The sequence below is a fragment of the Humibacter soli genome (genome assembly GCF_054779035.1).
In genome coordinates this window covers 54,385-166,965 of sequence record NZ_BAAGYX010000003.1, presented here as the reverse complement: position 1 = coordinate 166,965, position 112,581 = coordinate 54,385, and the positions used below count along the sequence as shown (strand labels likewise).

Genomic DNA, 112,581 nt, shown 5'->3' with positions numbered 1-112,581 from the left:
AACTCGACGCTCTTGCCGCCGAAGAAGTTGATGATGTCGTTGACCGGCCCCTGGTTCTGGCCGACCGAGACGAGGTTGCGGAACAGCAGCGCCACAGCGACGGTCGGCAGCACCATCGGGAAGAACACCGCGGTGCGCACGAAGGCCGAGCCGTTCTTCAGCACGAAGACGTACAGAAGCGCGAGCAGGTAGCCGAGGATGATCTGCCCGCCGGTCGCGAGGATGGCGAAGATGATGCTCACCCAGAGCGACTGGATGGCGATCGGGTCGGTGAAGAACTTGCCGAAGTTCGCGAAGCCCACGAACGAGAAGCCGCTCAGCGAGTTGCCCTCGAAGAACGAGAGCCCGAGCGACCACATCACCGGAACGATCTTCAGAAGCACATAGATGATGAGCGTCGGCGCAAGAAGAATGACGATGGTCTTGCGATCGCCGAACACACGTTGCATGAAAGTCCTCCTGACGCCAACCGGCTCGGACCTTGGCCGTGCGGCAAGATCCGAGCTGGTAGACGCCTTGCCTTGCGGCTTCTACTTGTTGGCGTCGAGGCTGGCCTGAAGCTGCGACATGTACGTCTGCGGCGTCATTTGGCCGGTGGTCAGCAGCGAGACGTTCGACTGCGCGAGGGCCGTCGACTTCGCGTCCATCAGGGCCTCGAACCAGAGCACGGTCTCCTTGATGTCGGCGACCTTGGTCTGCACCATCTTCGTCGGGGCAGGGATGTCGGCGACATCCTTGTTCAGCTTGAAGCCCGACACGACCCCGCCGTTCTTCATGGCCTCAGAACCGTAGTTCTGCGCGATGCACTTGAGCCACGCGTCGACCTTCGGGCCCGCCTGCTTGGAATTCATCGACATCGCAGCGCCCGCGTTCGCCGGCCACTGGTCGATGCTGCCCGCACCACCGGTGACACCGGGGAACGGCATGAGGCCGACGTTGTCGGCGCCGATGACATCCTGCGACTTGTCGTTGATGTTCGAGAGCAGCCAGGAGCCGTTGTACATCATGGCCGCCTTGCCGGTGAGGAAGTCGTTGGTCGCCGTCGCGGCGTCGGTGGAGACGAAGCCCTGCCCGAGGTAGCCGTCCTGCGCCATCTTCTGGATCTCAGTCGCGGCCTTCACATACTTGGCGTCGGTCAGCTTGGCCTTGCCGTCCTTGATGTCCTTCATCGCGTCGGGACCGACGCTGCGGAAGATGTAGTCGCCGATGAGGCGCGTGATCGGCCAGGCGTCCTTGCCGTCGGTGGCGAACGGGGTGTAGCCGGCTGCCTTGATCTTGGCGGCGTCGGCCATCAGCTCGTCGAAGGTGGTCGGCTGCGACAGCCCAAGCTTGGAGAAGAGGTCCTTGTTGTACCAGATGCCCTCGATGTTGTACTGGTACGGCAGCGAGACCATCTGGCCGTACACCGAGGACACCGTCGAGGCGGCGGAGGGAAGGATGTCATCCCACACGCCCAGTTTCTTGAGCTCGTTCTCGTAGTTCAGCACGAGCTTGTTCTTGCCGAGGTCTCCGGTCGGCGTGACCATCGACGTTCCGGCGATGAAGTGCGTCGGAAGCGCGTTCTGGCTGGCCAGCAGCGTGACCTTCTGAACGACGTCGGCCTGCGCGACCGTCTCGCTCTTCAGAGGGAGTGCCTTGTTCTCCGCTGAGCACGCGCCGGTGGAAAGTGCCTTGATGTCGGCGGCGAGCGCGGGGTTCTCGTTGGCAGTGAGGACCGTGAAGTTCTGCGGGTCCTTGCCGGCGGAGTTGCCGCCGGCTGACGCTCCGCCGCTGGAACAGGCAGCGAGAGAGATGGCCGTCACGGCGGCGAGGGACACCGTCACCAGGGTGCGGCGGCTTCGGCGGGTGATCATTGCGTCCTCCTTGACGAACGTGGATTGCGGGGGCATGCGGAAGGTACGGAGTGAGACTAGGCGTCGATTTGAGGTGTGTCAACAGTCAGGGTTGAAATTCTATGCATTCTTAGCCCGTTGACACGTTCCATACTGCAAGTTCATGCAGGCTTGCGAATTCTTGCACCACCTTTTAGCCTGACTGCACCGGCCACACCCGAGAGGAACACATGTCGACGACGACCCCGCTCCCCACCGAGCCTCTTCGCGCACTTCGTGCAGCGCAGGTGCGGTGGGGAAGAGGCTTCTGGCACGACGTGCAAGAGCGCACGTTCGAGACCACGGTTCCGCAGATGTGGGCATCGCTCAGCGACCCAGCGGTGAGCCCAGGGCTGCAGAACTTCCGCATCGCGGCCGGGATCGAAGACGGAGAGCACCAGGGCCCGCCCTTCATGGACGGCGACCTCTACAAGTGGCTCGAAGCCGCGATCGCCCAGCTCGAAGTGGCGCCGGAGCAGTGGCTGGCTGACGCAGTCGAGGAGGTCGCCGAGCTCATCGCGTCTGTGCAGCGCGACGACGGCTACCTGCACACGCCGACGATCATCGCGGCCGGCAACAACGGCGACGCCGTCGAGCTGGCCGACCGGTTCGCCTTCGAGACCTACAACCTCGGCCACCTCATCACGGCGGGGGTCCGTCACTACGAGGTGACGGGAAGCACCACTCTTCTGAATGTGGCGCGCAAGGCCGCGGACTTCCTGGAGGACCTGGCGACGAACAAGCCGGTCGAGCTGGCCAGGAGCGCGATCTGCCCTTCCCACTACATGGCGGTCGTCGAGCTCTACCGAGTGACGCAGGATGACCAGTACCTCCGTCTCGCCGAGGCATTCGTGCGCGTGCGAGACGACTTCGACGGTGGCGACGACAACCAGGACCGTCTTCCCGTACGCGATCAGAAGGTCGTCGCCGGTCACGCCGTGCGCGCCAACTACCTGTACGCCGGGTTGGCAGACCTCGTCGCGGAGAAGGAGGACGACGAACTCTTCGACGTTCTCGAGGGCCTCTGGCAGGACGTCGTCGACACGAAGCTCTACGTCACGGGGGGATGCGGCGCGCTCTACGACGGCGCCTCTCCCGATGGCGATCCTTGGCAGTCGGAGATCAGCAGGGTGCATCAGGCGTACGGCCGCGCCTATCAGCTGCCGAACACGACGGCGCACAGCGAGTCGTGCGCGAACATCGGGATGATCCTCTGGAGCGAGCGGATGCTTGCCCTCACCGGAGACGCCAGGTACGCCGACGTCATCGAGACGATCGCGTACAACGCGCTGCTCGCCGGCATCAGCCTCGACGGCACCGCCTACTTCTACACGAACCCGCTCAGGCAGGTGCGGGATCTCCCCTACCCGCTGAGACGTCCGGGAGACACGGCGCTCGATCCCGTTCCCGTTCCGCCGCCCTCCGACGAGCGCCTGAGGCAGACCTACCTGAGCTGCTTCTGCTGCCCGCCGAACACCGCGCGCACCCTCGCTCGGTTCCACGAGCGTGCGGCATCCGTCTCGGCAGGCGAGGTCTACGTGCACCTGTACGGCGGCAGCGACATCCGCGTCGCCGACGGGTCACGGGTGCTCGCCCTCCGCGAGGACACCGAGTACCCGTGGGAGGAACGGGTGCGCTTCACCGTCGAGGACGCGACAGACGGCGGCCTGCCCGTTCACCTCCGCATTCCCGGCTGGGCCCGCGGTGCCACCCTCACCGTCAACGGCGAGCGGGTGGACGCGTCGGGTCCCGGAACGTACACACGACTCGAGCGTGACTGGCAGGCGGGCGACACGATCGAGCTGAACCTTCCCCTGAGGACCCGGGTGCTCCGCGCGAACCGTCTCGCCGAGGAGGTGACGAACCAGGTCGCCGTGCAGCGAGGGCCGGTCGTCTACTGCCTGGAGAGCACCGACCTCCCGGCAGGCATGCCGCTCGAGCGCATCGCCTTCCGCCGCGGGACCGAGCTGACCGCGGTCGCGGGCGAGATCGCCGGCCATCCCCTGCAGGTCATCCCTGTCTCGCTGGCCGTGCTGCCGGAAGGCGGCACAGGGTCGCTGTACGAAGACCTCTCCGACGACGACCTCGAGACCGTCGAGACCCGGCTCATCCCGTACTTCGCGTGGGGCAACCGCGGGGCGTCGGAGATGTCCGTGTGGATTCCGGTCGTGTGGTGAGCCAGATGCAGAACCAGTACGTCACCGCGACCTACATCATCGAGACGTCGCTGCCCCTGCGCAAGGCGGCTGAGATCCTGGCCGGCGAACAGTCCACAGGCACCTTCGTGCGCGTCGAGCGCGAGTCGGATGACGTGCGTGCCCGATTCGCGGCGCAGGTCGTCGACCTCGAGGAGCTGCCGCTCACCGGGGCCTCTCCGCTGCCCGGCACCGTCGGAGACCCGTCCGCGCGGCGCAGGGCTCGACTTCGGCTGAGGTTTCCGCTCGATAACTTCGGGCCGTCGATCCCCAATCTGCTCGCTGCGGTCGCCGGAAACCTCTTCGAGGTGAAGGAGCTTGCTGCGGTGAAGCTCGTCGACCTCGACCTCCCTTCCGAGTTCACCGAGAGGTACTCCGGTCCGCAGTTCGGGGTCGAGGGCACCAGGCGCCTCGTCGGCCGGCCCTCCGGCGTGCTGCTCGGCACGATCATCAAGCCGAGCATCGGCCTCGCGCCGCACGAGATCGCCGAGGTCGTCGACGAGCTGGCCGCCGCAGGCATCGACTTCATCAAGGACGACGAGCTGCAGGGCAACGGGCGAGGGGCACCCCTCGCCGAGCGTGTGAAAGCCGTGATGCCCGTGCTGGAGCGCCACGCCGACCGCACGGGCGTGAAGCCGATGTACGCCTTCAACATCACCGACGACATCGGACGGCTCGAGGCCAACCACGACCTGGTCGTGAACGCGGGCGGCACGTGCGTGATGGCATGCGTGAACCTGATCGGCCTTGCGGGACTCGAGTACCTGCGCGGCTTCTCCAGCGTGCCCATCCACGGCCACCGTGCCATGTTCGGTGCGCTCAGCCGATCGGAGCAACTCGGGATAGGGTTCCGTGCGTGGCAGAAGCTCGTGCGCCTCTGCGGCGCAGACCATCTGCACACGAACGGGATCAGCAACAAGTTCTACGAGACGGATGCCGAAGTGCTCGACTCCATCGCGGCGGTGCGTGAACCGCTGCTCGGCCTGACGTCCACCGTGCCGGTGCTCTCCTCCGGGCAGTGGGCGGGACTCGCGCACGCCACCCTGGACGCCGTCGGGACGACCGACCTGCTTGTTCTGGCCGGCGGGGGCATCCACGGGCATCCGGACGGCGCTGCCGCGGGAGTCGCCAGCATGCGGGAGGCATGGGCATCCGCGGCGCGCGGCGAGGACGCGATGACCGCGCTCGAGAACTCCGAGTCGCTGCGACGCGCGACGGAGCTGTTCGGGCCGGTACGCGTCGACTCGGTACGTGTCTGAGCCGAGCGTGCCCGAGCCGAGCGTGTCCGAGCCGAGGGTGTCCGAGCCGAGGGTGGCTACCCCACGCGTCGCGTTCTACGGCGACGACTTCACCGGGAGCGTCGACGCGCTCCTGCAGTTCTCACGACGTGGATGGACCGCACGGCTGTTCGTCGGCCTCCCATCGCCCGAGAGACTGCGGGAGGCTGCGGAGCACAGCGACGCGGTCGGCATTGCCGGTATCGCCAGGTCGCTGCCGACTGACGAGCTCGACGCCGAACTGCTTCCGGTCTTCGATGCGCTGTCGTCGCTGAGCCCGGCCATCCTGCAGTACAAGGCGTGCTCGACGGCCGACTCCTCCGCGTACATCGGCAGCCTCGGTCGCGTGATCGAGCTCGGCCGCAGCGTCGTGCCCACCGAGACGGTGCCCGTGCTGTTCGCTCAACCCGACTTCGGCCGCTACACGGTCTTCGGACACCACTTCGCCGCCGAGAACGGCGTCGTCCATCGACTGGATCGCCAGCCGACGATGTCGACGCACCCGTCGACGCCGATGGACGAGTCCGACCTGGCACTGCACCTCGCGAAGCAGACCTCTCTGCCCATCGAGCATCTCCCGTTCACGAGCTACGGGTCGGCGGAGACGATCGCCGGGCTCCTGCGAGACTCGCCTGCCGCCGCCGTCGTGCTCGACGCGCTGAACGACGAGCAGCTGGAGACCCTCGGCACAGCCATCCTCTCCCTGCCCGCTCCGCTGTTCGCACTCGGCTCAGGCGGCCTCAGCCATGCGCTGGCGGCCGCGGCGCCCGGAGACGCCGCCGCCCTGTCGTCGAGCACCGGAAGCGGCGGTCCGATCCTCGCCGTCTCCGGCAGCCGCTCGGCGCAGACCGGGCGCCAGATCGCGGCGGCCGCCGCTGCAGGATGGCTGGTTCTTCCACTTCCCGTGCCGAGTGGTTCGAACACCGACGTCATCCCCGCCGTTCTGGCGGCCCTCGGGTCGGGCCGCAGCGTCGTGCTCGCCTCGGACGGGCTTGAGCAGACGTCGACCGGTGAGCCCATCACGTTACAGGCGATCGCCGACGGCGCCGCCGAGCTCGTCGCCGCGGCGGCGGACACGGGCGCCTCCGGGCGCGTCGTGGTGTGCGGGGGAGACACCTCAAGCCGCGTCATCCGGCTCCTCGGCGTCGACTCGCTCTCCATCGCCGCCAACCCGTGGGCGAACGTCGTCGTGCTGCGCGCGCACGCCGACGACCCGGCGATCGACGGCCTGGAGCTGGTGCTCAAGGGCGGGCAGGTCGGGGACGACGACTTCCTGGTGCGGCTGCTCGCGATGGGCGAGTGAGTCCTACGCCAGCTGCAGCCTGACGCTCCAGCGCGTGCGCTCCCGAGGGATCCGGTAGCGCTCGGGCAGCGCCGGTCCCACCGACGCAGAGCCGATCCCCTGGTGTGCGTGGTCGACGTTGAGCCAGACCGTGCCGGAATCGACGAGCTCGTACGGCTTGCTCGCGTTCTGCAGATCGACGGAGGTCCAGCGTCGTGCGGTGAAGTCGAAGGTCGGCATCCCGTCGACCCGAAATGCCCGCAGGCCGGCGCCACGCAGCACGAGGTGCCGCGTCTGCACGTGATTGCCGTTCTCCTGCGGAACCGGGTAGTCCACCTGCAGCCCGTCGATGCTCGTCGCGAAGGCGCCGATGCGCGACCCCTCGAACGAGTCGACATAGGTCTCCCCCGGTCCCCGCCCGTACCACTCGACGGTCTGATATCCGCCGGGGAGCGCGAACCGCAGTCCGAGGCGGGGGACCCAGATGTCGCGGTGACGGAACGGGGTGTCGCTCCACGGTCCGACGAAGGACGCGTCGACGGAGAGGACCAGACCCCGGTCATCCGCACGCCACAGCATCGTCCAGTCGACGCCATGCGGATGCGATGCCGGAGCGGTGCGCCCCGCGACACGGATCCAGCCCTCGCCCTGCTCGATGACGTCGGTGCGGTGCAGAAGGCGGTCGAGTCCCGTGGCATGCCAGACCGATGCGATGTCGTTGAGTTCGCCCTGGCCGTGGTCGTTCTCGGTCGGGGCCCGGTGGAGGTCGAGCCAGGGGCCGTCCAGCTCGAGGTCGCCCCACCGTTTCAGCCGCCCGGTTCGCCCGTCGAAGACGGCACGGCCCAGACGCGGGTCGTGGGCGATGGATGTCGCTGGTTCCAGTAACTGGGGCTCCGGGACGCCGCTCGGGTTCGCCCGCGACTCGACGGGGGCGACGACCCGCTGTCCCCACGCGAGGACGTGTCCGGCCTCGGCCCACGGGGTGTCGCGAGCGAGCACAGCCTTGACGGTCACCACCGTCTCGTGGCCCACCCGCGGCCTGACGGTCGGCAAATCGATGCAGGCGGACTCGGATGCCGGAATCGCCGACACCTCGAGCTGCCCGCCCTCGATGAGGAAGCCGTCCTCCTCGATTCGCCATCTGAAGCGCAGGTCGGAGGTGTCTGCCGTGTGGCGCAGATTGACGATCCGCACGGTCTCGTCCACCTCGAGCCGGATCGGCGCGTAGGCCTTGGAGAGCTCGGTGAGACCCGACGTCGGCGTGCGGTCGCTGAACACCAGCCCGTCCAGGCTGAAGCGGCCGCCGTTCGGCTCGTAGTCGACATCCTCTCCGTGCATGACGAAGGGGGTGCCGTCATCCGTCACGGCAGTGAAGCCGTGGTCGATCCACTCCCACACGAACCCACCGCAGATACGGTCGTGCTCCGCCATGATGTGCCAGTAGTCGCTGAGCGAGCCCGGTCCGTTGCCCATCGCGTGCGCGTACTCGACGAGCAGGAACGGCAGGCCGCGACGCCGGTCATCCTGCTCGGCGGTGATGCCGTCAGGTGCCTTCTCCTCGTGCCGGCCGATGCGCTCGAGCTCGTCGAGCGGCGGGTACATCACGGCGTAGAAGTCGGAGTCCTGGTAGCTGGGGTCGCGCTCATAGTGCACGGGCCTCGAGGGGTCGCGCTGCCGCAGCCACGCCGCGAGCTCGCCGAACATCGAGCCCGATCCGCTCTCGTTGGCGAGGGACCAGACCACCACGCTCGCGTGGTTCTTGTCCCGCTCGACCATGCGCTGCAGCCGATCGAGCAGCGCCGAGCGCCATTGCGGATCGGCGGGCGGGTTCGCCTCCGGCGACGTGAAGACGAACCCGTGCGTCTCGATGTCGCACTCCTCGACGACCCACAGGCCGTATTCGTCGCAGAGTCGCAGGAACTCGGGGTGCGGCGGGTAATGGCTGGTGCGCACGGCGTCGACGTTCGCCCGCTTCATCATGACGATGTCGCGGATCATGGTGTCGCGATCCAGCGTTCTGCCGGTGTCGGGATGGTGCTCGTGTCGGTTCACGCCGCGGAATTTCACCGGCCTGCCGTTGACGCGGAAGACCCCGTCGACGATCTCGACGCGACGGAACCCCACGGCGAGCTCGACGGCCTCCCCGGCCGACCGCAGCACGCCGCGATACAGGCGCGGCACCTCGGCGCTCCACGGTTCGACCGCGACCGTTGCGCTCTCCCCGGTGGCCATGCGGATGTCGAGCTCGGGGATCTCCACGACGGCGGGCGTCGACGCCTCGACGCGCAGGGTGCCGAGTCCCGTCTCGGGGTCGTAGTCGGCGTGCACGAAGTGGTCGTCGATCCCGCCGGCCGGACGCTCGAGCAGCTCGACGTCGCGGAAGATGCCGGGGAGCCACCACATGTCCTGGTCTTCGAGGTAAGTGCCCGCCGACCAGCGGTGCACGCGGACGGCGAGCACGTTGCGGCCGGGCCGCACGACCGCGTCGAACTCGAATGGAAGCCTGCTGCCCGTCGACCAGCCGAGTTCTTCGCCGTTGAGCCACACCTTGGCGCATGAGTCGACGCCCTGGAACCGCAGCACTGCGCTGCCCCAGCCCGCGGGGGCGTCGAATTCGAGCCGATAGTCCCCGGTCGGGTTCTCCGTGCTGACGAACGGCGGGTTCAACGGGATCGGATACGAGGTGTTCGTGTAGAGCGGCCCCTCAGAGGTTCCGCGCATCGATCGCGCCGGTCCACCGGCGAGCGGCGTGAAGGGTTCGAGCACCCAGTGTGACGGAACGGGCATCCGGTCCCAGCCGGAGTCGTCGAACCCGTCGGCGAGAAACGCATCGCCGGTTCCCTCCGCCGTCGGCGACAGCCGGAAGCGCCACTCCCCGTTCAGGCTGAGGACACGTGCGTCGCTGAGTGAGTCGGCACGTGGGTCGCGCCGCCCTTCTCCCGGCTCGGTGCTCTCCCAGTACGACGACACGCTCACTCCCCTTCCCATGGCGCCGGCGCGTGACCGATCGCCTCCAGCTCTGCCCACAACGTTTCCGGAACCTCGACCCGACTCAGCGCTTCCAACTCGGCGAGCCGCCGCGGCGAAGAGACTCCGACGACAGTGGAGTCGACCAGCGGCGAGCGCAGCGAGAAGTGCAGGGCAGCGGCCTGAAGCGATACTCCGTGCTCGAAGCAGAGCACCTCGACTCGCTCGACCCACGCGATCAGGTCGTCGGATGCCGGCCGATAGGCATACGTGGCGCCGGGTCGTGCGCCGGTCGCCAGCAGCCCGCCGCCGAACGGTGCGGCGTTGAACACGCCCATGCCGCGTCGCCTGGCCTCCAGCAGCAGCGACTCGGCGCTCCTGTCCACGAGGGTGTAGCGATTGTGCGTGAGGAGCACGTCGAAAACGCCCGTATCGACGTACGAACGCATCAGCGGGATCGGCCCGGCAGCGATCCCGATGGCGGATACCGCTCCGGACTCGCGCAGCTCGAGCATCCCCTCGATCGCGCCGCCCTGCCCGGTCGCCTCACCGAGCGAGATCGTGTACGGATCGTGAAGATGCAGGATGTCGACCCGATCGAGACCGAGTCGCGTCATGCTCTCCTCGTACGACCGCAGAACCCGGTCCCTGTCGAGCGCTCCCGTAGTGGGATCACGGTCGACCTTGGTCACGATGTCGGCTGTCGGCTGGTCTCCGAGCTCGGCGCGAGCCATGCCCAGCAGTTCCTCCGATCGGCCGCCGGAGTACGCGTTGGAGGTGTCGACCGTGTGGAACGGTCCCCGCAGAATCGCCGTCGCGGCGGCAAGCTCCTCGTCGGGGTTGCGCTCTGTGCGCCCGCCGAGGGCTGAGGTGCCGACGGCGATCGCGTCGAGCGTGAGGTCTTCGGGGATGGACGTCGTCGTTCTCTTCCTCGTGTGGTGTATATCCATTCTAGAATGAATTCTTCCTCATCAGGGGTCAGGGTGCATCCTGAGACGGTGGCCCAAACTGCAACGCTCGCGTCCCCGGACCCCCGCCTGATCTCCGCGCTCGATGAAGCGTGCGCCCGTGTGGCCGCTCGCCCATCAGACCGGCTCGCCGGCGCTCACGACGCCTCGCACTACCAACTGACACCGCTCGCAGTCGCAACAGCGAGCGACGCCTCGGAGGTCGCTCGAGTGCTCGCCGCCGCACGCACGCAGGGCGTGCCGGTCACCTTCCGCTCCGGCGGCACCAGCCTCTCCGGCCAGGCGGGAACGAATGGGGTGCTGCTCGACACCCGCACCGGCTTCCGCACGATCACGGTGCTGGATGACGGCGCCCGCGTCCGCGTCGAACCGGGCGCAACGGTGCGGGCCGTGAACGCCCGGCTGGCGAGATTCGGCCGCAAGCTCGGCCCGGACCCGGCGAGCGAGATCGCGTGCACGATCGGCGGGGTCGTCGCGAACAACTCGAGCGGAATGTCGTGCGGAACGCACGCGAACACTTACCAGACCCTGGAGTCAGCCGTTCTCGTGCTTCCGAGCGGCACCGTGATCGACACCGGATCGCCGGATGCCGCACGCACGCTGCTCGAGCGGGAGCCCGACATCCATGCCGGCCTCCGGGCGCTCCGCGACAGGGTGCGCTCCAACCCCGACTCCGTCGCGAGCCTGCGCAGGCTCCACTCGATCAAGAACACGATGGGCTACGGCCTCAACTCGTTCCTCGACCACGACGACCCGTTGAGGATCCTCGAGCACCTCGTGATCGGCTCCGAGGGCACCCTGGCGTTCGTAGCGGAGGCGACGTTCCGCACGGTGCCCGCCCATCCGCACCTCGCCACCGGTCTCCTCATCTTCGAGAACCTCTCAGACGCGACGGCGGCTCTCCCCGCACTGGTCGAAGCGGGCTTCGCGACCATCGAGCTGATGGACGCCGCCTCGCTGCGCGTGGCGCAGCAGGACCCGGAGGCCACGCCGGAGCTCCTCGCGCTCGACGTCGTCGACCACGCCGCCCTGCTCGTCGAGCATCAGACCGACAGCGCGGAGACCCTCCGGTCGCTGACGGATGACGCCGCCGCGCTCTTCGCCACGCTGCCGCTGGTGAACCATGCGGCGCTCACCACGGACGCCGTCACGCGAGGCGGACTGTGGCACATCCGCAAGGGGCTCTTCACCGCGGTCGCCGGCGCCCGCCCCTCGGGGACGACCGCGCTGCTCGAGGACATCGCCGTGCCGGTCGACCGGCTGAACGACACCTGCGCCCGGCTGATCGAGCTGTTCGACAAGCACGGCTACGAGGGAAGCGTCATCTTCGGGCATGCCAAAGACGGCAACATCCACTTCCTCGTCAACGAGCGGTTCGACGTGCCGGAGAACCTCACCCGCTACGAGGCGTTCACCGAAGACATGGTCGACCTGATCCTGTCGCAGGGCGGCACCCTCAAGGCCGAGCACGGCACGGGGCGCATCATGGCGCCATATGTTCCTCGGCAGTACGGTGACGAGCTCTACCAGGTGATGTGGGCCGTGAAGCGCCTCCTCGACCCCGGCATGTTCCTCAACCCCGGCGTGCTTCTGACGGATGACCCGCACGCCCACACCAAGAACCTCAAGACCTCCCCGACTGTCGAGAAGGAGGTCGACAGATGCGTCGAGTGCGGATACTGCGAACCGGTCTGCCCGAGCCGTGACCTCACGCTCACGCCGCGAGAGCGCATCGTGCTCCGACGCGAGCTCGAGCGTGCCAGGCAGGCGGGCGACACCGAACTCGTTCATATGCTGGAGAAGGAATACGACTACGACGGAGTGCAGACCTGCGCGGTCGACGGCATGTGCCAGACCGCGTGCCCTGTGCTGATCAACACCGGCGACCTCGTGCGACGGCTCCGCGCCGAGCACCAGAACGGGCTGAGCCAGGCGGGGTGGAAGGCCGCGGCCGGGGCGTGGAAGGCCGCGAGTTCAACGGGCGGGGTCGCGCTGACCGCTGCGCACGCCATGCCTGCAGCTGCGACACTCGCGACGAAGGCGGCGCGCGGCATCCTGGGCGCCGACACCGTGCCGCTCTACTCGTCCGACCTGCCGGCGGGTGGCGAGCGCCGAGCCGTGATCCGATCGCAATCCCCGGTCGCCGTCTACTTCTCGAGCTGCACGACGACGATGTTCGGCGGGGTCGACGGCAGTGTGTCCGAGTCGTTCTTGCGGCTCTGCGAGCGTGCCGGCATCCAGGTGTCCACGCCGGATGACCTGCCGTCGCTCTGCTGCGGCACGCCCTGGAAGTCGAAGGGCCTCACCTCCGGCTACGAGGCCATGAAGCAGAAGGTGGTCGCCTCGCTGCTTCGCGCGACCGACGGCGGGCGCCTGCCCGTGGTGTGCGACGCGTCATCGTGCACCGAGGGGCTGCGCATCCTGGTCGAGGCGGCCGGCGACAGCGGACTGCGCATCGTCGACGCCGTGGAGTTCGTGGACCAGCACGTGCTGCCCGGGCTTCCGCAGGCCGAACGGGTGTCATCCGTGACCATTCATCCGACGTGCTCCTCGACGCATCTCGGCATCAACCCCGCGCTGCAGCGTGTCGCCGAAGCCGCTGCCGAGACGGTCGTCGTGCCGGAGGACTGGGGGTGCTGCGCCTTCGCGGGAGATCGCGGCATGCTGCATCCCGAGCTGACCGCGTCGGCGACGGCCCCGGAGGCGCTGGGTGTGGCTGCGGCGGCATCCGCCGCTCACGCATCGCTCAATCGCACGTGCGAGCTCGGGATGACCAGAGCGACGGGCAAGGAGTACCGGCACATCCTGCAGGTGCTCGACGACGCGCTACAAGGCTCCGCCGGTTGAGGAGCACGCCGCGGGCGCGCGTCCCTTCCGCCGGTTGAGGAGCACGGCGCAGGCGCGCGTCCCTTCCGTGGGTTGAGGAGCACGCCGCAGGCGCGCGTCTCGAAACCCGCACCCCCCGGATGATGGGTTTCGAGACGCGCCCGCTCTGCGGGCGCTCCTCAACCCACGGGGCGACGCGCTCGCTCCGCGAGTGCTCCTCAACCCACGGGAGCCGTCAGCTCCGTGCCGTCCGCACGCTCCAGCGGCCCTCGATGCGGGAGATCGCGAGCGGGTAGTCGAGCGCCTCGCTCACGCGCGGCCCCGTGAGCACCTCGTCCGCTGGGCCCTGCGCGAGAACCTGGCCGTCGCGCAGCAGCATGGCGTGCGTCGTCGACGCCGGCAACTCCTCCAAGTGGTGGGTGACGAGCACGCTCGCGAGGTCGGGATGCCGCTTCCGCAGCTCGTCCACCCGGTCGAGCAGGTGCTCGCGCGCTGCGATGTCGAGCCCCGTGGTCGGCTCGTCGAGCAGCAGCAGGTGCGGGTCGGAGGTCAGCGCGCGGGCGATCAGTGCGCGGCCGCGCTCCCCCTGCGAGAGGTTCGGCCAGCGGGCGTCTCTGCGTGCCGTCATCCCCATCAGCTCGACCAGCGCATCCACCCGGTCGAGCTCCTCGGCGGTCGGCTCCCACCGCATCATGAGCTCCTGCGTTCCGGTAATCCCTGTCGACACGACCTCGCGCACCGTGAGCGGCGAGCGCACATCGTGCCGCGGGTTCACGTGCCCGATGATCGACCGCAGTTCGCGCAGATCGACCCGACCGAGGCGGCGGCCGAGCACGTCGACGCTGCCGCCGGTGGGGTGCTGAACCGCCCCGAGCAGGCTCAGCAGCGTGGACTTGCCCGCGCCGTTCGCACCGATCAGCGCCCAATGCTGGCCCCGGTCGACCTCGAGCGAGATTCCGGAGAGGATGGCCCTCCCCTGTCGCACGAAGTCGACGTCGGTCACCGTAAGAATTCGTTCGGACACAACACTATTCTGGCGGACGCTGCGACCGCCGCCGGTTTCGAGACGCGCGCCTTACGGCGAGTTCCTCAACCCACGGGGGACGCGCGCCTTACGGCGAGCACCTCAACCCACGAAAGGCGAACGCGCCCTATCTCCGCGCAGCGTGCTCCCCTGCGTGACGAGGCAACAGCATGGCCTCGACGAGCGGGAACACCAGCAGCAGCGCGACCACCGCGAGCGCCCAGCGGTACCCGAGCCAGGCATCCGTCGGTGCCACAGCGCCGGCCGCGGCCGTTGTGAGGCGCACGATGAGGGCCGCCACCGCGATGCCGATGCCGACAGCCACCTGCTGCATCGTGGAGGCGAGCGTGTTCGCCGGCGCCATCAGCTCGCTCGGCACGTCGGCGAACTGCAGCGAGTTGTATCCGCTGAACCCGATCGAGCGGAAGACGCCGGTGAGGAACAGCAGGAACGCGATCAACCACAACGGTGTCATCGGGTCGATGAAGACGCAGGCGACGTACACGATGGCACCGAGCAGGTTCGCCCCGACGATCACGTGCTTGAACCCGAAGCGGCGGATGAGCGGGCTGGTCACCGGCTTGATCGCGATGTTGCCGACGAAGACGGCGCCGACCAGCAGACCCGCCTGGGCTGCGCTCCATCCGAAGCCCACCTGGAACAGCAGGGTGAACAGGAACGGCGCAGCGCTGATGATGAGCCGGTACACGCCGCCGCCTACATTCCCCACCCGGAATGTATCGATGCGCAGGGCCGAGAAGTCGAGGAGCGGATGCCTGGCGCGACGCATCCAGAGCACCCCGCTCACCCCCGCGACGACCGCGACGACCAGGTAGCCCACCGCCCATGCCCAGTCTGTGGAGCCGGAGCCCACCTCCTCCATGCCGAGCACGAGGCAGGCGAGGGCCACGCCCGTGAGTCCGAAGCCGGTCCAGTCGAGCCTTCGCACGGCATCCCTCGGCGCCTGCGGAACGATCTTCAGCGCGGCGATGAACGCGGCGATGCCGAACGGGATGTTGATGAGGAAGATCCACGGCCACCCGACGGTGTCGGTGAGCACGCCACCGAGGGCTGGAGCCACAACAGGGGCGACCAGGGCGGGCCAGGTGAGGTAAGCCATCGCATCCAGCAGGTCGCGGCGGTCGAGGCCCCGCAGCACGGCGAGTCGGCCGACGGGAACCATCATCGCGCCGCCGACGCCCTGCAGCACGCGTGCCGCGGTGAGCTCGGGCAGCGTGCCCGAGATCGCACAGAGAGCGGATGCGATCGTGAAAATGGCCAGCGCTGTGGCGAACACCCTGCGATCGCCGAAGCGGTCCGCAAGCCATCCGCTCACCGGAACGCACACCGCCACCGTGAGCAGATATGCCGTCATCGCGATGTTGAGGTCGACGGCGCGCACCCCGAAGTCGTGCGCCATCGCGGGCGCCGCGGTCTGGATGATCGTGCCGTCGAGGTTCTCCATCGACAGCCCGACCGCGGCGAGCAGGGCCAGCGGCCGGTTCAGGGTCGCTGAGCGGGGCATCCGTTCAGTCTGCCGGATGCGCGCCGCTAGGTTGTTCACCCGAAGCGGTTCCGCCGTGCATGTAGTACTCGACGAGGGGCATGAAGATGCCGTCGACCGTGGTGTCGATGAACTCCCGCGAGACCGACGTGTGGGTCATGAGGAGCTCGTGTCGCATGAGGTCGAACGGCAGATTCTGCACGCGCTCCGGAACGACCGCGAGGTCGATCTCGCCCCTCTGCTGCGCTCTGGTGAGGATCACGCTGCTCCACACGGTGGTGCCGCCGATCAGGCGAGTGCGCACGTCGGCGAGGGACATGCCCGTCTCGGCGAAGAGTCCGGCGAGCTGGGCGCTCAGCATCACCGCCATCTCGGTGCGACGGTCGCTGGCGAGACGCAGCAGCTCGCGCAGGTCGCCTCTCAGAGAGCCGGTGTCGGGAACCTCGATCGGCTCGCCGTCATAGTGATGCCTGATCGCGGCCAGCGCGAGAGCCTCGCGATCCGGCCACCTGCGGTAGATGACCGGCCGGCTGGTGCGCGCACGCTCCGCGACGGCATCGATGGTCATCCCGCTGTATCCCTTCGCGGACAGCTCGTCCCACGCCGCGTCCAGCAGAGCCGACTCGAGCTCTGACCCGCGTCGACGAGTGGCTGGAGCATCCGAATCAAGATCCACTTGTGTATCTTATCGCGTCGACGTATTCTGCCTTTAGATACATCCATGTATCTAATCAAGGAGCGTCATGAGCAAGACCACCACGACGGCCGAACCCGGCCACGACAAGAACGTCACGCGCACCGCGAGCGTGCTCATCGTGGGCATCCTCGCGGTCGTCTTCGACACCACGATCATGAGCGTCGCGCTGCACACCCTCTCGGTGCAGCTCAAGGCGCCCGTCTCCCAGATCCAATGGGTCACCACCGGCTACGTGCTCGCCCTCGCCGCGACCGTTCCGCTGAGCGGATGGCTGCAGAATCGCATCGGCGGCAAGCGCGCCTGGATGCTCGCGCTCGCACTGTTCCTGCTCGGTTCGGTGCTGTGCAGCGCCTCCTGGAACATCGAGAGCCTTATCGCGTTCCGGGTCGTGCAAGGCGTCGGCGGCGGGCTGATGCTCCCGCTCATGCAGACGCTGATCATGCAGGCCGCTGGCGGTAAGAATCTCGGTCGCATCGCCGCGACGGTGGGGCTGCCCGCCATGCTCGGCCCCATTCTCGGGCCGGCGGTCGGCGGCATCATCCTCAACTGGCTCGACTGGCGCTGGATCTTCTGGGTCAACGTGCCCTTCTGCGTGGTCGGCCTCATCCTGGCGTGGCGCATGCTGCCGCACGACGTGCTCTCGAAAGCGCACGCACGGCTGGATGTCGTCGGCATGGTGCTGCTGTTGCCCGCACTCGTCGCCCTCCTGCTCGGCCTCTCCAACTCGGCAGGTACCGAGGGGTTCGCCGCGACGGACGCCTGGCTTCCGCTCACGATCGGCGCAATGCTGCTGGTCGCTTTCGTCATCCACGCCTTGAGGGCGAGGGACCGCGCGCTGGTGGATGTCCGCCTGCTGCGTCATCGCTCTGTGTGGTCGGCGTCGAGCCTGCTCTTCCTCTCCGGTCTCGCCGCGTACGGCATCATGCTGCTGCTCCCGCTTTACCTGCAGGACCTGCGCGGGGCCGACGTGCTCGCCGCGGGACTCTTCCTCGTTCCGCAGGGCATCGGCACCCTGGCGAGCCGGACGCTCGCCGGTGGCCTCACCGACCGCATCGGTCCACGCTGGGTCGGCGTCGCAGGATTCGCGATCGTCGGGCTTGCCACGATCCCCTTCGCGTTCAGCACGGCGACGACCAACGAGTGGCTGCTGATGGCTGTCTTGTTCGTGCGCGGCTTCGGGCTCGGCGCCGTCGTGCTGCCGCTCATGGTCGCGTCGTACCAAGGGCTCGATCGTGCCGACATCCAGCACTCGAGCATCATCACGCGCACGGCTCAGCAGCTCGGCGGATCGTTCGGCACCGCCATCCTCGCGGTCGTGCTGCAGTCCGCCCTCACGGCCAACGCCTCAGAAGGCACCGCGGGAGTCGCCGACGCCTTCGACCAGGCGTTCTGGTGGTCGATCGGCTTCAGCGGCCTCGCGATGCTGCTGGCGCTGGCGCTGCCGAGCCGCCAGAAGACGGTCGAAGACGTCGCGCCGAGCCAGTCGGGCACGCCGCCGCTGATCGAGACGCCTCGCGCTGTCGAGACCCCTCCCGCGGGTTGAGGAGCCCCGCGAAGCGGCGCGACCCTCCCGCGGGTTGAGGAGCACCGCGAAGCGGCGCGTCTCGAAACCCCGTCACACCGTCAGCTCGCGAGCTGCTCCACCTCGGCGAGCAGGATGGCGGTGCACAGGCCTTCGAGTGCGTCGACGAGCTCAGCGAGCGGCGGCATGGTCGGTGCGATACGGATGTTCGCGTCGCGCGGGTCTTTGCCGTGCGGATACGTCGCTCCCGCCGGCGTGACCTTGATGCCCGCCTGGGCGGCGAGCGCGACGGCTCGTGCCGCGCATCCGTCGTGCACGTCGAGGCTCACGAAGTATCCGCCGGTCGGGTTGGTCCACGATCCTGCCGCGTAGGGAGCCAGGCGACGCTCGAAGATCGTCTGCACCGCGTCGAACTTCGGAAGCAGGATCTCGCGGTGCTTCACCATGTGGTCGGCGAGGCCCTCGGCATCCCTCAGCAGTCGCACGTGGCGCAGCTGGTTGATCTTGTCCGGCCCGATCGACTGCACAGCCGCGTGGCTGAGGTACCACGAGACGTTCGCGGGCGACGACCCGAAGAACGCGACGCCGGAGCCTGCGTAGGTGACCTTGGATGTCGAGCCGAACACGAACACCCGGTCGGCGTTCCCCGCCTCCGCCGCGAGCCTCAGGATGTCGATCGCAGGCGGCACGTCGTCGGTGAGGTGGTGCACCGCATAGGCGTTGTCCCAGAAGATGCGGAAGTCCGCAGCGGCCGGCAGCGACACCAGGGCGCGGGCGACCTCCTCGGAGTAGATCGCGCCCGTGGGGTTGGAGTGCATCGGCACGCACCAGATGCCCTTGATCGTCGGGTCCTCTGCGAGCAGGCGTTCGACCTCGGCGATGTCCGGTCCGTCATCCTTCATCGCGACCGGGACCATGCGGATGCCCAGGTGCTCGTTGATCGAGAAGTGGCGGTCGTATCCGGGAACGGGACACAGGAAGGTGACCGTCTCCTCCTTCGACCATGGCCGCTCGCTCTCCGGCAGGCCGTGCAGCATCGCATGCACGACCACGTCGTGCATGACCGTGAGGCTGCCGTTGCCCAGCGCGAGGAGCTGCGGAACCGGCACGTGGAAGGCATCGGAGAAGATCGACCTCAGCTCGGCGAGACCCTGTGCGCCGCCGTAGTTGCGCAGGTCGGTTCCGGCGGCATCCCGGTAGTCCCCTTCGCCGGGCAGCGTCAGCAGCTGGTCGGCGAGATCGAGCTGGGCAGGGGACGGCTTGCCGCGCGTGATGTCGAGCGAGAGCCCGCGCGCGACGAGCTCGTCGTATTGGGCGGTGAGCTGCGAGTGCAGCTCCTTGAGCTCGGCGGAGGACAGATCGGTGAGGGCGGAGGTCACCCCTCGATCGTAGCTATCGCGGGCCGCGCCGGTCGAGGCGTCGGCTGCGGGAGGGGGGCCTGGATGCCTCAGCTGTGGAAGCCCACGTAGCCGTACTGCTCGCCGACGCTCACCGAGACCTCCACGTCGCTCTGCGACTGGAGCGAGAAGGCGACGTGGTACATGTGCGTCGCTCCGGCCGCTAGCGGCAGGTCCTTCAGGGTGTCCAGGCTGTCGTCGAGGATCTGGTCGCCGCGCACCCCACCGGCGAGGGCCTCTCCGACGAGGTTCACGGTCATGTCCTTGCCGGAGCCGTTGTGCACCGTCACGTCGAAGCCCAGGTCGACCTTCTGCGTCGTCCACTCCGGGTCGGCAGGGGTGAAGGGCGTTCCGGCCGGGATGGACACCGTGACGTCGTTCTCGTACGAGGCCGTCGAGCCGAAGGGCGAGAGGCCGGTCTGCGTCGTGTAGTGGTACTCGCCGCTGCCGTTTCCACCGCCGGCGTTCGGTGACGGGGCCGCCGACGCCTGCGGGTGGGGCGCCGGTGCGGCATCCGACGAGAAGATCACGCCGAACCACACGGTCGTGAGCAGGATGCTCAGAAGCACGCCCAACGCGCCGGTGACGACTCCGCCGATCGACAGACCCTTGCCCGCGAAAGCCCTGCCGAGGGCGATGGCACCGAGCACGACAGCCGCCGTCGCCGCGAACCCAGCGACGATGCCGACGAACGGCACCCAGAAGAAGACGAGCGAACCTGCGCCGAGCACCAGGGACGTGATCGCCATGCCCATGCCGCGGGACGGGCGCGGCGGGTAGGGCGCGTACGGCGCCTGGACGGGAACGTATCCGGCGGGAGGCGGGTAGGCGCCTGCAGCGGGCGGGTAGGCCGTTGGGGCGGGCGGGTAGGCACCCGGATGCGGGTACGCCGTCGGCATCGAGGGCGGGTAGCTCTCCGGTCGGTAGCCGGCCTGCGGAGGCGGAGGATACGAGGGCGCCTGCGGGTAGGTGCCACCGGGAGCCGGTGGGTATGGGCCGGCAACCGGATACACGGGCGGCTGCTGGTAAGCACCGGGAGGCGGTGTGCCGTAGTCCGGCTCCTTCGCCGACTCATCCGCGTTCGGCGTGTTCTGATCGTGCGTGTCGCTCACTGAGTTCCCCTCGGGTAGTCCGAGTCTGCACTACCTGGGCGCATCTGCCCTACTGCGCGACATGGGGGCCGTAGTCGGCCGCCACCACGATGGGCATGTGGTCTGAATCTCCCCGCGGGAGCGTCTCGACGGAGCGCACGTCGAGGCCCGCCGAGGTGACGAAGTCGAAGTGACCCTTGAAGAACTTGTACCTGGTGTAGGTCTTGCGGTCGCTGAGCGACATGTCGTACCCGGATGCCTTCACCTTTTCGCCGAGCGACTGCGTGAAGAACGGATAGTTGTAGTCCCCGATCATCAGGGTCGGCGCTCCGTGTCCGAGGCGCAGCAGCTCCGCGTGTGCTGCGTGGATCTGCGTGCGTCGCAGCGAGTTCAGCGCGGTGAGCGGAGCGGCGTGGAACGACGCGACCACGACCTCGTGGCCCGTTGCGGCATCCTCGAGCAGGGTTCCGACCAGACGCTCGTGCGCAGGTGCGAGCACCCGGTCGTGCAGCGACTTCTTGAGCTCGTAGGTGTCGGTCTCACGCAGATGGAAGCGGTCCTCGCGGTAGTACACGGCGAGCCCGAGGCGGTTGCGCTTCGTCGAGTCGGCGAGCCTCAGGGTTCCAACCTCCGACGGGAGCACGGCGGTGTCGACCTCTTGCAGGCACATCACGTCAGCGGAGCTGGATGCCGCCAGGTCGATCAACTCCCCCGTCGCACGGTTCTTGCGGAGGTTGTAGCTCAGTACTCGTATCAGGGCGATCACTTCTCAGCTGACGGGCGGGTGGTGACGGCGATGATACCTGCCGCGCGTAAGCATCATATGAAGCTGTCATGTCGGCGCGGTGTGAGAGCCATGCGGATGTCCGGGGTGCGGCGTACCGTCGAGTCATGCCGCTTCCCGACGACGCGAAGGCCACTCTCCACCGTTACCTGCGCATCCAGCGCGACGCGCTTCTGGCGAAGCTCGACGGGCTGAGCGAGTACGACATCCGCCGCCCGATGACGCCGACAGGCACCAACCTGCTGGGGCTCGTGAAGCACGTCGGCAGCGTGCAGCTCGGCTACCTCGGCGACGTGTTCGGTCGGCCGTCCGATGACCTCGACCTGCCGTGGCTCGACGATGAGGCGGATGCGGCCGGGGCAGACATGTGGGCGACTTCCGACGAGTCCCGTGAGCTCATCGTCGACTTCTACGCACTGTCGTGCGAGCGCGCTGACGCCACGATCGAAGCCCTCGACCTGGATGCCGTCGGCGAGGTGCCCTGGTGGCCGCCGGAGCGCAGAAACCCCACGCTGCACACCGTGCTCATCCATCTCTGTGTCGAGGTCGCGCGGCACGCCGGGCACGCCGACATCCTGCGCGAGACGATCGACGGCGCGACCGGGAACCGCAACGAGCGCCCCGTGCACGACGACCCGGAGACCTGGTCGACCTTGGTCGGCGCGATCGAGCAGGCCGCCCGCGACGCCGCTGGTGAAGCCCGCGACTAGCCGACCCAGTCGGTGCGGCGCACCGAGGCGGCGGTGATGTCCTCGACCCGGGAGGCACCGAGAGCCGCCATCGCGACCCGGATCTCCTCGTTCAGGGTCGCGAGCATCGACACCACGGCGTCCTGCCCGCCTGCGGCGAGCGCCCACAGCACCGGGCGACCGATGCCCGATGCCGTCGCCCCGAGAGCGAGGGCTCGCACCACGTCGGCGCCCGAGCGGATACCGCCGTCCACGATGAGGGGAACCCGCCCGCCGACCGCGGCGGCGATCTCCGGCAGCACGACCGAGGTCGGGATCACGCCCGCGAGTTGCCGGCGGCCGTGGTTCGACACGATGATCCCGGCGGCACCGGCCTCGACGGCCCGCACCGCGTCGTCGGGGTGGAGGATTCCCTTCGCCCAGACCGGAAGCCCCGAGACCTCGGCCAGGTGGGCGAAGTGCTCCGGGAGCAGAACGGACTCCTTCGGAAGGGTGGAGGGATGCAGATTGCCTCGCACAGCGAGTCGTCCGGTGAATTCGTTCTGGCGGAACGACGCCTCCGCCAGGGTCCCCGGTATGTCCAGCGTCAGCACCAGTGCCGAGGCGCCGGCCGCTGCGGCACGAGCGGCGTAGTCGTCGGTCGCAGCGGCATCCTGCATCACGTAGATCTGCGCCCACCAAGGAGAGGCCGCCGCCGCGCCGAAGGTCTCGATGTCGACGGTGGCGTTGTTCGAATAGGTCATGTGGATGCCCGCAACACCGGCCGCAGCGATGGTGGCCGGCTCGGCATCCTCATGTGCCGCCCCCTGGCCTGCGGTGGCCGCGATGGTCAGCGGAGACGCGAAGCGGTGCCCGCCGAGGTCGATCGAAGTGTCGACCGAGCGGATGCCCGTCAGCATTCGCGGGATCAGCGACCAGCGATCCCACGCCCGCGTGTCCACCTCGGGGTCGGCGCGTCCGTCTGCCGTGCCCTGATAGAACGACCAGGTGGTCGGCTCGACGGCGTCGCGGGCCGCCGCACGAAGAGAGTCGAAGTCCATGCCTCAACTCTCTCAGGCGTCGTCGGCCTTCAGGTCTCGTCGACCCAGTCGAACGTCTTCGTGACCGCCTTCTTCCAGGTGCGGTAGAGGGCGTCCATTCCGTCGCGATCCTGGGTGGGCGTCCACCGAGCACCCTCCTGCCAGTTGGCGCGGAGCTCGTCGAGCCCGCTCCAGAAGCCGACCGCGAGACCCGCAGCATAGGCAGCACCCAGGGCAGTGGTCTCCGCGACGGTCGGGCGTACGACGGGGATGCCCAACAGGTCCGCCTGGAACTGCATGAGCAGGCCGTTGGCGGTCATCCCGCCGTCGACCCGAAGCTCTGCAAGCGGTGTTCCGGTGTCCTGTTCGACCGCCTCGAGCACGTCCCTGGTCTGGTACGCGGTCGACTCGAGCGCCGCCCGTGCGAGATGACCCTTGTTCACGAAACGCGTCAGTCCGACGATCGCGCCGCGAGCATCCGGCCGCCAGTACGGCGCGAACAGGCCGGAGAACGCCGGCACGATGTAGGCGCCGCCGTTGTCGTCGACCGACGACGCGAGCTTCTCCACCTCTTTCGCGTCGCGAAGGATGCCCAGGTTGTCGCGCAACCACTGCACGAGCGACCCGGTGACGGCGATCGAACCCTCGAGCGCGTAGCGCGGCGCGTCATCCCCCAGCCGATAGGCGAGGGTCGTGATCAGCCCGTTGCCGCTGCGCACGATCTCTTCACCTGTGTTCACGATCACGAAGTTGCCGGTGCCGTAGGTGTTCTTCGACTCTCCCGCGTCGAACGCGGCCTGGCCGAACGTCGCCGCCTGCTGGTCGCCCAGGATGCCCGCGATCGGCGCCTCGCGCAGCAGGCTGTGCGTCTCCGCCTGCCCGTACACCTCGCTCGACGACATGATCTTCGGAAGCATCGAGCGGGGCACACGGAAGGCCTCAAGGATGTCGTCGCGCCAGTCCAGCGTCTCGAGATCCATGAAGAGGGTGCGCGACGCGTTCGTCACATCCGTGGCGTGCACTCCGCCGTGCTTTCCGCCGGTCAGGTTCCATAACATCCAGGTGTCCGTCGTGCCGAAGAGCAGGTCACCGCGTTCGGCACGTTCGCGTGCGCCGTCGACATTGTCGAGCATCCACGCGATCTTGGTTCCGGCGAAGTACGTCGCGAGAGGAAGACCGACGGCATCGGCGAACCTGTGGATGCCTCCGTCCGCCGCCAGCCGGTCGACGATGTCCTGCGTGCGGGTGTCCTGCCAGACGATCGCGTTGTAGACGGGTTTGCCGGTGTGCTTGTCCCACACCACCGCCGTCTCACGCTGGTTCGTGATGCCGACCGCCGCCAGGTCGTGCCGCGTCAGGTTGGCCTTGCCGAGGGCGACACCGATCACCTCGCGGGCGTTGCGCCAGATCTCCATCGGGTCGTGCTCGACCCACCCGGCTTTCGGGAAGATCTGCTCGTGCTCACGCTGCCCGACCGAGACGACGGTTCCCGCATGGTCGAACACGATCGCACGGGTGCTGGTGGTGCCCTGGTCGATGGCGAGGATGTGCGACGACATGCACGCAGGCTATGGCACGCCAGGCGCGGGCGCACCCGGTCCGAGCGGGGTCGGGCCTGCTGAAGACCCGTTCAGCAATCGGTCACGGAGCGACATTCTCGGCCCGCCGTACGCTCCCCCCGGGTCAGAAGGCGCAGAGTAACGAGAGTGAGTTCTGTCGGCGAGACGGCTGCCGAATCGGCGCACGGCAGCAAGCGGACACCCGAGCTGGTGCGCGCGGCGAAGAGCTCCGCACTGCTCGCGCTGCCCTTCCAGATCGGCTTCGTCGTCGTGGTGCTCGTGCTCATGCTGGCCGGCGCGAAGGTGGAGCCGGTCATCGCGATCGTTCTCGTGCCGACCCTGTGGCTCGTGCCCGTCGTCGAGTTGCTCTGGCACACGGTCATCCCGAGGGCACTGCAGTGGCAGTACCTCGTCTTCATCACCATCGGGCCCTATGCCGGCAGCGCGCTCGGCGTCTACGGATACATCGACCACTGGGACAAGGTGGCGCACTTCGACTCGGGCATCATGCTCGCGTGGGCCGGTCTGTTCGCGGTGCGGAGCGTCGAGGATGCCGCGCGCGTCGCCCTCCCGCGCTGGTTCGGGCTCGCCGTCTTGGTGGCGACCCCGATGGCGTTCGCGGCGGCGTGGGAGATCTGCGAGTTCACCAGCGATCACCTGTTCGGCACGCACGCGCAGAACGGCAACACCGACACGATGACCGACATCATCGCCGCCACCATCGGTGCCCTCGTGACGCTGGGCTTCACGCTTCTCTGGCGCTGGCCGGGCAGCGTGATGCCGATGGCGCTGCGCCGGTCTGCGGCCGCGGACGTCCGCGACGAGCAGGCCGCATAGCTATCGCCAATCACGACGTGACTTGTACCACCGACGAGATGCGGCGTAACGTGACACGCACGTTTTTCCGGTCGGCGTAGCACTAGGCCGGATCAAGACGCCGGCGTCCGGCGGATGGTGTGGAACCCCGCCGGCGCCGTGCGCTCGCTGGAGCTAAAAGTGGCACTTCTTCCGGCCCCCTCCGATAGTCGGCTCGTCGGCAGCCACCGATAGAGTCCCCGAATGCCGCATCCCCGCCTCGCCCGCCTGGCCGCCACGACGTTCACGCTCACCGCGGCGGCTCTCCTCTTCACCGGCTGCTCCGCGGACGACTCCTTCGCGGCGGGCCCCGCATCGGACTCCAGCGACTCGACCCTGACCCCCTCCGCCTCTACACCTGCCATCTCCCCGACCACCCCGCCGGCCGCAGCAACCCCCGGCACCGCCGCCGCTCTTCTCGCGACGATCCCGGTCAAGGGCCGCGCGCCGCACACCGGATACGACCGCGTCGGCGACTTCGGCCCGGCGTGGAAGGACATCGACGGCAACCACTGCGACACGCGCGACGATGTGCTCGCGCGAGACCTCACCACCGTGGTGAAGAAGGGGTCGTGCACCGTCGAGTCCGGCGTGCTGAGCGACCCCTACACCGGAAAGACCATCCACTTCGTGCGCGGGGTGCAGACTTCGGTCGCCGTGCAGATCGATCACCTCGTTCCGCTGTCCGACGCCTGGGAGACCGGTGCCCAGCAGCTCACCCAGCAACAGCGCGAGACGATGGCGAACGATCCGCTCGAGCTGCTCGCCGTCGACGGGCCGACGAACGAGAGCAAGGGCGACGGGGATGCCGCAACGTGGCTCCCGCCGAACCACGCGTTCCGCTGCACGTACGCCGCCCGCCAGGTGTCGGTGAAGGCGGCCTACCACCTGTGGGTGACGGCCGCGGAGCACGATGCACTCGCGCGCCTCCTGAGCGGATGCCCCGGCCAACCCTCATCGATGTCGACGCTCGCGCCCGCGGTGGGTCTCGGCTAGCTGCCGAGATCCGCCGAAAGCTGGGCCACGTAGCGTTCCCGCGTCTCCGCGCGCTTGGCGAGCGCGAGCCTCGTGAGGGCTGCGCGGCGCACGCCCGGCGTCTGCGCGTCCCACGCCTCGCGAGCGCCGGCTGCGGCGAGCGCCCGCGCGAGATCCGTCGGCACGAGGAGCGCCTCGGCGTCGTCGAGGATGGTCCACATGCCGTCCGCCTTTGCGGCCTCGACGAGGCGGCGGCCGGCATCCGTCATCCGACCTTCGGCCTCCAGCCTGGCGACCCGCTCCTTGTTGGTGCGCGACCATGGAGAGCCGGTGCGCCTCGGAACGAACCAGAGCGCCGAGCGCTCCGCGTCGAGCGTCTTCGACTGACTGTCGACCCAGCCGAAGGCGACCGCCTCTGTGATCGCCTCGTCGTACGTCATCGACGGGCGACCCGTCACGCGTCGCCACGACACCAGCCACACCCCTGTCGACGTGGCGTGGTTCAGTTCGAGCCAGCCCCTCCAGTCGACGACGGTCTCGATCGGCACGTGCTCCGCGTCATCCCTCGACATCGTGGTGGCCCTCGCCGAAGTAGGCGGCGATCGCCTCGGTCGCCGTGGTGTCGGTGAAGCGGAAACCGTCGTCGAGCAGTGCGGTGGGGAGCATCCGCTGGCTGCTGAGCAGCAGCTCGTCGGCCGCGCTCTGCAGCGCCAGCCGCAGGGCGAACGCCGGGGCCGGGAATCCGTACGGCCGGTGCAGCGCTGTCGCGAGGGCGCGTACCAGCTCCCCCGCGGTCGCTGGTGTCGGGCCCGCAAGGTTCACCGGCCCGCTGAGACCGGCGCCGGGCCGGCCGGAGGTGTCGAGTCCCGACCCGATGATGTGGTCGATCGCCGCGACCTCGTCGCGCAGGCTGATCCACGGCCACCACTGGCGGCCGGTGCCGATCGGTCCCGCGAGTCCGGCGCGCGCCAGCAGTCGCAGCGGAGTCATCGCCCCGCCAGGGCCCACCACGAGACCGGTGCGCAGGAACGCCAGGCGCGTCACCTCGGATGCCGGCGCCGCAGCCTGCTCCCAGGCCGCGACGACCGCGGAGAGAAAACCCGTTCCGCGCTCCGATCGCTCCGTCAGATCCTCTTGACCGCGATCGCCGTAGTAGCCGACCGCCGACGCGCTGACGAACACGCCTGGGGCCTTCGAGGCGGAACGGATGGCGCCGACGATGGTCTGCGTGACATCCAACCTCGACTCGAGGATGACCTTCTTATACGCGGGCGTCCACGGCAGCCGAGCGGTGGGCGCCCCAGAAAGGCTCACCACGGCATCCGCGCCGCTCACGACCGCGGGATCGAGGATGCCGGCTGCCGGGTCCCAGCGCACCTCGCCCTCTGCCCGCTCGGGCCTCCTCACCAGCCTGACGACCTCGTCGCCCGACGCCTCCAGCCGCTCCGCGAGCGCCGTGCCGACCAGCCCCGAAGCGCCGGCGATCACAATGCGCCGTCTCGTCCGCTCTGCCATGCCATCCGTCCCTGATGTGCCCGATCCCACCTCGGATCGGAGCCGATCGGAGGCACATCCCTCACTCAGTAAACTAGGTGGGTCCGACGATTCTCGGGTGGAATGCGGTTGCACCACCTGCTTCCCTCCACCCGATCCCCCGAAAGGGATGCCATGCCAGACCAGAACGCACTCGATGCCGTGATCGCCCTCGCCCGTCACCGCGGGTTCGTCTTCCAGTCGGGTGAGATCTACGGCGGGTCGCGTTCCACCTGGGACTACGGCCCCCTCGGTGTCGAGCTCAAGGAGAACATCCGCCGCCAGTGGTGGCAGACGTTCGTGCGGGGCCGCGGCGACATGGTCGGTCTCGACTCCGCCGTCATCCTTCCGACGCGGGTCTGGGCGGCGTCCGGTCACGTCGCCACGTTCACGGACCCGTTGGTGGAGTGTCTGCACTGTCACCACCGATTCCGCGAAGACCACTTGGTCGAGGCGTTCGAGGCGAAGAAGGGCATGGCGCCGGAGGGCGGCCTCGCCGACATCGTCTGTCCGAACTGCGGCACACGCGGCCAGTGGACGGAACCGCGGTCATTCTCCGGCCTGATGAAGACCTACGTCGGCGTCGTCGACGACGAGTCGGGTCTGCACTACCTGCGCCCCGAGACCGCGCAGGGCATCTTCGTCAACTTCGCCAATGTGGTGCAGGCCGCGCGCATGAAGCCGCCCTTCGGCGTCGGCCAGGTCGGCAAGGCGTTCCGCAACGAGATCACGCCGGGTAATTTCATCTTCCGCACCCGCGAGTTCGAGCAGATGGAGATCGAGTACTTCGTTCCCGAGGCGGATGCCGCCGAGTCGTTCGAGCACTGGGTGGACGCCTGCTGGAACTGGTTCGTCGACTTGGGAATCGACCCGGCGAACATGCGCAAGCTCGACGTTCCCGACGGCGAGCGCGCCCACTACTCCGACCGCACCATCGACGTCGAGTACGAGTTCGGCTTCGCCGGCAAGGGCTGGGGCGAGCTGATGGGCGTCGCGAACCGCACCGACTTCGACCTCAAGAACCACATCGCGGCATCCGGCAAAGACCTGTCGTTCTTCGACCAGGCCTCCGGCGAGCGCTACGTGCCCTATGTGATCGAACCGTCGTTCGGCCTGACCCGTTCGATGATGGCGTTCCTGGTCGACGCGTACCACCAGGAGGAGGTGCCGAACGCGAAGGGCGGCACCGACACCCGCACCGTGCTGAAGCTCGACCCTCGCTTGTCGCCCGTCAAGGTCGCGGTGCTGCCGCTGTCGCGCAACGAGCGTCTGTCACCGCTGGCGCGTTCCCTCGCGGATGACCTGCGCAAGCACCGCAACGTGGAGTTCGACGATTCAGGGGCGATCGGCCGCCGGTACCGCCGTCAGGACGAGATCGGCACGCCGTTCTGCGTCACCGTCGACTTCGACTCGCTCGACGACAACGCCGTGACGGTGCGCGACCGCGACACGATGGGTCAGGAGCGCATCCCGATCGACGCCCTTGACGCCTACCTGGCGGAGCGCCTCAGGGAACGCTGAGCCTCTCGCTGGTCGGGCCGTCAGACCCGTGGGTCCACATGGATCTTCGGCCCCGGCCCCGCGCCGGCGGGCCGCTCTCCGGCGAGCACCGCAGCGACCCCGTCGAGACCGACGGTTGCGGCGACGAGCGGGCGGGCATCCACCGCGCCCGATGCGAAGCCGTCGATCGCCGCGCCCAGCCCTGGGGACGCGCTCAGGATGCCCGTCGCAGTGACATCCTTCAGCAGCACCTCGCGGGTGTCGATCAGGCTCGGCCCCGCGGAGATGCCGATCAGCACGACGTGCCCGCCGGGCTGAACCAGCTCGACCGCCCGTGCCGGGGTGGTGTCGGCGGACGCCGCGTCGATCACGGCGTCGAACGGAAGGTCGGGCAGGGCGTCCCATCCCAGCCACGCGTCGAAGCCGAGCGACCTGGCGAAGTCGACGGATGACTGCGACACCCCGAGCAGGTGCACATCGCTTCCCGCCGCACGGGCGAACATCGCCGAGAGCAGCCCGATCGCGCCGGGCCCGACGACGAGCACGTGCTCTGCCGGCCGCCCGTTCGGCAGAGCGGATGTCGCCGCCCGCGCCGCCCGCAGCCCGTTGCCGGCCGGCTCGACGAGGGCTCCCGCGACGTCATCCATCGTGTCAGGAAGGGCGTGCAGCGAGCTCGCCGGTACCGCGAGGCGTTCGGCGATGGCGCCCGCGCGACCCCGGCGGATCCCCACCTCCTCGCGGTCCGCGCACACATGCTGGCGTCCGCTGAGGCACAGCCGGCAGTGGCCGCATCCGAGCATGGTGTCGCCCGTGACGCGGCGACCCAGCCACCGGGCATCCACGCTGTCGCCCACCTCGGTGACGACGCCCATCCATTCGTGTCCGATGCGCACCGGATACCGCGCGTTGCCGTCGTGCAGATACGTCATGTGTCCGGTGTAGAACTCGACGTCTGTGCCGCACACGCCCGCGCGCTGCACATCGACGACGACCTCACCGGGTGCTGCCACCGGGTCCGCGACGTCGTCCACTTCCGCGCGCCCCGGCGCCGTGATCACGAATGCCCGCACGTCGCTCCCCTCTGCCGGTCATCCTCCCGTCGAGCCTAGGTGCGATGTCTCCGGTCGCGACCCTCGCTGGTCGATACGCGTGCCGGCTACGCCGCCGCGCTACTCGACCAGCCTCGGCCGAACCAGCCGCCGCCATCCTCGTCCAGCGACGGACACTCACCGGGGAGAATGGGCGGATGGCAGACACGATGCGGGCGATCCGGTACGACCACGTCGGCGAGCGTCCACGCGTCGTCGACGCCCCCGTCCCGGAGTGCCCCGTCGACGGCGCCGTCGTTCGCGTCGAGGCCACCGGTGTCTGCCGCTCCGATTGGCACGCCTGGAAGGGTCACGATCCCGTTCCGCTGCCCATCGTCCCCGGCCACGAGTTCGCCGGAACGATCGCCCGGGTCGGCGCCGACGTGACGCGATTCTTCCCGGGCGACCGCGTCACAGCCCCCTTCGTGAACGGATGCGGCCGCTGCGAATGGTGCCTCCGTGGCGACGCCCAGGTGTGCCCCGACCAGACCCAGCCGGGCTTCACCCGCGACGGCTCGTTCGCCGAGTACGTCGTCGTCACCGCGGCCGACCTCAACCTCGTCGCCCTTCCCGATGCCGTCGGCGTGGATGCTGCAGCAGCACTCGGCTGCCGCTTCGCCACGGCGTTCCGGGCACTCACCGCTCACGGCCGTGTGCGCGAAGGCGACGAGGTCGCCGTCTTCGGCTGCGGAGGCGTCGGACTCTCGACGGTCATGATCGCGGCAGCACTCGGCGCACGCGTGACCGCTGTGGACGTGTCGGATGCCGCACTCGACCGAGCCCGCGCGTTGGGCGCCACGAACGTCATCCAGGCGAACGGCACCCCCACCGATGACGCCGTCGTGCGCGCCGTCACCGAGGCAACCGGCGGCGGAGCCCACCTGACCGTCGACGCTCTCGGATCACCCACCACGGCGGCTTCCGCCGTCCGCAGCCTGCGCCGCCGAGGAATCCACGTGCAGGTCGGACTGATGCTCGGCGACGCCGCGCTCGCACCCCTGCCATGGGACCGCGTCATCGCATGGGAGCTCACCGTCGCCGGCTCCCACGGCATGAGCGCGCGCGACTATCCGACGATGCTCGCCATGATCGCCGACGGGCGGCTCGACCCCGCGAAGCTGATCGGCAAGATCACCGACCTCGACGGGGCGATCGACGCCCTCATCGCGATGGATGCCCCGCAACCGTCATCCGCCGGCATCGTCATCGCCCACCCCTGACGGCCCCATCCGGCCGGACGTAACGCTCCGGACTCACCCCGCGTACGCAGCGAACTCGGGGCTCTCGACGAACTCCCGGTGCATGGCCGTCTGCGACAGTGCCGAGTACAGGAAGAAGTCGTGCAGACCGTCCCAGCCGGCTGTCCAGGTGAGCCGCGATGCGATCTCCCACGTCGATGGCTCGCCGCCGTCGGCGAGCACCGCGGCGACCTCTCTGCTGCGCCGAAGCTGGTGCTCACGGCACGTCGCGACGCGCGAGGCGAGGCCGCGGAACCGATATCCGTGCCCGGGCAGCACCTCGTAGTCGTCGTACTTCTCGATGGCGCCGAGGGATGCCACGTAGTCGGCCACCGGATTCGTCGGGGTCGACCCACCGAGCCCTAGCCCCGAGAACACGGTCGGCAGCACGTGGTCTCCCGTGAACACGACGCCACGGCCGGCATCGACGACGCAGATGTGCCCGTTGGTGTGCCCGGGCGTCCATACGACCCGAAGATCGAAGCCCGCGACATCAAGCCGATCGCCGTCGTCCACCTTCCGGTCGACCGAAGGCGCCGGCGCCGCCGGCCGCTCCGTCACGACGGGCTCAAGCTCGTCGCGCCGGTCCTCCGGCACGCCCCACTCGTCCCATCGCGCTCGAGCCTCGATCGCCCCACGGCCTGCGCGAGCCGGCACGGATGACCGCTCCGCTCGGTGCGCCACGATCTGGGCGCCGCTCGCGGCGCGCATCCGCTCGGCCAGGCCGACGTGATCCTGGTGGAAGTGCGTCACCGTGATCGACGCGATCCCCTCCGGCGAGAGACCTCGGACGGCGAGCGTCTCGACCAGCCGCTGCCAGTTGTCGTCGGTGTCCCAGCCCGGATCGATCACGTGCACACGCGACTCGGAGTCGATCAGCAGGTAGCTCAATGAATAGGGCAGGTAGCTGTGCGGCATCGCCTGGGGAACGACGATGAGATCGTCGCGAACGTTCTCGACCCTCGGAAGCCCGCCCGCCTTGGACGCGCGGAACTGCTCATCGCTGGTGGGGATCACGGGGGCACCCTACCCGGGTGTCGCGACGAGTGAAGGAACAGACGTCCGAGGACATGAGAAAGGCCCCCGGGTCAATCCCAGGGGCCTTCATCTGTGCGCGAGGGGGGAGTTGAACCCCCACGCCCTCACGGGCACACGGACCTGAACCGTGCGCGTCTGCCTATTCCGCCACTCGCGCTGATACCGGCACGTCGCCGTGCCAACCCAGCGAGATTAGCATGAGCCGGCTGGGTACGCCATTTGGGGCAGCGAGGGATGCCCGAACATCGGAGATCTGCACCGACACGCCGCGCGCGTGCTTCGGCACCCCGGCAGGGATCGCAGATCTCCGAAATCCAGCACGGGGAGAGCGCTCCGGGCTCTCTCTCACGGTGTGCGGCTAACATTCTCGTAGTCGTCGGGCAGATCGGGAGACCTGTGGGCATTCTGGACAACTTCGAGAAAGGCCTCGAGCGTGCTGTCAACGGTGCCTTCGCGAAGACGTTCCGGTCAGGGCTGCAGCCGGTCGAACTGACCAGCGCACTCCGCCGCGAACTCGACACGAAGGCCGCCGTGGTGACACGCGACCGCATCCTCGCGCCCAATGACTTCACGCTCATGCTCGCGCCGAGCGACTACAAGCGCATGCACGCCATGGGTCCCGCACTCAACGACGAGCTGACGGACTTCGTGCAGCATCACGCGACAGCGCAGCACTACCAGTTCGCCGGTGGCATCTCGATCACGATGCAACCCGACGACTCGCTCAGCACGGGCATCCTGCGCGTCGAGTCCCAGAACGTGAAGGGCGACGTGGCGTGGGTGCCGGTGCTCGACATCAACGGCAAGCGCTACCCGTTGAAGCACTCGCGCACGGTCGTCGGCAGGGGAAGCGAAGCGGACATCACCGTGGACGACACGGGAACCTCTCGCAAGCACATCGAGATCGCGTGGGACGGCTCACGCGCCCAGGTTCGCGATCTCGGCTCCACGAACGGGTCTCAGCTGAATGGCCAGCCGGTGAAGAAAGCGGTACTCGAGCCCGACTCGGTCATCACCATAGGTCGCACCCGTATCGTGTTCCGTGTGATGCCACAGGCATCCGCCGCCGCGCCGAAGCGCCGCGAGCCCGATGACGTCACCAGACGACACGACGTCGACGGGTTCTGGGACAGGTCATGACGGTCAGCACCCTCACCCTTCTTGTTCTGCGCATCGGCTTTCTCCTCCTGATGTGGCTCTTCGTGTTCGCCATCGTCTACGCGCTGCGCAGCGACCTCTTCGGTCAGCGCGTTCGCAAGCTGCAGGATGCCCCGCCTGCACCCTTCACCGGCGTGCCGACCGCGGCACCCGCGGCCCGAGCCCCTTCGAGGCCCGCACAGACCGCGCCGACCGAGGCCGTCTCGACCAGCGACTCGCCCCTTGCTGGACTCGCGCGCCCGATGACCGGTCCCGTGACCGCACAACCACCCGGGGTCGCCACGTCAGGGGTGCGCGCCCAGCCGGGCGTTCCGACCGGGTCGTTCCCCAACCGTCCGATGGCCACCGTGCTCACGGCAAGCAGGCTGGTGATCACCTCTGGGCCGCGCCGCGGCACAGAGGCTCCGCTCGGCAACGAGCCGATCACGATCGGCCGGTCCGGCGAGTCCGGCTTGGTCATCCGCGACGACTACACCTCAACCCATCACGCGCGGCTCATGCTCTGGAACAACGAGTGGATGATCCAAGATCTCGACTCCACCAACGGCACGTTCCTCGACGGCCAGCGCGTGACCGTCCCCACCCAGGTTCCGCTCGACGCTCCCATCAAGATCGGCACGACGACCTTCGAGCTGCGGCGGTAGTCCATGGCGACCTCGATCAAGGCCGCTGCGGTCTCCCATGTGGGAAAAGTGCGCTCCAACAACCAGGATTCCGGGTATGCGGGAGCGTCTCTCTTTCTCGTCGCAGACGGCATGGGGGGTCACGCAGGCGGTGACGTGGCGTCCGCCATCGCTACGAACCGCATCAAGGAGATCGATCACGACTACCCGACGGCTGAAGACGCCCAGATAGCGCTTCAGTCCGCGCTGCTCGCGGCCAACGGTCTCTTGGCCGAAACGGTGTTCGAGCACCCAGAGCTGACCGGCATGGGTACGACCGTCAGCGCGATCATCCGGGTGGATGACCGCCTCGCCCTCGCGCACATCGGAGACTCGCGCATCTACCTGCTGCGCGGTGGCGAGCTCAAGCAGGTCACCGTCGACCACACCTTCGTGCAGCGACTCGTCGACACCGGCCGCATCACGGAGGAAGAGGCGCTCACCCACCCCCGCCGCTCGGTGCTGATGCGCGTGCTCGGCGACGTCGACTCCTCGCCGGAGATCGACACCTGGACGGTCGACACCATGCCGGGCGACCGCTGGCTGCTGTGCTCCGACGGCCTGAGCGGCGTCGTGAAGCAGGATGTCATCGCGGCCATCCTCAGCAATGTCGAGTCGCCGAGGGTCGCCGCAGAGAGACTCGTTCGAGCGAGTCTCGACGCCGGAGCCCCGGACAACGTCACCGCCGTGGTCGTCGACATCACGCCGAGCGTTGCCGAGGCCAGGGATCCGGTCACGGTCGGCTCGGCATCCGCACCCGTGCACTTCGAGCAGGAGCCGACGACGCACACGAGGGCGCTGCGACTTCCGGCGCTGCGCCTGCATGCGCCGCGACCGGCGACCGGGCCGACGCACTTCGAGGCGCAGACCGACGACTACCTCGACGAGCTGATCGAGGAGGATCAGCGGCGAGCGCGGCGACGCAAGCTGACCTGGCTGCTCAGCGGCGTGCTCCTCGTGATCGCCATCGCCCTTGCGGTCTTGCTCGGGTACCAGTGGACGCAGTCGCGCTACTTCATCGGCGAGTCGGACGGCAAGGTCGCGATCTTCCAGGGTGTTCAGCAGAACCTGGGCCCCATCGCCCTCTCGCACGTGTACAAAGAGACCTCCGTCGCGGTCGACGGGCTGAGCCCGTACGAGCAGCAGCAGGTCGAAGACACCATCAACGCGTCGTCGCTCGACGACGCCAAGCGCATCGTGGAGCAGCTCTCGAATGACAGCTCCGACTAGCGCGACCTCGGCGATCACGCCACGTCCGGGCCCTCCGACGGCGCCCGTGCGTCGCATCCGCCTGCCGAAGAAGCTGCGCAACCTCGAACTGGGGTTGCTCATCTTCGCCTGCGCCATCAACGCGATCGCGATCATCCTGGTAGAGCTCGGCGCGATCGGGCATCTGGAGTTCACGCTCGTGTTCCTGGGCATCGGCCTTTCGGCCCTCGTCTTCGCGATGCACATCGTGATGCGGTTCCTCGCTCCGGATGCCGACCCCTTCATCCTCCCGATCGCCACGGTGCTGAACGGCATCGGCATCGCGGAGATCTACCGCATCGACATCGCACGCCACGACTCGGGGTGGGACTCGGCCGCTGTGCGCCAGATTGTGTGGACATCCATCGCGGTCATCTGCGCCATCGCCGTGCTCGTCATCATCCGCAATCACCGAGTTCTTCAGCGGTACACCTACGTCTTCGGGTTCAGCGCCCTCGTGCTTCTGCTCCTGCCGATGCTGCCCGTGATCGGCCGCAACATCAACGGCGCCCGAGTGTGGATCGGCATCGGCCCTTTCAGCTTCCAGCCCGGCGAGATAGCGAAGATCGCGTTGGCGATCTTCTTCGCCGGCTACCTGGTGCAAGCGCGCGACTCGTTGTCGATGGTGGGCAAGAAGTTCCTCGGGGTGCGATTCCCCCGGCTGCGAGACCTCGGTCCGATCCTTGTGCTGTGGGCGGTCTCGATGGCGGTGATCGTCTTCCAGCACGACCTCGGAACCGGCCTGCTCTACTTCGGCCTGTTCCTCGTGATGATCTACGTGGCGACGGCCCGCATCGGCTGGGTGCTCATCGGACTCGTGCTCTTCGTCGGCGGCGCCTTCATCGCCAGTCGCATTCTCGACTACGTGCAGGGTCGGTTCCAGAACTGGCTGAACCCGTTCAGCGACCACGTCTACAACGCGACGGGCGGCAGCTATCAGCTGGTGCAGGGCCTGTTCGGCCTCGCGCACGGCGGGCTGCTCGGCACCGGGCTCGGTCAGGGCTACCCGACAGTGACACCGCTGGCGGAGAGCGACTACATCATCGCCAGCCTCGGCGAGGAGCTCGGCCTCATCGGCCTCTTCGCCATCCTCTGCCTCTATCTGCTGTTCGTCTCCCGCGGCCTGCGCGTGGGCTTCGCCGGTCAGGACGACTTCGGCAAACTCCTCGCCGTCGGCCTCGCGTTCGCCGTCGCCCTGCAGGTCTTCATCGTCATCGGCGGCATCACTCGTGTCATCCCGCTGACCGGACTCACCACGCCGTTCCTGGCTGCCGGCGGGTCATCCCTCGTCGCCAACTGGATCATCGCCGCCCTTCTCTTGCGCCTGTCAGACACGGTCCGCAACCAACCGAGGCTGGTGGTGTAGGTGAACAGGGAGATCAAACGCGTCAGCATCGTGGTGCTCGCCATGTTCCTCGCGCTGTTCGTGTCGGTGTCGATCATCCAGGTCGGCGCCGCCGACACCCTGAACGCGGATGCCCGCAACTCACGCACTCTCTATGGCAGCTACATGGTGCAGCGCGGCTCCATTCTGGTGGCCGGCCAGCCCGTCGCGGAGTCCGTGCCGAGCAAGGACTCCTACAAGTACCAGCGCGAGTACCCGCAAGGTCCGCTCTACTCGGCCGTCACCGGCTTCTTCCCGATCAGCGGTGCTCCGACCGGCATCGAGGGCGCGATGAACAGCGAGCTCAGCGGCACGTCGAACGACGACTTCCTCGACCAGCTGCAGAACCTGGTGACGGGGCACCACCCGGAGGGCAACTCCGTCGAGCTCACGATCGACCCGGTCGCCCAGCAGGCGGCATACGACGCGCTCGGATCTCAGCAAGGCGCCGTCGTCGTGCTGCAGCCGAAGACCGGGCGCATCCTCGCCATGGTGTCGAAGCCCGATTTCGATCCCAACACCCTCGCCATCCACGACGTGACGAAGGTGGATGCCACCTACGACCAGCTGCTGAAGGCGCCGGGCGACCCGCTGATCAACAAGGCGATCAACGAGCTCAACCCGCCAGGATCCACCTTCAAGCCGGTCGTGCTGTCGGCCGCGCTGGAGAGCGGGGACTACACGCTCAACTCGCAGCTGCCGAACCCCTCGAGCTTCACGCTCCCCGGCACCAGCACCGTCATCCACAACGACACCTTCACGACCTGCGGGCCGGGCAACACGGTGTCGCTCGAGACCGCACTGATGCTTTCGTGCAATATTCCGTACGCGGAGCTGGCGCTCAAGCTCGGCTCGAACGCCATCAAGACGCAGGCCGAGGCATACGGCTTCAACCATGCCTTCTCGGTGCCGATGCACGCCTCGGCGAGCCAGTACCCGGGATACACCGACCCTGCCAAGCTCGCGATGAGCGGCTTCGGACAAGCGGATGACACAGCAACCGCCCTGCAGATGGCGATGAACTCCGCGGCGATCAGCAACGGCGGTACCGTGATGCAGCCCAACCTCGTCGAGTCGGTCATCACTCCCGACCTGCAGGTCCGCCAGACCTTCAGCCCCACCGAGTTCGGTCATGCGACCAGCAAGTCGACGGCTGACGACGTGGCCCAGACCATGGTCAAGGACGTCTCTGAGGGCATCGCGACCAATGCAAGAATAGACGGGGTCCAGGTCGGCGGTAAGACGGGGACCGCGCAGAACGGCCCGCAAGATCCGTACACACTGTGGTTCACGGGGTTCGCTCCGGCGAATGATCCTCAGTTCGCCATTGCGGTAGTGGTCGACAACGGTGGCGGATTAGGACAAGAGGGCGACGGGAACTCCGTTGCTGCTCCTATCGCGAAAAAGGTACTAGAGGCGGTGCTTGGTAAATGAGACCCACGGCAGGGCTCACGTTCGGCGGACGTTATGAACTCCAGTCGCGGATCGCGGTCGGCGGAATGGGCGAGGTCTGGCAAGCCACCGACCTCGTCATCGGTCGCCAGGTCGCCATCAAGATCCTGAAGGACGAGTACCTCGGCGACCCGACCTTCCTGGAGCGCTTCCGCTCAGAGGCCAGGCACGCCGCCCTGGTGAACCACGAGGGCATCGCCAACGTCTTCGACTACGGCGAGGAAGAGGGCAGCGCCTACCTCGTCATGGAGCTCGTGCCCGGTGAGGCGCTCTCCACCATCCTGGAGCGCGAGCACACACTCTCCACCGACAAGGTGCTCGACATCGTCGCGCAGACCGCCGCCGCACTGCACGCCGCCCATGCGGCCGGGCTGGTTCACCGCGACATCAAGCCGGGTAACCTGCTGATCACGCCCGACGGTCGCGTCAAGATCACCGACTTCGGCATCGCACGCATCGCCGACCAGGTGCCGCTCACCGCGACCGGCCAGGTCATGGGAACGGTGCAGTACCTGTCGCCGGAGCAGGCGTCGGGCCACCCGGCATCGCCCACCACCGACATCTACTCGCTGGGCATCGTCGCGTACGAGTGCCTCGCGGGCCGCCGCCCGTTCACGGGCGAGTCGCAGGTCGCCATCGCGATGGCGCAGATCAACGAGCAACCGCCGCCGCTCCCGGTCACGGTGAGCGAGCCGGTGCGCAATCTCGTCTACGCGTGCATCGCCAAGAACCCGGCCGAGCGCCCGTCGTCCGCCGCGCACCTCGCGCGCGCCGCGACAGCGCTCCGCCGCGGTGACCTGCAGGCTGCGGCCGCCGCAGTGCCCGCCGTGCTCGGCGAGGGTGCGAACACCACGGGCTTCAACACCCTTCTCATGCCAGCGGGCGCCGCAGCAGGAGCGACGCAGGCCACGACCGTGCTGTCCGCACAGGACTCCGAGACGGTCGAGGGCGAGGAGCCCGAGGAAGAAGAGAAGAAGAAGAAACGCAGCCCCTGGACGTGGCCGCTCATCGCGCTGATCGCACTCCTCGCGATCATCCTCATCGCGACGCTCATCGCCCTGCTGACGCAGAACCACGACGCTGCTCCTCCCGCCACGACGACGACCACGCACACCACTCACAGCAAGACGCCGACTCCGACGCCTACCCAGACCACGACTACACCGCCGCCGGCGCCCACGAGCGCAACTGTCGACCCGAACGCGTATATCGGCAAGAGCTATGACGACGCTGTTGCTGCGCTCAGGCAGCTGGGCTTCAGCCAGTTCCAGAAGAACGTCACCGGCCCGGCCACCAACAGCAACCAGGTCGACACGGTCAACGGCGTGAACCCGCAGGGAACTGTGGACTTCACGCAGACGATCTCGCTCAGCGTCTACGGAAGCGTGACGCCGCCGTCGAAGCCCACCGACACCGTGACGCAGGTGACGAACCCGGCCATCCAGAACCAGCCGGCGACGTTCAACTTCGGCAGCGCACAGTGCCCCGCAGGCCAGGACCTGACGGGACGCCAGTTCTACATCGACGGAAAAGCGGCTCCGAGCGGCCCCGTGCAGGGCACTCAGGGCACGATCACTTTCACCGACACCAACCCGCACCAGGTCTCGTACACGATCTTCTGCGGGCAGTCTGTTGAGTCCCCGCAGTCGCCCGCGATCTCGGTGACGGCCCAGCCTGCGCCTTGACCCACGAGGTGTACCGAACACTCAACCTCGCCCCAGTACACTGTTCGCAGTGTTGCCAGACGTCGAGTTCCCCTCCACCGATGAACCCCGCATGCTTGCGGGGCGATACCGCGTAGGCGAACTCATCGGGCGCGGCGGCATGGCCGACGTGCACAAGGGTGTCGACACCCGTCTTGGGCGCACCGTTGCCATCAAGTTGCTGAAGCCTTCACTGGCGACCGACCCGGCGTTCCGCACCCGTTTCCGTCAGGAAGCGCAGGCTGCGGCGCGCATGGCCCACCCCACGATCGTGCGCGTGTTCGACGCGGGCGAAGAGACAGTCCGCGACGCGATGGGCAACGAGGTGCAGGCCCCGTTCATCGTGATGGAGTACGTCGACGGGGTGCTGCTGCGCGACATCCTTCGCAACGGCCCGCTCGAGCCCGCCGAGGCCGCCCGTATCGCCTCAGGCCTGCTGACCGCTCTCGAGTACTCGCACCGCGCGGGCGTCGTGCACCGCGACATCAAGCCCGGCAACATCATGGTCACCCGTGCCGGTCAGGTGAAGGTGATGGACTTCGGCATCGCCCGCGCCATCAGCGACTCCTCCGCGACGGTCGCGCAGACCACCGCCATCCTCGGCACCGCCAGCTACTTCTCGCCCGAGCAGGCGAAGGGCGAGACGGTGGATGCCCGCACCGACCTCTACTCGACGGGTGTCGTGCTCTTCGAGATGCTCGCCGGCCGGCCGCCCTTCCGAGGCGACACCGCCGTGGCCGTCGCGTACCAGCACGTCAGCGAGCAGCCCGTCAAGCCCAGCAGCATCAACCCCAAGGTGTCGCCCGCGTTCGACATGGTCGTCTTGCGGGCACTGGCGAAAGACCGGTTCCAGCGCTACCAGTCGGCTGCGGAGTTCCGAGAGGACCTCGAGCTCGCAGCCTCTGGCAAGGTGCCCGTCCACAAGAAGCGCGACGCCTTCGCAGAGACCCTGTTCGGCGACACCGACACCACCTCGACGCCCGCGGTCGCCGCACTGCGTCAGCTCGCCGATGACGACGAGGTGGTCCGCACCCAGAACCGGCCTCCGGTGCTGTGGATCTGGGCGGGCGTGCTCAGCGTCGCGGTCATCATCGCAGCGCTTCTGCTGTGGGTCTTCAACCAGACTCCGACGCAGCACCTCGCAGACAACGCTGCACGAGTACCCGTCGTCGCGGGCCTCACCGTGAAGCAGGCGAACGTCAAGATCAAGGACGCCCACCTCGACCCCACCTACACGGACGAGGCCAGCACCACGGTCGACAAGGGGCTGGTCATCCGCACCAATCCCGGTGCCGGCGTGATCGCCAGCAAGGGCGACGGCATCACCGTCTACGTCTCCACCGGCCCCAAGGCGGTGTCGATGCCCGATGTGACGAACAAGTCGTTGGATGACGCCAAGAAGACCCTCCAAAGCCTGGGCTTCCAGATCGGTCAGGTCACCGAGCAGGACTCGCCGACGGTCGGGGCCAACGTGGTGATCTCGACCGACCCGGCGTCGGGCACCGGCGCACATGAGGGCGACACGGTCACCTTCGTGGTGTCGAACGGCAAGGTCACCCTGCCCGACCTCACCAACATGAGCGTGCAGCAGGCGACCAGCACCCTCCAGGACCCGAAGCTGGGGCTCGTGCCCAACGCGGTCGCCGACCCCAGTTGCGCCACCCAGACGGGCGCGCCCGTGAACCATCAGACGCAGGCGCCCGGCCCCGTCCCGCAGCACTCCACGATCACGTTCAGTTACTGCACCGGCTAGTCCTCCCGCCGGGGCTGCTGGTCTTGCCCGCCGGTCCCGCCCCTCCGCCCCGCCCGGTCCGGTGCATAACTCCTGCAGATCGTCCGCGCGGGGAGGCCCCCGCCGCGGAATTCCGGCGGACTCGAGCCGGCTCACCCGCAAACTGCAGGAGTTATGAACGGGGGAGTCAGCAACGGAACACAGTCCTGACGGACCCTGGTCACGACCTCACCGCGGGTTGAGGAGCACGCCCCAGGCGCGCGTGTCGAAACCCGTCCAGCGGAGAGCCGCCTCAGCCGACCGCGAGGAGGGGATCCAGCTGCCTTGCGCGCTCCTGGGCTCCCTCGAGCCCCGCGACGGCGAGCCAGTTGCCCAGCATGCGGTAGCCGTCTTGCGTCAGCACAGACTCCGGGTGGAACTGCACCCCGTAGATCGGCGCCTCGCGGTGCCTTGCGCCCATGATCACGCCACCCGGCGTGCGTGCGGTGACGATCAACTCGTCGGGAACCGTTCCGTCGACCACCGCGAGCGAGTGGTACCTCGTCGCGGTGAACCCCTGGCGAACGCCCTCGTAGAACGGCGAACCGTCGTGCTCGACGATCGACGTCTTGCCGTGCATCAGCTCCTCGGCGTTCGTCACCGTCGCCCCGAGGGCTTCCGCGATCGCCTGGTGTCCGAGGCACACCCCGAGCAGCGGCGTCTTCGTCTCCAGCACGACCCGCACCATCGCGACCGAGACACCCGCGTCCGCCGGAGTTCCCGGTCCAGGGGAGAGCAGCACCGCGTCGTAGCCTGCGACCACCTCGGGGAGGTCTTCGACCGCGATCGCGTCATTGCGCACGACATCCGTCTCGGCCCCGAGCTCGCGCAGGTAACCGTTCAGCGTGTACACGAAGCTGTCGTAGTTGTCGATCACGAGCACGCGCGTCATACGGCCACGGTTCCTTCCTCGTTGCTCTGCAGAAGACTATCGACCCACGGGAAGACCCACGTCACCAGGCAGTAGAGCACCAGTGCTGCAAGCACGATCAGAATCAGGATGCGCAGCCAGACCGGGCCGGGAAGCACACGCCACAGCGCGCCGTACATCAGTTGCTCCCCACTTCTGCCGCGATCTCCTTGGGCGGGCCTGCGGACAGCGGCTGCCACGACTCGAACGTGCCGAACGCCGCGATGCGCTCCTGCGCGTGATAGGGCGGGTTGCACGTGGTCAGCGTGATGTAGCGGTCGGTCGCCTTGGCATCCTTCACCTGCGGCACGTCGTAGAGCACCTGCACAGTGCTCGGCGAGATGTACTCCATGTTGCGGAAGCGGTAGGTGTAGTAGCCGTCCTTGGTCTGGATGTAGATGGCATCGCCGACCTGCAGCTTCGAGACGTCGATGAACGTGTTGCCGTACCCGGTGTCGTGCGCTGCGATGGCGAAGTTGCCGACCGCGCCCGGCATCTGAGTGCCGGTGTAGTGACCGACGCCGGCGTCATAGCTGTTCAGAACGGCCTCGACGTCGACAGACTCGCGGATGGTGCGCTTCCAGTCCGCACCGAACCGCGGAACGTAGATGACCGCGAACGACTCGGCGAACCCCGGGGCCTTCATCACAGGAGGCGGGCCGTAGTCGACGGTCTTCGTGCCGTCCGGTGCGACTGTCGGCGTGGGCGTCGGCGTCGGCGACCCGGAGGCCTGGTCGAGGAAGTCCTGGCTCTGCTGGCCGGCGGCACTGTTCTGCTGGGCGCCGAGTACTGCGGACTGCCACCACGTCTGCCAGCCGAGGAAGAGGAGCACGAGCACTCCGGCGGTGACGAGCAGCTCGCCGATCACACAGACGACAGACACCTTGCGACGACGCTTGCCGGAGCCGCCCGCCGCGCGTCTCCTGGCGTGCATCCGCTGCCCGGGCTGCGTGTGCGGCTCCCCCGAGGAATCCACGGGAGCCGGAAGGGTCTCCGCGAGATGCGGCTCCTCTTCGGGTGCGGAGTCGTGGGGATCGGTCACGAGTCGGAAGTCTAATCTGCGACCCTCTGGACCCGCCGAGAGAGGGTTGCATTCGCCGTCATCCGGGCATCGAACCGCACGGTGAGCGCGGACCCTGCAACGGTTAGAATGTTGGCACTATGGCTTCCAAGACCCGTACCAAGCGCTCCTCCCGACCGGCCGACGCCGCCCGGTCAAACGACGACGCTCCCAACCCGGTATGGTTCCTGCCGGTCATGCTCGGCTTCATGATCATCGGCCTGCTGTGGATCGTCGTGTTCTACGTGAGCGGCAGCCAGTACCCGATTCCGCAGCTCGGCGCGTGGAACATCCTGATCGGCTTCGCGATCGCCTTCGTCGGGTTCCTCATGACGACGCGGTGGCGCTGAGCGCTCTGATCCGCGCCGACTGTCGAGCAATTACACCCATGTAATTATCCCCACTTGTGGGGAAACCTGTGGATAACTCGGTGGCGTCGCGGCCGGTCACCCGACGGTGATCATCCCGCGAAGACGTGCCAGCTTCCGAGCAGGATCAGCAGCACGGTGAACACCACCAGCAGCACGATCTGCAACGGTCGTCTGGACCGCGCCCGCGTCTGCATATAGATGAGCCCGACGATCGCGCCGCCGACGAGTCCACCGACGTGAGCCTGCCAGGCGATCTGGAATCCCGGTAGGAAGCTGATGACGAGGTTGATGCCGACGAGCACCAGCAGCTGTGTGATCGGTCCGCCGAGGTGCCGTTGGATGATCAGCAAGGCCGCCATCATGCCGAAGATGGCACCCGACGCTCCGACCACCGGCTGCACCGGTGAGTCGAGCAGATAGACGCCGACCGAGCCTGCGATGGCGCTCAGCACGAAGAGCACCGCATATCGGGCACGCCCGAGCATGGGCTCCAGCACGATGCCGAAGATCCAGAGCGTGTACATGTTCAGCGCGATGTGCAGGATGTTCGCGTGCACGAACGCCGTGGTGATCATGCGCCACGGCTCGTACGACGCGCCCTGAAAGGTTCCGGTCGGGTAGCCGTAGGCACCTGCGTACCAGAGCGAGGTGGTCACGGGCCCGTTGGAGAGCCCGGTGATCCACTGCAGAAGGAAGACGACCACACAGATCGCGATGATCGTGTACGTCACGACCGGCTGGCGCGGGCCGGTCAGCCTGGTCAGGAACGCCGGCTTGGTACGCGGCGCGGTGGCGCGCTGCTGCCGCATGCACTCTGGGCAGATGAAGCCGACGGGCGCCGGGGTCTGGCACTGACCGCAGATCGGCCGACCGCAGCGCTGGCAGCGCACATAGGTCGGCCGATCGGGATGCCGGTAGCAGGTCGTCGGAGACGGCTCACCCGGCGAAGAGGGTTGCGTCACTTCGGGGGCTCGGACTCCTGCGGCTACGCCTGCTCGATCGTGACCGACTCGATCACGACGTCGTCGAGCGGGCGGTCGCGTCCATCGGTCGGAACACCGGCCAGCTTGTCGACGATGCGACGCGAATCGTCGCCCGCGACCTCGCCGAAGATGGTGTGCTTGCCCTGCAGCCAGGTGGTCGGCGCGACGGTGATGAAGAACTGCGAGCCGTTGGTGCCGCGGCCGCCCTGGATTCCGGCGTTCGCCATGGCGAGCATGTAGGGCTGCGTGAAATCGAGGTCCGGGCTGATCTCGTCGTCGAAGCGGTAGCCGGGGCCGCCGGTGCCGGTGCCGAGCGGGTCGCCGCCCTGGATCATGAATCCCGGGATGATGCGGTGGAACACGACGCCGTCGTAGAGGTTGTCCGTGCGCGCCTCGCCCGTCTGCGGGTCGGTCCATTGCTGCTCGCCCGTGGCGAGGCCCACGAAGTTCTTCACGGTCTTCGGGGCGTGGTTGCCGTAGAGATTAACGGCGATGTCGCCATAGTTGGTGTGCAGCGTGGCCACTGCGGTGTGCTTGGACATGGGCTCAATTCTTACATAGCGGTTTCGTGGTTCCCCTGGCCGTCCAAGCTTTCGGTGGCAAGATGGAGAAACCCGCACATTCGACTGGGTGGAGGAAACGTGAGTCTGTCACGCAAGCGCCAGAAGGAACTCAACCGGCTTCGCGCAGAGGTCCAGGAGCTGTGGGATACCCAGCAGCAGGTTCTCGGCCGCGCAAACGTCGCGGCACAGGAGGCCGGCCGTCAGGCCGTTCACCTGACGAGAGAAGAGGTGGCCCCTCGGGTGAAGGAGGGCTACCACCAGTATGTGAAGCCCGTCACCCGTGCCGCAGGCGATGTCGTCACCGGCACCGTCGTACCGGTCATCGGCACCGCTCTCGGCACTGCCCTGAGCGTGGCGGATGTCGCACACGACGCCCGTGTTCAGGCGGCCATCAAGCGGCTCCAATCCGCCAAGGGCGAGCTCACCAAGAAGTCGGAGAAGTCGGGTCCCGGTTTCGGCACCTACTTCGCACTGGCCCTCGGTGCCGTCGCGCTGATTGGAATCGCCTACGCTGTGTGGCAGACGTTCCGGGCCGACGACGAGCTTTGGGTCGCAGAAGAAGAGACGACCGAGCCTCCCCTTCAGGACTGACCCGCCAGGCGGTGAAGAGCGGATGCCCCGGCATCCGGCTCTTCCGTGTACCTGGAGCTCAGGCGATGAGGCCGGCGAACCGCAAACCGGTGTCGACCAGGGAGACCTTGCGCAGCGACGCGACCTCACTCAGGTCGAACCAGCGCGCCTCGTCGGTGGAGCCGTCGGCTTCGTTCTCCAGGTCGCCGCTCACAACGTGGGCGCGGTAGACGATCCGTAACGCCTGCAGGGCGCCGTCGCCGGAGATGCGCTGGTCCTCGGGGATGACGTGCGAGTGCACGCCGAGCAGTTCGTCGAGCACCGCGTGGTAGCCGGTCTCCTCCTGCACCTCGCGCACCGCGGCATCTGCCGGATCCTCACCTGCTTCGATTCCGCCGCCAGGCAGCGTCCACCCGCTTCGTCCGTGCTGGTTCCAGTGGGCCAACAGCACCTTGGGGCCGTCGACGATGACGGCATAGGCGGCGACGCGGATGTCCATGGAGACACCCTACGTCCCCCCTGTCGGGCAAGAGCTGAGTGCCCCTCAGTGGCGACAAGACCGCGCGAGCCCTCAGCGACCGATCGTGAAGTTGAAGATCGACGTGTCGAAGTGGTTGTAACCCTCGTAGTCGATCAGCTCGTAGAGCTCCGACCTGTGCTGCATCTCATCGAGCTTGCCGGCGAGTGTGCCCTTCTCGTTCAACTCGTCGAGGCCGCGCATGGCAGCGCCCATCGCGAGCCGCAGCAGCGACACCGGCCAGATCATGATATTCATGCCGACGTCCGCGAGCTGCTGCACGGTGAAGAGATCGCTCTTGCCGAACTCCGTCATGTTGGCCAGAAGCGGCACGTCCACGGCGGCACGCACCGCCTCGAACTCCTCGAGGGTCGCCATCGCCTCGGGGAAGATCGCGTCCGCTCCGGCATCCGCGAGCGCCTTTGCCCTGTCGATCGCAGCAGCCAGTCCGTCGACGGCACGGATGTCGGTGCGGGCCATGATCAAGAAGTTGGGGTCGCGCCGGGCATCCACCGCCGCGCGAATGCGCTGCAGAGCGGTGTACTCGTCCACCACCTGCTTGCCGTCGAGGTGTCCGCAGCGCTTGGGGTTCACCTGGTCCTCGATGTGCAGGCCGGCGACGCCCGCGTCCTCGAATTCCTGAACAGTGCGCGCCACGTTCATGGGCTCGCCGAAGCCGGTGTCGGCATCGACGATGGACGGAAGCTCGGTCATCCTCGCGATCTGCTTGGAGCGACCGGCGACCTCGGTGAGGGTGGTGAGGCCGATGTCGGGCAGGCCCAGGTCGACTGAGAGCACGGCGCCTGAGACGTAGACGCCGTCGAAGCCCTTGCTCTCGATGAGCCGGGCGCTGAGAGGGTTGAACGCACCAGGAAAGCGGAGCAGCTCGCCGGTCGCAAGCCTCCGCCGAAAGTCGGCCCGTTTGTCGGCCGCCGACGTCGAGGAATACAGCATGCCATCACGCTAGCAAGCGGTTCTCGACCCTGATGCGGGGGCGCCCCCTCCGGCAAGGGGGGTCGAAGGGGGCGCTTCGGGGAGTCATCCCCACCACGTCGATGATCAGCTCGACGTGGGGTCTTCATCGGCCCGGAGACGCGATGCGACAATCACGCCAAGAGTGGCAGCGGGATGATGCGCTCGGCCAGGATCTCGGCCGAAACTCACCCCGTAATTCACCCGGTTCTCATACCGACTAGCGCAGGCTCACCCTGCCGGCGTGCCGCTCGACTACTGCCGCGATCCCTCGACAAGGATCGCGGTCTGCTCGGTGGTGATCTCGACGGCACGTTCGAGGTGCCGCGCGAGAAAGCGCAGCTCGTCGACGGTGTACTCGGCGTAGAGGCCTTGAAAGGCGCGGCCGATGCCGGCGTAGACGTTCTCGCGGCCAGTGAGGCCTTCCGGGACCGCAGTGACCACGATGCGTCGGCGATCGGCGGGATCGGACTCCCGAGTCGCGACCCCCAACGCGCACAGGCGGTCGACGATCCCGGTGACGGCGCCGGAGGTGACGTGAAGGCGCGACATGAGCGCGCCCGCCGATTGCGGGCCCTCTCTGAGCAGGATGCTCAACGCCTTCATGTCCGTCACGCCGAACCCGTACCGCGATGCCGCGATCTGTTGGAAGAGCGCCGTCTGAGTGGCGTCCTGCTCGCTCAGCAGCTGCAGCCGGTCGGTCAGTTCGTCTCGCTCGGTCATCCCTTTATCTTGGCATGTCATTATCTTAGTCGCTAAGATGACTACATGATCACGTCCACCCTTGCTCCCAGCACCATTCGCGCAGCCGACGGCACCGAGCTCGCTGTGCACTCCGTAGGCACGGGACCGGATCTCGTCATCGTGCACGGCGCCATGCAATCCGGGGTGAGCCAGCGCGACCTCGCACTTCTTCTCGCCGACCGCTTTCGGGTGCACTTGCTGGACCGACGCGGGCGAGGCGACAGTGGTCCACTCCCGACCCGGCCGACTCAGGCGACGGCTGTCTCGGACCTTCTGACCGTGCTCGAGGTGACGGGAGCGCAGCGAGTCATGGGTGTCAGCAGCGGCGCGCTGATCTCCGCAAGGGCCTCGCTCGAAAGCGATCGAATCGCACGGCTTGCGCTCTTCGAGCCGCCGTTGTCGATCGACGGCTCCATGAATCTCCGGGGGGCGGACGAGGTCATCGCAGCAGTCGCGTGCGGTGACATCCCGCGCGCCGCTGCGATCGGCATGAAGGTCGCCGAGATGGGTCCGGCGTGGATGTTCAGGATGCCCGTTCCCGTGCTCGCCCTCGCGTCGCGTGGCATGCTGCGCTCTCCCGATCGCCGACGAATGGCCGAGGCAATGCCGGACGACTTCGCGATCGTCATGGCCAACGCTGACCGCGTTGCCGACTTCGCTGCGATCCGTGCTGAGACGCTCCTGCTCGACGGCACCGCCACCAGACCCTATCTCCGACGCGCGGTAGCCGCTCTCGCCGCGACGATCCCTGGGTCCCGGCACGTCGAGCTCGCCGGCCAATGGCACAGCGCAACGCAGAACAGCGACGAGTACGGGCACCCGGAGCTCGTCGCCCCCGTGCTTTCGGACTTCTTCGCCTAGCAGATACCAGGCCGATTCAGGCCGTGGATAGCCGTTCCCAGTGTTCGACCGGACCGGGAACGATGCGGAACAGTGGATGCTGCTCCGGGGCGGCTTCGCGCACCCACTCGGCACGCGCCGGGTCACGTTCCTGCAGCTTCGCCAGGAGATGTTCCCACTCGTAGGAGACTTGCCCGTCTGTGACCGCGACCAGGGCTTCCTTCATACCCGGTCGGTCGATGCGGGTCCGGTCGAAGTGGTATCCCCGCGCGTCGGCCTCGTCGGCCAGTCCGGTCAGATATGCGCCGATGGCGCCGATCGGGTCATCCTGCGCTCGAAAGCGCACCAGCTGCGGATGCCGTGTGTAACCACGTGTACGCCCGGCAAGAACGGCCTGAGCGAGCAACGACTCTCGCCAGCAGGCCACAAGACCTTTGGCATCCAGGAAGCGCGGATGAACCGACCAGATCCGCATAGAAGCGTCCCTTCGGCACGCCGATCCACACTGTGGAGCCTAGGAGAATCGAACTCCTGACATCCTGCTTGCAAAGCAGGCGCGTAGCGCCCATCAACACGCCGGTCCCCGCCCGGCGTGCGTCGCTTCGCGATCGCGCCGTACACGCCGCCGCGATCGCTATGGTACGGAACACAGGAAGCAACTGTGGAGCCTAGGAGAATCGAACTCCTGACATCCTGCTTGCAAAGCAGGCGCTCTACCAACTGAGCTAAGGCCCCGTGCGAGGAATTGGTGGGGATACGAGGACTTGAACCTCGGACCTCTTCGTTATCAGCGAAGCGCTCTAACCGCCTGAGCTATATCCCCTGGTACGACCACTCGAAAATGGCCGAATGAAAGACTACCTGAGCGCTGTCGATCTCGCGAATCGAGGCGGCAGCTGGACCGTCGATCAGCTGTTGGTGAAGCCGACGAGCAGGCCTCCGGTGATCTTCACGCTGAGGTTGTAGAGCAGCGCGCAGACGGCACCGAGCGCCGTCGTCACCACGAGGTTCAGGATCGCGACCACGATCGAGAAGCCCATCACCGTGCCGAGACCGAGGATCGACTTCAAGTCGGTTCCGCTCGTACCGGAGATGTCCTTGAACAGGCTGTTCAGGTTGTCGAAGATTCCCGTCTGGTCGAGGACGGTCCAGATCAGGAACGATCCGACGATCGAGATGATCGCGAAGCACAGTCCGATCAGGAACGACAGCTTCACCGCCGACCAGAAGTCGACGTAGACCAGGCGGAGCCTGACCTGCTTGCTCGAGGGCTTGCGAGAGGACTTCCGTGCCAACTGTTCCGCGACGCTACTACTCATCTACCGTGTCATCCTTTCCGGGCTGCTCGGCCTCCGCGTCGGATTCAGTCTCTTCCGACTCGGCGTCGTGAGCGTCCAGATTCCGCTCGCTGTTGCGCGCGATTGCGATGATCTTGTCATCGTCGGCGAAGCGAGCGAAGACGACACCCATGGTGTCCCGACCCTTGGCGGGCACCTCGGCCACGGCAGAGCGTACCACCTTGCCACTGGCAAGAACCACGAGAACCTCGTCGTCGTCCTCCACGATGAGAGCACCTGCAAGGTCCCCTCGGTCATCACTCAGCTTCGCGACCTTGATGCCCAATCCACCGCGTCCTTGGAGCCGGTATTGGTCGACCGCTGTGCGCTTCGCGTACCCGCCTTCGGTCACCACGAACACGTAACCATCATCGGCGGAAGCCGTCGTGTCATCGCGTTCGAGACCCGGCGCGGCGATCACTGCGGCGTCCAGCAGCGAGTCGTCGTCGCGGAAGTGCATGCCGATCACGCCCGACGTCGAGCGTCCCATCGGCCTCAGCGCGTCATCCGTCGCGGTGAATCGCAGCGACATGCCCTTGCGCGAGACCAGCAGGATGTCGGAGTCGTCCTCCGTCAGCAGTGCCGAGATCAACTCGTCTTCCTCACGCAGCTTGATCGCGATGATGCCGCCTGTGCGGTTGGTGTCGTACTCAGCGAGCGGGGTCTTCTTGACCAGGCCGTCGCGGGTCGCGAGCACCAGGTATTTCGCGACCGAGTAGTCGCGGATGTCGAGGATCTCCGCGATCTCCTCGTCGGGCTGCATCGCGAGCAGGTTGGCGACGTGCTGACCCTTGGCATCCCGACCCGCTTCAGGCACCTCGTACGCCTTCGCACGGTAGACGCGACCCTTGGTGGTGAAGAAGAGCAGCCAGTGGTGCGTGGTCGTCACGAAGAAGTGGTCGACGACATCCTCACCGCGCAGTTGGGCACCCTTGACACCCTTGCCGCCACGATGCTGCGACCGGTAGTTGTCGCTGCGGGTGCGCTTGATGTATCCGCCACGCGTGACGGTGATGACCATCTCTTCTTCGGGAATGAGATCTTCGACGCTCATGTCGCCGTCGAAGCCGTACAGGATGTTCGTGCGGCGCTCGTCGCCGTATTTGTCGGCGATCTCGGTGAGCTCCTCGCTCACGATCGAGCGCTGGCGGGCTCCATCGGCGAGGATCGCCTTGTAGTCCGCGATCTCGGCCTCGAGTCGGGCGAGGGCGTCGATGATCTTCTGACGTTCGAGAGCGGCGAGGCGACGCAGCTGCATCGACAGGATGGCGTCGGCCTGCACCTGGTCGACCTCGAGCAGGTCCATCAGGCCGGCCCTGGCCTCCTCGGAGTTCGGAGAACGACGGATGAGCGCGATGACCTCGTCCAGTGCGTCGAGCGCCTTCACGAGTCCACGCTGGATGTGCGCGTCTTCCTCTGCCTTGCGCAGACGGAACTGCGTGCGGCGCACGATGACGTCGATCTGGTGATCGACCCACGCGGTGATGAACCCGTCGAGCGGCAGCGTTCGAGGCACGCCGTCGACGATCGCCAGCATGTTCGCGCCGAAGTTCTCCTGAAGCTGCGTGTGCTTGTACAGGTTGTTCAGAACGACCTTCGCGACGGCGTCGCGCTTCAGAACGATCACGAGTCGCTGACCGGTGCGACCACTGGACTCGTCGCGGATGTCGGCGATGCCGGCGATGCGGCCGTCCTTGACGAATTCCGCGATCTTGATCGCGAGGTTGTCGGGGTTCACCTGGTAGGGAAGCTCGGTGACGACCAGGCTCGTGCGGCCCTGGATCTCCTCGACGTTCACGACGGCACGCATCGTGATCGAGCCGCGGCCCGTGCGGTAGGCATCGTGGATGCCCTTGACGCCGAGGATCTGCGCTCCGGTCGGGAAGTCAGGACCCTTGATGCGCTCCATCAGTGCTTCGAGGAGCTCCTCGCGCAAGGCATCCGGGTGCTCGAGCGCCCACAACGCACCGGCGGCGACCTCGCGCATGTTGTGCGGAGGGATGTTCGTCGCCATGCCGACCGCGATGCCGACAGAGCCGTTGACCAGAAGGTTTGGAAAGCGGCTGGGCAGGATCGACGGCTCCTGCGTGCGGCCGTCGTAGTTGGGCTCGAAGTCGACGGTGTCCTCGTCGATGTCGCGCACCATCTCGAGTGCGAGTGGAGCCATCTTGGTCTCGGTGTACCGCATTGCAGCGGCGCCGTCGTTGCCCGGGGAGCCGAAGTTGCCCTGGCCGAGCGCGAGCGGGTACCGCAGGCTCCACGGCTGAACCAGTCGCACGAGCGTGTCGTAGATGGCGGTGTCGCCGTGCGGGTGGAACTGTCCCATCACGTCGCCGACAACACGCGAGCACTTCGAGAAGGCGCGGTCAGGACGGTAGCCGCCGTCGTACATCGCATAGATCACACGGCGGTGCACGGGCTTCAGGCCGTCACGCACCTCGGGGAGCGCGCGGCCGACGATGACCGCCATCGCGTAGTCGAGGTAGCTGCGCTGCATCTCGATCTGCAGCTCGACGGGCTCGATCTTGCCGTGCATGATGCCGGAACTGCCATCGCCCGACACTGTCTGCTCGTTGCCGTCGGTCTCGTCTGCCATCTACTTCTCTTCTTCTCTGACGTCTGATGCGGTTCGTTTCACGCTGGTCTCTAGACGGCGTTCGCCTCCTCAACCGGCGGTGAGCGGTTCGACCTCAAATATCCAAGAAGCGCACATCCTTCGCGTTCTTCTGGATGAAGTGCCTGCGCGACTCCACGTCTTCGCCCATCAGGGTCGCGAACGTCTCGTCGGCGGCTGCCGCGTCATCCATGGTGACCTGCAGCAGCGTGCGGGTCTCCGGGTCCATCGTGGTCTCCCACAGCTCCTGGTAGCTCATCTCGCCGAGACCCTTGTAGCGCTGGATGCCGTTGTCCTTCGGGATCCGCTTACCGGATGCCAAGCCATCCGCCATCAGCGCGTCGCGCTCTCGGTCGGAGTACACGAACTGGTGCTCGGCGTTCGACCACTTGATGCGGTACAGCGGCGGCTGCGCGAGGTAGACGTAGCCCATCTCGATGAGTGGACGCATGTACCGGAACAGAAGGGTGAGCAGCAGCGTCGTGATGTGCTGTCCGTCGACGTCGGCATCCGCCATCAGAACGATCTTGTGGTACCTGGCCTTCTCGCCATTGAACTCTTCGCCGATACCCGTTCCGAAGGCGGTGATCATCGCCTGGATCTCGGTGTTGGCGAGTGCACGGTCGAGTCTGGCCTTCTCGACATTCAGGATCTTTCCGCGCAGCGGAAGGATGGCCTGGGTCGCAGGATTGCGGCCCTGCTTGGCCGAGCCTCCGGCCGAGTCACCCTCGACGAGGAAGATCTCGCTCTCCTCGGGATTGCGGCTCGAGCAGTCCGACAGCTTGCCGGGCATGCCGCCACCCTCGAGCAGGCCTTTGCGCCGGGCGGTATCGCGCGCCTTGCGTGCTGCGAAGCGCGCCGTCGCCGCCTGGATGGCCTTGCGGATGATGTCTTTCGCCTGGTTCGGATTGCGATCGAACCAGTCGCCGAGCTGATCGCCGACCACCTTCTGCACGAAGGCCTTCGCCTCGGTGTTGCCGAGCTTGGTCTTGGTCTGACCCTCGAACTGCGGCTCGGCGAGCTTCACCGAGATGACCGCGGTGAGGCCCTCACGCACGTCTTCGCCGGAGAGGTTGTCATCCCTTTCTTTCAGGATGCCCTTCTCACGGGCGTACTTGTTGACGAGCGTCGTCAGCGCGGCCCTGAAACCCTCTTCGTGGGTTCCACCCTCGTGAGTGTTGATCGTGTTCGCGTAGGTGTGCACGCTCTCGGTGTAAGCGGTCGTCCACTGCATGGCGACCTCGAGGGCGATCTTGCGCTCGGTGTCCTCGGACTCGAACGAGATGATGCCGTCGTTCACGACCTCCGCGCGCTTCGCCGAGTTGAGGTACTCGACATAGTCCTCGAGCCCACGCTGGTAGAGGAAGGTGTCGTTGCGACCCTGAACCGGTTCGCCGTCTTCATCCAGCGTCTCTTGCGGACGCTCATCCCGAAGGCTGATCGTCAGACCCTTGTTGAGGAAGGCGTATTGCTGAAAACGAGTGCGCAGCGTGTCGTAGTCGAACTCGATGCTGTCGAAGATGTCGGCGCTCGGCCAGAAGGTGATGGTCGTACCGGTGTCGGTCGTCTCCTCGCCCTGCTCGAGCGGGCCGTCGGGCACGCCGACGTGGTAGGTCTGCCTCCAGGCGTGACCCTGCTGCTTGACCTCGACCTCGAGCCGGGAGGACAGCGCGTTCACCACCGATGAGCCCACGCCGTGCAGGCCGCCGGAGACCGCGTAGGCACCACCGCCGAACTTGCCGCCGGCGTGCAGAACGGTGAGCACGAGCTCGACGGTCGAGATGCCCTCTGGCTGGTGGATGCCAACCGGAATGCCGCGTGCATTGTCGACGACCCGTACCCCGCCATCCGCTGTCAAGGTGACGTTGATGTGATCACCCTGGCCGGCGAGGTATTCGTCGACGGCGTTGTCCACGATCTCGGTGACCAGATGATGCAGTCCTCGCGGTCCGGTCGAGCCGATGTACATGCCGGGCCGCTTGCGTACCGCCTCGAGACCTTCGAGAACCTGAATCTGGCTCGCGCCGTACTCGTTGTCGGATCCAGCCGTATTCGGTTCCATCGTCATCGGGAATTGAGCTCCTGACCGCACTTTTTTCGTGACTTCTCATCTTATCAAGCGGTACCTGGTCATAGGGCGAGAAACGGCCGTCTGACGCGATGAAAATGTCGGGTTGAACAGATTTGCCTGCTCAACCGTAAGTGTCGCGTGGACCGCGCCCTGGAATCGACCTGGGGCCGCGTTTCCATGAGGGGACGTCAGGTCCCATGAAGCGCATACTTTCCACACCCGCATCGGGGTATCTCAGCTGGATGTGCAGAAGGAGCTCACCGCGCATCAGCCGCAGCTGCGTCGCCCAGCTCGTCGAGTCGCACCGCACCGTGAGGACGCCACCCTCGATCCCCGCTGGATCGGAATGCTTCGCCGTCTCGTCGCCGACCACGTCGGCCCACGCCGCCAGCAGCTCGGACTTCGCCAGCGGCGAGTTCCAGCCGAGCTCGTCGGCGAGCGACGCGATCGCTCCGGAGAGGCCCAACGGCTCCCGGCCGGGGTCGAACGGCTGACTCGTCTTCGTGCCCTGGCGCGCACTGTCCCGCTTCGTTCCGCGGCGCGCATAACCAGGATCGGCGCCGAACAGCTCCTTCAGGTGACGGTAGTACTCGGCCGACTCACTCATGGGGCGACTCATTCATGGGTGGCCTGCCCGCCCGACTCATCGCTCGACTCGTCGCCCTGCGAGATGACCTGGCCCGCACTGATCCGTACCGTGTGCGCACGGAGCGCTTCGGGAACGTCCTCGAACACCGCCGCCGTGACCAGCACCTGCTCGTACCCTTGAACAGATGCCGCCAACCGCGCGCGCCTCGCCTGATCGAGCTCGGCGAAGACATCGTCGAGAATCAGCACGGGGTCGCCGGTTGTCGAGCGATCTCGCAGCAGCTGCGCGGATGCCAAGCGGAGCGCCAACGCGAACGACCACGACTCACCGTGGCTCGCGTACCCCTTGGCGGGCAGTCCGTTGAGCTCGAACCGCACGTCGTCGCGGTGCGGACCGACGAGCGTCACCCCTCGTTCCAACTCCTTGCCGCGCAAGCTCGCAACCGCCGAAGCGAAGCGGTCCGCCGTCGAACCGCCCATGTCGTCGGGATGCCCCTCGGTGGCGTCACCCTCGTCATCCGGTTGCGCTCCGTCCACCGTCAGCAGCGGGACGAGCCGTGGATCGTGGTCGCCACCCGCCACAGATCGGTAGGAGTCGCGCACCGGATCGACGAGATCCGCGATCAGGGCAGAACGCTCGTCGATGATCTCGGAACCGAGTGCGACGAGTCGCTCGTCCCAGACATCCAACGTCGACAACGCCGAACCACGAACTCCGGACGCCCGCGCCGACTTGAGCAGCGTGTTGCGTTGGCGCAGCACCCGGTCGTAGTCGGCGAGCACCCCCGCGAGTCGCGGCGACCTCTGAACGAGCACCGTGTCGAGGAAGCGCCTTCGCACCGCCGGTTCGCCTCGGATGAGGGCCAGATCCTCCGGCGCGAACAACACGGTAGAGAGGTAGCGCACGAGTTCGCGCGGTTTGCGCGGCGACCTGTTGAGCATCGCCTTGTTCGCCGAGGTCCTGTTGAGTTGCAGTTCGAGGAGCACGGCGCGTCCGTCGTGCTCGACCCGGCATCGGACGACTGCGGCTCCGGCGTCCTGACGAATCATCGCCGTGTCGACCGGTGTTCGGTGCGATCCCGAGGTGGAGAGGAACACCAGCGACTCGACCAGGTTCGTCTTGCCCTGTCCGTTGCTGCCCACGAACAGATTCGGGCCGGCCGCCAGCTCGACCTCGGCCTGCTCGTAGTTGCGGAAGTCGGTCAGCGAGAGGTGTGTCACTCTCATGGCCGAACACCCGTCATCCGAATTGCAGACATGCGGTTCGCTCCGAACCGCCGTAGCGCGACGGTCAGTCGACAGCCTTCACGGCATGGCCGCCAAACTGGTTGCGCAACGCGGCAACAGCCTTCATCGCGGGCGAGTCCTCTTGACGTGAGACGAAGCGAGCGAAGATCGATGCGCTGATCGTCGGCATCGGCACCGCGTTGTTCAGCGCTTCCTCGACCGTCCAGCGGCCCTCTCCCGAGTCGTTCACGAAGCCCTCGATGTGCTCGAACTCCGGGTCCTGTTCGAGAGCGCGCACCAGTAGGTCGAGCAGCCACGACCGAACGACGGTGCCACGCTGCCACGCCTTGAACGTTCCGGTGACGTCTTTCACGATGTCTTTGCGCGTGTCGAGCAGCTCGTAACCCTCTGCATACGCCTGCATGAGCGCGTACTCGATGCCGTTGTGCACCATCTTCGCGTAGTGACCGGCGCCGACCTCGCCGACGTGCACGAATCCCTCGTCGCGCGGTCCCTCAGGGCGAAGCGCATCGAACACCGGCATCACGCGCTCGACCTGCGCGGCACTGCCACCGACCATCAGGCCATAGCCGTTGTCGAGACCCCACACACCGCCGGAGACACCGGCGTCCATGAAGTCGACACCGGTCTTCGCCAGCAGTTCGGCGTGCTTGAAGTCCTCAGTGAACTTCGAGTTGCCGCCGTCGATGACGAGGTCGCCCTTCTCGAGGATGCCTGCAAGGTCGTTCACCACGGAGTCGGTGATCGCACCGGCCGGCACCATCACCCAGACCGTGCGCGGCGAGGGGAGTGCGGCCGCGAGCTCCGCCAGCGACGCGACATCCGAGACATCGGGGTTCGTGTCGTACCCCGTGACCTGGATGCCGTTGCGCTCGAGCCTCGAACGCATGTTGTTGCCCATTTTTCCGAGACCGATGAGACCGATGTGCATGATGAATCCTTTGTCGTCGAAACGGAATGTCGTCGAAAACGGGAGCGGGGAGGCCTGCCGATCAGCGCAGAAGCAGGTTCGGCTGAAGCAGGTATCGGTAGCTGTCGCTTCCGGCCTGCTCCTTGCTGGTCTGGCTCGTGATCAACACGGGCCCTGGCTTGTTGGGGTTGTCGGTCTTCGTGAACGAGATGCGCACGTACTCCGAGTGCACGGCGCTGAGTCCGTCGAGCAGGAACTGCGGCTTCAGCGAGACGACCGTGTCATCGCCGGTCAGCAGAGCGTCCACACTCTCGGATGCCTGTGCCTGTTCCGATCCGATCGCCTCGAGTGTCAGGCCGTCGACGTTGAACGTGAACCGCAGCGCTGCTTCACGCTCGAGCACGAGGGAGACGCGCCTTGTCGCCTCGATCAGATCAGCGGTGTTGATGACCGCGTAGTTCTCGACCGTCTCGGGGAACAGTCGCTTCACGGGAGGGAAGTTGCCCTTGATGAGCAACGACGTCACGGTCTTCTTCTCGGCGGTGAAGGCGATCAGCTCTCGGTCGTCCTTCGCGACGAGCGTCACCTGGATGTTGCCGTTGTGACCGAAGGTCTTGCCGATCTCCTGCAGCGTGCGCGCCGGCACCAAGGCGGTCGACGGCTCGGACCGACCGATCGATCCGTCCCAGTCGATCTCACGAACGGCGACGCGATATCGGTCGGTCGCGACCAGGCTCAGCCGGTTCTCGGTGATCTCGAGCTGCACGCCGGTGATCACCGGGGTCACATCGTCACGCGAGGCTGCGACCGCGACCTGCGCGACCGCCCCTGAGAACTCGTCGGCGGGCACGAGACCCGATTCGCCGGCTATCTGCGGAAGGGTCGGATATTCCTCGACCGGCATCGACAGAAGAGTGAAGCTCGCGCTGCCGCAACTCACCACGATGCGGTTGTCGTCGGTGGCGAAGGTGACGGGAGCGTTCGGGAGCTTCGATGCGATCTCTGCGAGCAGACGGCCGGACACCAGAACGGTTCCCGGCTCCTCGACCGCTGCGGAGATCTCGGTCTGCGCCGAGACCTCGTAGTCGAAGGCCGAGAGGGAGATGCCGTCATCGGTGGTGGTGATCAGCACACCGCTGAGGATCGGCAACGTCGTGCGCTGAGGCAGCAGCTTGACTGTGAAAGAGACCGCTTCGCTCAGCACATCGCGGTTGGCCTGAAACCTCACGAAGTTCTCCCCTGTCGGTACGCAGATGGGTGCATCCGCTCCATGCTATCCCCCGCCGACGGCGGGCCGACGAGCGGGTCGGGTCGGTCGATCGAGCACCTGAGGTTGTCGCATCGGCTGCTTAAAGAATCTTGTTCTCTTAATCGGCTTAACCGTTGTGGAAACTGTGGATAACTCGGTGGAGAGCAGTCGCCGCATGGGAACTACACGACTGTGACTTGTCGAAGCCCTGTTGATGGATCACCGTCGTCGGCGGGCGGCGGGATGCGCAGCGGAGGGTTGATTTCACAAGAGCGTCGCGGCTCCCCACACGCCGAAGCCTGTTATTCGTTAAGTTTCAACAGGGTTATCCACAGTGTGAATTGCGCGTGTCCCCCGTGGGTTGAGGAGCACGGCGAAGCGGTGCGTCCCCCCGGTGGTTGAGGAGCACTGCGAAGCGGTGCGTCTCGAAACCTGACGCGGGGACAGCGGGTTTCGAGACGCGCGCGTTCCGCCGGGTCCTCAGCCACCGGTGCTGACGCCTGCGCGTTCCGCGGGTCCTCAGCCCGCGGGAGGGTGGGTGCGCGAAACCCTCAGCGGTGGGTCTGCTTGATGCGGGCGGTGAGCTCGGTGACCTGGTTGTAGATGGAGCGACGCTCTTTCATGAGCTCGCTGATCTTCTTGTTCGCGTACATCACCGTGGTGTGGTCGCGGTTGCCGAAGAGCTGGCCGATCTTGGGCAGGGAGAGATTGGTGAGTTCGCGGCAGAGGTACATCGCGATCTGCCTCGCGGTGGCGATGGCTTGCGACCGCGACGATCCGTAGAGGTCGTCGACGCTCAGCTTGAAGTAGTCGGCAGTCGCCGTGATGATGTCGGCCGGCGAGACGACGTTGTCGTCGTCGAGCGTGATGAGGTCCTTGAGCACCGTCTGAACGAGACTCATGTCGACCGGGGTCTTGTTCAGGCTGGCGAACGCCGTCACACGGATGAGCGTTCCCTCGAGCTCCCGGATGTTGCTCGAGACCTTCGACGCCATGAACTCGAGGATGTCGTCGGGCACGAGGATGCGCTCACTCTGCGCCTTCTTGCGCAGGATGGCGATGCGCGTCTCGAGGTCGGGAGCCTGGACATCCGTGATCAGGCCCCACTCGAAGCGGGTGAGCATGCGGTCCTCGAAGCCGGTCAGGTGCTTCGGCGGCAGGTCGCTGGTGATGACCACCTGCTTGTTGTGGTCGTGCAGCGTGTTGAAGGTGTGGAAGAACGCCTCTTGCGTCTCGACCGCTCGCTGCAGGAACTGGATGTCGTCGATGAGCAGGATGTCGATGTTTCGGTACCGAGCCTGGAACGACGATCCCCGGTTGTTCGCGATCGAGTTGATGAAGTCGTTCGTGAACTCCTCGGAGCTGACGTACCGGACCCGGATGCCCGGGTAGAGGCTCATCGCGTAGTGGCCGATCGCGTGCAGGAGGTGCGTCTTGCCGAGGCCGGAGTCGCCGTAGATGAAGAGCGGGTTGTATGCCTTGGCCGGTGCCTCGGCTACCGCGACGGCTGCCGCGTGCGCGAAGCGGTTCGACTGGCCGATGACGAAGTTGTCGAAGCTGTACTTCGGGTTCAGCCGGGAGTCGGCGTTCCTCGGTGCCGCGGTGATGTCGGTGACGGGAGCGGATGGCTGGGTCACCGTCTCCGGCGTGTCGATGTAGCTGGACTCCATGCGCTCCGGCTCGAGCTGAGGAGTGTCGTGCGTGATGTTGGGGTTGACGACGATGGCGAAGTTCGAGACCGACAGCGTGTCGTCGAGGCGGCCGATGGAGTTCAGCAGAGGCACACGGCAGCGTTGCTCGATCATGCCGCGGGTGAACTCGTTGGGAACCTCCAGATAGAAGGTGCCGGCCATGATGCCCTTGGGCTCGACGAGACTGAGGAACCCGTACAGCTGCGGGGTGACCCGGTCATCCGTCTCGAGGGTCGACAGAACCGATCTCCACGCGTTCGTCAACGACGCATAGCCGTCAGCCATAGTTCCCCTAGATCACTCTCACGGACCCTGCACGACAAGCCCGCCCCACCCCGTTGTGAACGTGCGGGGCCGGATGCAGCAGACCCGACCCGCTCTTATCCACATGGTTATCCCCATGTGCCGCAACGGCATTCTCAACGCCAACGCGGTGCTTCGAACAGGTCGATTCACAACCTGGGGATAACTTCGCATGTCACGCTAACGAATCGAGCCCGCCCGCTCAAATCATCGGGTGAGCGAGATCTTCGTGTCGTCGGCGTGCCTCTTCAGGCTTAGTCCTGTCTGTGTGGATAATCAACGGTTTCGCGGAGCTCGGTTTGACCTCCCGCGAACCACCCCGTACCGTTAATGGGTTGACCGCAGGCCGCACCAGCGGCACATCTTCCTTCTCCAGGCGCCTAGGGCGAACGTGTCCCATCGGGGTTGCCTCACGAAGAGAACCGAAATCGATCGAGAGACCCTGATGAGCAAGAGAACCTTCCAGCCGAACAACCGTCGTCGCGCCAAGGTGCACGGCTTCCGTCTGCGCATGCGTACCCGCGCCGGTCGCGCCATCCTGGCCAACCGTCGTCGCAAGGGTCGCACCGAGCTCTCGGCGTAGCAGTAGCTCAGTGCGGTGCTCGCCAGAGCGAACCGGATCAGGACAGGCGCTGAGTATCGGCTGACCATCCGTCGTGGTGTGCGCGTGCACGCCCCGAACACGATCACGTATGTGCGTCGTGTTCGGGAGAGTGCGGACGTGCGGTTCGGCTTCGTGGTGAGCAAGGCCGTCGGGGTCGCCGTCGTACGGAACACGGTGCGACGTCGGCTGAAAGCGGCTTCCCGCGAGCTTCTGCCGCAGGTGGCGCCCGGCCACGACATCGTGGTGCGTGCTCTGCCAGCGTCCGCGCAGGCATCCTGGACTACCCTGCAAGGTGAGATCCGCCGAGCTGTCGACGAAGTAGGCGCCCGATGCAAGCCCTGATCACCACCGTCATCCTCATTCCGAGGAACGTGGCTGTGTTGATCCTGCGCGCCTATCGTGCCGTCATCTCTCCGTTGTACGGCGACGTGTGCCGCTACTACCCTTCGTGTTCCGCCTACGCGCTCGGCGCGATCCAGGAACACGGCTTGATCGTCGGTGTCGCGCTGGGAACGGCACGCATCATCCGCTGCCACCCGTGGGCGGCCGGCGGAGTCGACGACGTTCCCCGCAAGAAGACCCCCCGCTATTCCGTCACCCCCTTCGGGTTCGTGGTGGCACGCGGCCACGCAAAAGGATGACCGAGTAAGCGATGGACTTCATCTATACGATCCTCTGGCCGATCGAGTGGCTGGTGCAGCTGCTCCTGATCGGCTGGCACTGGCTCTGGACCAGCATGGGGCTCGACCCCAATTCAGGCGTGACCTGGGTGCTGTCGATCGTGGGCCTCACCGTGGTCATCCGTGCCGCGCTGATCCCGATCTTCGTACGCCAGATCAAGAACCAGCGCCGAATGCTCGAGGTCGCTCCGCAGCTCAAGAAGATTCAGGACAAGTACAAGGGCAAGAAGGACCAGCTCTCTCGCGAGGCGATGTCGCGCGAGACCATGGAGCTCTACAAGCGCACCGGGACCAACCCGTTGAGCTCGTGTCTTCCGTTGCTGCTCCAGATGCCTGTGTTCTTCAGCCTTTTCCATGTGCTGAACGATGCCCAGCAGGGTAAGGACAGCGTCGGTCTGCTGTCGAACGCCGGTCTTCTCCAGTCCTTCCAGACGGCGAAATTCCTCGGCGCGCCCCTGAACGCATCGTTCGGATCGCAGTGGTCGCTGATGGTGGCGGGCAAGCCCTTCAGCTGGGAGGTCATGATCATCGCGGCGATCATGGTCATCCTGATGACCGGGTCGCAGTTCCTGACTCAGCTTCAGATCGTCTCCAAGAACATGTCGCCGGAGACGAAGGCCAGCCCGCAGTTCCGTCAGCAGCGCATCCTGCTGTACTTGCTCCCCTTCGTCTTCCTGTTCTCGGGTGTCGCCTTCCCGCTCGGCGTCATGTTCTACTGGCTCACCTCGAACCTGTGGACGATGGGTCAGCAGTTCCTGGTCATCCGCAATATGCCTACCCCCGGTAGTGAGGCGGAGAAGGCTCGGGAGGCGCGACTGGCTCGCAGAGGCAAGCTGAAGACGGCTGTCGACGGCGCGCCCGTGCTCGTCGTCGACGAGGTTCCCGCGAAGCCGATCACGACGCAGCGGCAGCAGCCCATGAGCAAGGCCCGATCGAAGAAGTCGACCGGCGGAAAGAAATAGTGAGCATGACAGACGAGTCCACCGTGTCGGCGCAGGTGTCGGCACCCAAGGACATTGACGACTCCTTCAGCCCGGAGAGCCTCGAGGCGCAGGGCGACGCGGCTGCCGACTACATCGAGGTGCTTCTCGACATCTGCGATCTCGATGGCGACATCGACATCGACGTGCAGAACGGCCGGCCCTATGTCTCCGTCTCGGCCGATGACCCGCAGGCCCTTCGCCTGCTGAATCGTGCCGACACGGTGAACGCGTTGCAGGAGCTTGCGCGGCTGGCTGTGCAGTCGAAGACCGGGTCGTTCTCGCGGCTGATCCTCGATATCGGCGGTTCGCGGGATGCCCGCAAGAACGAACTCGCCCTGCTGGTCGACCGAGCCGTCGCCCGCATCGAGGAGGGCGCCGCGCAGGCCGCTCTTCCCCCGATGTCGTCGTACGAGCGCAAGATCGTGCACGACATCGTCGCGGACCGCGGATTCTCGTCCCACTCGGTGGGCGAGGCGGCGGACCGTCACACCGTCGTCACGCGCGCCTAGCTCGACCCGGTTTCACGTGAAACATGACGACGATCGTCGAGCCTGAGCCCGCGGCGGCTACGGAGGTCTTCGGCTCGCGCATCGAGTTGGCACGCGCCTTCACCGATGCGTTGGTGCGTGAGGGCGAAGAACGCGGGCTGATCGGCCCCCTCGAGCCGCCTCGGTTGTGGACTCGCCACATCATCAACTGCGGTCTGGTCGCTCCGGTGCTCGCACCCGGAATTGTCGGGGACATCGGCAGTGGCGCCGGACTCCCCGGCATCGTGCTCGCGATCGCGCGACCGGATGTGCGATTCGTGCTGATCGAGCCGATGGAGCGCCGCGTGCTGTGGCTTCAGGAGCAGGTGGATGCACTCGGGTTGGAGAACGTCGAAGTCATCCGATCGCGCGCAGAGGACGTGAAGCTCCCCCAGAGGCTGGACCAGGTCACGGCGCGTGCCGTGAGTGCGTTCCGCAAGCTCGCTCCGATCGCTGCGCCACTCGTTCGAGACGGTGGAGAGCTGGTGCTGATGAAGGGCGCGAACGCACAGGCTGAGATCGATGCGGCAGTCAAGGAGATCCGCCGGTTTCGGCTCTCGGATGTTCGTGTGGAAGTGCTCGGTGAGGGCGTCGTCGACGAGGTCACCAGGATCATCCGGGCTACAGTGAGATAGCCCGCTCGGAAGCCCGGCACGGTCCGCCAGCAGAGCAGAAAGTCAGCAAGTTTCACGTGAAACATCCCGAAAACGAGGACACGGAGGTGCGCGCGCCGTTGGACATGTCGACCCCCCTTGCTAGCGAGATCATCGACCTCAACCGTCGCCGCCAGGCCCTCGAAGAGACCACCCTGCCACTGCCGGCACGCACTCGGGTTTTCACGGTCTCGAACCAGAAGGGTGGCGTCGGCAAGACCACCACCGTGGTGAATCTCGCGGCCGCTCTCGCGCGTTCGGGTGCGCGCGTTCTCGTGATCGACCTCGATCCGCAGGGCAACGCCTCGACTGCGCTGGGCGTCGAGCACCGCGAGGGCACGCCGAGCGTCTACGACGTGATCGTCAACGACACCGAGATGGCCGAGGTGGTGCAGAGCTCGCCGGATCAGACGGATCTCTTCTGTGTTCCGGCCACGATCGACCTTGCCGGTGCCGAGATCGAGCTTGTCTCCATGGTGGCGAGGGAGCAGAGGTTGGCTCGCGCGCTCCGCACGTTCCTCGATGAGATTCCCGAGGGCATCGACTATGTGCTCATCGATTGCCCGCCTTCGCTCGGACTGCTCACGATCAACGCTTTCGTGGCGGCGACCGAGGTGCTCATCCCCATCCAGTGCGAGTACTACGCGCTCGAGGGACTGAGCCAGCTGCTCAAGAACATCTCCCTGATCGAGAAACACCTCAACCCGAAGTTGAAGGTGTCGACGATCCTGCTGACGATGTTCGACTCGCGCACGAACCTGGCGCACCAGGTCGCCGAGGAGGTTCGGCAGCACTTCCCGAAGGAGGTGCTCGAGACGATCATCCCTCGATCCGTACGCATCTCGGAGGCACCGAGCTACGGGCAGAGCGTGATCAGCTACGACACGTCGTCTCCCGGTGCGCTCTCTTATCTCGAGGCAGCGGCCGAGATCGCCAGGCGCGGCGTTCCGCGCTGATGATCGGTCTGCTGAACCGAACACGACGTTGACAGCGCCGCGCTCGCGCGGCAGACGAGAAAGGCCACCATGGCAGCGAAGCGCACCGGTCTGGGACGCGGGATCGGCGCCCTGATCCCCACGACCGACACCGAGGGACAGCGCCCCGTCGACGTGTTCTTCTCCGAAGACAGGGCGAAGCCGACCGAAGCGGACGTGCTGGTCGCCGTTCCGGGAGCTCGGCTGGCGAGCCTCTCCCCCGACGACATCGTTCCGAACGCGCAGCAACCTCGCACCGAGTTCGACTCTGAGGCGATGGAGGAGCTCGTCGCGAGCATTCGCGAGGTCGGCGTTCTCCAGCCCGTCGTGGTGCGACCGCTCACCGGGCAGCCCGGCAAGTTCGAGCTGATCATGGGTGAGCGGCGGCTTCGCGCCACGAAGACCCTGGGGCTGGACGCCATTCCGGCCGTCGTGAAGGACACCGCTGACGAGGACATGCTGCGGGATGCCCTGCTCGAGAACCTGCACCGGTCGCAGCTGAACCCGCTCGAAGAGGCGTCGGCGTACCAGCAGCTCCTCGCCGACTTCGGCATCACGCAGGAGGAGCTCGCGACACGCATCGGACGTTCGCGTCCGCAGATCACGAACACGATCCGGCTTCTGAGACTGCCGGCGCCGGTTCAGCAGCGAGTCGCCGCCGGTGTGTTGAGTGCCGGCCACGCTCGGGCGATTCTGGCGGCCGGGGATGCCGATGCGATGCAGAAGATCGCGGACAAGATCGTCAACGAAGACCTCTCGGTGCGTTCGGCTGAAGCGCTGGTGAGCGCGAAGCCCAAAGAGGTCAAGCCGCGCCCAGCAGCCGGCAAGCGTCAAGGTCACCTCGACGAGATCGCCGGGCGACTCGGCGACCGACTCAACACCCGAGTGAAGGTCGCGCTCGGTGCTCGCAAGGGCCAGATCACGATCGAGTTCGCCTCGGTGCAGGATCTCAATCGCATTCTGCAGGAACTCGGCGAAGATCCGTTCGCGGGGTGAGTTGCGTCAGCGCGGCTCGATTCTGACGATCGCCGCGGTCGTGCCAGTCTGGGAAGGTGTCCACACTTCGCGACAACTTGAGAGCCCTCCCGTCCGTCGTCGGCGCGGCGCCGCCTTTTGTTCTCGAGGACGCGCCGGGGAACCCTCGAGCGCTCGTGATCGAGTGGCTGTTCGCCGCGATCGAAGCTGGAGTGCCGGAGCCTCACGCTGCGACGCTGTCGACGGTTGACGAGGACGGGAAGCCGGATGCTCGTGTCCTTATCGTGAAGGACATCACGGACGATGGCGCATTCGAGATCGCCACGTCCGTCTCCTCCCCCAAGGTGCTGCAGTTAAGAGCGAATCCCCGGTGTGCCCTTTCGTTCTATTGGACGCCGCTTGCCCGAGCCATTCGGATCAGGGGAACTGCTGTGCGCGCGGGCGCTGCGGCCGCCGTGGCTGATTTCACCGCACGGCACCCGGATGCCCGAGCCATGGTGCTTGCGGGCGAGCAGGGTCGTGTCATCGACGACGTGTCGGAGCACGAGCGAGTGCTGTCCGATGCGAAGAACATGATCGCCGGGGATCCCGAGTCGGGCGCCTCTGAGTGGAGCGTCTGGCGCATCGAGCCCGAGAGCATCGAGTTCTGGCAGGGCGACCCTAGCCGCGACCACCTCCGGCTGCGCTACGACCTAGGTCCGACGGGCTGGGAGCACCACCGCATCGCCGCGTAGTGAGCGAGGAGTGTTTCACGTGAAATATGCGGTCGCCCTTATCCCTGCTGGTTGAGGAGTACGCGTCACGCGCGCGTCTCGAGAACCGGCATGTTTCACGTGAAACACCTCGTCCCGGGCGTGCTCAGCGTGCGGGTTTCGAGACGCATCGCTGCGCGGTGCTCCTCAACCGGCGAGAGTGCTATTCCTCGGGCGCACCCCGCGGGTTGAGGAGCACGCCACGGGCGCGCGTCTCGAAACCCCCGAACTCCGGGACGTTCCGAAGAGACCTCCTGCGGTGACCGCCCTAGCGCGATGTTTCACGTGAAACACCTCGTATCAGCGTGGGCTTCGAGACGCGCCGCTTCGCGGTGCTCCTCAACCGGCGGGCGGTGGCTGCGAGAGAGAGGCGTTTCAGGTGAAACATGCTGCCGGCCTATCCCCACGGGTTGAGGAGCACGCCGCAGGCGTGCGTCTCGAAACCCCGAACTCCGGGGACGTTCCGAAGACAGCCCCGGCGGTGACGGCCCTAGCGCGATGTTTCACGTGAAACACCTCGTTCCGAGTGTGCCCAGCGTGCGGGTTTCGAGACGCATCGCTGCGCGGTGCTCCTCAACGGGAGAGAGTGCTGTGCGTCAGACGGCGAAGACGGAGCCATCTCCTTCGCGGGTTGAGGAGCACGCCCAGGGGCGCGTGTCTCGAAACCCCCAAACTCCCGGACGTTCCGAAAACGGCTCCTGCGATGACGGCCCTGGCGCAATGTTTCACGTGAAACACCTCGTCCCGGGCGTGCTCAGCGTGTGGGTTTCGAGACGCGCCGCTTCGCGGTGCTCCTCAACCCGCGGTACCGGGAGCGGGGCGTAGTGAAGGACCTCTCTCAGCCAGCGAGGCTGAGGGTGTCGCGGATCGCCTGCTCGGCGAGACCGGCGTACACCGCACCGAGGTCGAAGCCGGCGGCCTCGATGGCCAGGGGGACGAGCGACGTCTCCGTGAGTCCGGGAAGCACGTTCGCCTCGAGGAACCACGGCGTGCCCTGCGGATCGACGATCATGTCGACGCGCGACAGGTGACGAAGACCAAGGGCCTGGTGTGCTCGGACCGCGGCATCCGCGGCTGCTTGCGCGGCGTCATCCGTCAGCCTGGCGGGCGTGAAGAAGCTGGTCTCCCCCGCGTTGTACCTGGCTTCGAAGCTGTAGATGCCGCGGCGAGGCACGATCTCGACGGCGGGAAGGGCGACGGGACCCGCCCCGGTGTCGAGAACGGCGACTGCGATCTCGATGCCGACGACCCGGCGCTCGATGAGAGCGACGTCGTTGTAGGTATAGGCGTTCACCATCGCGCGCGGGAGGTCGGCGACGTCATCCACATAGGTGACACCCTGGGCCGAGCCGCCTTCTGCCGGCTTGACCACAAGGGGCGCCGTCAGTGCATCGCCGAGCGCCTCGAGAACGCTCACCGCTCCGAGTTCGCGAAAGGTCTCGGTCGGCAGGGTCACGGATGCCGGGGTGTCGATCCCCGCCCTGGCGACGATGGTCTTGGCGACCGGCTTGAGCCATGCCAGGCGTGCCGACTCGGCGTCCGCACCCACGAAGGGAACGCCCGCCGCGGTGAGCAGGGCACGAAGCGCACCGTTCTCACCGCTGGCGCCGTGCAGGGCCGGCCACACCACATCGGGACCGAGGTCGTGGATCGCGGTCAAGAGCGAGGCATCCGGCTCCCGCACGGTCACGCGATGGCCGTGGGCTGAAAGCCCGTCGGCGACCCGCCTCCCAGAACGGAGCGAGACGTCGCGCTCGTGCGAGATGCCGCCCGCGAGGACGAGCACGTTGAGGCGTTCGAAATCGGTCATGAGCTCTGCGCTTCTCTCGGACGTATCACCGGATGACGGTGGACGGGTGCTATCGGAGGTCGGAGGGAGGGAACGTGTTGGCCGTGCTGCGCTCTTGCCGCAGTGCACCGGTGCCGGCGAAGGTGTCGAGCAGGTCGAGCTCACCGTTCACCACGTTGGCCAGTCGGCGGATGCCGACGCGAATCGACTCCGGGGTCGGGTAGCAGAACGAGAGCCGGATGTTCTGCGCGCCATCGCCGTCGGCGTAGAAGGCGGTTCCAGGTGTGTAGGCCACGAGTTCGGTCACGGCACGGGGAAGCATCGCCTTCGAATCGAGCGATTCGGGCAGCGTCACCCACACGTAGAAGCCGCCGTTCGGGTTGGTCCAGCTGAGCTCGGGCAGGTGCTCCTCCAGAGCGGAGATCATCGCCTGCTTGCGTTCACGGTACACACCTCGGAACGAGTCGATCTGCCCGCGCCAGTCCGCCTCGGACAGATATTGCGAGACGATCAGCTGCGTGAACGAGCTCGGGCTGAGCACGGCGGCCTCGTTGGCGAGAATGAGCTTCTCGCGGATGGCGTGCGGAGCAAGCGCCCAACCGACGCGGAATCCGGGGGCAAGCGTCTTCGAGAACGTGCCGAGGTAGACCACACCTTCGTCATCCACCGACCGCATTGCCGCTGGGGGCTTCTGATCGAAGTACAGAAGACCGTAGGGGTTGTCCTCGAGCACCAGGATGTCGTTCTCACGACAGATCTCGAGGATTTCCAGCCGTCGCTCCCACGTGAGGGTGACTCCCGCGGGGTTGTGGAACGTCGGCACGGTGTAGAGGAACTTCACCCGCCTGCCGATCGCCTTCGCGTTCGCGATGTGCTCGCGCAGAGCCTCGGGGATCAGGCCGTGCTCGTCCATCGGAACGTGGTCGACCTCGGCCTGATACGACTTGAAGATCACCAGCGCGGTGACATAGCTGGGACCCTCCGCGAGCACGAGGTCGCCCGGGTCGATGAACAGCTTCGCGAACAGCTCGAGGGCGTGCTGCGAACCGGTTGTCACGATCACGTCATCCGCGCTGGCGCTGATTCCCTCGAGAGCCATCACCTCGGTGATCTGCTCGCGGAGCAGCGGGACTCCCTGGCCCGAGCCGTACTGCAGAGCGACCGGTCCCTGCTCGCGCATGACCCGGTCCATGGCACCGACGACGAGATCTTCCGGCAGAGCGGAAACGTAGGGCATCCCGCCGGCCAGCGAGACCACCTCTGGCCGCGAGGCGACGGCGAACAGAGCTCGAACCTCACTGGCGGCCAGGCCGGCCGTGCGCTGCGCGTAGTGCGAGTACCAGGGGTCGAGATTGTTGCCAGTGCCGTGCTGGCGGCCGTTTTCGATCACGTGTCATTCCGTTCTGGGCGTGGTTTCCATGCTATGGGATGCCTGCTGGATGGCCGGCATGGGCGGCGGCAGGGCTCCCCCGTGTTCATAACTCCTGCAATTCGCGGAGCCGGTGTCTCAAGTTCCGCGGAATTCCGGGGCGGTCGTGTCATCTCGGCGACAATTTGCAGGAGTTATGCACCGCGGGGGGTGGCGGGGGCGGTTGGCGGGGCCGGTTGGGCGGGGGTGGCGGGGTGGGTATGCAAAACGCCCGCCCGGCGTGAGCCGGACGGGCGTGAGAGCCTTGACCGACCTACTTGATGTAGGCGGCCAGGTCTGCCTCGAGGGCGGGCTTCGGCTTGGCGCCGATGACGGTCTTCACGACCTCGCCGCCCTGGTAGACCTTCATCGCCGGGATCGACGTGATCTGGTACTTGGCCGCGGTCTGCGGGTTGTCGTCGACGTTCAGCTTGACGATGTCGATCTTGTCGGCGTGCTCGGCCGCGATCTGGTCGAGGATGGGCGAGACCGCGCGACACGGACCGCACCACTCGGCCCAGAAGTCCACGAGGATGGTCTTCTCGGACTTGAGCACCTCGTTCTCGAACGTGGCGTCGGTGACGGACTTGGCGGTGGACATGTGTTTCTCCTTCTCTGGGTCGTGAAATCGTGGGCTCAGCCGGCGACGGTGAGCGCCTCGTGCTCTTCCTGCTCGAGCGCCGCGAGGTAGTGCTCGGCGTCGAGGGCAGCAACGGTTCCGCTCGCGGCGGCGGTGACCGCCTGGCGGTAAGTCGGGTCGATCACGTCGCCCGCGGCGAAGACGCCTGCGAGGTTGGTACGTGAGGTGCGCCCCTCGACGGCGATGGTGCCGGCTGGGGTGAGGTCGAGCTGACCGTGCACGAGGTGGGTGCGCGGGTCGTTGCCGATCGCGACGAACAACCCCTCGAGTGCCAGCTCGCGTGTCTCGCCTGTGACGGTGTCGCGCAGGGTGACGCCGTTCACGGCGCCCTCACCGTTGATCGACGCGACCTCGCTGTTCCAGACGAACTCGATCTTGTCGTTCTCGAACGCACGGTTCTGCATGATCTTGGATGCCCGCAACGAGTCGCGACGGTGGATGACGTACACCTTGCTGGCGAAGCGCGTCAGGAAGGTCGCCTCCTCGATGGCGGAGTCCCCGCCACCGACCACGGCGATCGTCTTCTGACGGAAGAAGAACCCGTCGCAAGTCGCGCACCACGACAGCCCGTGTCCGGAGAGGTGCTCCTCCTCGGGAAGGCCGAGTTTGCGATAGGCCGAGCCCGTCGCGAAGATGACCGAACGCGCCTCGAGCGTCTCGCCGCTGCCGATGCGGACGGTCTTGATCTGGCCGCTCAGGTCGACCGAGACGACGTCGTCGTACAGAACCTCTGCGCCGAACTTCTCGGCCTGAACCTGGAGCTTCGCCATCAGGTCGGGGCCCAGAATGCCGTCGGGGAAGCCCGGGAAGTTCTCGACCTCTGTGGTGTTCATGAGCTCGCCACCCGCCTCGACGGAGCTGGCGATCACGAGAGGTTCGAGGTTGGCTCGCGCAGCATAGATGGCCGCCGTGTACCCGGCGGGACCCGACCCGATGATGATGATCTGCCGCACGTGCTCTCCTTCACTACAGATGCACTTGTGAAACACAGTGTAGGCGGATGCTATTCCGAGGCGCCTGGCCCGACGGGGCTGGGTGAGATCGTGCCCGCGGACTATTGCGCCACTTGCGCATAGCAGCGCCAGCTGAGGTGGCGCAATAGAGCGCAAGTAGCGCAATAGTCGGCGGCGGCCGGGTCGCGTGAGAGTGAGAGCGAGGTCAGCGGCGCGAGATGCGACCGCGCAGAGTGGCGATGGCGACATCCAACTCTTCGGTGCGGAGGAGCTTGAGCATTCCGACGTAGACGGCCAGCATGACGACGCCGATCGCGGCGACCGAGAGGATGGCGGCGATCTTGCCGGAGACCGCGAAGCCGTCGCTGACACCGCCGAGCAGCGCGAGGACGGCGAAGCCGAACGCTCCGGCGACGACGGCCGAGAGCACGTAGCGCCACACCCCGCGAAGGATGCGGCGTCCGTCGATACGGTGCATCCTTCGGCGGAGCAGCACCGCGGCGAGCAGGGCCTGCACGATGCCGCCGAGCGACACAGCGAGGGCGATGCCGATCGCGCGATGCTCCGGTGAGACGAACAGGCAGGTGAGCACGCCGATGATCACGATCACCGTCTGCACCACCGTGTAGATGAACGGGGTGCGGGTGTCACCGAGCGAGTAGAACGCCCGCTGCACGACGAACAGCATGCAGAACGGAACCATGCCGATCGCGTAGGCGATGAGCACATTGCCCATCTGGGAGTACGACGAGGTCGTGAGAACGACCGAGATCGGATAGGCAGCAACGATGACGGCGACACAAAAGAAGCTGATCAGAAGCGAAATCGTGCGGATGGCGGTGGAGAAGTCGAATCGGAACGAGGTCATGTCCTCCGCCCGCGCGTGCTCCGCCATGCGGGTGTAATACGCGGTCACGATGGAGACCGCGACGATCGAGAACGGCAGCATGAAGATGAGCCACGCATTGGACATCGCGGCGACGGAGGCGACCGGTGAGTTTCCGACCGTGTTCGCCACGTTGGTCTCGATGACACCGGCGATCTGGGTGCCGACCAGCATCGCGAAGGTCCAGCCGGCGGCTTTGCCCGCGGTGCCGAGGTCCACACCGCGCCACTTGAAGTCGAAGCGGAACTTCAGCCCCACGCGGCGCCAGAACAGGAACAGTACGAGCGCCTGCAGGGCGACGCCGAGTGTGGCGCCGCCGCCGAGAAGCGCCACCATGCCGGGCGTCCACGCGTGGAGCGAGCGCGAGCCGGACGGATCGCTGCCGAACACCACGATGAACACGATGAACACCGTGATGCTGATGATGTTGTTGACGACCGGCGCCCAGGTGAACGGTCCGAACGAATTGCGACCGTTCAGCACCTCGCCGAGCAGGGTGTAGAGGGCCAGGAAGAAGATCTGCGGCAGCGACCAGTACGCGAACGCGGTGACCAGCTGGCCGTATTCACCGGTGGCGCCGAACAGCGCCGACAACCATGGCGCCATCAGGGTGGCGACCAGCGCGACGGCGGCGAAGATCACGATTCCGACCGTGACCAGCTTGTTGATGTATGCCCTGCCACCGTCGGCGTGCACGGACGCCCGCACGATCTGCGGCACCAGGATTGCGCTCAGGATGCCCTGCGCGATGATGCCGTAGATGCTGTTCGGCACGATGGTTGCCGTGCTGTAGGCGTTCGCGCCTGCGTGCACGACGCCGATCGCCTGGATGAGCACAGCGATGCGCACGAACCCGAGCACGCGGGAAACCAAGGTGCCGGACGCCAGCATCGCGCTGGCGCGGCCGATGCTGCTAGCCACGCGGGGCTCCGTTCGGCGGTAGGTCGGTGTCGACCTTGTCGACGTCGGACGGCGATTCGGTCACGGGAGCCGCATCCGCGTCGTCGGGCTCGGGCTCGTCATCAGGCTCGATGTCGTCGCGCTCGTCATCCGACTCATCCTCATCCGCATCGGGTTCCCCCGCGTCCCCGCGTCGTCGGGCCGCGCGGCGCCGCACGATGCTGCGTGTGAGGCCGAAGCCGAAGAACAGCACGACCGCGATGCCGAGCACGAGGGCGCCGAGCCCCTCCCAGTCAGCGTGCACGTCGACGGATGCCGTCGTTCCGAGTCCGATCGGGATGCCGGTGGGGCTGTACAGCTGAAGGCCGAGCGTGACGCTGCCGTTGCCCAGTTTCGCCTTGACCGGTACGAGCACCTTTGCGCTCGCGCTTGCCGGGATCGTCTTGGCCGTGTCGGAGTCGATCTCGAGCCGGCCGTTCGACGGAGTCGCCCTGAGCACGATGTTCACGGGCAGGGTGTAGCTGTTCGTCACCGTGACGGGGATGAGGCTCTGCGTGCTCGCCACCGTGACCTTGCCGGTCGACTCGATCTTCACCGAGCCAAGAGTGGCCGACGCCTGTTTGGCGAAGACTGCGACGGCGGACGGCCAATCCTGATCGGGGCGGGTCCATCCGACGGCGAGGAGCGACAGCAACTGGTTGCGCGTCTGACCCGTGAGAAGGGACGGATCGGAGAGCACGGTGGAGAAGGCGTCGAGCTGCGAGGAGATGCCGCCGGGACCGATGAGGGAATTCACCGTCGTCGCTCGAGCCGGCCCCTGTGTGGCATCCGCCAGCTTGAGGCCACCGGTGACCGGCGCCTTGAGAGCGTCGCGCAGCGAGGACGAGCTGACCCAGGGCAACGAGTCGAGGCTGTCGAGGGCGCGGGATGCCTCGTTCTCGTTCGTCGGCCAGCCCCTACCCAGCCCTGCGAGCACGACGGTGCCCGCCGTTCCCTGTTCGCTCACCTCGGCGAGCTGCGCCGAGACGGATGACAGTGCCGCGTTCTGCTCGTCGACCGTCGCCGCCGACACCACCTGGTCAAGAGCCGCGCTGATGCCCTCATCGGTGACGAGCGCCGTGCCGCCCTTGACGGGCATGGGAGCGTTCGGCGTGGTCGTCAGCGACGCCGCGTTGGTGTTGGAACCCGAGACGATGGCGGAGGGGTACTTCTGGTCGGACAGGGCCTCGAGGTCGGCTGAGCGCAGGCTCTTGCTCGCCGGCCACGCGATACCGCTATACGTATACGGCCAGGAGAGCAGCTGCTCCATGGTCGGCACGTTCGTCGGCTGGGGGGTCTGCGTGGGCGTCGGCGTGACGAACGGGTTGGTGGTCGGCGTGGGCGTCGGCTCGGGGGTTTCACCGACCGTGATCGGCGCCGGGAAGTTCCTGGGGTCCAACGCGTAGTCGAAGGAGGTCGGAGTCATGAGCGGAGTGACGCCGGCTTGGAGCTCGCTGGCGACATCCGCATCGCCGTACTGCAGCGGGAAGGAGTCGTTGCCGAGCAGAGAAAGGTTCTCGAGCCACGTGCGTGCGCTCTGGGGGGCCGAGGTGCCGAGAACACGGATCGACGCGATGATCATCGGATCGATCGCGATGGCGATGGAAGGATGATCGCGCGCGAGCTGCAGCTGCCTCGTGAGCAGTCCGTCGGAGGCCGTGTAGGTCGCGAGGTCCGTCGACGAGATGAGTCCGGTGAGAATCGGCGGCACCGTGATCGGCATCGCCACGGCGAGCCCGACCTGCTGCCCGTCGGTGGGGGCGGAGTAGGCAAGTGTCGAGTATCCCGTTCCGACGTCTCCTGCGGCATCCTTCACCGAGGTCTTCAGCCCGTAGACCGCCGCTCCGCCGCTGAGTCCGACCGCCGAGGCTGGGACGGTGAAGGTGGCGACGCGGCTCGACGTGCCGATCAGAACGGCGGATGTGGCCTCCGTTGCGATGACGCGGGTCGTCACGTCGTCGTCGCCAGGCTTCATCCACGCGTCGAGGGCCGCACGGCCTGTCAGGGGCTTGTCGGTGATCGACACCGTCGCGCTTCCGGGAGAGATGGTCTTGCCCGACGTGTTGTCGATGGCGACCGTGATGGTGACGGACTCCCCCGGCGTCTCGGTTCCGGCGTTTCCGGCGTACATCGAGACCGTTGCAGAGGGGGTGTCGGAGGCAGCAGGCGTCGCCGCCGTCGCCGGCGCAGCGGTGAGCCCGCCGAGCAGCACGGCCACGGCCGCTGCCAGCGCCGCCCCCTGCCCCAGCCGTGCGCGACCTCTTACGCGCATGCGGCTGCACAGGGGTCGACGGGGAGCATGACCGCAATTGTACGGGTCGCATGGTGTCCATCCGCCGGGTGGACAGGCGGATGACGCCCACCTCACAGGCATCCAATGTGCACTGTGCAGCGGAAGGCGGGGAGATCTTCCCGCGGATGGCCGTCGGTAGACTGTGCAGCACTATGCAGAGCGTCGCCGAGTCACTCGCGCGCCTGCGCGAAACCGCGGAGTCCCCCGTCGTGTCGCGCCTCGCGACGGCGTTCGCGGAGGCCGGGCACGAGCTCGCCCTCGTAGGCGGCCCGGTGCGCGACACCCTGCTCGGGCGCCCGGTGCACGACCTCGATTTCACGACGGATGCCCGACCGGAGGCGACGATTGCGATCGTGAAGCCGATGGCGGACGCGTGGTGGGACATCGGCAAGCAGTTCGGCACCATCGGCGCCCGGTTCGGCGACGACACCGTCGAGATCACGACGTATCGGGCCGACAGCTACGACGGCGAGACCCGCAAGCCCGAGGTGGCGTTCGGCGACACGCTCGAAGGCGACCTCGTTCGCCGCGACTTCACGGTGAACGCGCTCGCGCTGCGCGTGCCCCAGATCGTGCTGGTAGACCCGTCCAGCGGCGTCGACGACCTGATGGCACGGGTGCTGCGCACTCCGATCTCTCCCGAGGTGTCGTTCGGCGACGATCCGCTGCGCATGCTGCGTGCCGCGCGGTTCGCGTCGCAGCTCGGGTTCGCGGTGAGTGATGACACTGTGGCGGCGATCGGCGCGATGGCCGACCGCATCGAGATCGTCAGCGCCGAGCGGGTGCGGGATGAGCTGGTGAAGCTGCTCTCCAGCGACGACCCTCGCGCCGGGCTGGAGCTGCTGGTCGAGACCGGACTGGCGGAGCGCATCCTGCCCGAGCTCCCGGCGCTGCGCCTGGAGATCGACGAGCACCACCATCACAAGGATGTGTACCGGCACACCCTCACCGTGCTCGAGCAGGCGATCGGGTATGAGAAGGAGCGGCATCCAGGCGACGCGCCCGACGTTGTGTTGCGCCTCGCCGCGCTTCTGCACGACATCGGCAAGCCGGCGACCCGTCGACTGGAGCCCGGCGGGGTCGTGAGCTTTCACCACCACGACGTGGTCGGCGCCAAGCTCGCTCGCAAACGGCTGAAGGCGCTTCGGTTCGACAACGACACGGTGGATGCCGTAGCCAGGCTCATCGAGCTGCACCTGCGCTTCTTCGGATACGCGGACGGGGCGTGGACGGACTCGGCCGTGCGGCGCTACGTGCGCGACGCCGGCGACCAGCTGGAGCGCCTGCACGAGCTGACCCGCGCCGACGTGACGACACGCAACCGGCGCAAGGCCGACAGGCTCGGCTTCGCCTATGACGACCTCGAGGACCGCATCGAGCAGCTCAAGGCCCAGGAAGAACTGGATGCCGTGCGTCCCGACCTCGATGGAACGGACGTGATGCGCATCCTCGACCTGCGCCCAGGGCCTGAGGTGGGACGGGCGATGAAGTTCCTGCTCGACCTGCGACTGGACGAGGGGCCGCTCCCACCCGAGGACGCCGAGACGCGCCTGCGGGAGTGGTGGAAGGCGCAGGGCTAGGCCAGCGGCACCAGGCGCACGCCGTAGACCGTGCGGATCGGCTCGCGCTGGCCGCCGGAGTGCACGACGTCCGTGCCGTCGACGGTGAGCTGGGTGGCGTGCGCGCGCAGAGCCTGCTGGACCTCGGGGAGCCGGCTGGTGGCATCCACTCGCCATGCGCCCTCGGAGTCGCCGTCCACCAGCTCGGCGAACGGCACGCCAGCCGAACGGGCGGCCGCGAGGGCTGCCTCGCGGACTCGTCGGTGGTCGGGATGCCCGTAGCCGCCTTGATCGTCGTAGCTGATCACGAGGTCGGGGGCGACGTATGCGATGGTGGCCGTGATGTCGGCGATCACATCGGTGAGCGGCGCGGCGGTGAGGGCCTCGGGCGGCACGTCGTCCGATGGCCCTGCGAGCGTCGGCGTGATCCAGCGCATGCCCGAGTCGAGGTAGCGGCGCGGCGGCAGTCCGCCCACCCGCGCAGGCGGGTCGCCGAGCAGGAGCACGTCGTGGATGCCCAGCACGCGTGTTGCGTTCGACAGCTCATCCATGCGCCGCGCAGTGAGCGCCTCAGCGTCGATCTCGGAGGTGGCCTCGAACTCGTGCCTCAGCTCCGACACGACCTCGCCGCGCTCGCCGCGGGTGGCGGTGAGCAGATCGACGCGGATGCCCTGACTCACGAGCTCGCGGATCAGGCCACCCGACGAGAGCGTTTCGTCGTCGGGGTGGGCGTGGGCGAGAAGCACGGTGCGCACGGTGGCGAACGGGTCGACGCGCATAGGGTTCACGCGCTCGGCGTTCGTGGGGCCGGTGCTCGTGCGCTCGGTGCTCATGCGCACTGACGCAGCTCGTTGCCGGTGCCCGAGTGGCCGAGCAGCAGTCGGTAGACATCGACCGTCTCGGCTGCGGACCTCGCCCAGGTTCGCTCGGCCGCGAAGCGGTGAGCGTCGGCGGATCGCGCCAGCCACATGCGCTCGTCGCCGAGCAGTGCCGAAAGGCGGTCCGCCCATTCCCGAGGATCGCGCGAAGGAAGAAGGGCAGCGCTGCGCCCGTTCACGGCCTCGCGCAGCCCACCGGAAGGTGCAGCGAGCACGGGAACCCCGCTCGCAGCGGCCTCGAGAGCGACGAGCCCGTAGGTTTCGGAATGCGACGGGATGAGCACAGCTGACGCGTGCGCGAACAGGTCGGCGAGCTCGGCGCGAGTGAGAGGACCCGCGAATCGCACTCGGTCCGTCACGCCCAGTTCTGCGGCAAGGTCGAGGAGTTCCGCGAGGTGCCACTCGTATCCGTCGGTCGGCCCGCCCGCGATGACGAGATCGGGGCGGTGCTCTGCCGGGATGCCCGCGATGGTCTTGATGGCAAGGTCGAGTCCCTTGAGCGGTTCGATGCGCGCGGCGGCGACCACGTAAGGACGTGGAGACGTGAGGCGCTCGCCCTGGTGGAACAGCGACGCGTCCACGCCGGGCAGCACGACGTGCACGCGCTCCAGGTCGGCGTGGAGCCGTTCGATGATGGTGCGTTGCTCGGCGTGGCTCACCGCGACGATCGCGTCGGAGGACTGGGCGAGCCAGGCTTCGCCATCCAGTCGTCCCGACGACTCCGGGCGCTCTCCCTCGCTGAGATCAGTGGTCGGCTCGGCTGCGATGCTGTGGAAGCTCTGCACGTGCGGCACGTTGCGGCTGCGCGCGAACGGCAGGCCGGCCATCCCGGCGAGCCAGTGGTGCGAGTGCACGACGTCGACGTCCCCCACGTCGTCAAGCCCGGCACGGAAGGCGTCGATGAAGTCCTCCTGCTCCCCCTTGGGGCGCAGCTCCGCGGGGCCGGCGTCGACGAAGCGCAGCACGACACCGGAGGGAAGAGTCGCGACCGCAGGAAGCTCTGTGGAGAACCGCCGGGTGACCACTTCGACGTGATGACCCGCCGACGCCATCCACTCCGCCGTCGCACGGACGAGCACATTCATGCCGCCGACGTCGCCGGAGCCGGGCGCGGCGAAAGGCGACGTGTGCAACGCCACGACCGCGATCCTCAGACATCCTGCAGGCATGCACCTAGCCTAAGGAGTTGCGCGACAGCGGACCGTGTCACAGAAAAGGAGCGCCGGACTCGGCATTGCCGTCAATCAAAGATTGCAAGAACGTAACGTTTCGCTCCGATGTGGAGTCGTCGACAGCGACCACCCCCGGACAGGGGATCTCGTGGATCAGTGGAACGCCGCGCCACCGTTCAGCGCGACCACTGCCCCAGAGGCGAAGCTCCCGGGCGCCGATGCGAGATATAAGGCTGCTTCGGCGACATCGGCCGGAACGCCAGGCCGGCCGATCGGGATGCCGGCGATCGTGGCCTGCTGGTCGGCGAGGGGTGTGAAACGCTCGTGGAACGGCGTCTCGAGAATCAGACCGGGAGCGATGGCGGTGACGGCGATGCCGCGTGGGCCGAGCTCTTTGGCAAGTGCGCGGGTGAGGCCTTCCACTCCTGCCTTCGCGGCCGCGTAGGCGGTTGCGCCAGAGCCGCCACCGTTGTGGGCGGCGAGCGAGGAGATGCTGATGATGCGACCGCCCTCCGTCATGTGCGGGAGGGCCGCCCGTACGCACGAGAAGACACTGGTCAGGTTGAGGTCGATGACGCGATGCCAGTGGTCGTCGCTCATCTCCGCCACGGCGACTCGGTCGACGAGACCACCTGCGTTGTTGACGAGTACATCGATCCGCCCGCCGAGCGACTGCGCCAGCTGATCGATGACTCGCGTCACCTCGTCCGGGGTGGTGGCATCCATGCGGGAGGAGACGACACCCTCGCGTTCGCTCAATGCGGTCGGGACGGGGCGCTCGTGGGTGGTGATCGCAACATGAGCGCCTTCGTCGGCGAAGGCTTCTGCAATGCCGAGTCCGATGCCCGTGGCTCCACCGGTGACGAGGACGGTCCGGTCTGTGAATCTCATGACGATGAAACTTTCTGATCGTGGATGGTTGATGTGTTTCGGGTCATGGGCGCGCCGGCGCCATGACCACCTCGGAGACAACGGCGCGAGGCGGTAGAGACAAGATCGTCATGCAGACGGCCGCGACGTCGCCGGGCTGGAGCGCCCAGTCGAGTTCGCCCGGAGCGGGCGGCTGAGGGCGGTGTCGCACGAAGTCGGTCGCGATGAGGCCAGGGTAGACGGTGCTCACTCGCACTCCATCGCCCGACGACTCGAGCATGGTCGCTCGCGCCAACGCGCCGAGACCGGCCTTGCTCGCCTGGTAGGCCGCGCCAGAGAGATCCGCGGTACGGGCGGCGGTCGAGGCGATGTGCACGATATGACCGTCCTGCTGCCGCTGGAATATCGGCAGCACGGCTTGCGTGAGCACGAAGGCGGCGGTCAGGTTCACATCGATCACCGTGCGCCACGCTTGCTCGTCGAGCTGATCGAGCCGCCGCGTACGGATGTTGATTCCGACCGTGTTCACGAGAGCATCGACACCGGCTGCCGCCTCGCACAGCTCGGCGATCGAGCTCTGGACCTGGGCTGCTTCGAGGGCATCGGCCACAGCGATGGTCGCTCGACCGCCGCGAGCCTCGATTCGAGAAGCCAACGATTCCAACTCGACACGTCGTCGACCGAGAAGGAGGACATGCCCTCCTGCCTCGGCAGCAGCCGATGCAACACTCGCGCCAACACCACCTGTGGCCCCTGCGATCAGGACACGGCGTCCATTCCACTCGATCATCGGTCTCCTCCTGCCACATGGCTGCCAGGCCACCGGGCAAGCGATGGCCGTCCTTGACTGTAGCGAATCGTTTCGCTACTCTCCCATTATTCCCGCCCCAAAACGTGTTGACACGTGCCGCATGGGCGCCAACAAGACCGAAGGAGTTCGTTGATGTCGTTTCGCGCCAGCTGGACCGTCTTCACCAAACCGTGGCGTACTGCGACGCTTGAGGAGCTCGGGGAGCTGGTCGGCCGAATGGGATTCGATGCGGTCGAACTGCCCGTGCGCCCCGGCTACCAGGTGCAGCCCGAGAACATTCAAGCGGGGCTTCCGGATGCCGTTCGGCGTCTTGGCGCGTTGGGTGTTGCGGTCACCAGCATCGCCTCCGGGACTGATGAGACGGTGTTCGCGGCCTGTGCGGACGCCGGGGTGAATGTCATCCGCATCATGGTGCCGGTCTCATCCGATGGCTATGTCGCGACTGATGACCAGATCCGACGAGAGCTTGATATCTTGACCGCCCGGGCCGAGCGGTTCGGCGTCCGGGTGGGCATCCAACCTCACCACGACGACTTCGTCGCCGACTCGTCGGAGCTGCACGCTCTGCTGAAGGACTACGATCCACGGTTCATCGGAGCCATCTGGGACGCAGCGCACGACGCCCTCGCGCGCAAGCGACCGGAGAACGGCCTCGAGCGGGTATGGCCGTGGCTCATCATGGCCAATCTCAAGAGCGCGCGGTACTCACGTTCTGAATCCGCATCCGCATGGGGAGATGCGATCTGGGAGCCCGAGTTCGTCGAGTCGCAGTTCGGGATGGCCGAGTGGGGTCGAGCGCTGGCGTATCTGGCCGAGCGTGAGTGGACGGGGCCGATCTGCCTGACGGCGGAGTACACCGACGAGTCGAACCTCGTCGCCAAGACATCCGCCGATCTGCAACGCGCACGCGCGTTGGCGACCGAGGCGATCACGATCGGAGCACGCCGATGACCGAGCGCACGGTGAGGGTGGCCGTCGTCGGCGCCGGCCAGATGGCGAATCTGGTGCACTACCCGTCGCTGGCATCCATCGACGACGTCGAGATCGTCGGTGTGTGCGATCTGGACGAAGCGCGGCGCAACGAGACCGCAGACCGCTGGGGCGTTTCGGGCCGCTATGCCGACTGGGTTGCAATGGTGGAGGAGACCCGTCCTGACGCGGTCTACGTCATCGGGCCACCCGAGATGATGTATGGCATCTGGTGCGCCTGCCTTGAGCGCGGGCTCGATCTCTTCGTCGAGAAGCCGCTCGGCCTGACGGCGCACCAGGCGCGCACTCTCGCGCGGCTGGCGCGCGAGAACGACTGCATCACGCAGGTCGGCTTTCAGCGCCGCAACTCGCCCCTGCTCGGGTGGATGCTCGACGGCGCTCACGCGCACGGCGACGTCGTTCACGCGGTCTGCCGGTTCTACAAGAACGACATCCGCCCGATGTCGATCGCCAGGGATCACATGATGGATGACGGCGTTCATGCGATCGACACGTTGCGGCACCTCTGCGGCGGTGAGGTCGTCGCCGTCACCGATGTGACCCGCCGTGTCGTCGTTGATGACATCAACTTCATCACCGCAACGCTTCAATTCGACACGGGAGCGGTCGGCATCCTCGTGAACAGCTGGACCAGCGGGCGGCGCACCTTCGGGGTCGAGGTGCACGCGCCCGGGTTCATGGCGGAAGGCGACCTCGAGACCGAGGCCACGATCTGGACGGCGGAAGGGCCGTCCACGCTCGAAGCGGCGGAGGCGGCGGGATCGAGCGAGCTCTATCGCCTCGGCGGATTCCGCTCGAAGAGCGCCGAGTTCATCGATGCGGTACGCACTCGCCGACCGGCATCGTCCGACTTCGCGGATGCTCTCAAAACGATGCTCATCGCCGAAACGATTCTGGCCCACGCGCTCACTGGCGAGAGAGAAGCGCTCGCCAGCTAGTCCCGCGGGCGTCCGCCGGGCGCCGAGGGATGCAATCACACGCGTCGCAACGTTGCGACGCACCACTCAAGGAGGAGCACAGATGAACAAGACAAGGATGGGGCGATCCGCAATGGCGATCGTCACAGCGGGAGCCCTCGCTCTGGGTCTCGCTGCATGTTCGAGCGGTGGCAACTCATCGTCCGGTCTCGACGGCGACACTCTGAAGATGTACACGTGGATCGGTGGAAAGCCGGACAAGCAGCAGTGGACCGATTACATCGCGGGCGGCAAACATGCCAACCCGGATGTCAAGGTGAGCTTCTCCGGCCCGCCCATCACGGACTACTACACGAAGCTCCCCACCGTGATGAAGGGAAGCGACGCGCCGTGCCTCGTGACGTTCCAGAACGGTCGAGTCAACCCCTATGTCGCCGGCTTGGAGCCATTGGATGACTGGGTCAAGAAGAACAATGTCGATCTGAGCGCCTACAGCTCGGCGATGCTCGATCAGTTCAAGGTCGACGGCAAGCTCTACGCGCTGCCCTTCAATGCCGGCCCCAACGTGGTCTTCTACAACAAGAAGCTCTTCAAGGACGCCGGTGTTCCGGAGCCGACGGGCGACTGGACGAGGGCTGATTTCGTGAAGACCGCCCAGGCTCTGACGAAGAACGGCGTCGAGGGCTTCGCTATCGGGCAGGGTTCGACGCCCCTCAACGTCTTGATGGCGGCGGACGGTCGTCCGTACGCCGACGCGAAGGGCGCGAAGCTCGACGACAAGAACTACGCCGACGCTCTGCAGTTCCTGGTCGACCTCGCCAACAAATACAAGGTTGCGAAGCCGCTCGAGGCTGGCGGCAGCTTCCCCGACATCGATGCCTTCAGCACTGGCCAGGCAGCTATGGACATGGAAGGCCTGTGGGACCTGCAGCACGAACAGCAGGTGCTGGGCAAGGACAACGTCGGCATCGCCGTCATCCCCACCAGCAAGGAGGGAAAGTCCAAGGGCTTCATCACCGGTTCGGGTTTCGGCATGACGAAGACCTGCGGCAACAAGCAGAAGGCATTTGATGCGATCGAGGCGATGACGAGCAAGTCCGGCCTCGAGTACGTGACGAAGTCGCAGGCATCGGTGCCGGCGCGGGTCGACGCCATCGACGCATGGGCGCAGAACGCCGGCTCGCCCCAGTTCGCCGACGTCGTGAAGCAGATGACAGCGGACGCGACGCCTTCGCCGGTTCCGAACAACCAGGGCCAGCTCGACACGCTCCTCACTCAGTACGAGGTGAACGCGTTCTCCGGTAAGAACACGCCCGCCCAGGTGCTGCAGCAGGTGAAGTCCGGCCTAGGCCAATGACCTCGTCTCGTCTCGACCGCCCGGGGGGTCGGCTTCGCCGCCGGCCCCTCGGGGGTCCCCCCTGGGTGGGATGGACGTTCGTCATGCCGGGTCTTGTCGGCCTGGCGCTGTTCATCATCATTCCGCAGATAGCGTCGCTCGTACTCGGCTTCACGACGACCACGCTGCTGGGCGGCGTCGAGTTCACCGGTGCCGCCAACTTCGTGCGGCTGTTCCACGACTCCCGCTTCCTGACGAGCCTCGGCGTCACGGCGATCTTCGTCGTGACCTACGTGCCGTTGAACATCGCGCTCTCGCTGGCGATGGCGCTGTGGCTCAAGACCAGGATCGTCGGTCGCAACTGGCTTCGCGTCATCTTCCTCATCCCTGCCCTGTCGCCGATGGTGGCGAACGCGGCAGTGTTCCGCCTTCTCTTCCAGAAGGACGGCGCGGTCAACCAGATACTCGGCATGGTCGGGATACCCCCGATTCCGTGGCTCAGCGATGGTGGCTGGGCGCTCACGCTCGTCATCGGTGTCTCGCTCTGGCAGTCGTTCGGCTACAACATGATCGTGCTCGGCGCGGGTATCGACTCCATCAATCCGGATGTCGTCTCCGCGTCGCGTATCGACGGAGCCGGACGCTTCCGCCGGCTGTTCTCGATCACGGTGCCGCTCATCAGCCCCGCGCTGTTCTTCGCCACGGTTCTGACGGTGATCGGGGCATGGCAGACCTTCGCACAGGCCTACGTGATCACCGGTGGCGGTCCCGGCGACAGCACGCTGACGATCATGCTGTACCTGTACGAGACCGCATTCACCAACAACGAGTTGGGCTACGCATCGGCGATCGCGACCGTTTTGTTCCTGATCATCGCGGTCTTCACGCTCCTCCAGATCTGGGGGCAGAGAAGGTGGGTTCACTATGACTGATCGGACTCTTCAGGCTCCCGCGACTCGCACTCTCCGTGCCGCTCCCACGATGAGCCGCAGGCGGCGGCTGCGCCCGCTGGGGATCACGCTCAATTCTCTGGTCGCGTGGGCAGTTGCGCTGGTCTTCCTCTTCCCGCTCATCTGGACCTTCTTCACGGCCCTCAAGCCCGCGGACGAGGTGTTCGGTTCGAGCATCTCCTTCATCGGTTCGAAGGTGCTGTGGTCGAACTTCGTGGACGCCTGGGTGCAGGTCGACTTCGGCCAGCTCATGCTGAACAGCTTGATCGTCGCGGCGATCTCGACCACGCTCACCCTGGTGGTTGCCACCCTCACCGCATTCGCGTTCTCGCGACTGCAGTTCCGTGGCAGGGACGGGATCTTCGTGCTGTTCGTCATCACGCTGACCCTGCCGAGCGAGGTAGCTGTGGTGCCGCTGTACATGGGATTCGATCAGGTCAATCTCGTCGACACATGGGTGGCCCTGATCCTGCCAGGACTGTTCGGCGCCTTCGGCGCGTTCTTGCTGCGACAGTTCATGTTGCAGATCCCGGCCGAGCTGGAGGAGGCGGCGCGCATCGACGGGGCCTCGACGTGGCGCATCCTGACCAGGATCATCATCCCGTTGGTGCGGCCTGCGCTCTCTGTGCTTGCGATCTTCGCCTTCCTCGGCAGCTGGAACAGCTTCCTGTGGCCGTTGATCATCCTGAACAGCTCGAACAAGTGGACGATCCCGATCGGTATCGCGGGGTTCACCACGCAGACAGGAACCCAGTGGCAGCTGCTGATGGCAGCGTGCATCATGACCATTGCGCCGGTCGTGATCGTCGTGGCCATCGCGCAGCGCCAGCTGGTGGCTGCGATCGGCGCGGGCGCATTCGGAGGTCGATGATGGAACAGCTCGAACCGTTGGATCCCAGCACATTGCCGGATCCGGTCGATATCTCGGACAACACCGATGCGTTGGCAGCCGTGGATACCGTGATCGCGGCAGGCCCCTACGACGCCACGTGGGAGTCGCTGTCGGGATATCGGCCGCCGCGCTGGTTCGGCGAGGCGCGTTTCGGGATCTTCTTGCACTGGGGCGCATACTCCGTTCCCGCGTTCGACAACGAGTGGTACCCGCGAACGATGTACCGCGAGGGCAGCCCCGCGTTCACGCACCACCGTGAGACCTACGGCACGCAGGACGAGTTCGGCTACAAAGACCTGATACCGCACTTCCGCATGGAGAAGTTCGATCCGGCTAAGTGGGCCGCTCTGTTTCGACGAGCCGGGGCGCAATACGTCGTCCCCGTCGCGGAGCATCACGACGGCTACGCCATGTACGACACCGCGCGCTCGCGATGGAAGGCGCCGACAGTCGGCCCGCATCGCGACGTGCTCGGTGACTTGTTGCGTGCAGTCGATGAGGCGTGGATGATCCGCGGGGCATCCACCCACCGCGCCGAGCACTGGTTCTTCATGAACGGCGGGATGACGTTCGACTCCGATGTGCAGGACCCGGCGTTCACCGACCTCTATGGTCCGGCCTCGCGCAAGGAGATCAGCCCGACCGAGCGGTTCCTCGAGGACTGGCTGTTGCGCACGGTCGAGATCATCGATGGCTATCGGCCCCAGATCCTGTATTTCGACACTGGGATCGAGGAGCCCTCGTTCGAGCCGTACTTGCGTCGTCTCGCGGCCTATTACTACAACCGTGCCGCCGAGTGGGGCCGCGAGGTCGTCATCAACTACAAGTGGGACGCGTTGCGGCCGGGAACCGGGGTTCTCGACATCGAGCGCGGAACCATGGGCGGCATCCAGTCGACGGTCTGGCAGAACGACACGTCGGTGTCACGCAGTTCATGGAGCTGGGTTGAGCACCACGACTACAAGAGTGCCGACGAGCTGCTCGCGGAGCTCGCTGATGTCGTATCGAAGAACGGCAACCTGCTGCTGAACGTCGGTCCGAGACCGGATGGCACCATCGCTGAGGCCGAGATCGCGCTGCTGGAGCAGATCGGCGACTGGCTCGCGGTGAACGGTGAAGCGATCTACGGAACCACACCGTGGGTCGTCTTCGGCGAGGGACCGACCGAGCCGGCCGCGGGCTCGTTCGCCGATGGCGCTGCCGCGAGCTACACGGGCCAGGATGTCCGTTTCACGACGATGACGGAGGTCGGGCACGACTACGTTTACGCCATCGCGATGACGGCACCCGTCGACGGGCGGATGCGCATCCGCAGTTTCGGTGCAGGTTCGCGGCTCCTCGACCGAAGCATCATCGACATACGGGTACTGGGCCAGACCGCCCAGATCGAGTGGTCTCGTGGGGAGGCGTACCTCGAGGTCGTGATTCCTCCGGAGGCGATCCTGGCCGCGGGAGGACCCGTGGTGCGGATCGAGCTGGAACCGCCCGCCCTACCAGAGCGGATCGACTTCTTCCACGGAAAGTGGATCTAGGCGAGACCCGTCGCGAATCGTTACCGAGGCGCCACTTTCGGCCTCGTCGACCGTCTTCCCTAGCGTGAGACGAAACGTTTCAGTCCATAAAAGGAGATTCTTAGCGTGTTAAGCACTGACCCCTCGACGGTGCCGGCTCGGCGCCTGCGTTCCGGGGCATCCATACCGGCCATCGGCATGGGAACATTCGGCTCCGACCGGTATGACGCCGAGGAGGTCTCCGGTGCCGTCGCCGGCGCGTTGCGGAGCGGCTATCGTCTGGTCGACTGCGCGAGTGTCTACGGCAACGAAGTCGAGATCGGCGAGATTTTGCGCAAGGCCTTCCAGGAAGTCGCACCGAGGCGGGACTTCTTCGTCATGTCGAAGGTCTGGAATGACGCACATGCGCCGGAGGACGCGATCGCCTCGGTGCGGCGCTCGGTGGAGGAGCTTCAGGTCGGGTATCTCGATGCGGTGTTCATCCACTGGCCGTTCCCGAACAGCCATGCGCCGTTCGCGGACGTTGCTGACCGGGACCCGATGGCGCGGCCGTACATCCATTCCGAGTACATGGCGATGTGGCACGCGCTTGAGACGCTCGTGGATGAGGGACTGGTGCGGCACCTCGGCACGTCGAATGTGACCGTTCCGAAGCTGCGGGGGGTTCTCGAAGACGCTCGCATCAAGCCTGCCCTGAACGAGATGGAGCTGCACCCCTGTTTCCAGCAGCCCGAGCTGTTCCAGTTCTGTCTTGACCATGAGATCCAGCCGGTCGGATACTCGCCGTTGGGCTCTCCATCGCGACCGGAGCGAGACCGGACCGGCGACGACCTCGCCGACATCGAGCAGCCGGTCGTGCAGGCGATCGCACGAGCGCACGGTGTGCATCCTGCCCTGATCTGCCTGAAGTGGGCGGTTGCGCGTGGGCAGATTCCCATTCCGTTCTCGGTGAAGGAAGGGCAGTACACGGCGAACCTCTCGACCGTCACGCAAGACCCCCTGACCCCGGAGGAGATCGAGGCTCTGCGCTCGGTCGACCGCAACAGCAGGCTCATCAAGGGGCAGGTTTTCCTGTGGCCAGGGGCCGAATCGTGGTTGGACCTGTGGGACGTCGATGGCACGATCCCCGGCTGGGACGGCTACGTGGCCGCACAGACGGTCGGCTCGACGATGACCCGCGACGCGATCGCCTGAGGGACACGACATGCTCAGATACGACCTCATCCATCCGCAGCTGATCGAGGGACTGGCTGCGGCTGGTCACGGATCACGGGTGCTGCTCGCCGACGGCAACTATCCGTACTCGACGACGGCGAGTCCTCAGACTCGGATCGTGTACCTCAACCTGGCGCCCGGAGTGCTTACCGTCGCCGACATCCTGCCCGTGCTCACGACGGCCGTGAACTTCGAGAGCGCGGCAGTGATGAAGGCCCCGGAAGGCGTTGAGACGCCGGCGCAGGACGACTACCGGAAGCTCCTCGGCCCGGCCATGCCGTTCGAGAGGGTGGAGCGGTTCGAGTTCTATGACCTCGTGCGATCTCCCGAGGTGGGGTTGATCGTGGCGACGGGAGAAGAGCGGCTCTACGCGAACCTTCTGCTGACGATCGGCCTGCGCTAAGCGGCAGGGTTCTCCAGGCGAGCGACCGATCCGCCGGCTACGAGCCGAGGCCTCAGGGTCTCGATGGTGCTCTGGCTCGGCGGATCGCTCTGGGTCAACCGCCCCTGGATGAGCTGAGCTGCTCGCGTGCCGATCTCCTCGACGGGCTGCGCGATCACGGTGAGGCGCGGGACCGTGGCTTGCGCGAGCTCAAGGCCGTCGAAGCCGACCATGGAGATGTCACGGCCCAGCCGAAGACCGGACTCGTTGAGTGCGATGAGTGCGCCGAGCGTCAGCTCGTAGTTCGTGCAGAACACCGCTGTGGGGCGATCCCGCGTGGACAGCAGGCTCCCCATCGCCTCGTAGCCGGTGTGCATGACCAGCGGCCCGCTTCTGTCCAGGTCCTCCTCGAGGGTGTGCCCGGACAGCGTGAGCTCCTCGCGGAACCCGCTGGCGCGCAAGCGCATCGTCGACACAGCGGGGTCGCCGCCGATCAGGGCTACTCGAGTGTGGCCGTGATCGAGGATGTGCCGCGCGGCCATCACCCCGGCGCCGACGTTGTCGAGGAATACCGCATCGGTGTCGAGTTCCTCGGCATCCCAGTCGATGATCACGACCGGCATGCGCCCCGTCGCGTATTGGAGTGCCGGCAGGTCGTGCGGCGAGGGGACGGCGATGATTCCGTCCACCATCTTGCCGAGCAGAAGCTCGACTGCCTTCTCCTGCGGCGTGGGACTCGAGGCGACGATGACGCTGATGCCTGCATCCCTCAGGGCCGTCTCGACGCTCGCGATGATCGTGAGGTGGAAATCGTTGTTCAGTACGGGAAGAACGACGCCGACCGTGCCCGATCGCTGAAGGCGGAGGCCGCGACCGAAGCCGTTCGGTCGATAGTCGAGCAGCGCGACAGCCGAGCCGATGGCCTTGCGATTGTCCTCGAGAAGATTGCCGCCGTTGAAGTACTTGGAGATGGTGGAGAGAGACAGGCCGGTCTCGCGCTGAATGTCTTTGTAGCTGACCAACCGCGGCCCTTCTCTTTTGAATCAATCGAGCGCTTCAGCACCGAAGTTGCGCAAACTCTAGACTAGTCGGCCACCGACATCCCGTTCTCGACTGACACCCTGTTGCGATGGAGGCGAATTGCCTGATGGGAAGCCAGTCGGCTATCATTACCAGGTTGTCTGCCGACCGGACGCCCGTCCGACGAGGCGGATGACGATGCACATACCCTCCTGCTGCAGAAATACTGCAGCCGTTCTAGTCCAGAGGAGGTGGGTTAGTCATGCATCAGTACGAGTTGATGGTCATCCTCGATCCCGAGATCGATGAGCGCACCGTTGCTCCCAGCCTTGACAAGTTCCTCAACGTGATCCGCACGGATGGTGGAACCGTCGACAAGGTCGACATCTGGGGCAAGCGCCGCCTGGCTTACGAGATCAACAAGAAGGCCGAGGGCATCTACGCCGTCGTCGACTTCACGGCGAACTCGGATGCCACGCAGGAGCTCGACCGCCAGCTGAACCTCTCCGAAGCCGTCATGCGCACCAAGGTGCTGCGTGCCGAGGAGGCCATCGCCCAGGTCGCCGCCGCTGCAAAGCGTGCCGACGAGAAGGCGGCCCGCAAGGCCGACAAGGCGAGCGCCTAGTCCCATGGCAGGCGAGACCATCATCACCGTGGTGGGCAACCTCACGGCCGACCCGGAGCTGCGGTACACGCAGAACGGGCTGGCGGTTGCCAACTTCACCATCGCATCCACTCCCCGCACCTTCGACCGCGCGGCGAACGAGTGGAAGGATGGCGAGGCTCTGTTCCTGCGCGCGAGCGTCTGGCGTGATTTCGCCGAGCACGTCGCCGGTTCATTGACCAAGGGCTCGCGGGTCATCGCTACCGGGCGGCTCAAGCAGCGCTCGTACGAGACGAAGGAAGGCGAGCGACGCACCTCGATCGAGCTCGAGATCGATGAGATCGGGCCGTCGCTGCGTTACGCCACCGCGTCTGTCACGCGTGCTCAGTCGTCGGGAGGCGGCCGCATCGGCGGTGGCCCCAGCGACGACCAGTGGGCTCCCTCAACCCCTTCGTCCGAGTCGAGCGCCGACGTGTGGAACTCGCCGGGCAGCTTCAACGAAGAGACCCCCTTCTAATAAGTCCCTGGTGGTCACGAGCCGGGCCGACGCCCTGCTCAACCACCGGTAATCACTAAGGAAAAGAAACCATGGCTGGAAAGTCGAGCGGCGACCGCCGCAAGCCGATCCGCAAGGGTAAGGACGGAAAGAACGCCGCTCCGGCGAAGACCGTCCACGTCGGCGTCATCGACTACAAGGACGTCGCGACCCTGCGCAAGTTCATCTCCGAGCGCGGCAAGATCCGCGCCCGCCGCATCACCGGTGTCTCCGTGCAGGAGCAGCGCCTCATCGCCAAGGCCGTCAAGAACGCCCGCGAGATGGCTCTTCTGCCCTACGCAGGCTCTGGCCGTTAGGAGTCACCCATGTCGAAACTCATTCTGACGCACGAGGTCTCCGGCCTCGGCTCTGCTGGCGACGTCGTCGATGTCAAGAACGGCTATGCCCGCAACTACCTCATTCCGCAGGGCTACGCGATCGCGTGGACCCGCGGTGGTGAGAAGCAGGTCGAGCAGATCAAGTCGGCGCGTGCCGCTCGCGAGCACGCGACGATCGAAGAGGCTCAGGACCTCAAGCTGAAGCTCGAGGCCACCAAGGTCAAGCTTGCCGTCAAGGCCGGCGCCGAGGGTCGCCTGTTCGGTTCGGTGAAGCCGGCCGACATCGCCGACGCTGTGCAGGCCGCCGGTCTCGGCTCGGTCGACAAGCGCAAGATCGAGCTCTCCGCTCCGATCAAGAACGTCGGCGTGCACGAGGCGACCATTCGCCTGCGCGACGACATCAACGCCACGATCACCCTTCAGGTGGTCGCAGCCAAGTAGTTCCGGGGGCGTCTGACGACGTACTCCTGGAGTCGCATGTAGCGGCGGGTTGTATGCCCGCCGCTACATGTGTTTAACGACCGCTTCGCGCTCATCTGAGCGTTGCCCTCAGGGTGCTCCGGCTACCATCCGGAGGCGTATTCCGCAACCTTTGTCCACACCTCGGGAGTGTCACTACGGGGCATTGCCACAGATATCCCACGAGTTTCTACACACAGGTGCGGGATAACTATTTTCCTGATCAAGCGAGATTTCGGGACAAAAGAATTTCGGTTATCCCCAGATTTACTCACACCTTCTGCACACGGCCCTCGGCGTTTCGCCCAGATTGTGCACAGAGTTATCCACAGGCCGAGTTGTGGCGGTGTGCAAGCACTCCCTAGTGTGAATCAGCGTCGTGAAGCGAGGGGTTCAAAGCCGCGGAAAGGGTCTTTGTCGGGGGTGACTGAGACCGTAGTAATGCACGGCCGGAAGCCATGGCGTCCTCGCCGGGCCGTGGGCACAACCGGCCCGCGACAGGGGCCACGAAAGAACACAACTCATGAGCGTCGGTGCGGCGCTGGGGGAACTGGAGGTCTGGGTGTCGATCGCTCACCTTGGTCTGGCAGACAGCCGGACGGCGCCCGAGGGTCGATCGCCGGAGCGTGTGCCTCCGCACGACCTGCTCGCCGAGCAGAGCGCGCTCGGCGGCATGCTGCTCAGCAAGGATGCCGTTGCCGACGTCGTCGAGACCGTGCGCGGTGGCGACTTCTACATCCCCAAGCACGAGGTCATCTTCGAGTCGATCCTGTCGCTGTACTCGCGCGGCGAGCCCACTGACGTCATCGCAGTCACCGACGAGCTGAGCAAGGTCGGCGATCTCAGCCGTGCCGGCGGACCGGAGTATCTGCACACCCTCACGAGCCTGGTGCCGACTGCTGCGAACGCGGGCTACTACGGCGAGATCGTCGCCGAGCGAGCGCTGCTCCGTCGTCTTGTCGAGGCCGGCACGCGTATCACGCAGATGGGCTACACGGGCGAGGGCGAAGTTCTCGACCTCGTGAACCAGGCGCAGGCCGAGATCTACTCGGTGACCGGGTCGACCGAGAGCGAGGACTACATCCCGCTCACGGACGCGGTCACCGTCGCGATAGACGAGATCGAGGCCGCCAAGCACAAGGACGGCACCATGACCGGCGTGCCGACAGGCTTCGCCGACCTGGATGACCTGACCAATGGTCTTCACCCAGGACAGATGGTCATCGTGGCCGCCCGTCCCGCACTGGGCAAGTCGACCCTTGCCCTCGACTTCGCAAGGGCCGCAGCGATCAAGCACGACCTGCCGACCATCTTCTTCTCCCTCGAGATGGGGCGCAGCGAGATCGCGATGCGTCTGCTCTCCGCCGAGGCATCCGTTCCGCTGCAGAACATGCGCAAGGGCACCGTCGACCAGCGAGACTGGACGACCATCGCCGCGACCAGGGGCCGCATCAACGACGCTCCCCTTTACATCGACGACAGCCCGAACATGACCCTGGTGGAGATCCGGGCGAAGTGCCGACGTCTCAAGCAGCGGGTTGGCCTCAAGATGGTCGTCATCGACTATCTGCAGCTCATGACGAGCGGCAAGCGAGTCGAGAGCCGCCAGCAGGAGGTCAGCGAGTTCTCACGTGCGCTCAAGCTGCTCGCGAAGGAGCTGCAGGTTCCGGTCGTCGCGCTCTCCCAGCTGAACCGAGGCCCCGAGCAGCGCTCAGACAAGCTGCCAGCCCTCTCCGACCTGCGTGAGTCGGGATCGATCGAGCAGGACGCCGACGTGGTCATCCTGCTGCACCGCGAGAGCGCCTACGAGAAGGACAACCCCCGCGCCGGCGAGGCCGACCTCATCGTCGCCAAGCACCGCAACGGACCGACTCGCACGGTGACCGTGGCGTTCCAGGGGCACTTCTCCCGGTTCGCAGACATGGCGGCGGGGTAGGCGGGCGCGGGTAGGTTCTGAGATGCGAGCCCCGGAAGCGGAGGTCTCGCCGGGATCAGCGGCGTTCTCGACCTTGAGATCGTTGCGGGCGAGCACCGGTATACGTTGACGTACTCGCTGGATTGACTGCTTCGAGCTCGCGTAGCCTTCCGAGATGACTAGTCGCATCGCTGCCATCTCCATGGTCGCCATCGACCCGCACATGGTCGCGGAGTTCTGGCGCGCCGCGCTCGGGTGGCGTCTCCTCCAATCAGACGCCACCGGTGCGGACATTGGGCCGGGGGACGGATCCGGATTCCGTATCGAGATCGGCCGGGTCGATGATCCGAAGATCGTGAAGAACCGGATACATCTCGACCTCCGATCCGACGGCACAAGCCAGGAAGAGGAGCTACAGCGCCTCGTGCGCCTGGGAGCCACGCGAATCGACGTAGGGCAGCCGGCGGATGCGACCTGGATCGTGCTCGCTGATCCCGAAGGCAATGAGTTCTGCCTGCTCCTGCGAAGTGTCCAAGAAGCAGTAGAAAGCGCGTAGACGTCGGCGGGACATGCGCTCGGCGCCGGTGAAGCGTCTACTTGTCGGCGAGCGGGTCCGATGGCCAGTGCTCGGGCGCCCAGTCACCGCTGGTGTCGGTGGTCTGTCCCACCTCGATCAGGTGGCCGTCGGGGTCACGGATGTAGCACCGGATCTCGTATTCGTGCTGTTTCGGCGGCGTCAGGAATTCGGCGCCGCGCGCACTCCATTCTGCGTACACGGACGCGATGTCCTTGACGCGGATATTGAGGAAGCTGCTGACCAGGTCGGGGTCGCTCGGGGTGGCAAGGGTGACGGTCGGCTTGTCGTCAGTCGGGCCTCCGCCGACATTGATGATGATCCAGGTGTTCGCCAGCGCGACGTATGTGAGTCCGCCCGGGCCGGAGTAGGCCACCCGGCCGCCGAGCACCTCGGTGTAGAAGCGTCGAGAGCGTTCGACATCGTTGGAGACGATGAAGTGGGCCAGCACGATCCCTTCGGGGGCCGGTGGGAGTTCAGACATGTCTACCTCCGTGAGTCAATTCAGTGGCGAATAGTCCGTGGGGCTCAGAAAGACAGACTCGAGGTGGTCGACGACCGGCCCGTTCTCTTCTGAGCGGGCCTTGACGGCGATCCATTCCGGGTCGCTCGTGAACGAATCCCACGAGGCCGTCGCAGTCTCTCGGCTCGGATGCGCGAGGAGATATACGAGGGTGTTCCCGGCCGCCTCGCCTTCGGTCGGGATGAAGTATCCGATGTTCTGGATGCCGTGCTTCTCGAACAGCGCCGTCGTGTGATTCCGGAACCTGGCCTCGAGATCGGGCAGCTTGCCCGGGTGCGTGTAGTAGGTGCGGAGTTCGAAGATGCGGGGGTCGGTCATTCGCCCATTCTGGTCCCAGTACACGCAGGCCGCAGACCTACATGAGGGATCGTCCGAACGCCCCGAGAGGTACACCGCTCTGTAGAGTCGGCGCACGAGGTACTCGCCCCGTACACACTCGGCCCTTCTCGAAGGAACAGACACATGACAGTGCTCGACAAGTTCTCGCTCAAGGGGCGCCGCGCTCTCGTCACGGGCGGTAATCGGGGTCTCGGATTCGAGCAGGTGCGCGCTCTCCATGAGGCCGGCGCGAGCGTCGTGTTCGTGTCCCGAGATGGCGCCGTCAACCGAGAGGCCTACGAGGCTCTTGGCTCCCCGGAAGACGTGCACCACCTGCAGGGAGACATCACCGCCGACGGGGCAGCGACCGAGATCGTCGGTCGAGCAGTTGAGGCTCTCGGCGGGCTCGACATCCTCGTCAACAACGCCGGTGCGTGCTTCCACATGCCTGCAACCGAGGTCCCGGACGAAGAATGGGACATCGTGATGAACCTCAACGTCAAGGCGCTGTTCAGGATGAGCGTCGCCGCTCATCCGCATCTCGCCGAAAGCGAGCATGCGGCCATCGTCAATATCGGATCGATGTCCGGCCTGATTGTGAACCGCCCCCAGATGCAGCCCGCGTACAACGCCTCGAAGGCAGCCGTGCACCATCTGACGAAGTCGCTCGCTGCGGAGTGGGCACCTCAGGGCATCCGCGTCAATGCCGTCGCGCCGGGTTACATCGCGACGGAGATGACCCCGCTGCACCGTCCGGAATTCCAGCGGTACTGGATCGAGGATGCGCCCATGGAACGAGCCGGCTCGGCCGACGAGGTCTCCCCCTCAGTGGTCTTCCTGGCGAGCGACGCTGCCTCGTTCATCACGGGGTCTGTTCTTGTCGCCGACGGCGGGTACTCCGTCTACTAGGGGTAGAAGCGGATGCTGCCGAATCAACGTTGAAGGCGCGGACGTTACATATGGCACACCGTCGCCGCGCCTACGTATGCCACCCGGCTCGCGATAGCACACACGACGATGACGGCCCCTAATCCCATGGCTGCCGCTGGTGAGGCGAGGAGGTGGTGATGGCGGCGATAGGCCACGGTGACAGTCGCGCACGCAACCAGGACAAGTGAAGCGGCGAGGGCAGCAGCGACGACCGCCTGCTCGAACGTGCACATCGTTGGGACACCTGGCCCGCTGCTGGCAGTGAGCTGGCCGGCCACAACCCAGATCACCTCAGCGCCTGCGAGCCCAAGAACGACGGCGACACCAAGAAGAAGAACCGACGCAATCAAGTCAGCGGCACCGGGCGCGGGACGGACGTCGCCAACACGCCCGGGGTCCGATTCATCCATAGGCCGACTGTATCGACGGCGCGCATTTCACCGGTCTGTCCATGCACAGGGTCGGACCGATCGGGCGTTGAGCGCTGACGCTGTGGACAGGAACGTGCCGGCGCGGCTGAATGGGAGTCATGCAGTTCTTTTCCGCACTGAGCGAGCCCGACGAGACGGAAGACCCGATCTGGTCCGCGCCGCCGTGGCTGCAGCCGCCGAGCGGGGAGATCCCGGCTCCGTTGGCCGTGTCGCGGATCCTTTCCCGTCGACCCGCCACTGCTGTGTCGCTCCGCCGGGTGGATGTCTACTCGAACGGCTGCTCGTTCCGCATCCAGGTCGACGCGCGCCGAGAGCGCGATATGGACCGGGACCGCTGGGAGGACATCATCGAAGCGTTCGAACCGCACCGGCGTTGGAACCGCGAGCGAAACAGCGGCCTCCGGCTCGGAGTCACTCTCTCCGACGGGCGAACCGCCACCGCCGATCGAGTGTGGCAGATGGAACTCGGTGCGGACGAAAACCCGGAAGGACCGATCCTCAGGCTCAATGATCGAGGCGGTGGAGGGTCGAGCCACGAGTACAGGACGGGCTTTCAGGCGTGGCTCTGGCCTCTGCCGCCGTCCGGGCCCGTGAAGCTCCACTATCAATGGAACGCGCTGGGCATCGACGAATCGGAGGTCGAGTTCGACGCGGCTGCGATAGTTGCCGCGGCGGCCGAGGTTATCCCGATCTGGGAGTGACGTCCCGCGCTCAAGTGGGTCCCAGCCACAGTCTCGGACCCGGAGTTCATGCAGGCGCAGCCGTCGCCTGAAGCCCATCGATGGCGAGTTGCGCGAAGCGCCGCGCGAACGACTCCTGCCGCCCGTTGCCTGCGGATGCCAGTCCGCGTCCGGCGAGGAGTAGCAGCAGTAGGTCATCCATGACGAAATCGGCACGCAGTCGGCCGGTTGCTTTCGCGCGATCAACCAGTCCGGCAAGCCTGGCGTAGAGGTCTTGCCGATGCTCTGCGAAGTCACTTGTCACCGAGTTGACCGAGGTGAACGCGGCCACGAACCCACGATTTTGCGAATTGAGCGCGGTGAGGCGACGAATGACGTCGGTGAGGCCGCGCCAGGGGTCGGGATCCGCGCATCCTTCGAGCACGATGGCGCGACAGGTGTGCAGCTCGAGCGCGAACGCGGCATCGATCAATGACTGCTTGGTCGGAAAGCGCCGATAGAGCGTCGCTGGACCGACGTGTGCCGCGCGGGCGATCTCTCGCATCCCCACGTCGAGCCCCATCGTCGCGAACAATGAGCGGGCGGCGGCGAGGATGCGGTCCCGATTGTCTTGCGCGTCAACGCGCAACTGAGTCACTTCTGCGGTCATGTGCTTCACATCCTCGAAGTGGACGGGGGCGTCCATTACCGTTCCGACGGTACATCAACGGACGTGAAGGAGATTACGGATGCGCGCTGTCACCATTCAGGAGTTCGGTTCGCCGACAGGACTCGTTGTGGATGACGTGCCTGAACCCGTCCCGACATCCGGGCAACTGCTCATCGAGGTCGAGGCGATCGGGGTCGGCGGTGTCGACGCCGTCATCCGTCGGGGCACCTTGGGATCGGGCTTTCCACAAGGCATGATTCCCGGGAGTGAGGTTGCCGGCATCGTCGTATCTGCCGGTCCGGGCGCCGATTCGTCATGGGTGGGGCGCAGGGTGTGGGCCTTCACCGGAACCTCCGGTGCCTACGCCGAGCGGGTGGTTGCAAACGTGGGTGATGTCATCCCGCTCCCCGACGCGTTGACCTCGACCGATGCCGTGACCCTTGGCAGCGCCGGCACGGTTGCGCACTTCGCACTCCGGCACGCTCACTTCTCGTCGGGAGAGTCGGTGCTCATCTGCGGCGCTGCAGGCAGCATCGGCATCGCGGCGGTGGAACTCGCGGCCCGGGGCGGAGCGCCGGTCATCGCCGTGACGACGTCATCCGCCGAGCGTGGTCGCCGGCTTCGCGCGCTCGGAGCCACCCACGTACTCGACCGGGCTGGCGATGGCGATGGCGAGACGGGGCATCCCACGGAGTTCGACGTGATCCTCGACATCGTCGGCGGTAAGGACGTGCCCGCGTTCCTCGATCGCTTGGCCCCGAACGGACGGCTGGTGATGGTCGGGGCGGTGGCGGGGTTCCCTCCCGCCGACTTCGGAACGTCGCTACTCCGGGCGTTCCAGAAGTCGCGGTCGTTCGCCACGTTCAGCCTCGACACGGTCGCACCGACCGAGCGCAACGAGGTGCGCCTGCGGCAGTTCGAGGAGGCCGCCCGCGGAGAGCTCACGCCCGTCGTGCACGATGTGCTCCCGCTCGCGCTCGCCGCAGATGCACACCGACAGATGGATTCGGGCACTGTATTCGGTCGAATCGTGCTTGTTCCAGACACGAATCGATCCAACAGTCAGTCGAAGTAGTGTCCTTGCTCGATGTCGTCGAGAAGGCCGGGGTGCGTGGGCGTCCAACCGAGCAGTTGCTGCGTGACGGTGCTCGAGGCCGGCATATCGGTGCCGAGCAGGGGCGCGAGCGGCATGCCGAACTCCTCGGCGGGACGGGACTCGGCGGGAACGCCGAGGCGGCGACCGATTGCCTCGGCGATGTCACGAACCGGCACGCCTTCGTCTCCAACGGCATGGAGGACGGATCCCGATGGGGCCTTCTCGATCGCGAGTCGATAGAGCACGGCGGCGTCCGCGACGTGTACCGCGGGCCAGCGGTTCATCCCGTCGCCGACATAGCCGGACACACCCTTGTCGCGCGCTTGGGCGATCAGCCGGGGGATGAAACCGTGGCGCTCTCCTAGGCCATGCACGGAACGTGGCATCATGACCAGACTCACCCGCACACCGCGATGGACGGCGGCGAGAGCGGTCTGCAGGTTGAGAATGCGGGAGGCGATCGGGCCGGTGGCATGAAGCTCGTCCCTCTCGGTCGTCACGTGCCCTGGGCGGAAGAGCGTTGCGCCGGTGACGAGGAGCGGCTTGCCGGTGTCGGCGAGAGCGGCAGTGAATGCATCAATGGCAGCCGCGTCCGTCGCGGCACCGCCAGCTTGCCCCAGCGAGTGCTCGTAGGCGAGGTGGATCACCCCGTCGGCGCGTGCAGCGGCCGCACGGAGGGCGCCCACATCTGACAGATTCCCGCGAAAGACCTCTGCGCCCGCGCGTTCGACCGCAGAGGCGGAGGAGTCGGAGCGGGCGAGCCCGATGACGTGATGACCGGCGGACTTCAGCTCGGGGATGACCGATGAACCGATCCAGCCCGAGGCGCCTGTGACGAAGATGCGCATGAAAGACCCTTCTTGCTGTGTTGCTCGCCTCGACGCGGTTGCGATCGAGAGTGATGCGATTGTGTCGCATCACTCTACCTTGATGCGACTCAGTCTTGTCAATGATGCGATGATGTCGCGTCACCTAAAATGTGGGTGTGAGCAGATGGGCCCCGAACGGACGCGAGCGTTTGCAGGATGCCGCGCTGGCGCTGTTCGCCGAGAACGGCTACGAGGACACGACCGTCTCCCAGATCGCGGAACGGGCGGGCCTCAACCGCGCCACGTTCTTCCGTCACTTCGCCGACAAGCGTGAAGTGCTCTTCGGTGGGGAGGAGGTACTGAGCACAGTGTTCAGGGAAGCGATTAGCGGTGCATCCGCGGATGCCGACCTGTTCGAGTGCATTGAGGCTGCGCTGACGGCCGCCGACACCGTGATGACGCCGGCAGAACGTCCCCGTGCGGCGGAGCGCCGTCGGATCGCGGCGGCAAACGTCGACGTGAGGGAGCGCGGACTGCTGAAGAGCGCTCGTGTGGCTGCGTCGATCACGTCAGCACTGAGTGAAAGAGGTATGGACGATCTGACCGCCCGCCTCGGCGCTGAGATGCTGATCCTCGCCTTCGCCAATGCCCTGCGAGAGTGGAGCGACGCCCAACATCCCCAGGCCTTCTCGACCTACGCCGGCTCGGCGAGCGACGACCTCCGGGCTCGCGTACGCGCGCTCACTGCAGCACCCGCCTCGGAGTAGGGGCACTCGGCGATACTGAAGCGGATGAACAAGTACGGGTTGATCGCCCAGCAGCACTGGCAGAGACACTGCCCGAGCCGCTACGCGACCCTGGACGACCCGGAGGAATTCTTCGACGAACTGGGCGAGACCGCTGCTACACAGATCGAACAGCTGCAGTCGCGTTTGGAGGCGCAGCTTCCGGCGGACCTGCCGTACGTAGAACACGTCGGGCAGTTGCGATCGGCGCAGCTGCGCGCAGAGGAGATCGTGCTCGCCGACCTCGTGTACTCGTCCGACCCGGAGTGCTCCAGCCTGATGGAGGAGCTCGAGCAGCTGTTGAGTGGCCTGCCGAGCGCCCAACTGATCCAGGACGCGCTCGCTCAGGCGCAGCAGGATGCCGAGGACGAGGCGGAACGGGACGGTCGGTCGAGCGCCGTGCTGACCGACGAGCAGCAGGAGCGCTGCGACCGCCTGTCGGCGCTGCTGCCGCTGGTGACCTGCGAGCCGTCGCAACTCAACGAGGCGGAGTTGATGCATCGGATCCAGGCGTTGCGGGAATTTGGGGCTCAAGGGACAGGGGTTCTGAAATAGCCGACGTGAGACTCGAGACCGACGCAGTCCCCGCCACCGCTCCGGAAACACTGTGGGACGGCACGATCGTCGTCATGGCGGACGGCACCTTCCAGATCGCCAAGGCTGGTAGCCTCCACGAGCTTCCCGTTCCCCAGGGGCAGCGCGCCGAACTGCGCGCCCTCGTCGGCCTGCGCGACGGTGCCAGTGCACTTCTCGATGCCGAGGCCGCGCCGGATTCCACGAGCCCGAACCAAGTGGATCTCCTCGACGCTCAGCGCGCCGAGCTCAAAGCCGACTACGAGTCGTACGTCAGCGAGTTCGGACCCATCAACCGCTTCACGTTGCGGATCTCGGGCCGCCAGGAGACGATCGTCGACGACGAGACCGGTGAGGTGACTTCCGGCCAGCAGCGGTCGACCCGGATCACTCCGCGCGTTCTTGTCACCTTCAAGCAGGATCCCCACAGTGCGATGGTGCGCGCGCTCGAGCACTTCGACGAGGAAGAGCACACCAGCTCGCCGTCCGCTCTGCTCCTGCGGCGCGTCGTCGAGCCGCGTGGTGCCGACGACCATGCGACATCCCCCGGAGAGGCCATCGACAGATCTCTCGACCGCAGCGGCGGCATCGACCTCCAGTTCATCGCTCACGAGCTCGGAGTCGATGAGACGGATGCCCGAGCCCGACTCGGCACGCTCGTATACGACGAACCCGGAACCGGTCGTCTCGTTCACGCACCCGAATACCTCTCCGGCGATGTCCGCGGCAAGCTCGAAGCCGCGACCGAGGCGTCCGTCTTGGACGAGCGCTACCTCGTGAACGTCGAGGCGTTGCGCGCCGTGCTACCCGACCCGATCGGCATCGAAGACATCGAAGCGCGCCTGGGCGCGGTGTGGATCAGCCCGGACATCCATCGCCAGTTCCTTGCGGAGTTGCTCAGCGACCAGAGCGTGCGCGTGGAAAACCCGCTTCCCGGTATGTGGGATGTGCACGGCAACCGCGCGAGTCTTCGTGCCACGCACGAGTGGGGCACCGGCCGCCGTCCAGCGATCGACATCGCCGCCGCACTCATGGAGCAGCGCCGTATTGAGGTCAGGGACGAGGTCGAGGAGGGCGAAGGCCGCGCCCGGGTCGTGCTCAACGCGATCGAGACCAGCGCCGCGCAGGAGAAGGCGGATGCCATGCAGGAGCGCTTCGCCGACTGGGTATGGGAGGACCCGGCGCGCGCGGCCGAACTCGCCCAGGTCTACAACCGTCGGTTCAACGCGATCCGACTGCGCGACTACACTCACGCGGGCGGCTACCTGACGTTGCCCGGCCTGACCACGACGTACACGCTGCGGCCGCACCAGCGTGCAGCGATCGCGCGGATGATCGCCGAGCCGGCGGTCGGCCTCTTTCACGAGGTCGGAGCGGGCAAGACCCTCGTGATGGCGGCGGGAGCGATGGAGCTGCGGCGCATGCACCTCATCACGAAGCCCGCCGTAGTCGTGCCGAACCACATGCTCGAGCAGTTCACCAGGGAATGGCTGCAGGCATACCCGCAGGCGCAGATCCTCACGGCCGCTACCGATGACGTCGCGGGCGAGAAGCTTCACGAGTTTGTCGCGCGCGCCGCTGCCGAGGACTGGGACGCGATCATCATGACGCAGACCGCGTTCAAGAAGATCAGCGTCTCGCCCGACTTCCAGTCCCGCTCCCTGGAGCGCGAGTTCACCCGGCTTCGCGCCGCCTTCGACGCGGCGAAAGCCGCAGGCGCGCTCGGCGTCGGGCGCATCGAGAAACGGGTGCGGGCGGCGAAGTCGCGTTACGAGAAGTCCTTGACGGTGCCGCGGAAATCCGGCATCTCCTTCGAGGATCTGGGCGTCGACTACCTGATCGTCGACGAGGTGCACACGTATAAGAACCTCGCGACCGTCTCGAACATCCAGGATGCCGTGATCGACGGCTCGCAGCAGGCATCCGATCTCCTGCTGAAACTCGAATACCTGCGCGAGGAACACGGCGACCGGGTGACGACGGTGGCGACCGCGACGCCCATCGCGAACTCGATCACCGAGGCGCACGTGATGCAGCGTTATCTGCGACCCGACCTGCTCGAGGCCGCCGGCATCACGAGCTTCGACGGATGGGCGGCGACGTTCGGCTCGCATGTGACCGAGCTGGAGATGGGGCCAGCGGGCGGTTTCCGGCTGAAGACCCGCTTCGTGCGCTTTCAGAACGTGCCGGAGATGCTGCGCATGTGGCGCGTCTTCGGCGACGTGAAGACGGGCCACGATCTGCAGCTGCCCGTCCCGCAGATCGCGCCGCGGGCGTCGGATGGCGAACGGGATGTCGAGACCATCGTCATCGAGCCGACGCCGCCGCTCGAGCGATACATCAGAAGCATCGCCGCGCGGGCCAAGGCTGTGGCCAGCCAGCTCGTTCCGGCGAGCGAGGACAACATGCTCCTCATCTCGACGGATGGCCGCAAAGCCGCCCTCGACCTGCGTCTGGTCAATCAGTCGCAGGAGCCGGGAGGGGTAGTGAAGCTCGACGCCGTGGCCGAGCAGATCCTGCAGCAGTGGTCGGCGACGAGCCAGAACGACTACCTCGACGACGCGACCGGTCTGGAGTCCCCGATCCGCGGCGGACTGCAGCTCGTGTTCTCCGACCTCGGCACCCCGAACGAGGAACGGTGGGATGCCTACAACGAGCTCAAGAAGAAGCTCGTCGCGGGCGGCATGGCGGCCGATCAGGTGCGGTTCATCCACGAGGCGAACAACGACGGCGACAAAGCCCGTATCTTCGCGGCGGCTCGGGCCGGTCACATCGCGGTGCTCATCGGCTCGACGCCCAAGATGGGCATCGGCACGAACGTGCAGAACCGGCTCACTGCGATGCACCACGTCGACTGTCCGTGGCGGCCCGCGGATCTTGAGCAGCGCGACGGACGGGGTATCCGTCAGGGCAACCAGAACGACGAGGTCGCCATCTACCGATACGTCGTCGAGCGGTCGTTCGACGCGTACTCGTGGCAGACCGTCGGGCGCAAGGCGACCTTCATCAACCAGATCATGCATGGCCGTCTGGATGCCCGCGAGGTCGACGACATCGGTGACACCGCACTCTCCGCCGCAGAGGCCACGGCACTGGCATCCGGCAATCCTCTGATCCTCGAGCGAGCGACCGCTGACGCCGCCTGGCAGAAGCTGCAGCGTCAGGAGACTGCATACGGACGGGCGCAGGCGGCCTTGGTTCACACCCGCGACGCCGCTCAGGCGACCGTGGACCGGGACGAGCAGTCGATTGCACAATTGCATGCGGCCGAAGCCGCAACGGGCGACGTGTCGGGCGACAACTTCCACATGACGGTTGGCATCCACGAGTTCGACAACCGCGCCGATGCCGCCACCGCGATCGGGGTGTGGGCACGGGAGCACGAGTTCGCCTGGATCAACGCGACACGCGCCCGCCCCATCGTCTTCGGCTCGATCGCCGGCCATCAGCTCATCGCAGCATTGGAGCGGGTGACAAGGCCCGACAACCGCACGATAGCCGTCGTGAACATCGCACTCGAGAACGTGCCGCTGTCGGGCAGTCGCGTCGGGGTGCCCGACTTCCGCGCGCCCGGCATCGGGCTTGTGCGCGCGCTCGAGAACAAGACCACAGCCATCCCGCGGAACATCACGGCTCTCACGCGCGAGATCGCCGAGGCGCGGACCACCATCGACGAGACCGGTGCTCGCATCGGTGCGCCGTTTCCTCATGCGGCCGAAGTGGTCGCCGCCGGCGAGAGAGTGCGGGCGATCGACCGCGAGCTCGCGCGCGTGACGCGTTAGTCGCGCTCAGCAGGAGTCGCTGAGGACGCGTGTCGGTGCGTCCGGGTCGGTCACGTCCAGCACGGCTGCTGCTGTGAGGAAGGGTGTCGCGCGGGCGAGGTACGCGTCGTCCGCGGTGGCCTGCGCAGCGTCGACGTACAGAACGTAGTGCCAGATGCCCTTGAGTGAATCGAGCAGATAGGCGCCGTCGACCACGAGGACCGCGTCGGCCGGGGCAGTGGCCTCCGACGCCTGCGGCTTCCGCCACGGGTCGATGAGTCTGCGGCGGAAGGCGGCCTGGTCATATGCCTGGTCACCTGGGCCCCGCTCTGCTTCGGGTTTGAAGAAGTCGCGCATGGATGCCCGGACAACGGTGACCCCGGCCTCCTCCAAGGATGCCGCGAGCTCGTCGGCGACGGTGTCGGCGCCAGCTCCCGGGAATCCCTCGACGCCGATCATCCGTCTGCCGCGCGGGTAGTTGGCGAGGAACTCGTCACGTACCTCCTGGAGCAACGTGATGCGGGTCGTGGTCGCGGTCGCGGCCTGTTCGTTGGTGTTCATGTCGACACCTCTCTCCCCTCTGATTATGAATCGCGCACGGACTCGACGAGGCCGGTCGTGACGTCGTAGAGCAGCCCCGTGACGGTCGCACCCGAAAGTCGTTCGTCGGAACGAAGCAGGGCAACATCCCGTCGGATCGCGGCGCGCGGATCCGGGACCGCCAACGACGAGAGGTGCTGGGGGTCATCCTCGAAGTACCCGCTGAGCAGATCGGCACGGTCCTTCACGCGGGTGATGCCGCAGTCGGTGTGCTGAAGCACGATGACATCCCAGCCCGGCCCGAGGTCGGATCCGACGCTCCGGCCGATCTGTTGCAGGATGATCAGTTCGCGAACGGTGTGGGGCGTGACGCGTCCACCGACATTGCGCAGCACTCCGACATCCCCCGGTTCAGCGCCGAGGATGAGCGCCGGGTCCACGCGCGGATCGAAGCAACTGATGACGATGGTCTTCAGCCGCGGTCCCATCGTGAGTCGAGCGTCGTAGGAGTGCGTCGCGAAGTCGCGGTTGCGCTCGAGCAGTGACGTGACGGTGCTCACGACGAGCGTCCCGCGAGCTGGGGGTAGAGCGCGGTCACGGGAGCGCTGAGTGCCGAGTGCACCTTGAGGGCGAGCTCGCCGATGATCAGCTCGTCTTCGTTCCGATCGACCGCGTCGTAGATCGCGGCGGCGACCTGCGCGGGATCGAGCATTCCGCTGCGGTCTGCCGCCGGTTGCATGGGGGTGTCCATCGCGGCCGGGTACACGCCGAGCACGTGCACGTCGTCGGCAGCGAATTCCAGGCGGAGTGCGTTGGTCGCCATCCAGAGCGCTGCCTTGGAGACGCTGTGCGCATGGCCGACGGCGTACCAGCTGAGCACCGAGTTGACGTTGACGAGCGATCCGTGAGCGGCGCGAAGGGCTCCGGCGAGACCGCGGGTCAGATGGACGGGGCCCGTGAGGTTGGTGCGGATGACCGTCGTGAGCTCATCCCAATCGCTGCTCAGGATGTCGCCGCGGGGGAAGATCGCCGCGTTGTTCACCAGGATCGTGGTGTCGCCGGCGTTGGCGACCGCGCGGTCGATCGACGCCGGGTCACTGAGGTCGAGGTGGATCGGGATGACGCGTTCGTCTGGCCAGGGCTTCTCGGCGCGCGCGGCAGCGTAGACCTTCGCGGCGCCGCGCACGAGTGCGGCCTCCACGAGGTTGCCTCCGAGCCCGCCGTTGGCTCCTGTGATGAGGACTGTGGCGTCCTTGAGTGCTGTCATGTTCTTCTCCTTTGCGCGGGGACTCGGTTGAGCGGGTGTCGCGGCTTTCGGGTCACGCGGCCAGTGGCTTGCGCGCACGAGCTGCATGCGTGGCGGTGACGATCACGGCGAGCAGTGCGATCACCGCGAGGATGACCCCGAACCACGTGGCCATCGCAGTGGCGCCGACGGCCGAGATGAACACGCCGGCGACGATCGCGGGGATGCCCAACGCGAGGTACGCGACGAGGTAGATCGCCGAGAACAGGGCAGCCCGCTCGTGGGGCTTCACCTCGGGCACGAGCCCGCGAGTGGTTCCGGAGAACTGGGCGCCGATTCCTGCGCCGCCGAATACGGCAGTCGCCCAGACGAGAGGAAGGCTGTGAGCCGCGACCGCCGCGATGAACAGCAGAGCGCCGATCGTGACCAGAGTCGCTCCGGCGAGGCGCAGCCGGTGCGGCCTCACCCGGGTGGTCAACGCCGACGCGAGGGCGCCGACGGCGAAGGTGACGAATGCGGCGAGGGCACCGACGATCGGGCTCGCCACGCCGAACACGTCGGCCAGCAGAATCGGCACCAAGCCGAGGAAGAGCGACATCATCATGAACGCGCCGACGATGCCTGGCACGGTCGTTGCGAAGAGACCGCGAACCTGGGGCGGCAGTGAGATCCGAGGGTTCAGCGACTTCCACGCGCCCGCCTTGCGGGAGGAGGTCTCCGGCGTGAATAGGGTGAACACGGTGCCGAGCGCCATGATGATCACGAGGACCAGCCAGACCGTGAAGGCCGCATCGCTTTCGGACTGAGCAAGGATGCCGGCGAAGAGCGCACCGATCGCGAGGCCGGCGAGAGGGGCCAGTCCGGTCATCATCGCGCCGAGCTTCTTGTACTTCTCGGGGGCCAGCTCGACGACCGCGGCGCTCAGCGAGCTGGATGCCGCTCCTGTTGCCACTCCCTGCACGATTCGAGCCGCGACCAGCCATCCGATCGAGGGCGAGAACAGGAACATCAGCATCGCAACGAGTTCCAGGCCGAGTGAGCCGATCATCAGCGGACGACGACCGACGTAATCGGAGAGCGACCCGATCACGAGGATCGTGAGCAAGAGTGCGACCGCGTAGACGCCGAAGGCGAGCGTCAGCATCCAGGCGGGAAAGCCCCATTCCTTCTCGTACAGGGGAAGAAGCGGGGTGGGTGAACCGGCGGCGACCAGGACCATGATCATGGCGGTCGTGATGCCGACGAAGGCGGTCGCCCGCGGAAGGAACGGCCATCGCGAGACTTTCCGCAGGCCGGTTGCATCGGTCATAGAAGTGTTCGTCACATCGGTGACAGTAGCACAATGTGGTTCTATGACAGAACCATGCGGTAAGCTAGACGCATGGCACTTGGGACGAGCTACGAGATGGAGGACTGCGCCATCGCGCAGACCCTCGACGTCGTCGGCGAGCGGTGGACCCTTCTGATCGTCAGTTATCTCTTCTTAGGGCTTCGCCGCTACAGCGACATCCGCAAGCGCCTCGGCATCTCTCCGGCGGTGCTCACCCAGCGGCTCAACCGTCTCGTCGACGAAGGGATCGTCGCCCGGGTGTCCGGCGCCGGTGCCCACGACGAGTACGCGATCACTCCCAAGGGCGAGAGGCTCTGGCCGATCGTCTCGTGCCTCGCCAACTTCGGCAACGAGAACTACGTCGACCCCCAGTACCGGCAGGAATTCACCCACTTCCAGTGCGGCGACGTTCTCGATGAGGCAGGCTACTGCGCCAGGTGCCGGGTCGTGCCACCTGCGCACGATGTGGTGAAGCAGCCCAAGCCGGCAGAGCTGGTTCCCGCGCCCGCTGCCCCTGCGCGCGGCCCGCGACGCCTGCTCCATTAGTGACGGAAACTCAGCTCTCATCGGGCAATTTGCCGCACAAGCCACCCCCGGGAGGGGGACTCGGGGTGAGCTTCGGGGTGGTTTCCCTTCGTCGAGCTTCCGCCCGGGCGTCCCGGGCCGCTTTGCTTTTCGTGAAACTGTGGGGGATCGCGCTCGTCTCGATGCAAGAGTCCGCAGGAGTCATGAATCGGGGGACTCGTGTTTCGGGGTATCACACGGACTGTTGTGTCGGGACGATCCGGGGGCAGGCGGCGAGGAGCGAGAGCGCTCCTCGCCGCACTGGTGAGCGTCGCGCTCGTCACCCTCGGGGTGTCCATCCCCATGGGGGCGGCCTCGGCAGCGGGAACCGCCAGTGTCAGCATCAGCTCGGACGGCACGCCGGTGGCGGCCGGAGCGGCGACGACCCTGACACTGTCGCTGTCGTGCAGCGTCACCGGCGGGTGCGCGGGCACGACACTCACCGTCCCCGTGACGTCGTACACGGACCTGAAGGGCGCGACAGTCAACAACGCGACAGCGTTCGGAGCGTTGTCGTGTCCCGGCTGGACCAAGACGACCTCGGCCAGCACAGTGACCTATACCTATACCGGCGGCACGCCGGCTGGAACGGTGCCGACGGGGACCCAGCAGTGCACGTTCAACTACACGACCACGAACTACACGACGCCTGACAACCAGACGTTCCCGATCACGCCGACCATCAACGGATCGAACTTCACGTCAGCGGCGGGGAACACGACGACCGTCACGGTGACCGCGGCCGAGGACGTGACGTTCAAGAAGACCGCGCCGGCCCAGGTTGGTCAGGGCGGTCAGTACGTCTACGACATTCACTTCGACTGCACCCCGCCCCACACCACATTCGGAGCGATCGGAACGTCGTCGTTCACCGTGGTCGATCACCTGCCCCCGAACTTCACGTACCAGAGCTACCAGACCATCTACAACGCCAACAACGGCAACTACAGCGTCGGCACGTTCCCCGGCACCGTCACCTATGACGCGGCGAACAATACTCTGACGTACTCAGACCCGGACGGAAACATCTGCAACGGCGTCAGCTCTGGCGCACCGGGTCGGGACATCGACATCACCGGAACGGCGTCGACGGCCGGAGCACTCGACAACATCGGCGACACGATCTCGAACACCGCGACCGCGTCGTTCACCTACTTCGACGGTACGTCTCAGAACCTCCAGGGAACGGCGAACACGAACGTCGTGGCCGTGGTCCCGACGACGTTCGACTCCAAGAGCAGCTCCAGCAACTCCTTCGGGAACTCGGGCCAGTACACGTATCCGCCCAACGGGGGGCGTTACCCCTACGTCTATCCGGGCGACTGGGATGGCAGCGGTGTCGACGCCCAGTACTCGATCAACCTCTTCACCAACGGCACCCAGGCCGGAGCGGACTTCGCGGTACAGGACCCCCTGCCGTGCACGACCAACAACGCAACCCCGGGAACAGCAACGAATCCGAACTACTCGTCCAACGCTCCCGGCACATTGTGCGCCACCCCGGCGTTCATACCGACGGTCATCACGGCGGCCGGATTCGCACCGACCACCGCGGACTCGATCACGGTCATCCACACCGACGGCACCACCGCCTCGGTCTCGTACGCCACAGGCACCGGCTGGATTGTGCCGACGTCACCTGCCGTGTCGGAGATCGACTTCCCACAGTTTCCTGAAGAGGGACAGAACACCGCGACGATGCAACAGTTCATCGTGAAGGGCTACGCGGCGTCAGGTCTGACGACGTCTTCGCTGATCACCAACACGGCGACCGCGACACCTTACCTCGTCATCGGGTCGGACACGCCGCTGGCGGCCGCGAAGCCGACCTCCGCATCTCTGCTGGTGGTTGCAGCGAATTCGCCGTCGGGCACTGTCGTCGCGCCGGGCATCTGGCCGCGCTACAACGGTGGCTCCACCTGCACGGAAGCCGTGGGTATCGGCGGCTTCGGCGGCAATGGGCCGCAGTCGAACTACATCGAGGTGGCGCAGGCTCCTTCGCAGGCGATCTATCTCTCATACCTGGCTCCTCAAGACACGACGGTGACCGCCGGTACTGCTCAGACGTTCACGTTCACACCCCAAGAGTTCAGCGCATTCCCCAGCACGGCTGGCGGAGCTGTCGCCACCACTGCGACCATCAGCGCGACGGTGACTGCCAACTACAACGGCACGGGCCGTCAGCTCCTACAGTGGGTGATCCCCGCCGGCACCATCACCGCTGCCGGCGACTACGTCTTCAGCGGCAGCACCCTGACGGTGAATCTCGGGGCCGGCTGCGCCGGGACCTACCAGAACGACGTCACTGTGGGCTACGGTGCACCGATCACCTCGTGCTACGGCCCGAGCGGTCTGACGGTGCCGTCCAACGGGACGAACGCCGCCCTGGAGACCACCAACGCGCCGACCAGCACCAACTACTGCGGTGAGTCGCAGAACATCGTCGTCAGCCCGATCAACCCGGCGTTCTCAGTCGACAAGTCAGTGCAGGGCAATCTCGACTCCACGCCTGTGACAGCCGGAGGCATAGGCAACGTCAGTCCG

The 112,581-nt window shown here is 66.5% G+C and carries 105 protein-coding genes and 4 tRNA genes (2 of these 109 cut by a window edge); 52 read left to right on the top strand and 57 right to left on the bottom strand.

What is annotated here, in order from left to right:
• On the bottom strand, nt 1-449 hold the 5' portion of the coding sequence (locus tag ACYVDN_RS17790) for a carbohydrate ABC transporter permease (protein ID WP_460573847.1). It extends 433 nt beyond the left edge of the window; the window shows 449 of its 882 coding nt (coding positions 1-449); the start codon lies at nt 447-449; the stop codon falls past the left edge of the window.
• An 81-nt stretch (nt 450-530) separates the two neighbouring features.
• The gene (locus tag ACYVDN_RS17785) at nt 531-1,853 is read right to left on the bottom strand and encodes an ABC transporter substrate-binding protein (protein WP_460573845.1); all 1,323 of its coding nucleotides are present in this window, start codon (nt 1,851-1,853) and stop codon (nt 531-533) included.
• A 209-nt stretch (nt 1,854-2,062) separates the two neighbouring features.
• On the opposite strand from ACYVDN_RS17785, the gene ACYVDN_RS17780 reads away from it, so the two are divergent.
• Genes ACYVDN_RS17780 through ACYVDN_RS17770 form a run of 3 tightly spaced genes read left to right on the top strand, consistent with a single transcriptional unit; the run spans nt 2,063 to nt 6,646 of the window.
• Nucleotides 2,063-4,048, top strand: coding sequence for a glycoside hydrolase family 127 protein (locus ACYVDN_RS17780; protein WP_460573843.1), 1,986 nt, complete (start codon nt 2,063-2,065; stop codon nt 4,046-4,048).
• Between the two features lie 5 nt (nt 4,049-4,053).
• Entirely contained in the window at nt 4,054-5,325 is a 1,272-nt protein-coding gene (locus tag ACYVDN_RS17775; RefSeq protein ID WP_460573899.1) for a RuBisCO large subunit C-terminal-like domain-containing protein, read from the top strand.
• Nucleotides 5,318-6,646 (top strand): four-carbon acid sugar kinase family protein, encoded by a 1,329-nt coding sequence (locus ACYVDN_RS17770; RefSeq protein WP_460573841.1) that lies wholly within the window; start codon nt 5,318-5,320, stop codon nt 6,644-6,646. The genes ACYVDN_RS17775 and ACYVDN_RS17770 overlap by 8 nt, the downstream gene beginning before the upstream one ends.
• Before the next feature lie 3 nt (nt 6,647-6,649).
• Here the strand turns inward: ACYVDN_RS17770 and ACYVDN_RS17765 are convergent, their stop codons facing one another.
• Nucleotides 6,650-9,595, bottom strand: a complete 2,946-nt coding sequence (locus tag ACYVDN_RS17765; protein ID WP_460573839.1) for a glycoside hydrolase family 2 TIM barrel-domain containing protein — start codon at nt 9,593-9,595, stop codon at nt 6,650-6,652.
• Nucleotides 9,596-9,597: 2 nt separating this feature from the next.
• On the bottom strand, nt 9,598-10,542 hold the full coding sequence (locus ACYVDN_RS17760; RefSeq protein ID WP_460573837.1) for an aldo/keto reductase: 945 nt from the start codon (nt 10,540-10,542) through the stop codon (nt 9,598-9,600).
• 6 nt (nt 10,543-10,548) lie between these two features.
• Between ACYVDN_RS17760 and ACYVDN_RS17755 the strand changes: the two genes are divergently transcribed.
• Entirely contained in the window at nt 10,549-13,407 is a 2,859-nt protein-coding gene (locus tag ACYVDN_RS17755) for an FAD-binding and (Fe-S)-binding domain-containing protein (RefSeq protein WP_460573835.1), read from the top strand.
• 214 nt (nt 13,408-13,621) lie between these two features.
• Here ACYVDN_RS17755 and ACYVDN_RS17750 read toward each other — a convergent pair whose 3' ends face one another.
• The 3 genes from ACYVDN_RS17750 to ACYVDN_RS17740 all read right to left on the bottom strand — a co-directional run bounded on the left by ACYVDN_RS17750 (nt 13,622) and on the right by ACYVDN_RS17740 (nt 16,590).
• A complete protein-coding gene (locus ACYVDN_RS17750) occupies nt 13,622-14,410 on the bottom strand; it encodes an ABC transporter ATP-binding protein (RefSeq protein WP_460573833.1) in 789 nt (262 codons plus the stop codon).
• Between the two features lie 127 nt (nt 14,411-14,537).
• On the bottom strand, nt 14,538-15,935 hold the full coding sequence (locus tag ACYVDN_RS17745; RefSeq protein ID WP_460573831.1) for an MFS transporter: 1,398 nt from the start codon (nt 15,933-15,935) through the stop codon (nt 14,538-14,540).
• Between the two features lie 4 nt (nt 15,936-15,939).
• On the bottom strand, nt 15,940-16,590 hold the full coding sequence (locus ACYVDN_RS17740; RefSeq protein WP_460573829.1) for a TetR/AcrR family transcriptional regulator: 651 nt from the start codon (nt 16,588-16,590) through the stop codon (nt 15,940-15,942).
• Nucleotides 16,591-16,657: 67 nt separating this feature from the next.
• Between ACYVDN_RS17740 and ACYVDN_RS17735 the strand changes: the two genes are divergently transcribed.
• On the top strand, nt 16,658-18,154 hold the full coding sequence (locus tag ACYVDN_RS17735) for an MDR family MFS transporter (RefSeq protein ID WP_460573828.1): 1,497 nt from the start codon (nt 16,658-16,660) through the stop codon (nt 18,152-18,154).
• 80 nt (nt 18,155-18,234) lie between these two features.
• On the opposite strand, the gene ACYVDN_RS17730 is transcribed toward ACYVDN_RS17735, so the two are convergent.
• The 3 genes from ACYVDN_RS17730 to ACYVDN_RS17720 all read right to left on the bottom strand — a co-directional run bounded on the left by ACYVDN_RS17730 (nt 18,235) and on the right by ACYVDN_RS17720 (nt 21,375).
• A complete protein-coding gene (locus ACYVDN_RS17730) occupies nt 18,235-19,512 on the bottom strand; it encodes a PLP-dependent aminotransferase family protein (RefSeq protein WP_460573826.1) in 1,278 nt (425 codons plus the stop codon).
• A gap of 68 nt (nt 19,513-19,580) precedes the next feature.
• A complete protein-coding gene (locus tag ACYVDN_RS17725; RefSeq protein WP_460573824.1) occupies nt 19,581-20,642 on the bottom strand; it encodes a DUF4190 domain-containing protein in 1,062 nt (353 codons plus the stop codon).
• 49 nt (nt 20,643-20,691) lie between these two features.
• A complete protein-coding gene (locus ACYVDN_RS17720; protein ID WP_460573897.1) occupies nt 20,692-21,375 on the bottom strand; it encodes an endonuclease/exonuclease/phosphatase family protein in 684 nt (227 codons plus the stop codon).
• Between the two features lie 137 nt (nt 21,376-21,512).
• On the opposite strand from ACYVDN_RS17720, the gene ACYVDN_RS17715 reads away from it, so the two are divergent.
• Nucleotides 21,513-22,115, top strand: coding sequence for a DinB family protein (locus ACYVDN_RS17715; RefSeq protein ID WP_460573822.1), 603 nt, complete (start codon nt 21,513-21,515; stop codon nt 22,113-22,115).
• Here the strand turns inward: ACYVDN_RS17715 and ACYVDN_RS17710 are convergent.
• The gene (locus ACYVDN_RS17710) at nt 22,112-23,134 is read right to left on the bottom strand and encodes an alpha-hydroxy acid oxidase (RefSeq protein ID WP_460573820.1); all 1,023 of its coding nucleotides are present in this window, start codon (nt 23,132-23,134) and stop codon (nt 22,112-22,114) included. The genes ACYVDN_RS17715 and ACYVDN_RS17710 overlap by 4 nt on opposite strands.
• Before the next feature lie 29 nt (nt 23,135-23,163).
• Nucleotides 23,164-24,672, bottom strand: a complete 1,509-nt coding sequence (gene glpK, locus ACYVDN_RS17705) for an FGGY family carbohydrate kinase (protein ID WP_460573818.1) — start codon at nt 24,670-24,672, stop codon at nt 23,164-23,166.
• Between the two features lie 147 nt (nt 24,673-24,819).
• Between glpK and ACYVDN_RS17700 the strand changes: the two genes are divergently transcribed.
• Together ACYVDN_RS17700 and ACYVDN_RS17695 are read left to right on the top strand one after the other, a co-directional pair.
• A complete protein-coding gene (locus tag ACYVDN_RS17700; RefSeq protein WP_460573816.1) occupies nt 24,820-25,509 on the top strand; it encodes a hypothetical protein in 690 nt (229 codons plus the stop codon).
• Between the two features lie 222 nt (nt 25,510-25,731).
• Nucleotides 25,732-26,523 carry an HNH endonuclease family protein gene (locus tag ACYVDN_RS17695; protein ID WP_460573814.1) on the top strand — a complete coding sequence of 264 codons (792 nt, stop codon included), beginning with the start codon at nt 25,732-25,734 and terminating at the stop codon, nt 26,521-26,523.
• Here the strand turns inward: ACYVDN_RS17695 and ACYVDN_RS17690 are convergent.
• Together ACYVDN_RS17690 and ACYVDN_RS17685 are read right to left on the bottom strand one after the other, a co-directional pair.
• A complete protein-coding gene (locus tag ACYVDN_RS17690) occupies nt 26,520-27,074 on the bottom strand; it encodes a YdeI/OmpD-associated family protein (protein ID WP_460573812.1) in 555 nt (184 codons plus the stop codon). The two genes, ACYVDN_RS17695 and ACYVDN_RS17690, sit on opposite strands and share 4 nt — an antisense overlap.
• Nucleotides 27,061-28,017, bottom strand: a complete 957-nt coding sequence (locus ACYVDN_RS17685) for an epimerase (protein ID WP_460573810.1) — start codon at nt 28,015-28,017, stop codon at nt 27,061-27,063. Before ACYVDN_RS17685 ends, ACYVDN_RS17690 begins: the two co-directional genes overlap by 14 nt.
• A gap of 153 nt (nt 28,018-28,170) precedes the next feature.
• On the opposite strand from ACYVDN_RS17685, the gene ACYVDN_RS17680 reads away from it, so the two are divergent.
• Nucleotides 28,171-29,556, top strand: a complete 1,386-nt coding sequence (locus ACYVDN_RS17680) for a glycine--tRNA ligase (RefSeq protein ID WP_460573808.1) — start codon at nt 28,171-28,173, stop codon at nt 29,554-29,556.
• A gap of 20 nt (nt 29,557-29,576) precedes the next feature.
• On the opposite strand, the gene ACYVDN_RS17675 is transcribed toward ACYVDN_RS17680, so the two are convergent.
• Nucleotides 29,577-30,605 (bottom strand): zinc-dependent alcohol dehydrogenase, encoded by a 1,029-nt coding sequence (locus tag ACYVDN_RS17675; RefSeq protein WP_460573806.1) that lies wholly within the window; start codon nt 30,603-30,605, stop codon nt 29,577-29,579.
• A 188-nt stretch (nt 30,606-30,793) separates the two neighbouring features.
• On the opposite strand from ACYVDN_RS17675, the gene ACYVDN_RS17670 reads away from it, so the two are divergent.
• Nucleotides 30,794-31,843 (top strand): zinc-dependent alcohol dehydrogenase family protein, encoded by a 1,050-nt coding sequence (locus ACYVDN_RS17670; RefSeq protein WP_460573895.1) that lies wholly within the window; start codon nt 30,794-30,796, stop codon nt 31,841-31,843.
• A 33-nt stretch (nt 31,844-31,876) separates the two neighbouring features.
• Here ACYVDN_RS17670 and ACYVDN_RS17665 read toward each other — a convergent pair whose 3' ends face one another.
• Together ACYVDN_RS17665 and ACYVDN_RS17660 are read right to left on the bottom strand one after the other, a co-directional pair.
• Entirely contained in the window at nt 31,877-32,878 is a 1,002-nt protein-coding gene (locus ACYVDN_RS17665; RefSeq protein WP_460573804.1) for an MBL fold metallo-hydrolase, read from the bottom strand.
• A gap of 94 nt (nt 32,879-32,972) precedes the next feature.
• Nucleotides 32,973-33,056, bottom strand: a tRNA-Leu gene (locus ACYVDN_RS17660).
• A 239-nt stretch (nt 33,057-33,295) separates the two neighbouring features.
• Here ACYVDN_RS17660 and ACYVDN_RS17655 point away from each other — a divergent pair.
• Genes ACYVDN_RS17655 through pknB form a run of 7 tightly spaced genes read left to right on the top strand, consistent with a single transcriptional unit; the run spans nt 33,296 to nt 42,259 of the window.
• On the top strand, nt 33,296-34,039 hold the full coding sequence (locus tag ACYVDN_RS17655; protein WP_460573802.1) for an FhaA domain-containing protein: 744 nt from the start codon (nt 33,296-33,298) through the stop codon (nt 34,037-34,039).
• A complete protein-coding gene (locus ACYVDN_RS17650) occupies nt 34,036-34,701 on the top strand; it encodes an FHA domain-containing protein (protein ID WP_460573800.1) in 666 nt (221 codons plus the stop codon). Before ACYVDN_RS17655 ends, ACYVDN_RS17650 begins: the two co-directional genes overlap by 4 nt.
• Nucleotides 34,702-34,704: 3 nt before the next feature.
• Nucleotides 34,705-35,949, top strand: coding sequence for a PP2C family protein-serine/threonine phosphatase (locus tag ACYVDN_RS17645; protein WP_460573798.1), 1,245 nt, complete (start codon nt 34,705-34,707; stop codon nt 35,947-35,949).
• The gene (locus ACYVDN_RS17640; RefSeq protein WP_460573795.1) at nt 35,933-37,333 is read left to right on the top strand and encodes an FtsW/RodA/SpoVE family cell cycle protein; all 1,401 of its coding nucleotides are present in this window, start codon (nt 35,933-35,935) and stop codon (nt 37,331-37,333) included. The genes ACYVDN_RS17645 and ACYVDN_RS17640 overlap by 17 nt, the downstream gene beginning before the upstream one ends.
• Nucleotides 37,334-38,785, top strand: coding sequence for a peptidoglycan D,D-transpeptidase FtsI family protein (locus ACYVDN_RS17635; RefSeq protein ID WP_460573793.1), 1,452 nt, complete (start codon nt 37,334-37,336; stop codon nt 38,783-38,785).
• Nucleotides 38,782-40,488, top strand: a complete 1,707-nt coding sequence (locus ACYVDN_RS17630; RefSeq protein WP_460573791.1) for a serine/threonine-protein kinase — start codon at nt 38,782-38,784, stop codon at nt 40,486-40,488. The genes ACYVDN_RS17635 and ACYVDN_RS17630 overlap by 4 nt, the downstream gene beginning before the upstream one ends.
• A 49-nt stretch (nt 40,489-40,537) precedes the next feature.
• Entirely contained in the window at nt 40,538-42,259 is a 1,722-nt protein-coding gene (gene pknB / locus ACYVDN_RS17625) for a Stk1 family PASTA domain-containing Ser/Thr kinase (protein WP_460573789.1), read from the top strand.
• Nucleotides 42,260-42,530: 271 nt separating this feature from the next.
• Here pknB and ACYVDN_RS17620 read toward each other — a convergent pair whose 3' ends face one another.
• Genes ACYVDN_RS17620 through ACYVDN_RS17610 form a run of 3 tightly spaced genes read right to left on the bottom strand, consistent with a single transcriptional unit; the run spans nt 42,531 to nt 44,229 of the window.
• Nucleotides 42,531-43,169 carry an anthranilate synthase component II gene (locus ACYVDN_RS17620; RefSeq protein ID WP_460573788.1) on the bottom strand — a complete coding sequence of 213 codons (639 nt, stop codon included), beginning with the start codon at nt 43,167-43,169 and terminating at the stop codon, nt 42,531-42,533.
• Nucleotides 43,166-43,327 carry a hypothetical protein gene (locus ACYVDN_RS17615; RefSeq protein ID WP_460573786.1) on the bottom strand — a complete coding sequence of 54 codons (162 nt, stop codon included), beginning with the start codon at nt 43,325-43,327 and terminating at the stop codon, nt 43,166-43,168. Before ACYVDN_RS17615 ends, ACYVDN_RS17620 begins: the two co-directional genes overlap by 4 nt.
• Complete coding sequence (locus ACYVDN_RS17610; RefSeq protein ID WP_460573784.1) at nt 43,327-44,229, bottom strand: class E sortase; 903 nt, start codon at nt 44,227-44,229, stop codon at nt 43,327-43,329. Before ACYVDN_RS17610 ends, ACYVDN_RS17615 begins: the two co-directional genes overlap by 1 nt.
• A 119-nt stretch (nt 44,230-44,348) precedes the next feature.
• Here ACYVDN_RS17610 and ACYVDN_RS17605 point away from each other — a divergent pair, with 119 nt between their 5' ends.
• Nucleotides 44,349-44,597, top strand: coding sequence for a cell division protein CrgA (locus ACYVDN_RS17605; RefSeq protein ID WP_460573782.1), 249 nt, complete (start codon nt 44,349-44,351; stop codon nt 44,595-44,597).
• A gap of 110 nt (nt 44,598-44,707) precedes the next feature.
• Here the strand turns inward: ACYVDN_RS17605 and ACYVDN_RS17600 are convergent, their stop codons facing one another.
• Both ACYVDN_RS17600 and ACYVDN_RS17595 read right to left on the bottom strand, forming a co-directional pair.
• Entirely contained in the window at nt 44,708-45,427 is a 720-nt protein-coding gene (locus tag ACYVDN_RS17600) for a rhomboid family intramembrane serine protease (protein WP_460573780.1), read from the bottom strand.
• Nucleotides 45,428-45,603: 176 nt separating this feature from the next.
• Nucleotides 45,604-46,143, bottom strand: coding sequence for a peptidylprolyl isomerase (locus tag ACYVDN_RS17595; RefSeq protein ID WP_460573778.1), 540 nt, complete (start codon nt 46,141-46,143; stop codon nt 45,604-45,606).
• A 99-nt stretch (nt 46,144-46,242) separates the two neighbouring features.
• Between ACYVDN_RS17595 and ACYVDN_RS17590 the strand changes: the two genes are divergently transcribed.
• On the top strand, nt 46,243-46,755 hold the full coding sequence (locus tag ACYVDN_RS17590; protein WP_460573777.1) for a hypothetical protein: 513 nt from the start codon (nt 46,243-46,245) through the stop codon (nt 46,753-46,755).
• Nucleotides 46,756-46,813: 58 nt separating this feature from the next.
• Here ACYVDN_RS17590 and ACYVDN_RS17585 read toward each other — a convergent pair whose 3' ends face one another.
• The 3 genes from ACYVDN_RS17585 to ACYVDN_RS17575 all read right to left on the bottom strand — a co-directional run bounded on the left by ACYVDN_RS17585 (nt 46,814) and on the right by ACYVDN_RS17575 (nt 48,946).
• Entirely contained in the window at nt 46,814-47,233 is a 420-nt protein-coding gene (locus tag ACYVDN_RS17585) for an NUDIX hydrolase (protein ID WP_460573775.1), read from the bottom strand.
• A gap of 72 nt (nt 47,234-47,305) precedes the next feature.
• On the bottom strand, nt 47,306-48,205 hold the full coding sequence (gene prpB, locus ACYVDN_RS17580) for an isocitrate lyase/PEP mutase family protein (protein WP_460573773.1): 900 nt from the start codon (nt 48,203-48,205) through the stop codon (nt 47,306-47,308).
• 273 nt (nt 48,206-48,478) lie between these two features.
• Nucleotides 48,479-48,946: a MarR family winged helix-turn-helix transcriptional regulator gene (locus ACYVDN_RS17575; protein ID WP_460573771.1), complete on the bottom strand. Its 468-nt coding sequence runs from the start codon at nt 48,944-48,946 to the stop codon at nt 48,479-48,481.
• A 45-nt stretch (nt 48,947-48,991) separates the two neighbouring features.
• Between ACYVDN_RS17575 and ACYVDN_RS17570 the strand changes: the two genes are divergently transcribed.
• Nucleotides 48,992-49,828: an alpha/beta fold hydrolase gene (locus ACYVDN_RS17570; RefSeq protein ID WP_460573769.1), complete on the top strand. Its 837-nt coding sequence runs from the start codon at nt 48,992-48,994 to the stop codon at nt 49,826-49,828.
• Nucleotides 49,829-49,844: 16 nt separating this feature from the next.
• Here the strand turns inward: ACYVDN_RS17570 and ACYVDN_RS17565 are convergent, their stop codons facing one another.
• From ACYVDN_RS17565 to dnaA, 12 genes are all read right to left on the bottom strand, one after another.
• Entirely contained in the window at nt 49,845-50,282 is a 438-nt protein-coding gene (locus ACYVDN_RS17565; RefSeq protein ID WP_460573767.1) for a pyrimidine dimer DNA glycosylase/endonuclease V, read from the bottom strand.
• 33 nt (nt 50,283-50,315) lie between these two features.
• Nucleotides 50,316-50,390 (bottom strand) — tRNA-Ala (locus tag ACYVDN_RS17560).
• Nucleotides 50,391-50,469: 79 nt separating this feature from the next.
• Nucleotides 50,470-50,542, bottom strand: a tRNA-Ala gene (locus ACYVDN_RS17555).
• 11 nt (nt 50,543-50,553) lie between these two features.
• Nucleotides 50,554-50,630, bottom strand: a tRNA-Ile gene (locus tag ACYVDN_RS17550).
• A gap of 85 nt (nt 50,631-50,715) precedes the next feature.
• Entirely contained in the window at nt 50,716-51,126 is a 411-nt protein-coding gene (locus tag ACYVDN_RS17545; RefSeq protein WP_460573765.1) for a DUF3566 domain-containing protein, read from the bottom strand.
• Nucleotides 51,119-53,740, bottom strand: a complete 2,622-nt coding sequence (gene gyrA / locus ACYVDN_RS17540) for a DNA gyrase subunit A (RefSeq protein ID WP_460573763.1) — start codon at nt 53,738-53,740, stop codon at nt 51,119-51,121. The genes ACYVDN_RS17545 and gyrA overlap by 8 nt, the downstream gene beginning before the upstream one ends.
• 94 nt (nt 53,741-53,834) lie before the next feature.
• Nucleotides 53,835-55,826 carry a DNA topoisomerase subunit B gene (gyrB, locus tag ACYVDN_RS17535; protein ID WP_460573761.1) on the bottom strand — a complete coding sequence of 664 codons (1,992 nt, stop codon included), beginning with the start codon at nt 55,824-55,826 and terminating at the stop codon, nt 53,835-53,837.
• Nucleotides 55,827-55,950: 124 nt separating this feature from the next.
• Nucleotides 55,951-56,436, bottom strand: coding sequence for a DciA family protein (locus tag ACYVDN_RS17530; RefSeq protein ID WP_460573759.1), 486 nt, complete (start codon nt 56,434-56,436; stop codon nt 55,951-55,953).
• An 8-nt stretch (nt 56,437-56,444) separates the two neighbouring features.
• Nucleotides 56,445-57,644 carry a DNA replication/repair protein RecF gene (recF, locus tag ACYVDN_RS17525; RefSeq protein ID WP_460573757.1) on the bottom strand — a complete coding sequence of 400 codons (1,200 nt, stop codon included), beginning with the start codon at nt 57,642-57,644 and terminating at the stop codon, nt 56,445-56,447.
• Nucleotides 57,645-57,708: 64 nt separating this feature from the next.
• Complete coding sequence (gene gnd, locus ACYVDN_RS17520) at nt 57,709-58,596, bottom strand: NADP(+)-dependent, decarboxylating phosphogluconate dehydrogenase (RefSeq protein ID WP_460573755.1); 888 nt, start codon at nt 58,594-58,596, stop codon at nt 57,709-57,711.
• 61 nt (nt 58,597-58,657) lie between these two features.
• Complete coding sequence (gene dnaN, locus ACYVDN_RS17515) at nt 58,658-59,803, bottom strand: DNA polymerase III subunit beta (RefSeq protein WP_460573753.1); 1,146 nt, start codon at nt 59,801-59,803, stop codon at nt 58,658-58,660.
• 572 nt (nt 59,804-60,375) lie between these two features.
• Complete coding sequence (gene dnaA / locus ACYVDN_RS17510) at nt 60,376-61,800, bottom strand: chromosomal replication initiator protein DnaA (RefSeq protein WP_460573751.1); 1,425 nt, start codon at nt 61,798-61,800, stop codon at nt 60,376-60,378.
• A gap of 463 nt (nt 61,801-62,263) precedes the next feature.
• Between dnaA and rpmH the strand changes: the two genes are divergently transcribed.
• From rpmH to ACYVDN_RS17465, 9 genes are all read left to right on the top strand, one after another.
• Nucleotides 62,264-62,401: a 50S ribosomal protein L34 gene (rpmH, locus tag ACYVDN_RS17505; protein ID WP_026940492.1), complete on the top strand. Its 138-nt coding sequence runs from the start codon at nt 62,264-62,266 to the stop codon at nt 62,399-62,401.
• 15 nt (nt 62,402-62,416) lie between these two features.
• Nucleotides 62,417-62,764, top strand: a complete 348-nt coding sequence (gene rnpA, locus ACYVDN_RS17500; protein WP_460573749.1) for a ribonuclease P protein component — start codon at nt 62,417-62,419, stop codon at nt 62,762-62,764.
• Nucleotides 62,752-63,063: a membrane protein insertion efficiency factor YidD gene (gene yidD, locus ACYVDN_RS17495; protein ID WP_460573747.1), complete on the top strand. Its 312-nt coding sequence runs from the start codon at nt 62,752-62,754 to the stop codon at nt 63,061-63,063. Before rnpA ends, yidD begins: the two co-directional genes overlap by 13 nt.
• Before the next feature lie 11 nt (nt 63,064-63,074).
• Nucleotides 63,075-64,064 carry a membrane protein insertase YidC gene (gene yidC, locus ACYVDN_RS17490; RefSeq protein WP_460573745.1) on the top strand — a complete coding sequence of 330 codons (990 nt, stop codon included), beginning with the start codon at nt 63,075-63,077 and terminating at the stop codon, nt 64,062-64,064.
• Nucleotides 64,065-64,069: 5 nt separating this feature from the next.
• Nucleotides 64,070-64,594 carry a Jag family protein gene (locus ACYVDN_RS17485; RefSeq protein ID WP_460573743.1) on the top strand — a complete coding sequence of 175 codons (525 nt, stop codon included), beginning with the start codon at nt 64,070-64,072 and terminating at the stop codon, nt 64,592-64,594.
• Between the two features lie 23 nt (nt 64,595-64,617).
• A complete protein-coding gene (gene rsmG, locus ACYVDN_RS17480) occupies nt 64,618-65,247 on the top strand; it encodes a 16S rRNA (guanine(527)-N(7))-methyltransferase RsmG (RefSeq protein ID WP_460573741.1) in 630 nt (209 codons plus the stop codon).
• 104 nt (nt 65,248-65,351) lie between these two features.
• Entirely contained in the window at nt 65,352-66,221 is an 870-nt protein-coding gene (locus tag ACYVDN_RS17475; protein ID WP_460573893.1) for a ParA family protein, read from the top strand.
• A 69-nt stretch (nt 66,222-66,290) separates the two neighbouring features.
• Nucleotides 66,291-67,235: a ParB/RepB/Spo0J family partition protein gene (locus ACYVDN_RS17470; RefSeq protein WP_460573739.1), complete on the top strand. Its 945-nt coding sequence runs from the start codon at nt 66,291-66,293 to the stop codon at nt 67,233-67,235.
• A 56-nt stretch (nt 67,236-67,291) separates the two neighbouring features.
• A complete protein-coding gene (locus ACYVDN_RS17465) occupies nt 67,292-67,948 on the top strand; it encodes a pyridoxine/pyridoxamine 5'-phosphate oxidase (RefSeq protein WP_460573737.1) in 657 nt (218 codons plus the stop codon).
• An 856-nt stretch (nt 67,949-68,804) separates the two neighbouring features.
• Here ACYVDN_RS17465 and ACYVDN_RS17460 read toward each other — a convergent pair.
• The 6 genes from ACYVDN_RS17460 to ACYVDN_RS17435 form a co-directional block, all read right to left on the bottom strand.
• Complete coding sequence (locus tag ACYVDN_RS17460) at nt 68,805-69,776, bottom strand: D-alanine--D-alanine ligase family protein (protein WP_460573735.1); 972 nt, start codon at nt 69,774-69,776, stop codon at nt 68,805-68,807.
• 49 nt (nt 69,777-69,825) lie between these two features.
• Nucleotides 69,826-71,145, bottom strand: coding sequence for an aminotransferase-like domain-containing protein (locus ACYVDN_RS17455; protein WP_460573733.1), 1,320 nt, complete (start codon nt 71,143-71,145; stop codon nt 69,826-69,828).
• Between the two features lie 292 nt (nt 71,146-71,437).
• Nucleotides 71,438-71,764 carry a thioredoxin family protein gene (gene trxA / locus ACYVDN_RS17450; protein WP_460573731.1) on the bottom strand — a complete coding sequence of 109 codons (327 nt, stop codon included), beginning with the start codon at nt 71,762-71,764 and terminating at the stop codon, nt 71,438-71,440.
• A gap of 35 nt (nt 71,765-71,799) precedes the next feature.
• The gene (gene trxB, locus ACYVDN_RS17445; RefSeq protein WP_460573729.1) at nt 71,800-72,756 is read right to left on the bottom strand and encodes an NAD(P)/FAD-dependent oxidoreductase; all 957 of its coding nucleotides are present in this window, start codon (nt 72,754-72,756) and stop codon (nt 71,800-71,802) included.
• A 205-nt stretch (nt 72,757-72,961) separates the two neighbouring features.
• A complete protein-coding gene (gene murJ / locus ACYVDN_RS17440) occupies nt 72,962-74,563 on the bottom strand; it encodes a murein biosynthesis integral membrane protein MurJ (RefSeq protein ID WP_460573727.1) in 1,602 nt (533 codons plus the stop codon).
• Complete coding sequence (locus ACYVDN_RS17435; RefSeq protein WP_460573726.1) at nt 74,556-76,853, bottom strand: DUF6049 family protein; 2,298 nt, start codon at nt 76,851-76,853, stop codon at nt 74,556-74,558. The genes murJ and ACYVDN_RS17435 overlap by 8 nt, the downstream gene beginning before the upstream one ends.
• Nucleotides 76,854-77,026: 173 nt before the next feature.
• Here ACYVDN_RS17435 and ACYVDN_RS17430 point away from each other — a divergent pair, with 173 nt between their 5' ends.
• A complete protein-coding gene (locus tag ACYVDN_RS17430; protein ID WP_460573724.1) occupies nt 77,027-78,454 on the top strand; it encodes a CCA tRNA nucleotidyltransferase in 1,428 nt (475 codons plus the stop codon).
• On the opposite strand, the gene ACYVDN_RS17425 is transcribed toward ACYVDN_RS17430, so the two are convergent.
• The 4 genes from ACYVDN_RS17425 to ACYVDN_RS17410 all read right to left on the bottom strand — a co-directional run bounded on the left by ACYVDN_RS17425 (nt 78,451) and on the right by ACYVDN_RS17410 (nt 82,143).
• The gene (locus ACYVDN_RS17425; RefSeq protein ID WP_460573722.1) at nt 78,451-79,266 is read right to left on the bottom strand and encodes a PIG-L family deacetylase; all 816 of its coding nucleotides are present in this window, start codon (nt 79,264-79,266) and stop codon (nt 78,451-78,453) included. The two genes, ACYVDN_RS17430 and ACYVDN_RS17425, sit on opposite strands and share 4 nt — an antisense overlap.
• Nucleotides 79,263-80,480: a glycosyltransferase gene (locus ACYVDN_RS17420; RefSeq protein ID WP_460573720.1), complete on the bottom strand. Its 1,218-nt coding sequence runs from the start codon at nt 80,478-80,480 to the stop codon at nt 79,263-79,265. The genes ACYVDN_RS17425 and ACYVDN_RS17420 overlap by 4 nt, the downstream gene beginning before the upstream one ends.
• A 156-nt stretch (nt 80,481-80,636) precedes the next feature.
• Nucleotides 80,637-81,374, bottom strand: coding sequence for an SDR family NAD(P)-dependent oxidoreductase (locus tag ACYVDN_RS17415; RefSeq protein WP_460573718.1), 738 nt, complete (start codon nt 81,372-81,374; stop codon nt 80,637-80,639).
• 43 nt (nt 81,375-81,417) lie between these two features.
• Nucleotides 81,418-82,143 (bottom strand): SDR family oxidoreductase, encoded by a 726-nt coding sequence (locus ACYVDN_RS17410; protein ID WP_460573716.1) that lies wholly within the window; start codon nt 82,141-82,143, stop codon nt 81,418-81,420.
• A gap of 153 nt (nt 82,144-82,296) precedes the next feature.
• Here ACYVDN_RS17410 and ACYVDN_RS17405 point away from each other — a divergent pair, with 153 nt between their 5' ends.
• The 8 genes from ACYVDN_RS17405 (at nt 82,297) to ACYVDN_RS17370 (ending at nt 90,378) form a co-directional block, all read left to right on the top strand.
• Nucleotides 82,297-83,115, top strand: a complete 819-nt coding sequence (locus ACYVDN_RS17405) for a sugar phosphate isomerase/epimerase family protein (protein WP_460573714.1) — start codon at nt 82,297-82,299, stop codon at nt 83,113-83,115.
• Nucleotides 83,112-84,092: a Gfo/Idh/MocA family protein gene (locus ACYVDN_RS17400; RefSeq protein WP_460573712.1), complete on the top strand. Its 981-nt coding sequence runs from the start codon at nt 83,112-83,114 to the stop codon at nt 84,090-84,092. Before ACYVDN_RS17405 ends, ACYVDN_RS17400 begins: the two co-directional genes overlap by 4 nt.
• A gap of 82 nt (nt 84,093-84,174) precedes the next feature.
• Nucleotides 84,175-85,428, top strand: a complete 1,254-nt coding sequence (locus tag ACYVDN_RS17395; RefSeq protein ID WP_460573710.1) for an ABC transporter substrate-binding protein — start codon at nt 84,175-84,177, stop codon at nt 85,426-85,428.
• An 83-nt stretch (nt 85,429-85,511) separates the two neighbouring features.
• The gene (locus ACYVDN_RS17390; RefSeq protein ID WP_460573709.1) at nt 85,512-86,339 is read left to right on the top strand and encodes a carbohydrate ABC transporter permease; all 828 of its coding nucleotides are present in this window, start codon (nt 85,512-85,514) and stop codon (nt 86,337-86,339) included.
• Nucleotides 86,332-87,228 (top strand): carbohydrate ABC transporter permease, encoded by an 897-nt coding sequence (locus ACYVDN_RS17385; protein ID WP_460573707.1) that lies wholly within the window; start codon nt 86,332-86,334, stop codon nt 87,226-87,228. Before ACYVDN_RS17390 ends, ACYVDN_RS17385 begins: the two co-directional genes overlap by 8 nt.
• Entirely contained in the window at nt 87,228-88,781 is a 1,554-nt protein-coding gene (locus tag ACYVDN_RS17380) for an alpha-L-fucosidase (protein WP_460573705.1), read from the top strand. Before ACYVDN_RS17385 ends, ACYVDN_RS17380 begins: the two co-directional genes overlap by 1 nt.
• 105 nt (nt 88,782-88,886) lie before the next feature.
• A complete protein-coding gene (locus ACYVDN_RS17375) occupies nt 88,887-89,954 on the top strand; it encodes an aldo/keto reductase family protein (RefSeq protein ID WP_460573703.1) in 1,068 nt (355 codons plus the stop codon).
• 10 nt (nt 89,955-89,964) lie between these two features.
• A complete protein-coding gene (locus ACYVDN_RS17370; RefSeq protein WP_460573701.1) occupies nt 89,965-90,378 on the top strand; it encodes an RbsD/FucU family protein in 414 nt (137 codons plus the stop codon).
• On the opposite strand, the gene ACYVDN_RS17365 is transcribed toward ACYVDN_RS17370, so the two are convergent.
• A complete protein-coding gene (locus ACYVDN_RS17365; protein WP_460573699.1) occupies nt 90,375-91,379 on the bottom strand; it encodes a LacI family DNA-binding transcriptional regulator in 1,005 nt (334 codons plus the stop codon). The genes ACYVDN_RS17370 and ACYVDN_RS17365 overlap by 4 nt on opposite strands.
• Nucleotides 91,380-91,639: 260 nt before the next feature.
• On the opposite strand from ACYVDN_RS17365, the gene rpsF reads away from it, so the two are divergent.
• The 6 genes from rpsF to ACYVDN_RS17335 all read left to right on the top strand — a co-directional run bounded on the left by rpsF (nt 91,640) and on the right by ACYVDN_RS17335 (nt 95,784).
• Nucleotides 91,640-92,002, top strand: coding sequence for a 30S ribosomal protein S6 (gene rpsF / locus ACYVDN_RS17360; RefSeq protein ID WP_460573698.1), 363 nt, complete (start codon nt 91,640-91,642; stop codon nt 92,000-92,002).
• A 4-nt stretch (nt 92,003-92,006) separates the two neighbouring features.
• Nucleotides 92,007-92,498 carry a single-stranded DNA-binding protein gene (locus tag ACYVDN_RS17355; protein WP_460573696.1) on the top strand — a complete coding sequence of 164 codons (492 nt, stop codon included), beginning with the start codon at nt 92,007-92,009 and terminating at the stop codon, nt 92,496-92,498.
• A gap of 71 nt (nt 92,499-92,569) precedes the next feature.
• Nucleotides 92,570-92,833, top strand: a complete 264-nt coding sequence (rpsR, locus tag ACYVDN_RS17350; RefSeq protein WP_325450948.1) for a 30S ribosomal protein S18 — start codon at nt 92,570-92,572, stop codon at nt 92,831-92,833.
• Nucleotides 92,834-92,842: 9 nt separating this feature from the next.
• On the top strand, nt 92,843-93,295 hold the full coding sequence (gene rplI, locus ACYVDN_RS17345; RefSeq protein ID WP_460573693.1) for a bL9 family ribosomal protein: 453 nt from the start codon (nt 92,843-92,845) through the stop codon (nt 93,293-93,295).
• Between the two features lie 580 nt (nt 93,296-93,875).
• Nucleotides 93,876-95,249 (top strand): replicative DNA helicase, encoded by a 1,374-nt coding sequence (gene dnaB / locus ACYVDN_RS17340; RefSeq protein ID WP_460573891.1) that lies wholly within the window; start codon nt 93,876-93,878, stop codon nt 95,247-95,249.
• A 181-nt stretch (nt 95,250-95,430) separates the two neighbouring features.
• On the top strand, nt 95,431-95,784 hold the full coding sequence (locus tag ACYVDN_RS17335; RefSeq protein WP_460573691.1) for a VOC family protein: 354 nt from the start codon (nt 95,431-95,433) through the stop codon (nt 95,782-95,784).
• A gap of 37 nt (nt 95,785-95,821) precedes the next feature.
• Here ACYVDN_RS17335 and ACYVDN_RS17330 read toward each other — a convergent pair whose 3' ends face one another.
• Complete coding sequence (locus tag ACYVDN_RS17330) at nt 95,822-96,286, bottom strand: VOC family protein (protein ID WP_460573689.1); 465 nt, start codon at nt 96,284-96,286, stop codon at nt 95,822-95,824.
• A gap of 15 nt (nt 96,287-96,301) precedes the next feature.
• Nucleotides 96,302-96,643 carry an NIPSNAP family protein gene (locus tag ACYVDN_RS17325; RefSeq protein ID WP_460573687.1) on the bottom strand — a complete coding sequence of 114 codons (342 nt, stop codon included), beginning with the start codon at nt 96,641-96,643 and terminating at the stop codon, nt 96,302-96,304.
• A gap of 144 nt (nt 96,644-96,787) precedes the next feature.
• On the opposite strand from ACYVDN_RS17325, the gene ACYVDN_RS17320 reads away from it, so the two are divergent.
• Nucleotides 96,788-97,552: an SDR family NAD(P)-dependent oxidoreductase gene (locus ACYVDN_RS17320; RefSeq protein WP_460573686.1), complete on the top strand. Its 765-nt coding sequence runs from the start codon at nt 96,788-96,790 to the stop codon at nt 97,550-97,552.
• Nucleotides 97,553-97,596: 44 nt separating this feature from the next.
• Here ACYVDN_RS17320 and ACYVDN_RS17315 read toward each other — a convergent pair whose 3' ends face one another.
• Nucleotides 97,597-97,983, bottom strand: a complete 387-nt coding sequence (locus ACYVDN_RS17315; RefSeq protein WP_460573685.1) for a hypothetical protein — start codon at nt 97,981-97,983, stop codon at nt 97,597-97,599.
• Nucleotides 97,984-98,261: 278 nt separating this feature from the next.
• Between ACYVDN_RS17315 and ACYVDN_RS17310 the strand changes: the two genes are divergently transcribed.
• Nucleotides 98,262-98,705, top strand: coding sequence for a hypothetical protein (locus ACYVDN_RS17310; RefSeq protein WP_460573683.1), 444 nt, complete (start codon nt 98,262-98,264; stop codon nt 98,703-98,705).
• A gap of 46 nt (nt 98,706-98,751) precedes the next feature.
• Here the strand turns inward: ACYVDN_RS17310 and ACYVDN_RS17305 are convergent, their stop codons facing one another.
• On the bottom strand, nt 98,752-99,333 hold the full coding sequence (locus ACYVDN_RS17305) for a TetR/AcrR family transcriptional regulator (protein WP_460573681.1): 582 nt from the start codon (nt 99,331-99,333) through the stop codon (nt 98,752-98,754).
• A gap of 79 nt (nt 99,334-99,412) precedes the next feature.
• Between ACYVDN_RS17305 and ACYVDN_RS17300 the strand changes: the two genes are divergently transcribed.
• Nucleotides 99,413-100,408: a zinc-dependent alcohol dehydrogenase family protein gene (locus ACYVDN_RS17300; RefSeq protein WP_460573679.1), complete on the top strand. Its 996-nt coding sequence runs from the start codon at nt 99,413-99,415 to the stop codon at nt 100,406-100,408.
• Here ACYVDN_RS17300 and ACYVDN_RS17295 read toward each other — a convergent pair.
• Entirely contained in the window at nt 100,396-101,277 is an 882-nt protein-coding gene (locus ACYVDN_RS17295) for an SDR family oxidoreductase (RefSeq protein WP_460573677.1), read from the bottom strand. The genes ACYVDN_RS17300 and ACYVDN_RS17295 overlap by 13 nt on opposite strands.
• 137 nt (nt 101,278-101,414) lie before the next feature.
• On the opposite strand from ACYVDN_RS17295, the gene ACYVDN_RS17290 reads away from it, so the two are divergent.
• Genes ACYVDN_RS17290 through ACYVDN_RS17280 form a run of 3 tightly spaced genes read left to right on the top strand, consistent with a single transcriptional unit; the run spans nt 101,415 to nt 106,378 of the window.
• On the top strand, nt 101,415-102,005 hold the full coding sequence (locus ACYVDN_RS17290) for a TetR/AcrR family transcriptional regulator (protein WP_460573675.1): 591 nt from the start codon (nt 101,415-101,417) through the stop codon (nt 102,003-102,005).
• Between the two features lie 24 nt (nt 102,006-102,029).
• Nucleotides 102,030-102,578 (top strand): hypothetical protein, encoded by a 549-nt coding sequence (locus ACYVDN_RS17285; protein WP_460573673.1) that lies wholly within the window; start codon nt 102,030-102,032, stop codon nt 102,576-102,578.
• Nucleotides 102,579-102,583: 5 nt separating this feature from the next.
• Nucleotides 102,584-106,378, top strand: coding sequence for a DEAD/DEAH box helicase family protein (locus ACYVDN_RS17280; protein ID WP_460573671.1), 3,795 nt, complete (start codon nt 102,584-102,586; stop codon nt 106,376-106,378).
• 6 nt (nt 106,379-106,384) lie between these two features.
• On the opposite strand, the gene ACYVDN_RS17275 is transcribed toward ACYVDN_RS17280, so the two are convergent.
• Genes ACYVDN_RS17275 through ACYVDN_RS17260 form a run of 4 tightly spaced genes read right to left on the bottom strand, consistent with a single transcriptional unit; the run spans nt 106,385 to nt 109,452 of the window.
• Complete coding sequence (locus ACYVDN_RS17275; protein WP_460573669.1) at nt 106,385-106,918, bottom strand: nucleoside/nucleotide kinase family protein; 534 nt, start codon at nt 106,916-106,918, stop codon at nt 106,385-106,387.
• A gap of 23 nt (nt 106,919-106,941) precedes the next feature.
• On the bottom strand, nt 106,942-107,457 hold the full coding sequence (locus ACYVDN_RS17270) for a carbonic anhydrase (protein ID WP_460573667.1): 516 nt from the start codon (nt 107,455-107,457) through the stop codon (nt 106,942-106,944).
• The gene (locus ACYVDN_RS17265) at nt 107,454-108,164 is read right to left on the bottom strand and encodes a Rossmann-fold NAD(P)-binding domain-containing protein (protein WP_460573665.1); all 711 of its coding nucleotides are present in this window, start codon (nt 108,162-108,164) and stop codon (nt 107,454-107,456) included. The genes ACYVDN_RS17270 and ACYVDN_RS17265 overlap by 4 nt, the downstream gene beginning before the upstream one ends.
• 52 nt (nt 108,165-108,216) lie before the next feature.
• Complete coding sequence (locus tag ACYVDN_RS17260; protein WP_460573663.1) at nt 108,217-109,452, bottom strand: MFS transporter; 1,236 nt, start codon at nt 109,450-109,452, stop codon at nt 108,217-108,219.
• Between the two features lie 72 nt (nt 109,453-109,524).
• Here ACYVDN_RS17260 and ACYVDN_RS17255 point away from each other — a divergent pair, with 72 nt between their 5' ends.
• Together ACYVDN_RS17255 and ACYVDN_RS17250 are read left to right on the top strand one after the other, a co-directional pair.
• On the top strand, nt 109,525-110,019 hold the full coding sequence (locus ACYVDN_RS17255; protein WP_460573661.1) for a winged helix-turn-helix transcriptional regulator: 495 nt from the start codon (nt 109,525-109,527) through the stop codon (nt 110,017-110,019).
• A gap of 282 nt (nt 110,020-110,301) precedes the next feature.
• On the top strand, nt 110,302-112,581 hold the start of the coding sequence (locus ACYVDN_RS17250; protein ID WP_460573660.1) for a beta strand repeat-containing protein. The gene runs 3,108 nt beyond the window's last position; the window shows 2,280 of its 5,388 coding nt (coding positions 1-2,280); it begins with the start codon at nt 110,302-110,304; the stop codon falls past the right edge of the window.

Excerpts from the sequence above, each read along its gene's own strand:
- ACYVDN_RS17785 (WP_460573845.1), bottom strand. The coding sequence starts at position 1,853 with ATGATCACCCGCCGAAGCCGCCGCACCCTGGTGACGGTGTCCCTCGCC.
- ACYVDN_RS17780 (WP_460573843.1), top strand. The coding sequence starts at position 2,063 with ATGTCGACGACGACCCCGCTCCCCACCGAGCCTCTTCGCGCACTTCGT.
- ACYVDN_RS17775 (WP_460573899.1), top strand. The coding sequence starts at position 4,054 with ATGCAGAACCAGTACGTCACCGCGACCTACATCATCGAGACGTCGCTG.
- ACYVDN_RS17760 (WP_460573837.1), bottom strand. The coding sequence starts at position 10,542 with ATGGATATACACCACACGAGGAAGAGAACGACGACGTCCATCCCCGAA.
- ACYVDN_RS17755 (WP_460573835.1), top strand. The coding sequence starts at position 10,549 with ATGAATTCTTCCTCATCAGGGGTCAGGGTGCATCCTGAGACGGTGGCC.
- ACYVDN_RS17745 (WP_460573831.1), bottom strand. The coding sequence starts at position 15,935 with ATGCCCCGCTCAGCGACCCTGAACCGGCCGCTGGCCCTGCTCGCCGCG.
- ACYVDN_RS17735 (WP_460573828.1), top strand. The coding sequence starts at position 16,658 with ATGAGCAAGACCACCACGACGGCCGAACCCGGCCACGACAAGAACGTC.
- ACYVDN_RS17715 (WP_460573822.1), top strand. The coding sequence starts at position 21,513 with ATGCCGCTTCCCGACGACGCGAAGGCCACTCTCCACCGTTACCTGCGC.
- ACYVDN_RS17710 (WP_460573820.1), bottom strand. The coding sequence starts at position 23,134 with ATGGACTTCGACTCTCTTCGTGCGGCGGCCCGCGACGCCGTCGAGCCG.
- glpK (WP_460573818.1), bottom strand. The coding sequence starts at position 24,672 with ATGTCGTCGCACATCCTCGCCATCGACCAGGGCACCACCAGCACCCGT.
- ACYVDN_RS17695 (WP_460573814.1), top strand. The coding sequence starts at position 25,732 with ATGCCGCATCCCCGCCTCGCCCGCCTGGCCGCCACGACGTTCACGCTC.
- ACYVDN_RS17690 (WP_460573812.1), bottom strand. The coding sequence starts at position 27,074 with ATGTCGAGGGATGACGCGGAGCACGTGCCGATCGAGACCGTCGTCGAC.
- ACYVDN_RS17685 (WP_460573810.1), bottom strand. The coding sequence starts at position 28,017 with ATGGCAGAGCGGACGAGACGGCGCATTGTGATCGCCGGCGCTTCGGGG.
- ACYVDN_RS17680 (WP_460573808.1), top strand. The coding sequence starts at position 28,171 with ATGCCAGACCAGAACGCACTCGATGCCGTGATCGCCCTCGCCCGTCAC.
- ACYVDN_RS17670 (WP_460573895.1), top strand. The coding sequence starts at position 30,794 with ATGCGGGCGATCCGGTACGACCACGTCGGCGAGCGTCCACGCGTCGTC.
- ACYVDN_RS17650 (WP_460573800.1), top strand. The coding sequence starts at position 34,036 with ATGACGGTCAGCACCCTCACCCTTCTTGTTCTGCGCATCGGCTTTCTC.
- ACYVDN_RS17645 (WP_460573798.1), top strand. The coding sequence starts at position 34,705 with ATGGCGACCTCGATCAAGGCCGCTGCGGTCTCCCATGTGGGAAAAGTG.
- ACYVDN_RS17640 (WP_460573795.1), top strand. The coding sequence starts at position 35,933 with ATGACAGCTCCGACTAGCGCGACCTCGGCGATCACGCCACGTCCGGGC.
- ACYVDN_RS17630 (WP_460573791.1), top strand. The coding sequence starts at position 38,782 with ATGAGACCCACGGCAGGGCTCACGTTCGGCGGACGTTATGAACTCCAG.
- ACYVDN_RS17620 (WP_460573788.1), bottom strand. The coding sequence starts at position 43,169 with ATGACGCGCGTGCTCGTGATCGACAACTACGACAGCTTCGTGTACACG.
- ACYVDN_RS17615 (WP_460573786.1), bottom strand. The coding sequence starts at position 43,327 with ATGTACGGCGCGCTGTGGCGTGTGCTTCCCGGCCCGGTCTGGCTGCGC.
- ACYVDN_RS17605 (WP_460573782.1), top strand. The coding sequence starts at position 44,349 with ATGGCTTCCAAGACCCGTACCAAGCGCTCCTCCCGACCGGCCGACGCC.
- ACYVDN_RS17600 (WP_460573780.1), bottom strand. The coding sequence starts at position 45,427 with ATGCGGCAGCAGCGCGCCACCGCGCCGCGTACCAAGCCGGCGTTCCTG.
- ACYVDN_RS17595 (WP_460573778.1), bottom strand. The coding sequence starts at position 46,143 with ATGTCCAAGCACACCGCAGTGGCCACGCTGCACACCAACTATGGCGAC.
- ACYVDN_RS17585 (WP_460573775.1), bottom strand. The coding sequence starts at position 47,233 with ATGGACATCCGCGTCGCCGCCTATGCCGTCATCGTCGACGGCCCCAAG.
- prpB (WP_460573773.1), bottom strand. The coding sequence starts at position 48,205 with ATGCTGTATTCCTCGACGTCGGCGGCCGACAAACGGGCCGACTTTCGG.
- ACYVDN_RS17575 (WP_460573771.1), bottom strand. The coding sequence starts at position 48,946 with ATGACCGAGCGAGACGAACTGACCGACCGGCTGCAGCTGCTGAGCGAG.
- ACYVDN_RS17570 (WP_460573769.1), top strand. The coding sequence starts at position 48,992 with ATGATCACGTCCACCCTTGCTCCCAGCACCATTCGCGCAGCCGACGGC.
- ACYVDN_RS17565 (WP_460573767.1), bottom strand. The coding sequence starts at position 50,282 with ATGCGGATCTGGTCGGTTCATCCGCGCTTCCTGGATGCCAAAGGTCTT.
- ACYVDN_RS17545 (WP_460573765.1), bottom strand. The coding sequence starts at position 51,126 with ATGAGTAGTAGCGTCGCGGAACAGTTGGCACGGAAGTCCTCTCGCAAG.
- gyrA (WP_460573763.1), bottom strand. The coding sequence starts at position 53,740 with ATGGCAGACGAGACCGACGGCAACGAGCAGACAGTGTCGGGCGATGGC.
- gyrB (WP_460573761.1), bottom strand. The coding sequence starts at position 55,826 with ATGACGATGGAACCGAATACGGCTGGATCCGACAACGAGTACGGCGCG.
- ACYVDN_RS17530 (WP_460573759.1), bottom strand. The coding sequence starts at position 56,436 with ATGAGTGAGTCGGCCGAGTACTACCGTCACCTGAAGGAGCTGTTCGGC.
- recF (WP_460573757.1), bottom strand. The coding sequence starts at position 57,644 with ATGAGAGTGACACACCTCTCGCTGACCGACTTCCGCAACTACGAGCAG.
- gnd (WP_460573755.1), bottom strand. The coding sequence starts at position 58,596 with ATGCACATCGGTCTCATCGGTCTCGGAAAAATGGGCAACAACATGCGT.
- dnaA (WP_460573751.1), bottom strand. The coding sequence starts at position 61,800 with ATGGCTGACGGCTATGCGTCGTTGACGAACGCGTGGAGATCGGTTCTG.
- rpmH (WP_026940492.1), top strand. The coding sequence starts at position 62,264 with ATGAGCAAGAGAACCTTCCAGCCGAACAACCGTCGTCGCGCCAAGGTG.
- yidD (WP_460573747.1), top strand. The coding sequence starts at position 62,752 with ATGCAAGCCCTGATCACCACCGTCATCCTCATTCCGAGGAACGTGGCT.
- yidC (WP_460573745.1), top strand. The coding sequence starts at position 63,075 with ATGGACTTCATCTATACGATCCTCTGGCCGATCGAGTGGCTGGTGCAG.
- ACYVDN_RS17485 (WP_460573743.1), top strand. The coding sequence starts at position 64,070 with ATGACAGACGAGTCCACCGTGTCGGCGCAGGTGTCGGCACCCAAGGAC.
- rsmG (WP_460573741.1), top strand. The coding sequence starts at position 64,618 with ATGACGACGATCGTCGAGCCTGAGCCCGCGGCGGCTACGGAGGTCTTC.
- ACYVDN_RS17475 (WP_460573893.1), top strand. The coding sequence starts at position 65,352 with ATGTCGACCCCCCTTGCTAGCGAGATCATCGACCTCAACCGTCGCCGC.
- ACYVDN_RS17470 (WP_460573739.1), top strand. The coding sequence starts at position 66,291 with ATGGCAGCGAAGCGCACCGGTCTGGGACGCGGGATCGGCGCCCTGATC.
- ACYVDN_RS17460 (WP_460573735.1), bottom strand. The coding sequence starts at position 69,776 with ATGACCGATTTCGAACGCCTCAACGTGCTCGTCCTCGCGGGCGGCATC.
- trxA (WP_460573731.1), bottom strand. The coding sequence starts at position 71,764 with ATGTCCACCGCCAAGTCCGTCACCGACGCCACGTTCGAGAACGAGGTG.
- ACYVDN_RS17435 (WP_460573726.1), bottom strand. The coding sequence starts at position 76,853 with ATGCGCGTAAGAGGTCGCGCACGGCTGGGGCAGGGGGCGGCGCTGGCA.
- ACYVDN_RS17430 (WP_460573724.1), top strand. The coding sequence starts at position 77,027 with ATGCAGAGCGTCGCCGAGTCACTCGCGCGCCTGCGCGAAACCGCGGAG.
- ACYVDN_RS17425 (WP_460573722.1), bottom strand. The coding sequence starts at position 79,266 with ATGAGCACCGAGCGCACGAGCACCGGCCCCACGAACGCCGAGCGCGTG.
- ACYVDN_RS17420 (WP_460573720.1), bottom strand. The coding sequence starts at position 80,480 with ATGCCTGCAGGATGTCTGAGGATCGCGGTCGTGGCGTTGCACACGTCG.
- ACYVDN_RS17415 (WP_460573718.1), bottom strand. The coding sequence starts at position 81,374 with ATGAGATTCACAGACCGGACCGTCCTCGTCACCGGTGGAGCCACGGGC.
- ACYVDN_RS17410 (WP_460573716.1), bottom strand. The coding sequence starts at position 82,143 with ATGATCGAGTGGAATGGACGCCGTGTCCTGATCGCAGGGGCCACAGGT.
- ACYVDN_RS17405 (WP_460573714.1), top strand. The coding sequence starts at position 82,297 with ATGTCGTTTCGCGCCAGCTGGACCGTCTTCACCAAACCGTGGCGTACT.
- ACYVDN_RS17400 (WP_460573712.1), top strand. The coding sequence starts at position 83,112 with ATGACCGAGCGCACGGTGAGGGTGGCCGTCGTCGGCGCCGGCCAGATG.
- ACYVDN_RS17395 (WP_460573710.1), top strand. The coding sequence starts at position 84,175 with ATGAACAAGACAAGGATGGGGCGATCCGCAATGGCGATCGTCACAGCG.
- ACYVDN_RS17390 (WP_460573709.1), top strand. The coding sequence starts at position 85,512 with ATGCCGGGTCTTGTCGGCCTGGCGCTGTTCATCATCATTCCGCAGATA.
- ACYVDN_RS17385 (WP_460573707.1), top strand. The coding sequence starts at position 86,332 with ATGACTGATCGGACTCTTCAGGCTCCCGCGACTCGCACTCTCCGTGCC.
- ACYVDN_RS17380 (WP_460573705.1), top strand. The coding sequence starts at position 87,228 with ATGGAACAGCTCGAACCGTTGGATCCCAGCACATTGCCGGATCCGGTC.
- ACYVDN_RS17370 (WP_460573701.1), top strand. The coding sequence starts at position 89,965 with ATGCTCAGATACGACCTCATCCATCCGCAGCTGATCGAGGGACTGGCT.
- rpsF (WP_460573698.1), top strand. The coding sequence starts at position 91,640 with ATGCATCAGTACGAGTTGATGGTCATCCTCGATCCCGAGATCGATGAG.
- ACYVDN_RS17355 (WP_460573696.1), top strand. The coding sequence starts at position 92,007 with ATGGCAGGCGAGACCATCATCACCGTGGTGGGCAACCTCACGGCCGAC.
- rpsR (WP_325450948.1), top strand. The coding sequence starts at position 92,570 with ATGGCTGGAAAGTCGAGCGGCGACCGCCGCAAGCCGATCCGCAAGGGT.
- rplI (WP_460573693.1), top strand. The coding sequence starts at position 92,843 with ATGTCGAAACTCATTCTGACGCACGAGGTCTCCGGCCTCGGCTCTGCT.
- ACYVDN_RS17335 (WP_460573691.1), top strand. The coding sequence starts at position 95,431 with ATGGTCGCCATCGACCCGCACATGGTCGCGGAGTTCTGGCGCGCCGCG.
- ACYVDN_RS17330 (WP_460573689.1), bottom strand. The coding sequence starts at position 96,286 with ATGTCTGAACTCCCACCGGCCCCCGAAGGGATCGTGCTGGCCCACTTC.
- ACYVDN_RS17325 (WP_460573687.1), bottom strand. The coding sequence starts at position 96,643 with ATGACCGACCCCCGCATCTTCGAACTCCGCACCTACTACACGCACCCG.
- ACYVDN_RS17320 (WP_460573686.1), top strand. The coding sequence starts at position 96,788 with ATGACAGTGCTCGACAAGTTCTCGCTCAAGGGGCGCCGCGCTCTCGTC.
- ACYVDN_RS17315 (WP_460573685.1), bottom strand. The coding sequence starts at position 97,983 with ATGGATGAATCGGACCCCGGGCGTGTTGGCGACGTCCGTCCCGCGCCC.
- ACYVDN_RS17305 (WP_460573681.1), bottom strand. The coding sequence starts at position 99,333 with ATGACCGCAGAAGTGACTCAGTTGCGCGTTGACGCGCAAGACAATCGG.
- ACYVDN_RS17300 (WP_460573679.1), top strand. The coding sequence starts at position 99,413 with ATGCGCGCTGTCACCATTCAGGAGTTCGGTTCGCCGACAGGACTCGTT.
- ACYVDN_RS17295 (WP_460573677.1), bottom strand. The coding sequence starts at position 101,277 with ATGCGCATCTTCGTCACAGGCGCCTCGGGCTGGATCGGTTCATCGGTC.
- ACYVDN_RS17285 (WP_460573673.1), top strand. The coding sequence starts at position 102,030 with ATGAACAAGTACGGGTTGATCGCCCAGCAGCACTGGCAGAGACACTGC.
- ACYVDN_RS17275 (WP_460573669.1), bottom strand. The coding sequence starts at position 106,918 with ATGAACACCAACGAACAGGCCGCGACCGCGACCACGACCCGCATCACG.
- ACYVDN_RS17265 (WP_460573665.1), bottom strand. The coding sequence starts at position 108,164 with ATGACAGCACTCAAGGACGCCACAGTCCTCATCACAGGAGCCAACGGC.
- ACYVDN_RS17260 (WP_460573663.1), bottom strand. The coding sequence starts at position 109,452 with ATGACCGATGCAACCGGCCTGCGGAAAGTCTCGCGATGGCCGTTCCTT.
- ACYVDN_RS17255 (WP_460573661.1), top strand. The coding sequence starts at position 109,525 with ATGGCACTTGGGACGAGCTACGAGATGGAGGACTGCGCCATCGCGCAG.